Source organism: Izhakiella australiensis, from assembly GCF_002006995.1.
Lineage (GTDB): Bacteria > Pseudomonadota > Gammaproteobacteria > Enterobacterales > Enterobacteriaceae > Izhakiella > Izhakiella australiensis.
This window is the reverse complement of the sequence record NZ_MRUL01000006.1, coordinates 57,672-173,014: the sequence shown is the minus strand read 5'-3', so window position 1 is coordinate 173,014 and position 115,343 is coordinate 57,672. Positions and strand designations below refer to the sequence as shown.

95 protein-coding genes, 1 pseudogene and 1 CRISPR repeat array (2 of these 97 cut by a window edge) are annotated in these 115,343 nt (G+C 55.7%); of the genes and pseudogenes, 54 read left to right on the top strand and 42 right to left on the bottom strand.

The features are described from left to right. Both BTJ39_RS11175 and aldA read right to left on the bottom strand, forming a co-directional pair. A protein-coding gene (locus tag BTJ39_RS11175; RefSeq protein ID WP_078002775.1) for a (Fe-S)-binding protein crosses the window boundary here: on the bottom strand, nt 1-15 show its beginning. Its footprint begins 729 nt before the window's first position; the window shows 15 of its 744 coding nt (coding positions 1-15); it begins with the start codon at nt 13-15; its stop codon lies beyond the left edge, outside the window. 54 nt (nt 16-69) lie between these two features. Then, complete coding sequence (gene aldA / locus BTJ39_RS11170) at nt 70-1,506, bottom strand: aldehyde dehydrogenase (protein WP_078002774.1); 1,437 nt, start codon at nt 1,504-1,506, stop codon at nt 70-72. Nucleotides 1,507-1,861: 355 nt separating this feature from the next. On the opposite strand from aldA, the gene rhaT reads away from it, so the two are divergent. Next, entirely contained in the window at nt 1,862-2,896 is a 1,035-nt protein-coding gene (rhaT, locus tag BTJ39_RS11160) for an L-rhamnose/proton symporter RhaT (protein ID WP_078002772.1), read from the top strand. Here the strand turns inward: rhaT and rhaR are convergent. Further along, entirely contained in the window at nt 2,893-3,783 is an 891-nt protein-coding gene (gene rhaR, locus BTJ39_RS11155; protein ID WP_078002771.1) for an HTH-type transcriptional activator RhaR, read from the bottom strand. The genes rhaT and rhaR overlap by 4 nt on opposite strands. Before the next feature lie 13 nt (nt 3,784-3,796). Beyond that, a complete protein-coding gene (gene rhaS / locus BTJ39_RS11150) occupies nt 3,797-4,624 on the bottom strand; it encodes an HTH-type transcriptional activator RhaS (RefSeq protein WP_078002770.1) in 828 nt (275 codons plus the stop codon). A 310-nt stretch (nt 4,625-4,934) separates the two neighbouring features. Here rhaS and rhaB point away from each other — a divergent pair, with 310 nt between their 5' ends. The 5 genes from rhaB to folA all read left to right on the top strand — a co-directional run bounded on the left by rhaB (nt 4,935) and on the right by folA (nt 9,548). Next, nucleotides 4,935-6,398, top strand: a complete 1,464-nt coding sequence (rhaB, locus tag BTJ39_RS11145) for a rhamnulokinase (RefSeq protein ID WP_078002769.1) — start codon at nt 4,935-4,937, stop codon at nt 6,396-6,398. Beyond that, nucleotides 6,395-7,651, top strand: coding sequence for an L-rhamnose isomerase (locus BTJ39_RS11140; protein ID WP_078002768.1), 1,257 nt, complete (start codon nt 6,395-6,397; stop codon nt 7,649-7,651). The genes rhaB and BTJ39_RS11140 overlap by 4 nt, the downstream gene beginning before the upstream one ends. A gap of 9 nt (nt 7,652-7,660) precedes the next feature. Then, nucleotides 7,661-8,503 carry a rhamnulose-1-phosphate aldolase gene (gene rhaD / locus BTJ39_RS11135; RefSeq protein WP_078002767.1) on the top strand — a complete coding sequence of 281 codons (843 nt, stop codon included), beginning with the start codon at nt 7,661-7,663 and terminating at the stop codon, nt 8,501-8,503. After that, nucleotides 8,493-8,807, top strand: a complete 315-nt coding sequence (gene rhaM / locus BTJ39_RS11130; protein WP_078002766.1) for an L-rhamnose mutarotase — start codon at nt 8,493-8,495, stop codon at nt 8,805-8,807. The genes rhaD and rhaM overlap by 11 nt, the downstream gene beginning before the upstream one ends. Before the next feature lie 261 nt (nt 8,808-9,068). Further along, nucleotides 9,069-9,548, top strand: a complete 480-nt coding sequence (gene folA / locus BTJ39_RS11125; RefSeq protein WP_176110298.1) for a type 3 dihydrofolate reductase — start codon at nt 9,069-9,071, stop codon at nt 9,546-9,548. 117 nt (nt 9,549-9,665) lie between these two features. On the opposite strand, the gene apaH is transcribed toward folA, so the two are convergent. The 6 genes from apaH to lptD form a co-directional block, all read right to left on the bottom strand. Further along, nucleotides 9,666-10,496 (bottom strand): bis(5'-nucleosyl)-tetraphosphatase (symmetrical) ApaH, encoded by an 831-nt coding sequence (gene apaH, locus BTJ39_RS11120; protein WP_078002764.1) that lies wholly within the window; start codon nt 10,494-10,496, stop codon nt 9,666-9,668. Between the two features lie 63 nt (nt 10,497-10,559). Beyond that, on the bottom strand, nt 10,560-10,937 hold the full coding sequence (gene apaG, locus BTJ39_RS11115; RefSeq protein WP_078002763.1) for a Co2+/Mg2+ efflux protein ApaG: 378 nt from the start codon (nt 10,935-10,937) through the stop codon (nt 10,560-10,562). Between the two features lie 4 nt (nt 10,938-10,941). Continuing rightward, entirely contained in the window at nt 10,942-11,760 is an 819-nt protein-coding gene (gene rsmA / locus BTJ39_RS11110) for a 16S rRNA (adenine(1518)-N(6)/adenine(1519)-N(6))-dimethyltransferase RsmA (RefSeq protein ID WP_078002762.1), read from the bottom strand. Beyond that, on the bottom strand, nt 11,753-12,745 hold the full coding sequence (gene pdxA / locus BTJ39_RS11105; protein ID WP_078002761.1) for a 4-hydroxythreonine-4-phosphate dehydrogenase PdxA: 993 nt from the start codon (nt 12,743-12,745) through the stop codon (nt 11,753-11,755). Before pdxA ends, rsmA begins: the two co-directional genes overlap by 8 nt. Next, nucleotides 12,738-14,030, bottom strand: a complete 1,293-nt coding sequence (gene surA, locus BTJ39_RS11100; protein ID WP_078002760.1) for a peptidylprolyl isomerase SurA — start codon at nt 14,028-14,030, stop codon at nt 12,738-12,740. Before surA ends, pdxA begins: the two co-directional genes overlap by 8 nt. Before the next feature lie 52 nt (nt 14,031-14,082). Next, nucleotides 14,083-16,455 carry an LPS assembly protein LptD gene (gene lptD / locus BTJ39_RS11095; protein WP_078002759.1) on the bottom strand — a complete coding sequence of 791 codons (2,373 nt, stop codon included), beginning with the start codon at nt 16,453-16,455 and terminating at the stop codon, nt 14,083-14,085. A 180-nt stretch (nt 16,456-16,635) separates the two neighbouring features. On the opposite strand from lptD, the gene djlA reads away from it, so the two are divergent. Then, complete coding sequence (gene djlA, locus BTJ39_RS11090; RefSeq protein ID WP_078002758.1) at nt 16,636-17,457, top strand: co-chaperone DjlA; 822 nt, start codon at nt 16,636-16,638, stop codon at nt 17,455-17,457. A gap of 245 nt (nt 17,458-17,702) precedes the next feature. Further along, nucleotides 17,703-17,858: a hypothetical protein gene (locus BTJ39_RS24855; protein ID WP_176110293.1), complete on the top strand. Its 156-nt coding sequence runs from the start codon at nt 17,703-17,705 to the stop codon at nt 17,856-17,858. A gap of 486 nt (nt 17,859-18,344) precedes the next feature. Here the strand turns inward: BTJ39_RS24855 and rluA are convergent, their stop codons facing one another. From rluA to polB, 3 genes are all read right to left on the bottom strand, one after another. Further along, nucleotides 18,345-19,004, bottom strand: coding sequence for a bifunctional tRNA pseudouridine(32) synthase/23S rRNA pseudouridine(746) synthase RluA (gene rluA, locus BTJ39_RS11085; RefSeq protein ID WP_176110297.1), 660 nt, complete (start codon nt 19,002-19,004; stop codon nt 18,345-18,347). A gap of 46 nt (nt 19,005-19,050) precedes the next feature. After that, the gene (gene rapA / locus BTJ39_RS11080) at nt 19,051-21,957 is read right to left on the bottom strand and encodes an RNA polymerase-associated protein RapA (protein ID WP_078002757.1); all 2,907 of its coding nucleotides are present in this window, start codon (nt 21,955-21,957) and stop codon (nt 19,051-19,053) included. Between the two features lie 144 nt (nt 21,958-22,101). Then, a complete protein-coding gene (polB, locus tag BTJ39_RS11075) occupies nt 22,102-24,462 on the bottom strand; it encodes a DNA polymerase II (RefSeq protein ID WP_078002756.1) in 2,361 nt (786 codons plus the stop codon). Between the two features lie 187 nt (nt 24,463-24,649). On the opposite strand from polB, the gene BTJ39_RS11070 reads away from it, so the two are divergent. Then, nucleotides 24,650-25,417: a DedA family protein gene (locus BTJ39_RS11070; RefSeq protein WP_078002755.1), complete on the top strand. Its 768-nt coding sequence runs from the start codon at nt 24,650-24,652 to the stop codon at nt 25,415-25,417. Here the strand turns inward: BTJ39_RS11070 and thiQ are convergent. The 8 genes from thiQ to leuA all read right to left on the bottom strand — a co-directional run bounded on the left by thiQ (nt 25,404) and on the right by leuA (nt 35,947). After that, on the bottom strand, nt 25,404-26,105 hold the full coding sequence (thiQ, locus tag BTJ39_RS11065; RefSeq protein ID WP_078002754.1) for a thiamine ABC transporter ATP-binding protein ThiQ: 702 nt from the start codon (nt 26,103-26,105) through the stop codon (nt 25,404-25,406). The two genes, BTJ39_RS11070 and thiQ, sit on opposite strands and share 14 nt — an antisense overlap. Beyond that, on the bottom strand, nt 26,089-27,699 hold the full coding sequence (gene thiP / locus BTJ39_RS11060; RefSeq protein ID WP_078002753.1) for a thiamine/thiamine pyrophosphate ABC transporter permease ThiP: 1,611 nt from the start codon (nt 27,697-27,699) through the stop codon (nt 26,089-26,091). Before thiP ends, thiQ begins: the two co-directional genes overlap by 17 nt. Continuing rightward, entirely contained in the window at nt 27,675-28,661 is a 987-nt protein-coding gene (thiB, locus tag BTJ39_RS11055; protein ID WP_078002752.1) for a thiamine ABC transporter substrate binding subunit, read from the bottom strand. Before thiB ends, thiP begins: the two co-directional genes overlap by 25 nt. Before the next feature lie 690 nt (nt 28,662-29,351). Then, nucleotides 29,352-31,013 (bottom strand): HTH-type transcriptional regulator SgrR, encoded by a 1,662-nt coding sequence (sgrR, locus tag BTJ39_RS11050; RefSeq protein ID WP_078002751.1) that lies wholly within the window; start codon nt 31,011-31,013, stop codon nt 29,352-29,354. A gap of 252 nt (nt 31,014-31,265) precedes the next feature. Next, nucleotides 31,266-31,871 (bottom strand): 3-isopropylmalate dehydratase small subunit, encoded by a 606-nt coding sequence (gene leuD, locus BTJ39_RS11045; RefSeq protein ID WP_078002750.1) that lies wholly within the window; start codon nt 31,869-31,871, stop codon nt 31,266-31,268. Nucleotides 31,872-31,882: 11 nt separating this feature from the next. Beyond that, nucleotides 31,883-33,283 (bottom strand): 3-isopropylmalate dehydratase large subunit, encoded by a 1,401-nt coding sequence (gene leuC / locus BTJ39_RS11040; protein WP_078002748.1) that lies wholly within the window; start codon nt 33,281-33,283, stop codon nt 31,883-31,885. A 4-nt stretch (nt 33,284-33,287) separates the two neighbouring features. After that, nucleotides 33,288-34,379, bottom strand: coding sequence for a 3-isopropylmalate dehydrogenase (leuB, locus tag BTJ39_RS11035; protein ID WP_078002747.1), 1,092 nt, complete (start codon nt 34,377-34,379; stop codon nt 33,288-33,290). Continuing rightward, nucleotides 34,379-35,947: a 2-isopropylmalate synthase gene (gene leuA, locus BTJ39_RS11030; protein WP_078002746.1), complete on the bottom strand. Its 1,569-nt coding sequence runs from the start codon at nt 35,945-35,947 to the stop codon at nt 34,379-34,381. The genes leuB and leuA overlap by 1 nt, the downstream gene beginning before the upstream one ends. 881 nt (nt 35,948-36,828) lie before the next feature. Between leuA and ilvI the strand changes: the two genes are divergently transcribed. The 19 genes from ilvI to lpxC all read left to right on the top strand — a co-directional run bounded on the left by ilvI (nt 36,829) and on the right by lpxC (nt 58,639). Beyond that, complete coding sequence (gene ilvI, locus BTJ39_RS11025; RefSeq protein ID WP_078002745.1) at nt 36,829-38,553, top strand: acetolactate synthase 3 large subunit; 1,725 nt, start codon at nt 36,829-36,831, stop codon at nt 38,551-38,553. Nucleotides 38,554-38,555: 2 nt separating this feature from the next. Next, entirely contained in the window at nt 38,556-39,047 is a 492-nt protein-coding gene (gene ilvN, locus BTJ39_RS11020) for an acetolactate synthase small subunit (RefSeq protein WP_078002744.1), read from the top strand. 194 nt (nt 39,048-39,241) lie between these two features. Then, entirely contained in the window at nt 39,242-40,252 is a 1,011-nt protein-coding gene (gene cra / locus BTJ39_RS11015; protein ID WP_078002743.1) for a catabolite repressor/activator, read from the top strand. Between the two features lie 570 nt (nt 40,253-40,822). Then, complete coding sequence (gene mraZ, locus BTJ39_RS11010; RefSeq protein ID WP_078002741.1) at nt 40,823-41,281, top strand: division/cell wall cluster transcriptional repressor MraZ; 459 nt, start codon at nt 40,823-40,825, stop codon at nt 41,279-41,281. A gap of 2 nt (nt 41,282-41,283) precedes the next feature. Next, nucleotides 41,284-42,225, top strand: coding sequence for a 16S rRNA (cytosine(1402)-N(4))-methyltransferase RsmH (rsmH, locus tag BTJ39_RS11005; protein ID WP_078002739.1), 942 nt, complete (start codon nt 41,284-41,286; stop codon nt 42,223-42,225). Next, nucleotides 42,222-42,542, top strand: a complete 321-nt coding sequence (ftsL, locus tag BTJ39_RS11000) for a cell division protein FtsL (protein ID WP_176110296.1) — start codon at nt 42,222-42,224, stop codon at nt 42,540-42,542. Before rsmH ends, ftsL begins: the two co-directional genes overlap by 4 nt. A 15-nt stretch (nt 42,543-42,557) precedes the next feature. Next, nucleotides 42,558-44,318, top strand: a complete 1,761-nt coding sequence (locus tag BTJ39_RS10995) for a peptidoglycan glycosyltransferase FtsI (protein ID WP_078002736.1) — start codon at nt 42,558-42,560, stop codon at nt 44,316-44,318. Beyond that, entirely contained in the window at nt 44,305-45,792 is a 1,488-nt protein-coding gene (gene murE, locus BTJ39_RS10990) for a UDP-N-acetylmuramoyl-L-alanyl-D-glutamate--2,6-diaminopimelate ligase (protein WP_078002735.1), read from the top strand. The genes BTJ39_RS10995 and murE overlap by 14 nt, the downstream gene beginning before the upstream one ends. Beyond that, a complete protein-coding gene (gene murF, locus BTJ39_RS10985; RefSeq protein WP_078002734.1) occupies nt 45,789-47,147 on the top strand; it encodes a UDP-N-acetylmuramoyl-tripeptide--D-alanyl-D-alanine ligase in 1,359 nt (452 codons plus the stop codon). Before murE ends, murF begins: the two co-directional genes overlap by 4 nt. Further along, complete coding sequence (gene mraY, locus BTJ39_RS10980) at nt 47,141-48,223, top strand: phospho-N-acetylmuramoyl-pentapeptide-transferase (protein ID WP_078002733.1); 1,083 nt, start codon at nt 47,141-47,143, stop codon at nt 48,221-48,223. The genes murF and mraY overlap by 7 nt, the downstream gene beginning before the upstream one ends. A 2-nt stretch (nt 48,224-48,225) precedes the next feature. Continuing rightward, entirely contained in the window at nt 48,226-49,542 is a 1,317-nt protein-coding gene (gene murD, locus BTJ39_RS10975) for a UDP-N-acetylmuramoyl-L-alanine--D-glutamate ligase (RefSeq protein WP_078002732.1), read from the top strand. Then, nucleotides 49,542-50,762, top strand: coding sequence for a cell division protein FtsW (gene ftsW, locus BTJ39_RS10970; RefSeq protein WP_078002730.1), 1,221 nt, complete (start codon nt 49,542-49,544; stop codon nt 50,760-50,762). Before murD ends, ftsW begins: the two co-directional genes overlap by 1 nt. Before the next feature lie 3 nt (nt 50,763-50,765). Next, nucleotides 50,766-51,824, top strand: coding sequence for an undecaprenyldiphospho-muramoylpentapeptide beta-N-acetylglucosaminyltransferase (murG, locus tag BTJ39_RS10965; RefSeq protein WP_078002729.1), 1,059 nt, complete (start codon nt 50,766-50,768; stop codon nt 51,822-51,824). Nucleotides 51,825-51,903: 79 nt separating this feature from the next. Continuing rightward, on the top strand, nt 51,904-53,379 hold the full coding sequence (gene murC / locus BTJ39_RS10960) for a UDP-N-acetylmuramate--L-alanine ligase (protein WP_078002846.1): 1,476 nt from the start codon (nt 51,904-51,906) through the stop codon (nt 53,377-53,379). Then, on the top strand, nt 53,372-54,292 hold the full coding sequence (locus BTJ39_RS10955) for a D-alanine--D-alanine ligase (protein WP_078002728.1): 921 nt from the start codon (nt 53,372-53,374) through the stop codon (nt 54,290-54,292). Before murC ends, BTJ39_RS10955 begins: the two co-directional genes overlap by 8 nt. Before the next feature lies 1 nt (nt 54,293). Then, nucleotides 54,294-55,133 carry a cell division protein FtsQ gene (ftsQ, locus tag BTJ39_RS10950; protein ID WP_078002727.1) on the top strand — a complete coding sequence of 280 codons (840 nt, stop codon included), beginning with the start codon at nt 54,294-54,296 and terminating at the stop codon, nt 55,131-55,133. Next, the gene (gene ftsA / locus BTJ39_RS10945; protein ID WP_078002726.1) at nt 55,130-56,386 is read left to right on the top strand and encodes a cell division protein FtsA; all 1,257 of its coding nucleotides are present in this window, start codon (nt 55,130-55,132) and stop codon (nt 56,384-56,386) included. The genes ftsQ and ftsA overlap by 4 nt, the downstream gene beginning before the upstream one ends. 76 nt (nt 56,387-56,462) lie before the next feature. Then, on the top strand, nt 56,463-57,620 hold the full coding sequence (gene ftsZ, locus BTJ39_RS10940; protein ID WP_078002725.1) for a cell division protein FtsZ: 1,158 nt from the start codon (nt 56,463-56,465) through the stop codon (nt 57,618-57,620). Nucleotides 57,621-57,721: 101 nt separating this feature from the next. After that, nucleotides 57,722-58,639 carry a UDP-3-O-acyl-N-acetylglucosamine deacetylase gene (lpxC, locus tag BTJ39_RS10935; RefSeq protein WP_078002724.1) on the top strand — a complete coding sequence of 306 codons (918 nt, stop codon included), beginning with the start codon at nt 57,722-57,724 and terminating at the stop codon, nt 58,637-58,639. A 13-nt stretch (nt 58,640-58,652) separates the two neighbouring features. Here lpxC and BTJ39_RS10930 read toward each other — a convergent pair whose 3' ends face one another. Beyond that, complete coding sequence (locus tag BTJ39_RS10930) at nt 58,653-59,171, bottom strand: DUF721 domain-containing protein (RefSeq protein ID WP_078002723.1); 519 nt, start codon at nt 59,169-59,171, stop codon at nt 58,653-58,655. Nucleotides 59,172-59,192: 21 nt separating this feature from the next. On the opposite strand from BTJ39_RS10930, the gene secM reads away from it, so the two are divergent. The 3 genes from secM (at nt 59,193) to mutT (ending at nt 62,924) form a co-directional block, all read left to right on the top strand. Continuing rightward, entirely contained in the window at nt 59,193-59,699 is a 507-nt protein-coding gene (gene secM, locus BTJ39_RS10925) for a secA translation cis-regulator SecM (RefSeq protein WP_078002722.1), read from the top strand. Between the two features lie 61 nt (nt 59,700-59,760). Then, entirely contained in the window at nt 59,761-62,466 is a 2,706-nt protein-coding gene (secA, locus tag BTJ39_RS10920) for a preprotein translocase subunit SecA (protein WP_078002721.1), read from the top strand. 56 nt (nt 62,467-62,522) lie between these two features. Then, a complete protein-coding gene (mutT, locus tag BTJ39_RS10915; protein WP_078002720.1) occupies nt 62,523-62,924 on the top strand; it encodes an 8-oxo-dGTP diphosphatase MutT in 402 nt (133 codons plus the stop codon). 43 nt (nt 62,925-62,967) lie between these two features. Here mutT and yacG read toward each other — a convergent pair whose 3' ends face one another. The 3 genes from yacG to coaE are packed head-to-tail and all read right to left on the bottom strand — an operon-like array spanning nt 62,968 to nt 64,542. Then, the gene (gene yacG, locus BTJ39_RS10910) at nt 62,968-63,174 is read right to left on the bottom strand and encodes a DNA gyrase inhibitor YacG (RefSeq protein ID WP_078002719.1); all 207 of its coding nucleotides are present in this window, start codon (nt 63,172-63,174) and stop codon (nt 62,968-62,970) included. Nucleotides 63,175-63,182: 8 nt separating this feature from the next. Continuing rightward, a complete protein-coding gene (gene zapD / locus BTJ39_RS10905) occupies nt 63,183-63,926 on the bottom strand; it encodes a cell division protein ZapD (protein WP_078002718.1) in 744 nt (247 codons plus the stop codon). Between the two features lie 4 nt (nt 63,927-63,930). After that, on the bottom strand, nt 63,931-64,542 hold the full coding sequence (gene coaE / locus BTJ39_RS10900; protein ID WP_078002717.1) for a dephospho-CoA kinase: 612 nt from the start codon (nt 64,540-64,542) through the stop codon (nt 63,931-63,933). Nucleotides 64,543-64,762: 220 nt separating this feature from the next. Between coaE and BTJ39_RS10895 the strand changes: the two genes are divergently transcribed. Next, complete coding sequence (locus tag BTJ39_RS10895) at nt 64,763-65,803, top strand: GMP reductase (RefSeq protein WP_078002716.1); 1,041 nt, start codon at nt 64,763-64,765, stop codon at nt 65,801-65,803. Nucleotides 65,804-65,834: 31 nt separating this feature from the next. On the opposite strand, the gene hofC is transcribed toward BTJ39_RS10895, so the two are convergent. The 4 genes from hofC to nadC form a co-directional block, all read right to left on the bottom strand. Beyond that, the gene (hofC, locus tag BTJ39_RS10890) at nt 65,835-67,031 is read right to left on the bottom strand and encodes a protein transport protein HofC (protein ID WP_078002715.1); all 1,197 of its coding nucleotides are present in this window, start codon (nt 67,029-67,031) and stop codon (nt 65,835-65,837) included. After that, a complete protein-coding gene (gspE, locus tag BTJ39_RS10885) occupies nt 67,024-68,418 on the bottom strand; it encodes a type II secretion system protein GspE (RefSeq protein WP_078002714.1) in 1,395 nt (464 codons plus the stop codon). The genes hofC and gspE overlap by 8 nt, the downstream gene beginning before the upstream one ends. Then, on the bottom strand, nt 68,418-68,861 hold the full coding sequence (gene ppdD, locus BTJ39_RS10880; protein ID WP_078002713.1) for a prepilin peptidase-dependent pilin: 444 nt from the start codon (nt 68,859-68,861) through the stop codon (nt 68,418-68,420). The genes gspE and ppdD overlap by 1 nt, the downstream gene beginning before the upstream one ends. A gap of 197 nt (nt 68,862-69,058) precedes the next feature. Next, nucleotides 69,059-69,949 carry a carboxylating nicotinate-nucleotide diphosphorylase gene (gene nadC, locus BTJ39_RS10875; RefSeq protein WP_078002712.1) on the bottom strand — a complete coding sequence of 297 codons (891 nt, stop codon included), beginning with the start codon at nt 69,947-69,949 and terminating at the stop codon, nt 69,059-69,061. Between the two features lie 170 nt (nt 69,950-70,119). Here nadC and ampD point away from each other — a divergent pair, with 170 nt between their 5' ends. Together ampD and ampE are read left to right on the top strand one after the other, a co-directional pair. Beyond that, the gene (gene ampD / locus BTJ39_RS10870; protein WP_078002845.1) at nt 70,120-70,689 is read left to right on the top strand and encodes a 1,6-anhydro-N-acetylmuramyl-L-alanine amidase AmpD; all 570 of its coding nucleotides are present in this window, start codon (nt 70,120-70,122) and stop codon (nt 70,687-70,689) included. Beyond that, nucleotides 70,686-71,540, top strand: coding sequence for a beta-lactamase regulator AmpE (gene ampE / locus BTJ39_RS10865; RefSeq protein WP_078002711.1), 855 nt, complete (start codon nt 70,686-70,688; stop codon nt 71,538-71,540). Before ampD ends, ampE begins: the two co-directional genes overlap by 4 nt. Before the next feature lie 79 nt (nt 71,541-71,619). Here the strand turns inward: ampE and aroP are convergent, their stop codons facing one another. Continuing rightward, nucleotides 71,620-72,987 carry an aromatic amino acid transporter AroP gene (aroP, locus tag BTJ39_RS10860; protein ID WP_078002710.1) on the bottom strand — a complete coding sequence of 456 codons (1,368 nt, stop codon included), beginning with the start codon at nt 72,985-72,987 and terminating at the stop codon, nt 71,620-71,622. Between the two features lie 498 nt (nt 72,988-73,485). Here aroP and pdhR point away from each other — a divergent pair, with 498 nt between their 5' ends. The 9 genes and pseudogenes from pdhR (at nt 73,486) to yacL (ending at nt 90,451) form a co-directional block, all read left to right on the top strand. Then, nucleotides 73,486-74,250 carry a pyruvate dehydrogenase complex transcriptional repressor PdhR gene (pdhR, locus tag BTJ39_RS10855; RefSeq protein WP_078002844.1) on the top strand — a complete coding sequence of 255 codons (765 nt, stop codon included), beginning with the start codon at nt 73,486-73,488 and terminating at the stop codon, nt 74,248-74,250. A 232-nt stretch (nt 74,251-74,482) separates the two neighbouring features. Continuing rightward, nucleotides 74,483-77,146: a pyruvate dehydrogenase (acetyl-transferring), homodimeric type gene (aceE, locus tag BTJ39_RS10850; RefSeq protein WP_078002709.1), complete on the top strand. Its 2,664-nt coding sequence runs from the start codon at nt 74,483-74,485 to the stop codon at nt 77,144-77,146. A 14-nt stretch (nt 77,147-77,160) separates the two neighbouring features. After that, nucleotides 77,161-79,056: a pyruvate dehydrogenase complex dihydrolipoyllysine-residue acetyltransferase gene (aceF, locus tag BTJ39_RS10845; protein ID WP_078002708.1), complete on the top strand. Its 1,896-nt coding sequence runs from the start codon at nt 77,161-77,163 to the stop codon at nt 79,054-79,056. 291 nt (nt 79,057-79,347) lie between these two features. Next, nucleotides 79,348-80,772, top strand: a complete 1,425-nt coding sequence (gene lpdA / locus BTJ39_RS10840; protein ID WP_078002707.1) for a dihydrolipoyl dehydrogenase — start codon at nt 79,348-79,350, stop codon at nt 80,770-80,772. 382 nt (nt 80,773-81,154) lie between these two features. Then, nucleotides 81,155-83,836, top strand: coding sequence for a CRISPR-associated helicase/endonuclease Cas3 (gene cas3 / locus BTJ39_RS10835; RefSeq protein ID WP_078002706.1), 2,682 nt, complete (start codon nt 81,155-81,157; stop codon nt 83,834-83,836). A gap of 204 nt (nt 83,837-84,040) precedes the next feature. Next, a pseudogene (gene casA, locus BTJ39_RS10830) lies at nt 84,041-84,667 on the top strand (type I-E CRISPR-associated protein Cse1/CasA); the annotation flags it as partial. A 26-nt stretch (nt 84,668-84,693) separates the two neighbouring features. Continuing rightward, nucleotides 84,694-85,576: direct repeats of the CRISPR family, unit length 28 nt; unit sequence GTGTTCCCCACATGCGTGGGGATAAACC. Nucleotides 85,577-85,874: 298 nt separating this feature from the next. Then, nucleotides 85,875-86,507, top strand: a complete 633-nt coding sequence (locus tag BTJ39_RS10825) for a thermonuclease family protein (protein WP_241825902.1) — start codon at nt 85,875-85,877, stop codon at nt 86,505-86,507. A 596-nt stretch (nt 86,508-87,103) separates the two neighbouring features. Further along, nucleotides 87,104-89,701 (top strand): bifunctional aconitate hydratase 2/2-methylisocitrate dehydratase, encoded by a 2,598-nt coding sequence (acnB, locus tag BTJ39_RS10820; protein ID WP_096777722.1) that lies wholly within the window; start codon nt 87,104-87,106, stop codon nt 89,699-89,701. Nucleotides 89,702-90,076: 375 nt separating this feature from the next. Continuing rightward, nucleotides 90,077-90,451 carry a protein YacL gene (gene yacL / locus BTJ39_RS10815; protein ID WP_078002705.1) on the top strand — a complete coding sequence of 125 codons (375 nt, stop codon included), beginning with the start codon at nt 90,077-90,079 and terminating at the stop codon, nt 90,449-90,451. Nucleotides 90,452-90,567: 116 nt separating this feature from the next. Here yacL and speD read toward each other — a convergent pair whose 3' ends face one another. The 3 genes from speD to BTJ39_RS10800 all read right to left on the bottom strand — a co-directional run bounded on the left by speD (nt 90,568) and on the right by BTJ39_RS10800 (nt 92,716). Continuing rightward, complete coding sequence (speD, locus tag BTJ39_RS10810) at nt 90,568-91,377, bottom strand: adenosylmethionine decarboxylase (protein WP_078002704.1); 810 nt, start codon at nt 91,375-91,377, stop codon at nt 90,568-90,570. Nucleotides 91,378-91,403: 26 nt separating this feature from the next. Continuing rightward, a complete protein-coding gene (gene speE, locus BTJ39_RS10805) occupies nt 91,404-92,261 on the bottom strand; it encodes a polyamine aminopropyltransferase (protein ID WP_078002703.1) in 858 nt (285 codons plus the stop codon). Between the two features lie 107 nt (nt 92,262-92,368). Then, nucleotides 92,369-92,716 carry a YacC family pilotin-like protein gene (locus BTJ39_RS10800; protein ID WP_078002702.1) on the bottom strand — a complete coding sequence of 116 codons (348 nt, stop codon included), beginning with the start codon at nt 92,714-92,716 and terminating at the stop codon, nt 92,369-92,371. Between the two features lie 161 nt (nt 92,717-92,877). On the opposite strand from BTJ39_RS10800, the gene cueO reads away from it, so the two are divergent. The 5 genes from cueO to BTJ39_RS10775 all read left to right on the top strand — a co-directional run bounded on the left by cueO (nt 92,878) and on the right by BTJ39_RS10775 (nt 98,445). Then, entirely contained in the window at nt 92,878-94,464 is a 1,587-nt protein-coding gene (gene cueO / locus BTJ39_RS10795; RefSeq protein WP_078002701.1) for a multicopper oxidase CueO, read from the top strand. Nucleotides 94,465-94,649: 185 nt separating this feature from the next. Beyond that, nucleotides 94,650-95,186 (top strand): hypoxanthine phosphoribosyltransferase, encoded by a 537-nt coding sequence (gene hpt / locus BTJ39_RS10790; protein WP_078002842.1) that lies wholly within the window; start codon nt 94,650-94,652, stop codon nt 95,184-95,186. Nucleotides 95,187-95,352: 166 nt separating this feature from the next. Continuing rightward, nucleotides 95,353-96,279 (top strand): ABC transporter ATP-binding protein, encoded by a 927-nt coding sequence (locus BTJ39_RS10785; protein WP_078002700.1) that lies wholly within the window; start codon nt 95,353-95,355, stop codon nt 96,277-96,279. After that, nucleotides 96,276-97,046, top strand: a complete 771-nt coding sequence (locus BTJ39_RS10780) for an ABC transporter permease (RefSeq protein ID WP_078002699.1) — start codon at nt 96,276-96,278, stop codon at nt 97,044-97,046. Before BTJ39_RS10785 ends, BTJ39_RS10780 begins: the two co-directional genes overlap by 4 nt. Nucleotides 97,047-97,434: 388 nt before the next feature. Then, nucleotides 97,435-98,445 carry an acyltransferase family protein gene (locus tag BTJ39_RS10775; protein WP_078002698.1) on the top strand — a complete coding sequence of 337 codons (1,011 nt, stop codon included), beginning with the start codon at nt 97,435-97,437 and terminating at the stop codon, nt 98,443-98,445. A gap of 58 nt (nt 98,446-98,503) precedes the next feature. Here BTJ39_RS10775 and panD read toward each other — a convergent pair whose 3' ends face one another. The 9 genes from panD to thpR all read right to left on the bottom strand — a co-directional run bounded on the left by panD (nt 98,504) and on the right by thpR (nt 105,456). Further along, on the bottom strand, nt 98,504-98,884 hold the full coding sequence (gene panD, locus BTJ39_RS10770; RefSeq protein ID WP_078002697.1) for an aspartate 1-decarboxylase: 381 nt from the start codon (nt 98,882-98,884) through the stop codon (nt 98,504-98,506). Nucleotides 98,885-98,985: 101 nt separating this feature from the next. After that, complete coding sequence (panC, locus tag BTJ39_RS10765) at nt 98,986-99,840, bottom strand: pantoate--beta-alanine ligase (protein ID WP_078002696.1); 855 nt, start codon at nt 99,838-99,840, stop codon at nt 98,986-98,988. Nucleotides 99,841-99,855: 15 nt separating this feature from the next. Then, nucleotides 99,856-100,650, bottom strand: a complete 795-nt coding sequence (panB, locus tag BTJ39_RS10760; RefSeq protein WP_078002695.1) for a 3-methyl-2-oxobutanoate hydroxymethyltransferase — start codon at nt 100,648-100,650, stop codon at nt 99,856-99,858. A gap of 45 nt (nt 100,651-100,695) precedes the next feature. Beyond that, a complete protein-coding gene (gene folK / locus BTJ39_RS10755; protein ID WP_078002694.1) occupies nt 100,696-101,175 on the bottom strand; it encodes a 2-amino-4-hydroxy-6-hydroxymethyldihydropteridine diphosphokinase in 480 nt (159 codons plus the stop codon). Further along, nucleotides 101,175-102,566: a polynucleotide adenylyltransferase PcnB gene (pcnB, locus tag BTJ39_RS10750; protein WP_206744993.1), complete on the bottom strand. Its 1,392-nt coding sequence runs from the start codon at nt 102,564-102,566 to the stop codon at nt 101,175-101,177. The genes folK and pcnB overlap by 1 nt, the downstream gene beginning before the upstream one ends. Nucleotides 102,567-102,624: 58 nt before the next feature. Beyond that, the gene (gene gluQRS, locus BTJ39_RS10745; protein ID WP_078002841.1) at nt 102,625-103,533 is read right to left on the bottom strand and encodes a tRNA glutamyl-Q(34) synthetase GluQRS; all 909 of its coding nucleotides are present in this window, start codon (nt 103,531-103,533) and stop codon (nt 102,625-102,627) included. Nucleotides 103,534-103,583: 50 nt separating this feature from the next. After that, complete coding sequence (gene dksA / locus BTJ39_RS10740) at nt 103,584-104,039, bottom strand: RNA polymerase-binding protein DksA (RefSeq protein ID WP_078002692.1); 456 nt, start codon at nt 104,037-104,039, stop codon at nt 103,584-103,586. A 181-nt stretch (nt 104,040-104,220) separates the two neighbouring features. Then, nucleotides 104,221-104,925 carry a DNA/RNA nuclease SfsA gene (gene sfsA, locus BTJ39_RS10730; protein WP_078002691.1) on the bottom strand — a complete coding sequence of 235 codons (705 nt, stop codon included), beginning with the start codon at nt 104,923-104,925 and terminating at the stop codon, nt 104,221-104,223. 3 nt (nt 104,926-104,928) lie between these two features. Beyond that, complete coding sequence (thpR, locus tag BTJ39_RS10725; RefSeq protein ID WP_078002690.1) at nt 104,929-105,456, bottom strand: RNA 2',3'-cyclic phosphodiesterase; 528 nt, start codon at nt 105,454-105,456, stop codon at nt 104,929-104,931. Between the two features lie 78 nt (nt 105,457-105,534). Here thpR and hrpB point away from each other — a divergent pair, with 78 nt between their 5' ends. The 6 genes from hrpB to fhuD form a co-directional block, all read left to right on the top strand. Then, nucleotides 105,535-107,976 carry an ATP-dependent helicase HrpB gene (gene hrpB / locus BTJ39_RS10720; RefSeq protein ID WP_078002840.1) on the top strand — a complete coding sequence of 814 codons (2,442 nt, stop codon included), beginning with the start codon at nt 105,535-105,537 and terminating at the stop codon, nt 107,974-107,976. 98 nt (nt 107,977-108,074) lie between these two features. Continuing rightward, nucleotides 108,075-110,609 (top strand): bifunctional glycosyl transferase/transpeptidase, encoded by a 2,535-nt coding sequence (gene mrcB / locus BTJ39_RS10715; protein WP_078002689.1) that lies wholly within the window; start codon nt 108,075-108,077, stop codon nt 110,607-110,609. A gap of 174 nt (nt 110,610-110,783) precedes the next feature. Next, nucleotides 110,784-111,566 carry an acid phosphatase gene (locus BTJ39_RS25150; RefSeq protein WP_078002688.1) on the top strand — a complete coding sequence of 261 codons (783 nt, stop codon included), beginning with the start codon at nt 110,784-110,786 and terminating at the stop codon, nt 111,564-111,566. A 181-nt stretch (nt 111,567-111,747) separates the two neighbouring features. Beyond that, nucleotides 111,748-113,955, top strand: a complete 2,208-nt coding sequence (gene fhuA, locus BTJ39_RS10705; RefSeq protein WP_078002687.1) for a ferrichrome porin FhuA — start codon at nt 111,748-111,750, stop codon at nt 113,953-113,955. Nucleotides 113,956-114,002: 47 nt separating this feature from the next. After that, nucleotides 114,003-114,797 (top strand): Fe3+-hydroxamate ABC transporter ATP-binding protein FhuC, encoded by a 795-nt coding sequence (gene fhuC, locus BTJ39_RS10700; protein ID WP_078002686.1) that lies wholly within the window; start codon nt 114,003-114,005, stop codon nt 114,795-114,797. Nucleotides 114,798-114,812: 15 nt separating this feature from the next. Continuing rightward, nucleotides 114,813-115,343: the 5' portion of a Fe(3+)-hydroxamate ABC transporter substrate-binding protein FhuD gene (gene fhuD / locus BTJ39_RS10695; RefSeq protein ID WP_078002685.1), read on the top strand. The gene runs 360 nt beyond the window's last position; 531 of the gene's 891 nt are visible here — the first part of the coding sequence; the start codon lies at nt 114,813-114,815; the stop codon falls past the right edge of the window.

Below are 115,343 nucleotides of genomic sequence, written 5' to 3'. Positions count from 1 at the left end.
TAGCGCGATTTTCATAATTTATCTGTCCTTGTTCCGCTGACGGCGGGCGCAGCCGCTTAACGGCAATAATTAGAATTGTAGATAAGCGACGTGGGTTTGCAGGTATTCGCTCAGGCCGTGACGACCGTCGGCGCCGCCGGTGCCGGATTTACGCCAGCCGGCGTGGAACCCCTGCATCGCTTCGAAGTTCTCGCGGTTGATGTAGGTTTCGCCAAACTTTAGCTGACGCAGCGCCTGCATGGCGGTATTCAGATTCTGCGTATAGATGGATGAGGTCAGCCCGTATTCGCTGTCGTTGGCCATCGCCACGGCCTCTTCAAGCTTATCGAAGCGCGCCACGGGAAGCACCGGACCAAAGGTCTCTTCTTTCATGATATCCATCTGCTGGCTGACGTTAGTCAGCAGGGTCGGTGGAAAGAAATACCCCTTACCTGCGCTGCGTTTACCGCCCAGCAGCAGCGTCGCGCCCTGGCTAACCGCACGTTCAACTTTTTCTTCCACGGCGTTTAGCGCGGCGTCGCTGATTAGTGGTCCCATGTCCAACCCCTTACGCTCGGCCGGATCGCCAAACTGTACGCGTTCCATCTCCTCAGTGATGCGGGTGATGAATCTGTCGTAGATACCGGACTGAACGTAGACGCGCTCGGCGCAGTTACAAACCTGCCCGGTATTGATCACCCGAGAAGCAACGATAGCTTTTACCGCCAGTTCGAGGTCGGCGTCGTCCATCACGATGGCGGGGGCTTTACCGCCCAGTTCCAGCGAGACTTTGGTAATGTTTTGCGCCGCGCTGCGCATGGTTTCCATACCGGCGCGCACGCTGCCGGTCAGGCTGACCATGGCGACCTTCGGATTGGCCGCCAGCTCCTGACCCACCACCGGGCCGGTGCCGTATACCAGGTTGAACACGCCTTTTGGCAGCCCGACCTGATGCACTATTTCGCAAAACAGCGCGGCGTTCAGCGGCGTCAGCTCGCTGGGCTTAATCACGATGGTATTGCCGGTAATTAACGCCGGCGCCGCCTTGCGGGCGATTAAAAAGAAAGGAAAGTTCCACGGCAGGATGCCGGTGGTGACGCCGAGCGCTTTTTTAAAAACAAAAATATTTTCATTGGGACGATCGCTGTTGATGATTTCGCCTTCATAGCGCCTGGCCCACTCGGCCATATAGTCGAGGTAATCTGCGGTGAACAGCACCTCGGTTTGCGCCAGCTCCTGGGTTTTACCGCCTTCGGCGACGATAGTGGCGCTGATTTCCACTTCGCGCTGGCGGATGCCGTCGGCGATTTTGTGTAGCCAGACGCCGCGTTCTACCGCTGGCAGTGCCTCCCAGCCGGGCTGTGCCTGTTCGGCAGCGAGCAGCGCCTGCTGTGCGTCCAATCGGCTGCCGTCAGGAATGTGGGCGATTATCGCCTCGGTTGACGGGTTAATCACCGCGATGGATTTGTCATCCCGCGGGGCGATAAACTCGCCGTTGATATACATATGTGCCTGTTTCAGGGTCATTTATCGGTTCTCCGTCAATGTTTGGTTATCAGGTTGTTGCGTTTTTGCTGCGTAATGCAGAGGGTGACGCAGAGCGGCGGGATATACCTTTTTCTGGCTGCCACCCCGGCAACCAGAGTGGCAATAAGCGCGAAATGACCGGGCTGGTCGACTGGCGGCGGTGGAAACACTCGGGCGCCGCCCGCCAGAAGATAGCGGAATTGTGATCGCCATCAGCGGGAGTTGGCGATTTTTGCCAGTTTCGCTGACGGCGGGGCAGCCAGCGAAAGGCTGCCCGTTTTCACCCGGTCGTAGACTCGACACTGTCCGGGCGGCATTACGTCGCTCCTCTCAACCTGATGAAGGACAGATAACAATGAATAATGCCATTTTAGCCGGGATACTATGGCACCTGGTCGGGGCTGCCAGCGCCGCTTGCTTTTACGCCCCCTTCAAAAAAGTGCGTCACTGGTCGTGGGAAACTATGTGGTCGGTGGGCGGCTTTATGTCGTGGTTGATTCTGCCGGCGGTGGTCAGCGTTATCCTGCTGCCAGACTTCTGGGCTTACTATCGTTCGTTTACCCTTTCCCAACTGATGCCGGTGTTTTTGTTCGGCGCGATGTGGGGCGTGGGTAACGTCAACTATGGCCTGACGATGCGCTATCTCGGCATGTCGATGGGTATCGGCATCGCCATCGGCATTACGCTGGTGGTCGGTACGCTGATGACGCCGCTGCTTCAGGGCCGATTTGTGGAGCTTTTCAGCTCAACAGGTGGCCGCCTGACGCTGCTGGGCGTGTTAGTGGCGCTGGTTGGCGTGGCGATTGTTTCCCGTGCCGGCCTGATGAAAGAACGGGTGCTCGGGATCAACGCGCAGGAGTTCAGCCTGAAAAAGGGGCTGGTTCTGGCGGTGCTATGCGGCATATTTTCCGCCGGCATGTCCTTTGCAATGGATGCAGCAAAGCCGATGCACGATGCCGCTGCTGCGCTGGGCATCAATCCGCTGTATACCGCCTTACCCAGCTATGTGGTGATTATGGGCGGCGGCGCGCTGGTTAACCTTGCCTACTGCTTTATCCGCCTGGCGCTAAAGCCGGAGCTGTCGCTGAAAGCCGACCTGTCGGTAGCGAAGCCGCTGCTGATAAGCAATCTGCTGTTTGCCCTGCTGGGGGGCACCATGTGGTATCTGCAATTCTTTTTCTATGCCTGGGGACACGCCAGAATTCCGGCGCAGTATGACTTCGTCAGTTGGATGCTGCACATGAGTCTTTATGTGCTGTGCGGCGGCATCGTCGGGCTGCTGCTGAAAGAGTGGAAGGCGGTCGGTCGCCGTCCGATAGGCGTGCTCTCTTTGGGATGCGTGGTGATTATCATTGCGGCGAATATCGTCGGCTTAGGAATGGCGAGCTAACTTAACGGGCGTCCTGCGAGGGCAGGGCGCTGCTTTTCTGTTCCTGCGCGTGCGGCATTCATAAAGCGCTGGCGCCATTCCGTCGGGGTCATGCCGGTTTCGCGGGTAAACACCACGGAAAAATAGTTACTGTCATCAAAACCGCAGCGGGCGGCAACTTCACTAATCAGACAATCACGGCTGCGCAGCAAATGCCTGGCCTGACAGAGCTGCAGCTGACGAACGTAATGTCCGATCGTCATTCCCGTCTGCTGGCGAAACAGCTGCTTGAGCGCCCGCTCGCTGAGCTTATTTTGCTGGCAGAAGCCGGCAAGATCGAGCTGGTGGCCGGGATTGGCCTGAATCGTTGCCATCAGTAAGTCGAGCTGTTCCCCCTCAGGTAAGCGCTGCTGGCCCTCTGCGGCATAGCGATGACGGCGCAGAATCAGGGCCAGCTGCAAGAACAGGGCTTCCGTGAGCTGCAAAGAGAGCAGATCGCTTTTGCGACTCTCCTGCTCCAGCTGCTTGATGACACCGCGCGCCAGCGCCATCCCCCTGGTCGTCAGGCGCCAGTGGGCCGGCTGCTTGCTATCGTTAAGCGGCAGCAGCTGCGACCAGTTCAACCCAAGTTTGAAGCGGTCGGGGCAATACAGAATATTATCCAGCACCAGGTCATTTACCGAGTCATAGCTGTGGCAATCCTGGTCTTTGATGTAAAACAGATCGCCACAGGTCACCCGCCAGGGACGATCGTTAAGTACGTGTAGCCCGTTACCCCGCCAGACCATGACAATTTCACTGAACTGATGGCTATGGGGCGGAAACGAGGGCTGAGGCGATCGATCGGCAACGGCGACCGGCATGGACGGGGAGGGGAAATAGTCCTCGCGGGCCAGAATAAGGGTCATGCCGTACTCCTCTCTAAAGGGCGTGCTGACGCTCGGCGCGCGGCGTACAGCCAAACTCCCGACGAAACAGGGTGGAAAAATGATTACTGTCGCCAAAGCCGCACTGAAAGGCAATATCGGTGATTCGGCTCTCGCTGTGGCGCAGCTGATGGCGCGCCTGCAACAGACGTAAACGCGTCAGATAGCGCTGCGGCGTGCTGCCAGTCTGCTGTTTCAACTGACGATGCAGGGTGCGCAGTGGCAGCGAAAAATGCTGCGCCAGCGAGGCCCAGTCCACCTCTTCGCCATAATGGCTGTTGAGCCATTCCAGCAGGCGCAGCAGCCGGGTATCGGCGCTATTTTCATCCTGCAGCGCTTCGCCGCCTTTGCGCAGACAGATTAGCAACTGCATAAACAATGTTTCCTGCCAGGCCTGGTTTTCCAGTGAGTAGTGGCCGGATAGCTCAGCCATGCGATCGATCAAGTCTCTGGCCTGGCGCAGTGCCGGCGAGCTGATACGCCAGCGGGCGTTATAGTCGCTGGCCTGTGGCTGGGGCAGCCAGTCGCGCAGGCTGTTGATAAAGCGAAACGCTTCCGGGCCGCGATACAACACATTCGTCAGGCACAGGTTATTCGTCTGCTCATAAAGATGGCGATCGCTGTCGCGGATAAAGCAGACGCAGCCTGCGGATAACGCCTGCGGCTGGCCGTTAAACACGTGTACGCCTGATCCCTGCTCAACCAGGACAATTTCATGAAAATCATGGTGATGTTCAGGAAAATCCTCCTGAGGTATCCGCGGCTCAATAGCCACCGGAAAGGCACTTCCCGGAAAAAAATCACTGCTATGTAGCACGGTCATGATCGCCCCTCTGTCGAGAACCTGTCAGCGATACTAGACAGCGCGTTATCGTCCCGCCTTGAATTTTGCGCGCTTAACCGCGCTTTTACGGTCGGAATTTTAAGAAATATAAAGGAATCTTTTAGAATTGCAGGCGCGATCAACTTTCTGTTAGCAAATACGTAACCTGACATCATTCAGAGAAAATGTGAGTTTGCTCACGCTAAACTTCACCAGGTTGCCAGCAGCCAGATTGCGCTGGCAGCATCGGGAAGGTGAGGGCGCATGAGGTTTGTAGACTGGAGGCCTACTTTCTTCAGGATGCAATGCCATGACAATTCGACACATTGCAGCAGTGGATCTTGGCGCATCAAGCGGTCGCGTGATGCTGGCGCGCTTCGACAGCGAGAGCGGCTCGCTGATGCTGGAAGAGCATCACCGCTTCGTTAACCAACAGCAGCAACGCCAGAATTATCAATGCTGGGATATCGACGCGCTGGAAGCGGACGTTGTTCGGGGACTGACGACGCTGCCGGTTGTTCCTGACAGCCTGGGTATTGACACTTGGGGCGTGGACCTGGTGATGCTGGATAAACAGGGTAAACGGCTTGGCCCCTGCGTTTCCTATCGTGATGTTCGTACCGACGGCGTGCTGGCCAGGGCGCAGCGGGAGCTGGGTCGCGACTGGCTCTATCAGCGCACCGGCATTCAGTTCCTGCCTTTTAACACCCTCTATCAGCTGCGCGCTTTTGCCGATGCCGAACCGCAGCTGCATCGAAAAGTCGCCCATGCTTTGATGATCCCTGACTATCTCGCCTGGCGTCTGACGGGCAAAATGAACTGGGAATATACCAACGCCACCACCACCCAACTGCTCAATTTGCAAAGTGGACAATGGGACCCGGAGCTGCTGGACTGGTGCGGCGCAAAAGCCGCCTGGTTTGGCGCGCCATGCCAGCCAGGAAACCAGGTAGGTTTGTGGCAACCCGCTGGCGCTCAGCCGGTTCCCGTGGTGGCCGTGGCGACCCATGACACGGCGAGCGCGGTGCTGGCGACGCCGCTTGGCGACGAAGACAGTCTTTATCTTAGCTCCGGCACCTGGTCACTGATGGGATTTGAAAGCCCGCGACCGTGCAGCGATGCGGCGGCCCTTGCCGATAACCTGACTAATGAAGGCGGCGTGGAGGGGCGTTACCGGGTGCTGAAAAATATTATGGGACTCTGGCTGTTGCAGCAGGTCTGCGACGAACTGAACATCAGCGACCTGAACAAGCTCATCAACGATGTCTCTCAGCTGCCGGTCGGACGTTCGCTGATCAATCCCAACGATGGGCGCTTTATTCATCCAGCCAGCATGGTGCGGGAGATTCAGGATGCTTGCGCCGCACAGAGCATGGCGATCCCGCAGAGTGAAGCGGCGCTGGCGCGCTGCATTTTTGACAGCCTGGCGCTGTTTTATCGCCAGGTCATGCAGCGTCTGACTCAGCATCATGGTCGTCCCTTTAAACAGATCCATATTGTCGGCGGCGGCAGCCAGAATGCGCTGCTTAATCAGCTTTGCGCCGATGCCTGCCAGCTGCCGGTTATCGCCGGCCCGGTAGAGGCATCAGCGCTCGGCAATATTGGCGCGCAGCTTATTGCCAGCGGTGAGCTGGCGGATGCTGCCGCCTTTCGTCGTTGTATAAGGCAAAACGAGGTTCTGACTCGCTTTGCGCCTCAGCATAACAGCGCCCTTGCCGCCTGCTGGCCGCGCTTTCAGGCGCTGACTCAACCCACTAAGGAACTTTGCATATGACCAGGCCAATTGAACAGGCTTTTGCGCTGGCGAAGCAGCGCTACGCGGATAACGGAATTGACGTGGAGGCGGCGCTGACCCGGCTGGATAGCCTGCCGATTTCCATGCATTGCTGGCAAGGGGATGACGTTCGCGGCTTCGAAAACCCCCAGGGTGAGTTGACCGGTGGAATTCAGGCGACGGGTAATTATCCCGGTCGGGCACGGAATGCGGGGGAGCTGCGTGCGGATATTGATAAAGCGATGGCGCTGATCCCCGGACCAAAGCGGCTCAACCTTCACGCCATTTATCTGGAAAGCGACTCGCCAGTAGAGCGCGACGCCATTGAGCCGCGTCATTTCGCCGGTTGGGTTGACTGGGCGCGCCAGCGCAAGGTCGGGCTGGATTTTAACCCAACCTGTTTTTCCCATGCTAAAAGCGCCGATGGGTTTACCCTCGCGCATCAGGATGCTGCGGTACGCCGCTTCTGGATTGACCATTGCAAGGCCAGCCGGCATATCTCCGCCTGGTTTGGCGAGCAGCTGGGAACGCCTTCGGTCATGAATATCTGGGTGCCGGACGGCATGAAAGATCTGACCGTAGATCGCTTCGCGCCGCGTCAGCGCCTGATGAACGCCATTGATGACATCATCAGCGAAAAATTAAACCCGGCGCACCATATTGATGCGGTAGAAAGCAAACTGTTCGGTATTGGCGCTGAAAGTTACACCGTTGGCTCCAACGAGTTTTGCCTTGGCTATGCTGCCTCACGTCAGATTGCTCTGACGCTGGATGCCGGCCACTTCCACCCGACGGAAGTCATCTCAGACAAGATTTCTTCCGCCATGCTCTACGTTCCTCGCCTGCTGCTCCACGTCAGCCGGCCGGTACGCTGGGATAGCGATCACGTGGTGCTGCTGGATGATGAAACCCAGGCGATCGCGAACGAAATCGTGCGTCAGCAGCTGTTTGACCGCGTCCACATTGGGCTGGATTTCTTTGACGCGTCGATTAACCGCGTTGCGGCCTGGGTCATCGGCACGCGCAATAGCAAAAAAGCGCTGCTGCGCGCGCTGCTGGAGCCGGTCGATGCGTTGAAAAAGCTGGAAAACAGCGGTGACTACACCGCGCGCCTGGCGCTGCTTGAAGAGTTGAAAACGCTGCCGTGGCAGGCGGTATGGGACGCGTGGTGCCTGCGCAGCGATGTCCCGATCGGCGCGGACTGGCTGAGCGACATCCGCCAGTATGAACAACAGATTCTGACTCAACGTTAAGGGCAGCATATGCAAAATATTCTTTCATCCTGGTTTGTTCAGGGCATGGTTAAAGCAACCGGTGATATGTGGCTTAAAGGCTGGGACGAGCGCAACGGCGGTAACGTCAGCCTGAGGCTACTGGCGGAAGAGGTGGCGCCTTTTCATCATGAATTTGCCGCAGACCCGCGCTGCGTGGAATTAACTCAGCCGGCGCCCGGCCTGGCTAACTGCTGGTTTCTGGTCACCGGCTCCGGTAAGTTTTTCCGCAATGTGCCGCTCGATCCTGCTGATAGCCTGGCGTTATTGCAGGTGGATGAGCGCGGCCTGTCCTACAAAATTCACTGGGGGCTGATTAACGGCGGTTTGCCGACTTCCGAACTGGCCTCGCATTTTCAGTCCCACGCGGTGCGTAAAACGCTCACCAACGGCCATGACCGGGTGATTATGCATTGCCACGCGACCAACTTTATGGCGCTAAGTTATGTGGTCAGTCTGGATGAGGCGCGCTTTACTCGCCTGCTGTGGGAAGGAAGCACTGAGTGTCTGGTTGTCTTCCCCGACGGCGTCGGCATCGTTTCCTGGATGGTGCCAGGAACCGATGGTATCGGCGCCGCCACCGCCGAAAAAATGCAGTCGCACAGCCTGGTGATGTGGCCTTTCCACGGCATTTTTGGCGCCGGGCCGACGCTGGATGAAACCTTTGGCCTGATTGATACCGCGGAAAAGTCGTCCGAAGTGGTGGTGAAAGTGCTGTCGATGGGCGGCATACGTCAGACGATCAGTCGCGCGCAGCTGATTGACCTGGGCAAACGTTTTGCCGTGGAGCCCTGGCAGGCGGCGCTGGACGTGGAGGCGGCCGGTGTTGCGTAAGGCCTTTGTGATGCAGGTGTTTCCTCACTGCGTCATGGCCTATCAGCAGCGTCATAACCCGATCTGGCCGGAGCTGGCCGCCACCCTGAAAGCCCATGGCGCCCACCATTACAGCATTTTTCTCGATCGGCGGCGTCATCTGCTGTTTGGCTATGTGGAGATTGAGTCTGAAGCCCGCTGGCAGGCGGTTGCTCAGACGGAGGTTTGCCAGCGCTGGTGGGCATCAATGCGCGAGCTGATGCCGGCCAACGCCGACAACAGCCCGGTCAGCGATGACCTGCAGGCGGTTTTTTTCCTCGAGTAACAAGGGCCGCAGGCGATTTGTAGCCTGGTGGATCTGCCTGAAAAGCAGGCGCCGGGCGACGCCGCATTTGGCTGTCGGGCGCCGGTGCGAAAACGGGCCCGCTTTAATGAGATTTGCCCCGCAGCCTGAGCTTCTGAATCGGTTTTATCGCCGGACAAAAATACACCATTGTTAATAAAAATCCCGTACAGAACCTATCGACGAAAGTTTCGCCTTTGCGTATTATGGCGCGAATTTTTCCACCCTGTGAGTTTATGGATGATGATAAGCCTGATTGCCGCCATGGCGGCAGACCGTGTGATTGGTATGGAAAATGCAATGCCGTGGCACCTGCCTGCGGATCTGGCCTGGTTTAAGAAACATACGTTAAATAAGCCGGTTATCATGGGGCGTCGTACCTGGGAGTCAATCGGCCGTCCGCTGCCCGGGCGCAAAAACATCGTTATCAGCCGCCAGAGCGGCAGCGATGAAGGCGCGATATGGGTCAGCTCGCTACAGGAGGCGCTGACGGCGGCCGGTGAGGTGGAAGAGGTGATGATTATCGGCGGCGGCGATATTTACCGCCAGTTCATCGACAAGGCAAATCGTTTGTACCTTACCCATATTGATGCCGAAGTGGATGGCGATACGCATTTTCCTGACTATGAGCCGGTTCAGTGGCAATCTACTTTCAGCGAATTCCACGATGCGGATGAAAAGAACAGTCACGGCTACTGCTGGGAAATACTTGAGCGCCGCTGAGTCAGCCGGGCCTTGCGCTGAACATCGCTAAGTAAAGCCAGATACCACAACGCCTGCCGCTCAGCACTGCTGCGGCAGGCGTTGTTGATTTCACCCTTAGCCGTGGCAACACATCGGCTATTCTTCCATCACATCCTGACGGTTGGACGGCTGGCTGAAAATGCTTTTGTCTTCCCAGCGCAGCAGGGTCAGCGGGCCACCCCAGCAGCAGCCGGTATCCAGACCGATCACGCCAGGCGGTGTGCCTTTACCTTCCAGCGAGGCCCAGTGGCCGAAAATCACCGTGTATTCATCGGTGACCGGGCCGGGGATAGTAAACCAGGGTTTTAGCGGCGGCGTGGCCTGCTCCGGCGGCTCTTTACAAATCATATCCAGCTGCCCGTTAGGGAAGCAGTAGCGCATACGGGTTAGCGCATTGCTGATAAAGCGCAGGCGCGACAGGCCGCTCAGTTCTTCCGACCAGTTGTTGGGCATATCGCCATACATAGCGTCAAGAAACAGCGGATAGCTATCGCTGGCCAGCACTTTTTCAACTTCGCCTGCGCAGCGTTTTGCGGTCGCAATGTCCCATTGCGGGGTAATACCCGCGTGGGCCATCACCAGCTTTTTCTCGTCATCGACCTGCAGCAGCGGCTGGCGACGCAGCCAGTTAATCAGCTGATCGGCATCTTCCGCTTCCAGCAGTAAATTGAGCCGATCTTTAGGTTTATTGCGGGTAATGCCGGCGAACACTGCCAGCAAATGTAAATCATGGTTGCCCAACACCAGCCTGGCCGAAGAGCCAAGCGATTTGACGTAGCGCAGTACGTCCAGCGATGCCGGTCCGCGTGCCACCAGATCGCCGGTTAGCCAGAGTACGTCCTGTTGTGGATCGAAATTAACCTGTTGCAGCAACGATTGCAGTTCATCAAAGCAACCGTGTATATCCCCGACTAAATAGGTGCTCATGCGCAAATCCCAATACGTCAGCGGCGGCAGAGGCCGCTGGACGATGAAAAAGTAGGTTATGGGTTAATGAATGCAGGATTCAATGGCAAGGCGGAATACCGGAATATCGACCTGAAAACGCTGACCTTCCGTGTCCTGCATTTCATAATAGCCTTGCATGGTGCCCATCGGCGTTTCCAAAATAGCGCCGCTGGTATATTGAAATTCGCTGCCCGCAGCGATATGCGGCTGCTCACCGATTACGCCTTCACCCTGCACTTCGGTTTCCCGGCCGTTGCCATTGGTGATAAGCCAGTAACGATTGAGCAGCTGAATGCTGTCGCGCCCGAGATTGCGAATAGTTATGGTGTAGGCGAATACGTAGCGTTCTTCAGCCGGTACCGACTGCGAGGCGACATAAACACTCTGGACCTGAATGCAAATACGGGACGATTCATTCATGCTGTTATTCTCCTGCCGCCGGATGGGCGCTCAGCCAGTTTGCTAACTGGCAGTATTGCGCCACGCTGAGATTTTCAGCGCGAAGGGTGGCGTTGATATTCAACTCATCCAGCGCGTCAGCGCTGAACAGATTGCTCAGCGAGTTACGCAGCGTCTTGCGGCGCTGACCAAATGCGGTGGTGGTGATGTGGCTCAGCTTGCGTATATCTTCAACCGGATTGGCGATGGTCGCGTGGGGCGCCAGGCGTACGACGGCTGAATCTACTTTCGGTGCCGGAGTGAATGACTCTGGCGGCACTTCAAGTACCGGAATTATCTGGCAGTAATATTGCGCCATCACGCTCAGCCGGCCATAGGCTTTGCTGCCGGGTCCGGCAACCAGACGGTTTACCACCTCTTTTTGCAGCATAAAATGCATATCCTGAATGGCATTTGCATAGCTGAAAAGGTGGAACATCAGCGGCGTGGAGATGTTGTAGGGCAGGTTGCCGAATACCCGCAGCGGCTGGCCTTTTTCGCTGGCGTACGCGGCGAAATCGAAGCTCATGGCATCCTGCTGGAAAATGGTTAACTTCGGCCCCAGAAACGGGTGCGTTTTCAGGCGCGCAGCCAGATCACGGTCAAGTTCAATGACCGTGAGTGCGTCGACTTTTTCACCGACCGGTTCGGTCAGTGCGCCAAGGCCCGGGCCGATTTCAACCATTGTCTGATCTTTTCGCGGCTGAATCGCGGCAACAATACTGTCGATGATATAGCTATCGTTCAGGAAGTTCTGTCCGAAGCGTTTGCGGGCGAAGTGGCCCTGATGAACTCGATTATTCATTACTGGTTTTTATCATACTGATGGCGAGGTTAAGCGCCGTAATAAAGCTGCCCGCATCTGCCTCGCCCCGGCCAGCCAGTTCAAGCGCCGTGCCGTGATCGACGGAAGTGCGGATAAATGGCAGGCCAAGGGTGATATTCACCGCGCGACCGAACCCCTGATATTTTAGCACTGGCAGCCCCTGATCGTGATACATCGCCAGTACCGCGTCGGCATTTTGCAGATATTTGGGCTGAAACAGCGTATCCGCAGGCAATGGACCGCTCAGCATCATTCCCTGCTCGCGCAGATCGTTGAGCGCCGGAATAATAGTATCAATTTCCTCGTGCCCCATATGCCCGCTTTCGCCGGCATGAGGATTAAGCCCGCACACCAGAATATGCGGCTGCGCTTTACCAAACTTCTGCTGCAGGTCGCGGTGGAGAATCTGTATGACCTGATGCAGGCTTTCCCGGCTGATTGCCGCAGAAACATCTTTCAACGGCAGATGCGTGGTCGCCAGCGCCACGCGCAGCTTTTCGGTTGCCAGCATCATGACCACACGCTGGCAGCCTGCGCGCTGTTCGAAGAACTCGGTATGGCCGCTAAAGGCAATACCCGCATCGTTAATCACGCCTTTGTGAACCGGTCCGGTAATCAGCGCCGCAAACTCACCAGACAGGCAGCCATCGCAGGCGCGCGCCAGGGTTTCCAGTACGTAATGGCTGTTATCAACACAGAGTTCGCCGGCCTTAACCGGGCAGGGAAGTTCGACGGGTAAAACGGTTAGCGTGCCGGCTCGCTGCGGCTGAGCGGCTACGCCGGGTTGATATTCGCGTAGCGTAATGCAAAGCCCCAGCTGCTGAGCGCGTTCACGCAGCAGCTGGGGCGAAGCACAGACCACCAGCTCGACCGGCCATTCACGCTGCGCTAGCGTCAGCGTCAGGTCCGGCCCAATCCCGGCGGGCTCGCCGGGAGTGATTACCACACGGGCATTATTAAGCATTCGGGTCGAGAATTTTCACATAGGCGCTGGCACGCTGTTCCTGCATCCAGGTTTGCGCTTCTTCGGCAAACTTACGATTAAACAGCAGGCGATAGGCGCGCTCTTTCTGAGCCGCATCGGTTTTATCAACCTTACGCGTATCCAGCAGCTGAATCAGGTGCCAGCCGAAGGCTGAATGGACCGGTGCGCTCATCTCACCTTTTTTCAGCTTCAGCAGCGCATCGCGGAAAGCCGGGTCGAACATTTCAGGCGAGCTCCAGCCCAGATCGCCGCCCTGGTTGGCGGAGCCGGGATCCTGGGAGTATTCGCGAGCGGCGGCGGCAAAGTTCAGCTTACCGCTGCGGATTTCGCTGGCAATCTGCTCCAGCTTGGCGCGGGCCTGCTCGTCAGTCATTACCGGCGACGTCCGCAGCAGAATGTGGCGAGCGTGGACTTCGGTGACCGAAATGCTCTTATTGTTATCGCGAATATCGTTAACTTTCAGAATATGGAAGCCGACGCCAGAGCGGATCGGGCCAATGATCTCACCTTTTTTCGCGGTAACCAGCGCCTGGGCAAACAGGGAGGGGATTTCCTGTAAACGACCCCAGCCCATATTGCCGCCCTTAAGGGCTGACTGGTCAGCAGAGTAGGTAATCGCCAGCTTGCCGAAGTCAGCGCCTTTCCGGGCTTCATCCACCAGCTGATGCGCCAGTTTTTCCTGGTCATCAACCTGCTGCTGGGTTGGATTCTCCGGCAGCGGCAGTAAGATTTGGCTCAGGTTAAACTCGGCGCCAGCGTCGTTCTGATCGCCGACCTGTTTGGCCAGCGCATCCACTTCCTGCGGCAGGATGGTGATGCGACGGCGTACTTCGTTATTGCGAATTTCCGCAATCGACATCTCTTTGCGGATCTGATCGCGATAGGTATTGTAATTCATACCGTCGTAGGCCAGGCGGCTGCGCAGCTGGTCCATGGTCATATGATTTTGTTCGGCAATATTGGCAATGGCCTGATCCAGCTGAGCATCACTGATTTGGATACCGGCCTGCTTTGCCATCTGCAGCAGGATCTGGTCCATTATCAGCTTTTCCAGGATCTGATGACGCAGCGTGCGATCGTCTGGCAACTGCTGACCGGCTTCATGCGCCTGGCTTTTTACCGACTGCATCATGCTGTCAACGTCACTTTCTAATACCACGCCGTTATTTACCACGGCGGCAACTTTATTAATAACTTGTGGGGCGGCGACCGCGACGTTAGCGCTGAGCGCCAGGCCGAGAATCAACATTCTCCAGATCTTCATACATTTTCCATTCGTTTGTCTGCACTGCAGGTTTACTGGTCAATCGTCACAATCAGAATGCGGGCTGGTAAGGCAGGATGCCCTGTCGAAGCATCTTATCCGTGCCCAGACTGTAGTCAGAACTCAGGCCGCGAAGTTCAATACTGAATGAGATTTTATTGTCATATTTACTTTCATCACGCGTGTAATCCCAGTTAGTGATCTTACGTTCGTAGCCAATGCGTATGGCATAGCAGCAGGAACTGTACTGCACGCCAAGCAGCTGGTCGGCCGGCTGCTTCGCTTTGGTGTCATAATACCAGGCGCCCACCACCGCCCAGGAATCGGCAAACGGCCAGCTGGCGGTTGCGCCCACCTGCGATATGCCCTGCTGATAGCCCGGATTCTGAATATTCGGCAGCGTGGCCTGAATATACTGTGGGCTGGTATAACGGTAGTTCAGCTGCACCATGCGATCGGCATCGGGACGATATTCCAGTACCGCGTTGCCGGTGGTCACCGAGTTCAGGCGGGTGTCATATTGCAGGCCGCCGCGCGTTGACCAGTTATCGCTTACCTTCCAGTAGGTGTCGCCCGCCCAGATAACGGTACCCGTGTTGTCTTTATTGCCGTCGAAATAGCTGTTGGTTACGCCGGTGCGCGAGGGCGTAAACGAATAGATTTGACCTACGGAAGCGTTAAAACGTTCCACCAGATCGTTATCATAAATTCGCGTGGTGACCCCGGTCGTCAGCTGATTGGCGGAAGCAATGCGGTCAAGGCCGCTGTAGCTCCGATCGCGGAACAGACCGCTATAGTCGCTTTGCAACAGCGTTGAGTCATAGACGTTGATATCGCTCTGATTACGATAGGGCACGTACAGGTACTGCAAACGCGGCTCAAGGGTTTGGGTATAGCCGGGCGACCAGTCCATGTCCCGGTCAAAGACCAGTTTGCCATCGGTTTTGAACTGCGGCATTACGCGGTTAACCGAGCCGCGCAGCTGGTTATTGCTGTCTACCTGACGGTTGTACCAGTCAATATCGTCCTGCTGATAGTGGGTGGCCATCAGCTTGGCTTCAGTATTCAGGCTGGCCCAGCCGTTGGACAGCGGCAGGTTTATCGACGGTTCGATATGCAGTCGCGTTGCATCCGGGTAGTCGGTATTGACGTTGGTGAATTTCACCGCCTGGGCGTAAATATGGCTATCAAACGGGCCGATGTCATTTTTGTAGTAGTTCAGATCGAGCTGCGGCTCGGCACGATAGATGTTGTTGGCGCTGTTGAGCTGAAATACCTGGAACTGCTTGGTTGATAAGGTGGCGTCCCAGTTGGTGTCGGCATAGCCAAGGCTGAACTTCTGCGTCGCATAGCCATCGGTTGAGTTGCCGTAGGTTGAATCCAGATCGCTGAAATAGTAAGGATCGCTAACCTTGGTATAGTCGACGTTGAAACGCCAGTGCTTGTCATATACGCCGTTATGCTGCCAGTAGAACATCCAGCGCTTGCTGTCGTTCGGGTCGCCGGCATACTGGCCGTCTTCAATGCGGCTGCGGTAAACTCTGTCCGACCCCATGTAATCGAACTCCACGATGCCCGCGCCGGCCTCGCTCAGATAGCGGAATTCGTTTTGTAACTGGAAGCCCCGTTTTTCAATGTAGTGCGGGGTAATGGTCGCATCCGCCTGTGGCGCAATGTTCCAGTAATAGGGCAGCATAAATTCAATGCCGCTGGTATTGCCGAACTTCATATTCGGGATCAAAAAGCCTGAACGACGGCGATCGCCCACCGGCAGCTGCAGATAGGGGCTGTAAAATATCGGCACGGAACCAATCTTAACGCGGGCGTTCCAGATCTCAGCCAGTTGCTCTTTACGGTCGTGAATAATTTCCGAGCCGGCAACGCTCCAGCTATTGCTGCCCGGCAGGCAGGTCGTAAAGGTACCGTTTTCCAGAATGGTATAGCGATTATCGTCGCGCTGCTTCATCTGATCGCCGGTTCCGCGTCCCTGACGCCCGACCATCTGATACTTGCCATCCCAGACGTTGGTGTCTTTGGTGTTCAGGTTTGACCAGGCTTTCGGTCCGCGCAAAATTACCTGATTATCGTCGTAGTGGACGTGCCCCAGGGCATCAACGGTCCGAACCGCCGTCGCCTGCCCATCCTGCTGTTTCTGGTGAAGCTGTACTTCGTCAGACTGAAGGCGGCTGTTACCTTGCTGAACATCAACATCGCCGCTAAATACGGCATTATCAGGATATTTACCGTCGGCCTGTTTAGATTTTATCGTTACCGGAAGAGCATTGGTGTCGCCCTGAATCAGGGGGCGAGTGTATTCCGGCACGCCAAGCATACACTGAGACGCAAGATCGTCGGCAAGGCCGTACTGGCTGTAAATTGCAGAGCCAATTAGCGTGGCCAGCATGGTAGGTAAACGTTTTTTCATACGCGGTATCAAAAATTCCGTGATAACTGGCTTCGAGTCGACAAACGGTCAGAGACTAACTCACTCAACAGCGTTGCGCTAGTGTTAATCCTTGCTTTCCACGTTGCCGTTAGGCGCTGAGATAAATGACGAGTATGATAAAGCAATTTTTAGCCGGTTTCATGGCGAATTGAGGAGTTTATGCGCTACTGGGGAAAAGTTATTGGTTTAGTCCTTGGCTCACTAAGCGGCGGCGGTTTTTGGGCGGTGCTGGCAGGGATAGTGATTGGGCATTTTGTTGATAAAGCGCTAGCGGTGCCGCGACAGAGCTATTTCTCCAGTAATCAGGAGCGCCAGTCACTGTTTTTTCGCACCACTTATCAGGTCATGGGGCATCTGACCAAAGCCAAAGGGCGGGTGACGGACGTTGATATTCAGATGGCGACATTGCAGATGGATCGGATGCAGCTGCACGGCGAAGCCCGTACCGCTGCGCAGCAGGCTTTCCGTGAAGGAAAGCTGAGCGATTTCCCCCTGCGCCAGAAGCTGCGTGAATTGAAAAGCGTCTGTTTTGGCCGTTTTGACCTGATTCGTATGTTCCTGGAAATACAGATTCAGGCAGCATTTGCCGACGGGCAGCTGCATCCCAACGAGCGGCAGGTGTTATACGTTATTGCCGAGGAGCTGGGCATCTCTCAGGTTCAGTTCGATCAGTTTCTGCGTATGATGACCAGCGGCCAGCAGTTTGGCGGCGATCAGGGGCAGGGATATGGCCGGCAAGGGGGTTATCAGCAATCCTCGCGCGGGCCGACGTTACAAGACGCCTGCAGCGTGCTGGGGGTGAAGCCAGATGATGACAATACCACAGTAAAACGCGCCTATCGCAAGCTGATGAGCGAGCATCATCCGGATAAGTTGGTTGCCAAGGGATTACCGCCGCAGATGATGGAAATGGCCAAGCAGAAAGCGCAAAGCATTCAGGCGGCGTACGATCTGATCCGTCGCGAGCGCGGGCTCAAATAAACCTGGCTTACTTGCCATTTGGTCCCCACAGCAGCGCGTAAACGACGGTCACATACTGGTGTATGCTCCCGCCGATTTCCGCTTGCTGAGTGAACCAACTGGCTGCGACGCCGACGGTTTATTGGCTGCATTGACCTGGCTTACTTGCCATTTGCTCCCCGCAGCGTCGCGCAAACGACGGTCACATACTGATGGGGGGTGTGAAGGCCGTCTCGTCACGGCCTTTTTAGCCCGGACGGGCTGGTATGTTTTTACCTACGGTGGGTTGTTCCGTTCGCTTGCACGGTGGGCTGTTTATTTCACCCATGGTGGACTGTTCCGTTCGCCTGTACGGCCAGTGCCATCGCTGCCCGCCGCTGCGGGCGACCGGCAAGGGGCCATCAAACGTCATGGCCCCTTGACCCCGGACTTCCGGCAGTTTCTGCGTGGCGGTGCCCTTCCCTCACGCATGTAGCCCGCCGTACGGGCCGTTCGCGATGCGTTCCCGACGCAGCGCTTACTTTCGCCGCCTCCCTGCGGCTCACCCTGGCGGGCTTCATTCGTTCGGCGCAGAAAAGCCTGTTGGTACAGGTTTGTGGGAAACGGCATCCGTTTTTAATCGATAACGGCGTTAGGGCTGCGCTTGTTGAAAACGGCATTCGTTTTTTATTAAAAAAGCAAAAACCAGGTTGCTGGTATTCAGTCCGGCGCAGACCTGGTTTTTTTACTTAAAGCGATGAAGAAGTTTACGGGGGAGGAGAAGGCCCGGCTGATTTCAGCAGGCTCGCGGCCAGGGATGGCCGTGCGCCAGGCTACACGGACGTGCTTGCGCCGGTGCGGAAAGCGGCCGGGCCTTCTGTGACCAGGGTTCCGGGCTTGCAGCAATGAGGGTGAGCCGCCCGCCCGGATTAAAAATCCGCCGGCTGGCGGAAAGTCATTGGCGTGCCGTAGCGGGGGTGGGTTATGGTCAGCGATTCTGCGTGCAGCTGCAGCCGGGAGGCCATCGCCAGCGCATCGGGGGGCGCGTAAAAGCCATCGCCGAGGATAGGGTGGCCGATGGCCAGCATATGCACGCGCAGCTGGTGTGAGCGACCGGTAATGGGTTTTAGCTGGATGCGGGCGCTGTTGTCCGCATCCAGCGCCAGTATCTGCCATTCGGTCTGTGCGGGTTTGCCGGTTTCGCGACAGACCTTTTGCTTTGGTCGGTTCGGCCAGTCGCAGATGAGCGGCAAATCTACCAACCCTTTCTCTTGTTCCGGATGGCCCCAGATGCGCGCGACATAGGTTTTTTGCGGTTCACGTTCGCGAAACTGGCGCTTCAGCTCGCGCTCGGCTGCCTTAGTGAGCGCCACCACCAAAATACCGCTGGTGGCCATATCCAGACGGTGAACCGACTCGGCCTGCGGGAAGTCGCGCTGAACGCGCGTCATGATGCTGTCGTTGTGTTCAGCAAGACGGCCCGGAACTGACAGCAGTCCACTGGGCTTATTGACCACCATAATATGCTCATCCTGATACAGGATATGCAGCCAGGGCTCGCGCGGCGGATGGTAGGGTTCCATCATTATACTCGCTCATTTAGCAGAAAAAGCTCCCCGGCGGGGAGCCGGGAACTCACTGATGCGTCACCACAACCAGCCGCAGCGCGTCCAGTCGCCATCCGGCGCCATTGAGGCTGGTAAGTACCTGTTCGCGGTTCTCTTCCTGCGCGGCGACTTCATCATCGCGGATATTTGGATTGACCGCTCTTAACGCTTCAAGCCGGTTCAGTTCGGCGCTAAGCGTTTCATCCGCCAGGCGTCTGGCTTCGTCGATAATTGCCTGAGCTGCCGAGGTGATCTGCTCTTCGCCCTGGGTCAGAATCTGATGCACATCCTGTTGCACCGCGTTAACCAGCTTGCTACCGGTGTGGCGGTTAACCGTGCTCAGCTGGCGGTTGAAGCTTTCAAACTCCACCTTTTGCGCCAGATTATTACCGCTGCGATCGAGCAGCAGACGCACCGGCGTTGGCGGCAGGAATCGCGTTAGCTGAAGATGTTTAGGCGCCTGCGCTTCAACCACATAGATTAGCTCAACCAGCAGCGTACCTACCGGCAGCGCTTTATTTTTCAGCAGCGACAGCGCGCAGCTGCCCGTATCTCCGGACAAGATCAGATCCAGTCCGTTAAGGATCAGCGGGTGCTCCCACGTGACATACTGCGCGTCTTCACGCGACAGCGCCTGGTTACGATCGAAAGTAATGGTGCAGCCATCTTCAGGCAGTCCAGGAAAATCCGGCACCAGCATATGATCTGAAGGCGTCAGCACCAGCAGGTTATCGCTGCGATCTTCCTGATTAATACCGACGATATCAAACAGATTAAGCGCAAAATTCACCAATTCAATATGGCTATCCTGCTGTTCAATCTGCGCCGCGAGCTGCTGCGCCTGCTCGCCGCCATTGGAATTGAGTTCCAGCAGTCGATCGCGCCCCTGCTCCAGCTGCTGCCTGATCTGGTTATGCTGATGGCGGCACTCCTGAATAAACGCATCCAGTCCGGCGTCGTTTTGCGGCTCGGCCAGATAGTTTATCAGCGTGCTATACACCTGGTCATAAAGGGTGCGTCCGGTCGGGCAGGTGTGTTCAAAAGCGTCCAGCCCTTCGTGATACCAGCGCAGCAGTACTGACTGGGCCGTTTTTTCCAGATAAGGCACCATGATCAGAATATCATGGGCCTGACCAATGCGATCCAGGCGGCCAATGCGCTGCTCAAGCAGGTCGGGGTTAAACGGCAGATCGAACATCACCATCTGGCTGGCGAACTGGAAGTTACGTCCTTCCGAACCAATTTCGGAGCATAACAGCACCTGCGCGCCGTCTTCGTCGTCAGCGAACCAGGCGGCGGCGCGGTCACGTTCGATGATCGACAGGCCCTCATGGAATACCGCGGCGCGGATCCCTTCACGCTCGCGCAGGATTTGCTCAAGCTGCAGCGCGGTTTCCGCTTTCGCGCAAATCACCAGGATCTTTTGCTGGCGATTGCTGGTGAGGTAGCCCATTAGCCACTCAACGCGGGGATCAAAGTTCCACCAGGTGCCGTTTTCTCCCTCAAATGCCTGATAAATCTGCTCGGGATAGAGCATGTCGCGGGCGCGTTCTTCCGCGCTTTTCTTGCCGTTCATGATGCCCGAAACGTTAATCGCGGTTTGATACTGGCTCGGTAGCGGCAGGCGGATAGCGTGCAGTTCACGGTGGGGGAAGCCTTTAACGCCGCCGCGAGTGTTACGAAATAGCACCCGGCTGGTGCCGTGACGATCCATGAGCATTGAGATCAGCTCGCGGCGTGCGGCATTTTTGCCTTCGCCCTGGCCGTTGGCAACCTGCAGTAGCGGTTCAATATCTTGCTCGCCGACCAGATCGTTCAGGCGATTGAGTGCCTGCTGATCCAGCGCTTTGTCGGCCAGCAGTTCGGCAACCGCGTCCGCCACCGGGCGATAATTTTTCTGCTCGGCGATAAATTGTTGAAAGTCGTGGAAGCGGCTTGGGTCCAGCAGGCGCAGGCGCGCGAAATGGCTTTCCATACCTAGCTGCTCAGGGGTTGCGGTAAGCAACAAAACGCCGGAGATCTGGCGCGCTAGCTGTTCGATCACCTGATATTCGCGGCTGGGATTATCCAGCTCCCAGGCCAGATGATGCGCTTCATCCACCACCAGCAGATCCCAGTCGGCTTCGGCCATCAGATCGAGGCGCTGTTTATTACGCCTGACGAAATCCAGCGAGCAGATCACCAGCTGTTCGGTATCAAAGGGGTTATCGCTGTCGTGCTGCGCTTCTGCGTAACGTTCATCATCAAACAAGGCAAAGCGCAGATTAAAGCGACGCAGCATTTCCACCAGCCACTGATGCTGAAGGGTTTCCGGTACGATGATCAGAACCCGCGCGGCGCGCCCGGCGAGCAGCTGTTGATGGATAATCATGCCCGCTTCAATCGTTTTGCCGAGGCCGACTTCGTCAGCCAGCAGCACCCGGGGTGCGTGGCGGCGGCCGACATCGTGAGCGATATGCAGCTGATGGGGGATCAGGCTGGTACGCGTGCCGCGCAGGCCGCTGATGTTCAGTCGGTACTGCTCGCTCTGGTATTTACGCGCGCGATAGCGCAGCGCGAAGCGGTCCATCCGGTCCAGCTGACCGGCAAACAGGCGGTCCTGCGGTTTATTAAACACCAGCTTGCTGTCGAGCATCACCTCGCGCAGTGCTACCTGTTGTTCACCGCTATCGGTGCGGGTGCCGAGATAGGTCAGCACGCCGTTTTCTTCTGTGACTTCTTCTACTTCCAGCTGCCAGCCTTCGTGGCTGGTAATCGTGTCGCCGGGATTGAACATCACGCGGGTAACCGGGGAGTCGTTTTTGGCGTACAGGCGGCTCTCGCCGGTTGCAGGGAAAAGCAGGGTGATCATGCGCGTGTCTATTGCGACCACGGTACCCAATCCCAGTTCGCTCTCCGTATCGCTAATCCAGCGTTGACCAAGTGTAAAAGGCATAAATAATCGGCTCAGCTCTCGTTTTGTCTAGTGCAGGCAATAGCCCGCCAGCCCGGTATTGTTGCCCGGCTGATGATGAAAGATACGGGTTATCTGTTACAGAAAGGGCGCTATGGTACTGGAAGGCAAGGCGTTCGTCACCTGTCAAAAAAGCCCCAACTGACCTGTAATCAGTGTAGCAAAGTCCTCATGTAAAAATGGCAGGATACCGTCAGCGACGGGTTGCAGCTGGCGTGAAAGATAATGATCGTAGTCCAGTGGTGTGGTGCGGATCTCCAGCGGCTCCGGGCCGCTGGTACACATCAGGTAACGAATGCGTCCGCCGTTTTGATAGCGCAATGGCCGCCCCAGCCGCTGATTTTCTTCATCGGCGATGCGAGCGGCGCGGACGTGCGGCGGTACGTTACGCTGGTATTCCTTAAGCGGACGGCGCAGTCGCTTACTGTAAACCAGTCGATCGTCGAGCTTGCCGGCCAGCAGATCTTCAACCGTTTCCCGCAGATACGCCTGCCATGGCTCACCGCGGAAGATGCGCTGATAAAGCCCCTGCTGGAACTGTTGTGCCAGCGGCGTCCAGTCGGTACGCACGCTCTCCAGACCTTTAAACACCATACGCTCCTCGCCATTACGACGAATCAGGCCGGCATAGCGTTTTTTGCTGCCCTGTTCGGCGCCGCGAATGGTGGGCATCAGGAAGCGGCAATAGTGGGTTTCATATTCCAGCTCCAGCGCGCTGGTGAGGTTCAGCGTTTCACGCAGATGCTGCTGCCACCACTGATTGACCTCACTCACCAGCTGCTGGCCGATGGCATCGGCATCGGCTTCGCGATGGGCGGATTTCAGCCAGACGAAGGTGGAATCGGTGTCGCCGTATATGACGTCAAAGCCCTTAGCCTCGATCAGACGGCGGGTCTGCTGCATGATTTCGTGGCCGCGCAGGGTAATTGATGAGGCAAGACGCGGATCGAAAAAACGGCAGGCGCTGGTGCCGAGTACGCCGTAAAAGGCGTTCATAATAATTTTTAATGCCTGCGACAGGGGCTTATTGCCTTGCTTTTTCGCCAGCTCTCGCCCTTGCCAGATCTGACTGACGATCGCCGGTAAGCAGTGATGCTGCCGCGAGAAGCGCGCGCCGCGAAAGCCGGGAACCGAGTGCTGGTCGTCAGGATGTGCCAGGCCTGCACTCAGCCCGACGGGATCGATGAGAAAAGTGCGGATAATTGAGGGATAAAGGCTTTTATAATCCAGCACCAGTACCGAATCATAGAGTCCGGGGCGCGAATCCATAACGTAGCCGCCGGGGCTGGCCTCCGGCGCTACCTCACCCAGATTCGGCGCGACGAAGCCCATACGATGCATGCGCGGCAGGTAAAGATGGCTGAAGGCGGCAACGGAACCACCGTGGCGATCGGCGGGTAGCCCATTAACGCTGGCCCGCTCCAGTAAAAATGGCATCAGCTGGGTATGCTGAAAAATGCGCGTAACCAGCTCGCAGTCTTTCAGGTTATAGCGTGCCAGCGCCGGCTTGTCTTCGGCAAATCGCCGGTCGATCTCCTCCATGCGCTGCCACGGGTTATCAATCGCTTTACCTTCGCCCAGCAGCGCCTGAGAAACGCTTTCCAGGCTGAAAGAGTCGAAATTCCAGAAGGCGGATCTCAGCCCTTCAATGCCGTCAATAACCAGCCGTCCGGCGGCCTGGGCGAAGAAAACGCCGGGTTTGAAGCCGTGCTCGCGCCAGTCCAGCGGCTGTCCGCCCCGGCCTAAAAGCAGCGCGACGCCGTAGCGCTCGGCCTGTTTCTGCAAAACCTTAAGGTCAAACTGCACCAGATTCCAGCCAATAATGACGTCGGGATCGTGCCGGGCGAACCAGTCATTGAGCGCCGCCAGCAGCGCCGGACGACTGGGATAATAAATCAGGTTGACGCCGCTGTCGGCGGCGTCGCCGTTCTCCGGGCCGAGCATCAGCACATCGCGCTGTCCGCAGCCTTCCAGCCCGATACAGTAAAGCTCGCCGTGGCGGCTGGTTTCAATATCCAGCGATACCCATTTTAGCGACGGGCGATAATCCTCGTTTGCTTTGAGGCGAACGTCTACGTATCGGTCTTGCTGGTGCGCAGCGCTCACCCAGACCGGGGCGGTGATAAAACGCTCCATCAGATAGCGGTCGGGCGGGCGGACATCTGACTCGTATACCGTGATACCAGCTTCACGCAGACGTTTTTCCAGCTTCAGCAGTTGACGGTACTGACGACAGTAAAGCCCCACCACCGGACGATGGCGGAAATCTTTTAACTGCAGACTGGTAAAGCGCAGATTCTGCTCGTTTTGCAGCAGCTCACGTGCGCGTTCCTGCTGGTCTGCAGGAATAAAGGCGACGGATTCCTGTGCCGGTAGAACCAGGCGCTGTGGGCCCTGGTCTGTAGCCAGCCAGAGCGTCACTTCGGTTCCCGCCGGCGTATCGCGCCAGTGGCGGGTAAGGACAAATCCAGCGAAACGTTGCGTCATCAGAGAAGCCGTTGATAGTTTTCATCAGTATAATATGTTTATTTATACAGTATTGTTGGCCGGTGGCAAATCCGTTCAGCTAAAGATGCTGAAGGTTTTGCTCTTCAGGCTATCTCAGAGCTTGTCGGCTTGACGCCTTTAGCGACAGCCACGACAATTGCGTCCTCATTTCTCAGAGTGGTATTGAATGGAAGCCTGGCTGGAACATCTTATTACGCAGTCTGCGGGCTGGGCGCTGTTTGCCATTGCGCTGGTGGTTTTTTTCGAATCGCTGGCGCTGCTGGGTCTGTTAATGCCGGGAACGGTGCTGATGGCCTCTTTTGGCGCCCTGATCGGCAGCGATAAAATTGCGCTGTACCCCGCCTGGTTGGTGGCGACCCTGGCCTGTATGGCAGGCGACTGGGTTTCCTATTTGATTGGTCAGCGCTTTAAAGGACCGCTGCACAGCTGGTCGCTGATTCAGCGCTACCGTCATCTGATGGATAAAGCCGAACATGCGCTGCATCAGCACAGCATGTTTACCATTATCGTCGGGCGTTTCGTCGGGCCGACCCGTGCGGTGATCCCGCTGGTGGCTGGAATGCTGGAGTTACCGGCCGCTAAGTTTGCCCTGCCTAATCTGGTCGCGTGTCTGCTTTGGCCGCCGCTGTATTTTATGCCGGGGATTCTGGCCGGGGTGGCAATCGATATTCCCCATGATGTCCAGAGCCGCGCGTTTAAGTGGCTGCTGCTGCTGGTTGCGCTGCTGGTCTGGCTGGCGGTTTGGCTCTGCTGGCGCTGGCTGCGGGGTGAAAAGCAGCAGGATTGGGCCAGCGTCAGGCTGCCGCCGTCCCGCCTGCGTTGGTTGGCGCCGCTTATGCTGCTGATTGCGGCGCTGGCGATGATTGCGGGCGCTTTCCATCCGCTGACGCCAACCTTCCTGCATCTGCTGGGACAGGTATTTATTGACGGCTGATGCCCAGCACCCGGGCGGCGTCGCTGTCGGCGCGCAACAGCTCGTTGCTGGCGCCATCCCAGGCGATCCGCCCGTCAACCACCAGCAGCGAGCGCGGCGCGATGCGCAGCGCGTCATCAATATTATGCGAAACCATCAGCAGGGTTATGCTGCGCTGTTGGCAAACGCCGTCAACCAGCTGCAGCATTTCCTGACGTAGCGCCGGGTCCAGGGCTGAAAACGGTTCATCCAGCAGCAGAATCGGCTGCTGGCGCACCAGGCAGCGGGCCAGCGCGGCGCGCTGGCGTTGGCCGCCGGAGAGCGCTGCCGGCAGACGGTGCAGCAAATCCCCGATACCTGTTTGTCCGGCGATATCCTTTATCGTTTGCTTTTGCGCTGTCGTTAGCTTCAGACCCGGATGTAATCCGAGGCCAATGTTTTCCGCCACGCTGAGATGAGGGAAAAGATTGTGCTCCTGAAACAGCATTGACACCGGACGCCGCGCGGGCGTGCTGTGGGTATGCGGCTGGCCGTTAAGCATCAGCTGGCCGCGACTGGCGGTCAGAAATCCGGCGATTAACGATAGCAGGGTGCTTTTACCCGCACCGCTCGGGCCGAGAACCGCTACGCGTTCGCCAGCCGCCAGATGAAAGCTGAAGCGCATCGGCAAATGGTTGTACAGATAAGTCAGGTCAGTCAGGGTTAACATGGCGTCCAGGCACTTTTTCAATCAGGGTAAATAGTAAAAAGCAGAGCGTCAGCAGGATCAGCGCGGTGACCGCTGCATCGTTACCGCGATAAGAGCCCATCTGCTGGTATAGATAAAAAGGCAGGGTACGAAAGCCATCGTTACCAAACAGCGCCACGATGCCAAAATCGCCAATGGACATGACGCAGGCAAAAGCCATCGCCTGCGATAAGGGCCGGCGCAGAGCCCGTAGCTCAATCAGGCGCAGCCGGTTCAATCCGGAAATATTTAGCGACTGGCAAAGGCGGTCGTAGCGGGTGGCCAGATCGCGCATCGGATGCTCCAGCACCTTCATCGCATAGGGGATCGCCATCAGCGCATTGGTAAACATCACCAGGCCAGTAGCCGACTGCGGCAGGCCGATGGTGGCGTTGAGCAATAAAAAGGCACCGGCCGCCAGCACGATGCCAGGCATCGCCAGGATCAGCATGCCGCTCATCTCCAGCAGCTGTCCGGGTAGCGGGCGCTGACGCAGCCGTAGCTCGCGGCTGCTCCATAGCAGCATCATGGTCAGTATAACGCTTAGCAGACCGGCGCCGGCGGCAATGCGCAGAGAGGTGAAGGCGGCGTCCCACAGCGCGGGCTGGCGTATTACGGTGCTGAATCCCCGGTGTAGCCCGCTGGCGATCACCGCCAGCAGCGGCGGCAGCAATAACAAGAGCGCCAGAAAAATAATCGCGCCGTCGCTGAACCGTTGCCACAGGCTGTCTTCCGGGCTGCGCCAGCCCTGTCCGTTGCTTTCACCGGCGGGGATTGCCCTGCTCAAGCGCTGGCTGAGCAGCACTAATCCAAGGCAGCAAATCAGCTGCAATAATCCCAGCAGCGCCGCGCGGCCGGTGTCGTAGTCGAAGCTTAGTGCCTGATAAATGGCAAGTTCGAGGGTGGTGGCTTTCGGCCCGCCGCCCAGCATCAGTACGGTGGCAAAGCTGGCGAAACAAAGCATAAAGATCAACGCGCCGACCGGGAGTATTTGGCGACGTAGCCAGGGCCACTCGACCAGGCGAAAATGATTCAGACCACGCATGCCAAGCTGCGCCGCCAGCTGACGCTGTTCACCGGGGATCTGTTCCAGCGTCTGTAGCAGCAGGCGGGTCGCCAGCGGTAAGTTGAAAAATACATGCGCCAGTAAGATGCCCTGCAGGCCGTAGGGAGTGAAGCGCCATTCAACGCCGAGCAGGCTGGCAATCTGCGCCAGCCAGCCTTCACGACCATAAACGCTGAGAATGCCGAACACCGCCACCAGCGACGGTAAAACCAGCGTCATGGCGCACAGGCGCAGCAGCTGCTGCCGTCCGGGAAAGCGGCGCTGATAAAGCGCTCTGGCGAGCGGGACGGCAGGCAGTAGCGACAGCAGCGCCGAGAGAAACGCCTGCAGAAAGGAAAAGTACAGGACGTGCCACAGGTAGCTATCCTGCCAGAGGGCATTGAACGCACCCGGCGGGCTTTGCCACCAGAGTGCGCTAAAGGCCGTCGCTGCGGTACTGATCAGCAGCAGGGCGGCCAGTAGGCCGGGGATCAGCCTGGCGACAATTAACGGCTGACGGCGCGTTGCCATGCGGAAATCCATTCTGCGCGTTGGTTAGCGACCTGCTGCGGGCTGTACTGCAGCGTGGCGTCCGGTTTAATCAGCGTCGCAAAGCCTTCCGGCAGTGGAACGTTACCTACCGGATACATCCAGTTGCCGGTAGGAATAGTTTTCTGAAAGTCATTTGAGATGATGAACTGCATAAACTTATGCGCCAGCGCTGGCTGTTTGCTGGATTTCAGCTGAGCGGCGACTTCCACCTGCAGATAATGGCCTTCGCTAAAGTTGGCGGCAGCATAGTTATCTTTTTTCTCTTCGATCAGGTGATAAGCGGGTGAGGTGGTATAGCTGAGCACCATATCCGCTTCTCCTTTCAGGAACAGGCCGTAGGCCTCACTCCAGCCTTTGGTAACCGTCACGGTTTTTTTCGCCAGCTGTTGCCAGGCCTGCGGGGTTTTATCGCCGAAGACTTTTTGCATCCAGAGCAGCAGCCCCAGCCCTGGGGTGCTGGTGCGTGGATCTTCATAGACCACTTTAATGGGGGCCGACCCTTCCACGAGCTCCTTCAGGCTTTTCGGTGGATTAGCCAGTTTGGTTTTGTCATACACAAAGGCAAAATAGCCGTAGTCGAAGGGTACAAAGGTGCTGTCATGCCAGCCACCGGGCACGTTCAGATGGCTGGTATCAACGTCTGACGGCGCGAACAGGCCGGTTTTATCCGCCGCCGCCAGCAGATTATTATCCAGACCGACGACGACATCGGCTTTGCTGTTTTTTCCTTCCATACGCAGGCGGTTCAATAGCGAAACGCCATCATCCAGCGTGACATACTTCAGCTGGCAGCCACACTGGCTTTCAAAGGCTTTTTTCACTGCCGGTCCCGGTCCCCAATCGGCGGAGAACGCGCTATAGGTATAAACCGTCAGCACGGGTTTTTCAGCGAAGGCCGGGGCGGAGAATAGCAGTGCGGCGGGCAGAATATATTTTAACACTTTGCGCTCCATGGCTGGAATTAAGAGGTCGCAAAGGACTTGAGTGGATAGCCATAGTCTCAAATCCCTACGCCGGTGTTGGCCGGATCAGGTTCGACGGGTTTTCTCTCAGCCTGGTTTTAAACTTGCTGCGCGGCATTGATCCGGCGTCGGGCAGTGCGCGTAATCCTCACATACTGATGTATGCTGCGGTTACTGTGCGCTGGCCTTCACCGGCTGAATGCCTGCTCGCGGCGTTTAATGGCGGCAGCGCGGCATTGATCCGGCGTCGGGCAGTGCGCGTAATCCTCACATACTGATGTATGCTGCGGTTACTGTGCGCTGGCCTTCACCGGCTGAATGCCTGCTCGCGGCGTTTAATGGCGGCAGCGCGGCATTGATCCGGCGTCGGGCAGTGCGCGTAATCCTCACATACTGATGTATGCTGCGGTTGCTGTGCGCTGGCCTTCACCGGCTGAATGCCTGCTCGCGGCGTTTAATGGCGGCAGCGCGGCATTGATCCGGCGTCGGGCAGTGCGCTCAATCCTCACATACTGGTGTATGCTGCGGTTGCTGTGCGCTGGCCTTCACCGGCTGAATGCCTGCTCGCGGCGTTTAATGGCGGCAGCGCGGCATTACCTGACAAGTTTATTTCCTGGCACCCCGTTGAGAACGCCTGATTGTAATAGTTCCTGTGCTGCGGCGAAAGCATTATGGCTGCGGTGGGGCAAACCAGGCTGATTTGAAGTCGAACCAGCCCAGTGAATTCATGCTGACGCCGCGCATGCTGCGCTGACCGTGCAGCAGGAGCCAGTGGTGAAACAGCGGATGCAGGTAGCCTTGTTCAATCAGCTGCTGGCACCATTCCGCCATCGGTAGCTGCTGCTCGCGCCAGCGCTGGGCGTCTTCCTCCCAGGGTAAATCGATGCAGTGGCGCAGCAGGGGGATGTCATAGAGCATGCTGAATAAGGAGTATTCCAGCGGCGGCGTAAAATTAATGCAGCCCAGCCAGAGATCGCTCTCGACTTCGCCGTGATACCACTGCGCATACTCAACCTGGCGGGTAACCAGGGTGATACCTTCGGCCGCCAGCAGCGGGGCTAGCTGGTCGGCAATGGCCTGATGTTCGGTTTGGTCGTGATACCAGGTCAGGGTGAGCGTCGTCAGGCCGTCCGGCTTTTCACTGGGCTTGATCTGGCGTCGGTGATGCCAGCGCGGCAGCAGGCCATAGGCGGGAGACCAGTAGCGCTGGTAGTTTATGCCGCTTTGATTGAGGATGGTAATGGGATTAAAGCGCCAGCTAAGCCATTGGCGTAGCTGGCTATTGCGTCCTTTCTCAGAGCGTCTGTCGAATAACAGGAAATAGCAGCCTTCTTCCAGCCGGCTCTCTTCGTCGGTTTTATCATCATTCTCACCTTTCAGGGTTACGCCAGCGTAAACCAGCTCATCGCTGATATCCGGCAGCACCCAGATATTCACTTCGTCGAGCAGCGCGCGATAGCCAAAGTAGTCATCAAAAGCGGAAATGCGCAGCTGCGTTGTTTGATTACGCACCACTGAATAGGGGCCGGTGCCAACCGGCTGGCGGGCGAAGTTTTCCAGCAGATGCCAGTCGCGCGGCAAAATCAGTGCGCCAACGCTTCCGAGCAGCCAGGGTAGCCAGCTGTCCGGCTGGCTGAGATAAATATCCAGCGTCCAGGGCGTGGGGGATTCCAGACGGGCGATATGGGCCATCAATGGCTGCTTGCTGGCTCTTTGCAGGCTGGCGATGACGTCAGCCGTTTCCAGCTCTTTGCCGGAATGGAAATGGACGGCCGGACGCAGAAAGAAGCGCCAGTGCAGGGTAGAAATCTGCTGCCAGTGATGGGCGATATCCGCTTCGACTTCCCCATTTTCCTCATTTATTTGCGTCAGACCGCTGAAGATCTGACGTGCCAGGTGGGTTTCCGAACGCCGTAACGGCGTGCCGGGCAGCAAGTTGAGCAGCGGGCGATAGTAAAGCACCCGCATAATATGTTTTCCCTGACGAAAGCTGCGGCCTAGCCGCGACAGCAGCATCTGGCGTACCGTCTGGCGGTCGCCGACAATCTGCACCAGCTGATCGATGCGATCCTGATCCAGCAGATCTTCGGCGCGCTGTTGCTGCAGCGCCAGACCGGTATAAAGGAACTGCAAACGCGATCGTTTACCGCGCCCGGCTTCAGCCTGCCACTCCAGCCAGCCCTCAGCCTGCATGGCATTGAGCAGGTTGCGCATATGGCGACGTGAACAGCTGAGCTGCTGCGCCAGATAGTTCAGCGTGGTTTCCTGAGGTAATCCATGACAGCATTGCCACAGGCGGATAAATTGCTGCTGCAGACGAGAAGAGGACATAAATGGGGAACCTTGCGGCATAAGTCATCAGTATTTTATGCCCTATATTACGCAGATAATAGGCGCTGATGAAAGGGCGGCGCGCGGTTCGCGCGCTGTCCGGACATTCATTAACTGAAAAGGGAGTTTCCCGACCAGCGTGGACTGCGGCCTGCGCTGGGCTTTTTTGTCGCTAATTTTCGCTTTTAGACATCAGGTGGAGAGGAGTGTTACGGGGAAAGTCGCCCGCCGCGATGGCGGGCGCAGAGGGGATTAATGCAGGAAGGCCGGCTGGCTGGCTTCGTAGCGTGAAATCGCCTCTTCATGCTGCAGCGTCAGACCAATGCTGTCCAGGCCATTGAGCATGCAGTGACGGCGGAAGCTGTCGAGATCGAAACTGTAGTGCTGGTCGCCAGCGCTAACCTGTTTCTTTTCCAGATCGACGATAAACTGGATACCGGGCTGCGCCTGAACCAGGCTAAACAGCTCATCGACCTGCTGTTCGCTCAGAACGACCGGCAGCAGCTGGTTATTAAACGAGTTGCCGTAGAAAATATCGGCAAAGCTCGGCGCAATCACCACGTGAAAACCAAAGTCAGTCAGCGCCCAGGGCGCGTGCTCGCGGGATGAGCCGCAGCCGAAGTTCTCCCGCGCCAGCAGAATACTGGCACCTTTAAACTCCGGCTTATTCAGCACAAACTGCGGATTCGGCTGCTGACCAGCGTCATCCAGATAGCGCCAGTCGTTGAATAAATGAATGCCAAAGCCGGTGCGCGTCACCTTCTGCAAGAACTGCTTGGGGATAATCGCGTCGGTATCGACGTTCGCGGCATCCAGCGGTGCAACAATTCCCGTGTGCTGGGTAAATTTCTTCGCCATGATTATCTTCCTCAGTTCAGTTGACGGATATCGGCAAAATGACCGGTGACGGCGGCGGCGGCGGCCATTGCCGGGCTGACCAGATGGGTACGGCCGCCGCGGCCCTGACGGCCTTCAAAGTTACGGTTGCTGGTTGAAGCGCAGCGTTCGCCGGGCTCCAGCCGATCGTTATTCATCGCCAGGCACATAGAGCATCCTGGCAGGCGCCATTCAAAACCGGCTTCAAGGAAAATTTTATCCAGCCCTTCGGCTTCCGCCTGCGCTTTAACCGGGCCGGAGCCGGGTACCACCATTGCCAGTACGCCGGGCGCGACTTTGCGTCCTTTAGCAATTTCGGCGGCGGCACGCAGATCTTCAATGCGCGAGTTGGTGCAGGATCCGATAAATACTTTATCGATTTTAACCTCGGTCAGGCGGATACCGGGTTGCAGATCCATATAGGCCAGGGCTTTTTCTGCGGAGGCGCGCTCAACCGGATCGGCGAAGTTGGCCGGATTGGGAATCTGCTGGTCGACGGCGATAACCTGGCCTGGGTTGGTGCCCCAGGTGACCTGCGGCGCAATTTCTGCGGCGTTGAGGGTGACGACGCTGTCAAATTTAGCGCCCTCATCAGATTTAAGGGTGCGCCAGTATTCCACCGCCTGCTGCCAGTTCTCGCCTTTCGGGGCAAACTGGCGCGCTTGCAGATAAGCAAAGGTGGTGTCATCCGGTGCGACCAGACCGGCTTTAGCACCCAGTTCGATCGCCATATTACACAGGGTCATGCGGCCTTCCATACTCAGCGCTTCGATCGCCGATCCGCAAAATTCAACCACGTGACCGGTACCGCCCGCGCTGCCGGTTTTTCCAATGATCGCCAGTACGATATCTTTGGCGGTGATCCCCGGGGCAACCTGACCTTTAACTTCGATCTTCATGGTTTTCGCCCGGCCCTGCTTCAGGGTCTGGGTTGCCAGTACGTGTTCCACTTCGGAAGTGCCGATGCCAAACGCCAGCGCGCCGAAAGCGCCGTGGGTAGCGGTATGGGAATCACCACAGACGATGGTCATGCCGGGCAGCGTCATGCCTTGCTCCGGCCCGATTACATGCACAATGCCCTGGAACGGGTGGTTGAGATCGTAGAGCTGAACGCCGAATTCGTTGCAGTTCTTAATCAGTTCCTGCATCTGGATACGTGCCATTTCGCCGCTGGCGTTAATATCACGCGTCTGGGTTGAGACGTTGTGATCCATGGTGGCGAAGGTTTTCTCCGGCTGACGCACCGGACGACCGTGGGCGCGCAGGCCGTCAAAGGCCTGCGGCGAGGTGACTTCATGCACCAGGTGACGGTCAATGTACAGCAGTGGCGTTTCATTTGGCGCTTCGTGGACGACATGTGCATCAAACAGCTTCTGGTATAAAGTTTTGCTCATTTTTTTATTTTTCCTCGGCGATGAAGCGGGCAATAATTGCGCCCATTTCATCGGTGCTAACTGACTGACCGCCGCCAGCCAAATCGCTGGTGCGGTGACCTTCTTCCAGCGCGCGATTGATGGCTCTTTCAATCGCATTTGCCGCGTCATCGGCATTTAAGCTAAAGCGTAGCAGCAGGGACAGGGACAGGATTTGCGCCACCGGGTTAGCGATATTTTTGCCGGCAATATCCGGCGCAGAACCGCCGGCGGGCTCGTACAGGCCAAAACCATCGGCGTTCAGGCTGGCGGAAGGCAGCATGCCCATTGAGCCGGTTATCATTGCACATTCGTCAGAGAGAATATCGCCGAACAGGTTAGAACACAGCAGCACGTCAAACTGAGACGGATCTTTAATCAGCTGCATGGTGGCGTTATCGATATACATATGGCTCAGCGCCACATCCGGGTAGTCTTTGGCGATTTCATTGACCACCTCGCGCCACATTACCGAAGTCTGCAACACGTTCGCTTTATCAATTGAGGTCACGATGCTGCGACGCTTGCGCGCTGATTCAAAGGCAATGCGGGCGATGCGTTCAATCTCGAAGCGGTGATAAACCTCAGTATCAAACGCCCGCTCATCGGAACCGCTGCCTTCGCGGCCTTTTGGCTGGCCAAAATAGATGCCGCCGGTCAGCTCGCGTACGCACAGAATATCGAAGCCCTTCGCGGCAATATCGCTGCGCAGCGGGCAGAAAGCTTCCAGGCCTTTGTACAGGCTGGCGGGGCGCAGGTTGCTGAATAACTTGAAGTGCTTACGCAGCGGCAGCAGCGCGCCGCGCTCCGGCTGCTCAGCGGGCGGCAGGTGTTCCCATTTCGGGCCGCCGACCGAGCCGAACAAAATGGCATCAGCCTGTTGGCAGCCTGCTACCGTCGCCGGCGGTAACGGCTGGCCGTGACGATCGATGGCGATGCCGCCGACGTCATATTCGCTGGTGGTAATACGCATACCGAACCGCTGACGCACGGCGTCCAGGACTTTTATCGCCTGGTTCATGACTTCCGGGCCGATACCGTCGCCAGGTAATACTGCGATATGGTAACTTTTTGACATTACACCGTTTCCTTATGGTTCTGATTGGCGGATTTGCGTTGCAGTTCCTGTTCTACCTGACGTGATCGCCAGATATTGTTCAGCGCATTGACCATCGCTTTTGCCGAAGATTCAACAATATCGGTCGCCAGGCCGACGCCGTGGAATTTGCGGTCGTTGTAATTCACCACAATATCTACCTGGCCCAGCGCGTCTTTACCGTGACCTTTCGCCGTCAGCTGATATTTAATCAGCTCGGCATCATAGCCCGCAATGCGGTTAATCGCCTGGTAGACCGCGTCAACCGGGCCGTTACCGTTAGCCGCTTCAGCTTTAATTTCTGAACCGCACTTCAGCTGAACGGAGCCGGTGGCGAGGATGGTTGAACCGGATTGCACGCTGAAACTTTCCAGCTGGAAAAACTCAGGTTCTTCATGCTGCTTGTTGATAAATGCCAGGGCTTCCAGATCGTAGTCGAATACCTGACCTTTCTTATCCGCCAGCGCTTTAAAAGCATCATACAGCGTGTCCATGTTGTATTCGGTTTCCTGGTAGCCCATCTCATCCATGCGATGTTTAACGGCCGCGCGGCCTGAGCGAGAGGTCAGGTTCAGCTGCACCTGCTTCATGCCGATGGCTTCCGGCGTCAGGATTTCATAGTTTTCGCGGTTTTTCAGCACGCCGTCCTGATGAATGCCGGAGGAGTGGGCAAAGGCGTTGGTGCCGATAATGGCTTTGTGCGCCGGAATCGGCATATTACAAATCTGGCTGACGGTCTGACAGGTACGATAAAGCTCGTGGTGATTGATGTTCGTGTGAACATTCATCAGCTGGCTGCGGGTTTTAATCGCCATGATGACTTCTTCCAGCGAGCAGTTACCTGCGCGTTCGCCGAGACCATTCATTGCGCCTTCAACCTGACGCGCGCCCGCCATGACGGCGGCCAGCGAGTTACCTACCGCCATGCCCAGGTCATCGTGGGTATGAACCGACAGAATGGCGCGATCGATATTCGGTACCCGCTGGCGGATTTGCGCAAAAATGTTGGCGTACTCATGGGGCAGGGTGTAACCGACGGTATCGGGAATGTTGATGGTGGTAGCGCCGGCGTTAATCGCCGCTTCAACGATGCGGCACAGGTCGTCAATAGGCGTGCGCCCGCCATCCTCACAAGAGAACTCTACATCATCGGTGTAATTGCGCGCGCGTTTAACCATATGCACTGCCCGTTCAATCACGTCCGGCAGCGTGCTGCGCAGCTTGGTGGCGATATGCATCGGGGACGTGGCGATAAAGGTATGAATACGGAACGCTTCGGCGACGCGCAAGGCTTCATAGGCGGCGTCGATATCTTTCTCAACGCAGCGCGCCAGCCCGCAAACGCGGCTGTTTTTTATCTGGCGAGCGATAGTCTGAACGGATTCAAAATCGCCGGGGGAAGAAACCGGAAAACCGACTTCCATTACGTCAACGCCCATTCTCTCCAGCGCCAGCGCGATCTGCAGTTTTTCTTTAACACTCAGGCTGGCCTGTAATGCCTGTTCGCCATCGCGCAGAGTCGTATCGAAAATAATGACTTGTTGGCTCATTGGATTGTTCCTTGTCGGTTTGTGTCGTCATGGCAACGAGCATAAAAAAACCCGCGCCTTGGCGCGGGTTTTTAGATCGTTTGCAGGTTTTGGATTACCCAGTAATGCCACCTACAAGTCTACCGCGCGCAGTTAAGGCGTTTAGTAGTAGACCTGATAGACGACGGGTATATGACATCACCTGCAAACCTCAATAAATTTTCAATGTATTAATTGGTACTTGATTTGTGTGGAGATGTCAACCATTGCTACGCCCTGCATATCCGCCATCGACAGCGCGATATGCTGTAGGGCGCTGCATTGAGCTTTTAGCGTTTAACGCTTTAATAATAAAAGTTTTTTATAATTTTATTCGGTAAGTGCCAGCGCGCTATTCGCGCCTGCAATACCCTGCGGGGGGCGTAAGCGCGGCAGCATATTTTTATAGATTGTGGCGGGTTAGTTGGTGAAATATTTTGCTTAGCGGCGCTGTTGTGGCGGATCGGACTTTATTTATCTGCTGAGATAAAAAATGTGCGGTGTGATTACCCGGTGCTTTTTCAATTACAAAATATAATCACTATATAATTTTTATATCGCGAAATAATCCACTGAAAATGGGCCTTTTTATTTTTCAGTTATTCGGCATTCCCGGTTTTCCGCCGAAAAGCATATTGATAAACAGATAAAAATCATCGCGGGCGGCGTTTGCCTGCCGGCCCTTCTGCGGTTAAGGTAATTTGTCAGACGCTATCTAATCACGCAGAGCAACCGCTCTGTACCCGGTGTGGAAATGAATTCCACGCTCATAATAAAGAGTTCGACCTTGTCAGGCTGCTGTCACACTCGCGGTGACAGTCGTTGCAGGTTAGTTCGGTATCCCTAAAAGCCTGGAGGCAAAAATGGAGATGTTGTCAGGAGCTGAGATGGTGGTCCGGTCGCTGATTGACCAGGGCGTAAAGCACGTGTTCGGTTACCCTGGCGGGGCGGTTCTTGATATTTATGACGCTCTGCAAACGGTCGGCGGTATTGATCATATTTTAGTGCGCCACGAGCAGGGCGCCGTTCACATGGCTGATGGCTATGCGCGCTCTACCGGCGACGTGGGCGTGGTGCTGGTCACTTCCGGCCCCGGAGCCACCAATGCCATTACCGGCATCGCTACCGCTTATATGGATTCTATTCCGCTGGTTATCCTATCCGGTCAGGTGCCTTCTTCTCTGATCGGCTACGATGCGTTCCAGGAATGCGACATGGTGGGCATTTCCCGCCCGGTGGTAAAACACAGCTTCCTGGTTAAGCAAACCGAAGATATTCCCGGCGTGTTGAAAAAAGCCTTTTGGCTGGCTGCCAGCGGGCGGCCCGGCCCGGTGGTCATTGATCTGCCGAAAGATATTCTCAATCCGGCCAGTAAGCTGCCTTACGTCTGGCCTGATACCGTCAGCATGCGCTCTTATAATCCGACGACGCAGGGTCATAAAGGGCAGATTCGTCGCGCGCTTCAGACCTTGTTGCAGGCGCAGCGCCCGGTGCTTTACGCCGGCGGCGGCGTTATTACTTCTGGCTGTGAGACGGCGTTACATCAGCTGGTAGAAAAGCTTCATTTACCGGTTACCACCTCCCTGATGGGGCTGGGCGGCTTTCCCGGGACGCATCGTCAGAGCCTCGGCATGCTGGGCATGCACGGTACCTATGAAGCCAATATGACGATGCACAACGCTGACCTGATTTTTGCCGTTGGCGTGCGCTTTGACGATCGCACCACCAATAACCTGGTAAAATATTGTCCGAACGCCACCGTGCTGCATATTGATATCGACCCCACCTCGATTTCGAAAACCGTTGAAGCTGATATTCCGATCGTCGGTGATGCCAGGCAGGTTTTGGATCAGATGCTGGAACAGCTGAATCAAAGCGAGAATTCGCAAAACGCCGACAGCCTGCGTGACTGGTGGCAGCAAATTGAAGTCTGGCGCGCGCGCCAATGCCTTGAATTTGATCGTCATAGCGAGGCGATCAAACCGCAGGCGGTGATTGAAACTATCTGCCGGCTGACAAAGGGCGATGCGTTTGTCGCGTCGGACGTGGGCCAGCATCAGATGTTTGCCGCGCTCTACTATCAGTTTGATAAGCCGCGTCGCTGGATTAACTCCGGCGGCCTCGGCACGATGGGCTTCGGTTTGCCTGCCGCGCTGGGCGTGAAGCTGGCGCTGCCGGATGAAACGGTTATCTGCGTAACCGGCGACGGCAGTATTCAGATGAATATTCAGGAGCTGTCTACCGCGTTGCAATATGACCTGCCGGTATTGGTGCTCAACCTGAACAATCGCTATCTCGGCATGGTTAAGCAGTGGCAGGATATGATCTATTCAGGGCGTCACTCGCAGTCCTATATGGAGTCGCTACCGGACTTTGTCCGCCTGGCTGAGGCCTATGGTCATGTGGGCATCTTGATAGAAAAACCGCAGGATTTGGAAAGCAAGCTTACGCAGGCGCTGGAGCAGTTGAGTAAAGGTCGGCTGGTGTTTGTTGACGTCGTCGTTGATGGCAGCGAACACGTGTACCCGATGCATATACGCGGCGGTGGTATGGATGAAATGTGGTTAAGCAAAACGGAGAGGACCTGATTATGCGTCGAATTTTATCGGTTTTACTGGAGAATGAGTCCGGCGCATTGTCCCGCGTGGTGGGTTTGTTCTCGCAGCGTGGTTACAACATTGAAAGCCTCACCGTGGCGCCGACCGACGATCCGACCCTTTCACGTATGACCATCCAGACCGTTGGCGATGAGAAAGTGCTGGAGCAGATCGAAAAGCAACTGCACAAGCTGGTTGATGTATTGCGCGTTAGCGAGCTGGGGCAGGGGGCTTACGTTGAGCGCGAAATCATGCTGGTTAAGCTGCAGGCTACCGGGTACGGTCGCGAAGAGGTGAAGCGCAGCGCGGAAATTTTTCGCGGCCAGATCATCGACGTCACGCCTTCGCTGTACACCGTTCAGCTGGCGGGCACCAGTGACAAGCTGGACGCTTTTCTCAATACCGTGCGTGAAGTCGCCGAGATTGTGGAGGTTGCGCGCTCTGGCGTCGTGGGCGTTTCCCGCGGTGACAGGATTATGCGTTAGTCGTTCGAACGGTGAGCAAATTTTACTGAACCCGGCTGCGGCTGGGTTTTTTATTGCCTGTAACTGTAAGATGTCGCTGACGAAAGCTATTGCTCATCCACGCATTCTGCTGTTGAATGTTAACATTGATTTATCCATACCTACGCTATGGCTATTAGTATGCCTGCGTAATATGCGAATAATGTGGGGTAAGAGTGAAACTGGATGAAATTGCGCGCCTCGCCAGCGTGTCGCGCACCACTGCCAGCTACGTGATCAACGGCAAGGCCAGGCAGTACCGTGTAAGCGAAAAAACCGTCGAGAAAGTGATGGCTGTGGTGCGTGAGCATAACTATCACCCCAACGCGGTAGCGGCAGGCCTGCGTGCCGGGCGTACCCGTTCGATTGGTCTGGTTATCCCCGATCTGGAAAATACCAGCTACACCCGCATTGCCAATTATCTGGAACGTCAGGCGCGTCAGCGCGGCTATCAGCTGCTTATCGCCTGCTCTGAAGATTTGCCCGACAATGAAATGCGCTGCGTTGAGCATCTGTTACAGCGCCAGGTGGATGCCATCATCGTTTCCACTTCGCTGCCGCCGGAGCATCCTTTCTATCAGCGCTGGATTAACGATCCGCTGCCGATTATTGCCCTTGACCGTGCGCTGGATCGGGAGCACTTCACCAGCGTGGTGGGCGCCGATCAGGACGACGCCGAAGCGCTGGCTGGCGAACTGCGCAAGCTGCCGCTAAACAACGTGCTTTACCTTGGCGCGCTGCCGGAGCTGTCAGTGAGCTTTTTACGCGAGATGGGTTTCCGCCAGGCCTGGCAGGGAGATGAGCGCCCCGTCGAATATCTGTATGCCAACAGCTTCGAACGCAGCGCGGCGGCCAACCTGTTTGAACAATACCTGCAGGATAACCCGATGCCGGACGCGCTGTTTACCACCTCTTTCGGCTTATTGCAGGGAGTAATGGATACCACGCTGAAGCGCGAAGGGCGCCTGCCCAAAGACCTGGCGATTGCCACCTTTGGCGATCATGAGCTGCTGGATTTCCTCGAGTGTCCGGTGCTGGCCGTTGGTCAGCGTCATCGCGACGTCGCTGAGCGGGTACTGGAACTGGTGCTCTCAAGCCTGGACGAGCCGCGCAAGCCTAAGCCGGGTCTGACGCGTATCCGACGAAACCTGTTTCATCGCGGCTTGTTAAACCGCCGGACGGTTTAACTTTCACCGGGGCCACGGCCCCTTTCGCCCTGCGCTTGATTTAATTGGTCATCTATTTCGTGGCTTAAGTTATTTCCCCGACCAATTTTACTTATTGACACTCATTGGTGTTGAATTATTCAGTAAAAATCGAATCCGGCCCGGATTATTTAATCGGATCGTGCGAAATAAACTCCGCTCTCCATCGCCCAACTGCCCATCGTTCACTGCACCCGGAGCGGCTTTTTAGCGCCTGAGGATGATGAATCTTCTGGGAAGCGATTAGGAAATGGCTTAAAATGTCGTTCTGATCGCAAACTGAATGTATTAATTATTTTTTCCTCATATGTGGGCGCTGGTTTCCATTCTGCTGCGTAAATTCAGAAATTTTTGTCATTATTCATCGGGTTAATTTTCATTTTTGTTCAGGCAGGTTTCATTTCTTAATTTCTAACGCTTAATCCTCCTAAGAAATAATCCCATTCGGCTGCTGCTGCGGCTTGACAATGATTTCCTTCGCTCCGTAAACTCTTTCAGTGGGAATTTGTGGGTTAAAGTGGTGATAAAGGGTGACTGAGGGGTGAGGCTGGCATGTTCCGTGGAGCAACGTTAGTCAATCTCGATGGCAAAGGACGGTTGGCGGTTCCAACGCGCTACCGTGAATTGTTAATCGGGGAATCACAGGGGCAAATGGTGTGTACCATTGACCTCCACCAGCCATGCCTGCTGCTTTATACCCTGCCTGAATGGGAAGTAATCGAACAAAAGTTGTCACGTCTGTCGAGTATGAACCCGGCTGAACGGCGCGTTCAGCGTTTGTTACTGGGTCATGCCAGTGAATGCCAGATGGACAATGCAGGCCGCTTGCTGTTGGCGAATACGCTGCGTCAGCATGCCAGCCTGACAAAAGAAGTGATGCTGGTCGGGCAATTCAACAAGTTCGAGCTCTGGGATGAGAAAGCATGGTACCAGCAGGTCAAGGAGGATATTGATGCGGAACAATTGGCTCAGACACCGATGTCTGATCGTTTGCAGGATTTATCGCTTTAGCTATGCAGGATACTTTTAAACACACCACAGTGCTGTTGGATGAGGCCGTGAACGGGCTCAATATAAAATCCGATGGTATTTATATCGATGGCACCTTTGGACGAGGTGGGCATTCGCAACTGATCCTCTCGCTGCTTGGCGAGGGCGGGAAGCTGTACGCCATCGATCGCGATCCGCAAGCTATTGCCGCCGCCGCCGCTATCACCGACCCGCGTTTTACCATTATCCACGGCCCCTTTTCGGCGCTGGCTGATTACGTTGAAGAGCTTGGGCTGAGCGGCAAAATTAACGGCGTGCTGCTCGATCTTGGCGTCTCATCTCCGCAGCTGGACGATGCCGACCGCGGTTTTTCTTTTATGCGCGACGGTCCGCTGGATATGCGGATGGACCCGACGCGCGGGCTGTCGGCTTCCGACTGGCTGCGCCAGGCGGAGGAACAGGACATCGCCTTCGTGCTGAAAACCTTCGGCGAAGAGCGCTTTGCTAAGCGTATCGCCCGCGCCATCGTCGAGCGTAACCGGATTGAGCCGATCGTCCGTACTAAAGACCTGGCGGCGGTAATTGATAGCGCGACGCCGGTAAAAGACAAATTTAAGCATCCGGCAACCCGCAGCTTTCAGGCTATTCGCATCTGGGTTAACAGCGAGCTGGAAGAAATTGAACAGGCGCTTAAAGGCGCGCTGACGGTGCTGGCGCCGCAGGGACGCCTGTCGGTGATCAGCTTTCATTCGCTGGAAGACCGGATCGTAAAACGCTTTATGCGCGAACAGAGCCGAGGGCCGCAGGTGCCGGCTGGATTACCGCTCACTGAAGCGCAATTGCGCAGCCGCGGCGGCTTTGAGCTAAAAAGCCTTGGCAAAATGATGCCCGGCGAGAGAGAAGTTGCTGCCAATCCGCGCGCACGCAGTTCGGTATTGCGCATCGCTGAAAGGAACGCGTCCTGATGGCGGGCGAACGTCACAGCCTGCCCGGTGTGATTGGCGGCGATATTCTGCGACATGGCAAATTTGCGCTGCTTTTGTTGATAGCGGTACTGGTGTCTGCGCTGCTGGTGGTGACCACCGCGCACAAAACCCGGTTGCTGACGGCGCAGCGCGAGCAGCTGGTACTGGAAAAAGATGCTCTCGACATTGAATGGCGCAATCTGATTCTCGAAGAGAATGCGCTGGGTGACCACAGCCGGGTGGAACGTATCGCGACGGAGAAACTGCATATGCAGCATGTTGATCCCTCGCAGGAAAATATCGTAGTTCAGCCATAAGGAACGACGGACTCAATGAGAGCCGCAAACGCCCTGAGAAAGAAAAAGCAGGAACTGCAAGCCAGCTTCGTAAGCTGGCGTTTTGCGTTGCTGTGCGGGGGTATTTTGCTGGCGCTGGGTGGGTTGCTGGCACGGGTGGCCTGGCTGCAGGTTATCAATCCGGACGAACTGGTACGCGCCGGGGATATGCGTTCACTGCGCGTCCAGTCAGTGCCTACCGCGCGCGGTATGATAAGCGATCGCGCCGGTCGGCCGCTGGCGGTCAGCGTGCCGGTGAATGCCATCTGGGCCGATCCTAAAGAGCTGAATGAACACGGTGGCGTCAGCATTGACAGCCGCTGGAAGGCGCTGTCCGACGCGCTCTCTATCCCGCTGGACCAAATATCCGCACGCATTAACGTTAACCCGAAAGGGCGCTTTGTTTATCTGGCGCGCCAGGTCAATCCGGCAATTGGCGATTACATCAAAAAGCTGAAGCTGCCGGGTATTTATCTGCGTGAAGAGTCGCGTCGTTACTATCCGGCCGGGCAGGTTACCTCGCATCTGATTGGCTTTACCAATATCGACAGCCAGGGCATTGAGGGCGTTGAGAAGAGCTTTGATAAATGGCTTACCGGCCAGCCCGGTGAGCGTACGGTGCGTAAAGATCGCTTTGGCCGCGTCATTGAGGATATTTCTTCCGTTGACAGCCAGGCCGCACATAATCTGGCGCTTAGCATTGATGAGCGCCTGCAGGCGCTGGTCTATCGCGAATTAAACAACGCGGTCTCCTTCAACAAAGCGGAATCAGGCACGGCCGTGCTGGTGGACGTCAATACGGGCGAAGTACTGGCGATGGCTAACAGCCCGGCATACAACCCAAATAATCTCAGCAATACGCCAAAAGACGTCATGCGTAATCGTGCAATTACCGATATTTTCGAGCCGGGCTCGACGGTGAAGCCGATGGTAGTAATGACCGCTCTGCAGCGCGGTGTGGTGCGTGAAAACAGCGTACTCAATACCGTGCCTTACACCATTAACGGGCATCCGATTAAGGATGTGGCGCGTTATAACGAATTAACCCTGACCGGGGTATTGCAGAAGTCGAGTAACGTGGGCGTTTCACGCCTTGCGTTAGCGATGCCGTCCTCAGCGTTAGTAGATACTTACTCTCGTTTTGGACTGGGTAAAGCGACCAATTTGGGGTTGGTCGGAGAAAGCAGTGGCATATATCCTCAAAAACAACGGTGGTCTGACATAGAGAGGGCCACCTTCTCTTTCGGCTACGGGCTAATGGTAACGCCGTTACAGTTAGCGCGAGTCTATGCAACTATCGGCAGCTTTGGCATTTATCGCCCGCTGTCGATTACCAAAGTCGACCCGCCTGTCGCCGGACAGCGCGCTTTTCCTGAGGACCTGGTGAAAACCGTGGTGCATATGATGGAAAGCGTTGCGCTGCCGGGCGGCGGCGGCGTGAAAGCCGCGATTAAAGGCTACCGCATTGCGATCAAAACCGGGACCGCGAAAAAAGTCGGTCCCGATGGTCATTACATCAATAAATATATCGCCTATACAGCGGGCGTCGCGCCCGCTAGCAAGCCGCGTTTTGCCCTGGTGGTGGTGATTAACGATCCCCAGGCGGGTAAATATTACGGCGGCGCGGTTTCCGCCCCGGTATTTGGCGCCATCATGGGTGGCGTACTACGTACCATGAATATTGAACCGGATGCCTTGCCAACCGGAGAAAACGATATGGTGATAAACAGGAAAGAGGCTTCAGGTGACAGATCGTAATTTGCGTGCTCTGCTGGCCCCATGGGTGCCTGGCGCGCCGGAGCGTATGCTCCGGGACATGACACTGGACAGCCGCGTTGCGGCTGCTGGCGATCTGTTTGTGGCAGTAAAAGGTCATACGGCGGACGGCCGCCGTTTTATCCCGCAGGCGATTGCCCAGGGCGTCGCGGCGGTGGTGGCTGAAGCGGAAGGGGAAGCTGCCGACGGACAGGTAAGCGAAATGCACGGCGTGCCGGTGATTTATCTGGCTCAGCTGTCGCAGCGGCTGTCGGCGTTAGCCGGGCGTTTTTATGATAATCCGGCGGAAAAGCTGAAGCTGATTGGCGTAACTGGCACTAACGGTAAAACCACCACGACCCAGCTGCTGGCGCAATGGGCGCAGCTGCTGGGAGAAACCAGCGCGGTGATGGGTACGGTTGGCAACGGCCTGTTCGGCAAGCTGGTGGCGTCTGAAAACACTACCGGTTCGGCGGTGGACGTGCAGCATATTCTGCATGGTCTGGCGCAGGAAGGCGCGACGCTGACGGCGATGGAAGTTTCCTCGCACGGTCTGGTGCAACATCGGGTAGCGGCGCTGCCATTTGCCGCCGCGGTGTTTACCAATCTCAGCCGGGATCATCTCGATTACCACGGCGACATGACCCATTACGAATCGGCCAAATGGCTGCTGTTTTCTGAGCACCAGGTGGGCGAGGCGATTATCAATGCCGATGATGAGGTTGGCCGGCGCTGGCTGGAAAGTTTGCCGGACGCGGTGGCGGTTACCATGAACAATAACCTGCGGCCCGGCGCTCACGGCCGCTGGCTGCAAGCGACCGCAGTGGATTATCACGACAATGGCGCCCGCATCGTTTTCGACTCCAGCTGGGGCGCTGGCACGATCGACAGCCGCCTGATGGGCGCTTTTAACGTCAGCAATTTACTGCTGGCGCTGGCGACATTGCTGGCGCTTGGCTATCCGCTGGATGCACTGGTACGCACGGGTAATCAGCTGCTGCCGGTATGTGGGCGTATGGAAGTATTTACGGCCGCCGCTAAACCGACGGTCGTGGTGGATTATGCCCATACGCCGGACGCGCTGGAGAAAGCGCTGGAAGCGGCCCGACTGCATTGTGACGGTAAGCTTTGGTGTGTGTTCGGCTGCGGCGGCGATCGTGACAAAGGTAAGCGCCCACTTATGGGGGCGATTGCCGAGCAGTTCGCCGACATCGTGGTGGTCACCGATGACAACCCGCGCAGTGAAGATCCCCAGTCGATTGTTGCCGATATTCTGACCGGATTGCTGGACCCGGGTCGCGCCCGGGTGGTGATGGGCCGCGCAGAGGCGGTTACCCATAGCATTATGCAGGCGGCGGAGAACGATATCGTGCTGGTTGCCGGAAAAGGGCACGAAGATTACCAGATTATCGGTAACCGGCGGCTGGATTACTCGGACCGTACTACGGTCGCGCGCCTGCTGGGGGTCATCGCATGATTAGCCTGACTCTGGAGCAGCTGGCAGCCGTGGTTGGCGGAGAGTTAATCGGCAGCAGCCTGAAGGTTGAGCAGGTAACCACGGATACGCGCAAAGTGGAAGCCGGATCGCTGTTTATTGCCCTGAAGGGTGAGCGCTTCGATGCGCATGATTTTGTCGGAGATGCCATTAGCTCAGGCGCAACGGCTTTACTTGTAAGTAAGCACTTACAGGTGGCGGTACCTCAGGTGGTGGTGGCCGATACGCGCATAGCGCTCGGCCAACTGGCCGGCTGGGTGCGCCAGCAAAGCTCCGCTCGCGTGGTGGCGCTGACTGGCTCCTCCGGTAAAACATCGGTTAAAGAGATGACCGCAGCAATTCTGCGCTGCTGTGGCGAAACCCTGTATACCGCTGGCAACCTTAACAACGATATCGGCGTGCCTTTGACGCTGCTGCGCCTTACTCAGCAGCATCGCTATGCGGTTATCGAGCTGGGTGCTAACCATCAGGGTGAAATCGCCTACACCACTCAGCTGGTGCGCCCCGAAAGCGCGCTGGTTAATAACCTGGCGGCCGCTCATCTGGAAGGATTCGGCTCGCTGGCCGGAGTGGCGAAGGCCAAAGGTGAAATTTTTGCCGGTCTCGCGCCAAACGGTACTGCGATCCTTAATGGCGAAAGCAATGACCTGAATGGCTGGCAGGCGGCACTACAGACCCAGCGCGTCTGGCGCTTTTCTGCCGCCGACCAGCGCGGCGATTTTTATGCCAGCGCGGTAGTCATCGGCGCCGAAGGTACGGCTTTTACCCTGCACACGCCGGCGGGTACGGTTGAGATTCAGCTGCCGCTGCCGGGACGCCATAATATCGCGAATGCACTGGCCGCTGCGGCGCTGGCGCTGTCGGTAGACGCCCCGTTGACGGCGATTCAGCAAGGTCTGAAAACGCTACAGGCCGTCCCCGGTCGCCTGTTCCCGATAGCATTAAGTTCCAACAAGCTGCTGCTTGATGACAGCTACAACGCCAACGTCGGTTCAATGACGGCGGCGGCGCAGACGCTGGCCGAAATGCCCGGCTTCCGGGTGATGATAGTCGGCGACATGGCTGAACTGGGCGCAGACGCTGAGAGCTGCCATCGCCAGGTTGGTGAGGCCGCCCGCCAGGCGGGCATCGATAAGGTACTGAGTACTGGCAAGCTCAGTCATATTATCGCCGAAGCAAGCGGAGTAGGGGAGCACTTTGCTGATAAGAACGCGCTGTCAGCGCGGGCTCTGGCGCTGTTAAACGGCCATCAGCAAGTCACAATACTGGTAAAAGGTTCGCGTAGTGCGGCCATGGAGCAGGTGGTGCATTACCTACAGGAGAAAGGGACATGTTAGTCTGGCTGGCCGAACATCTGGTCACATTTTATTCGGGCTTTAACGTCTTTTCTTACCTGACGTTTCGCGCCATCGTCAGCCTGCTGACCGCGCTGTTTATTTCGCTGTGGATGGGGCCACGGTTAATTGCCCGTTTACAGCAAATGTCTTTTGGTCAGGTGGTGCGCAATGATGGCCCTGAGTCGCACTTTAGCAAGCGCGGCACGCCAACGATGGGCGGCATCATGATCCTGACGTCGATTACGATTTCAGTATTGATGTGGGCGTATCCATCCAATCCTTACGTCTGGTGCGTGCTGGTGGTGCTGATTGGCTACGGCATCGTCGGCTTCGTCGATGATTATCGTAAGGTAGTGCGCAAAGACACGAAGGGGCTTATCGCCCGCTGGAAGTATTTCTGGCAGTCGCTGATTGCGCTGGGCGTAGCATTCACCATGTATGCGGTCGGCAAAGATACCCCGGCCACCGAACTGGTGGTGCCGTTCTTTAAAGACATCATGCCGCAGCTGGGTCTGCTTTATATTTTGCTGTCCTATTTTGTCATCGTTGGCACCAGCAATGCCGTTAACCTGACCGATGGACTGGACGGCCTGGCGATTATGCCAACGGTGTTCGTCGCTGCGGGCTTCGCGCTGGTCGCCTGGGCCACCGGCAATATGAATTTTGCCAACTATCTGCATATTCCCTACTTGCGCCACGCCGGGGAACTGGTGATTGTCTGCACCGCCATCGTCGGCGCGGGGCTCGGCTTTCTCTGGTTCAACACCTATCCGGCGCAGGTATTTATGGGCGATGTGGGATCGCTGGCGCTCGGTGGCGCCTTGGGTACCATCGCGGTGCTGCTGCGCCAGGAGTTCCTGCTGGTGATTATGGGCGGCGTGTTTGTGGTTGAAACGCTTTCGGTAATTTTGCAGGTAGGTTCTTTCAAACTGCGCGGACAGCGCATTTTTCGCATGGCGCCAATCCACCATCATTATGAGCTGAAAGGCTGGCCAGAGCCGCGCGTGATTGTGCGCTTCTGGATTATTTCGCTGATGTTGGTGCTGATTGGCCTGGCAACGTTGAAGGTACGTTAACTATGGCTGACTATCTGGGTAAACAAGTCGTCATTATTGGGTTAGGCCTCACCGGTCTTTCCTGCGTCGACTTTTTTGTTGCTCGTGGCGTGACGCCGCGGGTAATGGATACCCGTGTCGTCCCGCCAGGCCTTGAAAAGTTGCCTAAAGACGTTGAGCGCTGGCTGGGTTCGCTGAACCAGGACTGGCTGCTGAATGCCGACTTGATTATTGCCAGCCCCGGCATCGCGTTGTCCACCCCTGAGCTATCGGCGGCGGCGCAGGCTGGCGTGGAAATTATTGGCGATATCGAGCTGTTTTGCCGCGAAGCGCAGGCACCCATTGTGGCCATCACCGGCTCTAACGGAAAAAGCACGGTGACGACCCTGGTTGGCGAAATGGCGAAGGCGGCGGGCTGGAGCGTTGGCATCGGCGGTAATATTGGCCTGCCGGCGCTGATGCTGCTTGAGCATCCTGCTCAGCTTTATGTGCTGGAGCTATCCAGCTTCCAGCTGGAAACCACGTTTAGCCTGCATGCGGCGGCGGCCACCGTTCTCAACGTCAGTGAGGACCACATGGACCGCTATCCGCTGGGGATGCAGCAGTACCGGGCTGCCAAGCTGAAGATTTATGAAAATGCACGGGTCTGTGTGGTCAACGCCGGCGATGGGATGACCATGCCGGTACGCGGCGCCGATGAGCGCTGCGTAAGCTTTGGCATTGATATTGGCGACTATCATCTGAATCGCCAGCAAGGCAGCACCTGGCTGCGCGTCAGAAGAGATAAGGTGCTTGATACCGCAGAAATGAAGCTGGCGGGTCAGCATAACTACACCAATGCGCTGGCGGCGCTGGCGCTGGCCGATGCGGTCGGCCTGCCGCGCGCCTCCAGCCTGTCGGCGCTGATTAACTTCAGCGGCCTCGCACACCGTTTTCAGCTGGCACATGCTCATAACGGCGTGCGCTGGATTAATGACTCAAAGGCGACCAACGTTGGCAGTACGGAAGCCGCACTCAACGGTTTACAGATTGAGGGTACGCTCTGGCTGCTGCTCGGCGGTGATGGAAAATCGGCGGATTTCACCCCGCTAAATCGCTACCTGCAGGGCGATAATCTGCGCCTGTTCTGCTTCGGGCGCGATCGTGCCGAGCTGGCGGCACTGCGTCCTGAGATCACCACCCAAACTGAAACGCTGGAGCAGGCGATGGCGCAGATCGCGCCGCAGGTGAAAGCGGGAGACATGGTGTTGCTGTCGCCAGCCTGCGCCAGCCTTGATCAGTTTAAGAACTTTGAACAGCGTGGGCAGGTCTTCACGCAGCTTGCCAGGGAGCTTGGATAATGCGTATTCCAGGAATGGCGCTAGCCGGCTCCCTGACGGGAGGAATTGCGAATCGTCTGAAAGACTGGGTTATGGGGTCTAAGGAGAGCGACGCTAATGTCATCGTATTATACGATCGCACCCTGCTGTGGTTAACCCTGGGCCTGGCGGTAGTGGGGTTCATTATGGTGACCTCGGCGTCCATGCCCGTCGGCCAGCGTATGTCGAACGATCCCTTCTTTTTCGCTAAGCGCGATGCTTTTTATCTGGGGCTGGCATTCGCTCTGTCGATGATAACGCTGCGTATCCCAATGGAAATATGGCAGCGCTACAGCAACGTCATGCTAATGGCCTCGATCGTCATGCTGCTAATTGTGCTGGTCGTGGGCAGCTCGGTAAACGGCGCCTCGCGCTGGATTGCACTGGGGCCGCTGCGTATTCAGCCCGCGGAGCTTTCGAAGCTGTCACTGTTTTGCTATCTGGCCAGCTACCTGGTGCGCAAGGTAGAAGAGGTGCGCAACAACTTCTGGGGCTTCTGTAAGCCGATGGGCGTCATGGTAGTGCTGGCGGTGCTGCTGCTGGCGCAGCCGGACCTCGGAACCGTGGTGGTGCTGTTTGTGACCACGCTGGCGATGCTATTTCTCGCGGGCGCTAAGCTATGGCAGTTCCTGGCGATTATCGGCTCCGGCATTTTTGCCGTGGTGCTGCTGATTATCGCCGAGCCGTATCGTATGCGCCGCGTGACGTCTTTCTGGAATCCCTGGGCTGACCCATTTGGCAGCGGTTACCAGCTTACGCAGTCGCTGATGGCCTTTGGCCGCGGCGAGCTCTGGGGGCAGGGGCTGGGGAACTCGGTGCAAAAGCTGGAGTACCTTCCGGAAGCGCACACCGACTTTATCTTCTCGATTATTGGCGAGGAGCTGGGCTATGTCGGCGTGGTGTTAGTTCTGCTAATGGTGTTCTTCATTTCGTTTCGTGCGATGTCGATTGGCCGCCGGGCGTTAGAACTCGATCAGCGCTTTTCCGGTTTTCTCGCCTGCTCAATTGGCGTGTGGTTTAGCTTCCAGGCGTTGGTAAACGTCGGCGCGGCGGCGGGCATGCTGCCGACCAAAGGACTGACGCTGCCGCTAATCAGCTACGGTGGCTCCAGCCTGTTGATCATGTCGACGGCTATTGTGCTGCTGTTACGTATAGATTTTGAAACTCGCCTCGCGAAAGCGCAGGCGTTTTCAAGGGGTTAATTGATGAGTGGAAAACGGCTGATGGTGATGGCAGGCGGAACCGGGGGACATGTGTTTCCGGGGCTGGCTGTGGCGCACCATCTGATGGCGCAAGGCTGGCAGGTGCGCTGGCTTGGCACCGCCGATCGCATGGAAGCTGATTTGGTCCCGAAGCATGGGATCGAGATTGATTTTATCCGCATTAGCGGCCTGCGCGGTAAAGGGTTGAAGGCCCAGCTGCTGGCGCCGGTGCGCATTATTAACGCGATACGTCAGGCGCGCGCCATTATGCAGCGCTGGAAGCCGGACGTCGTGCTGGGCATGGGCGGCTATGTTTCCGGTCCCGGCGGCGTCGCGGCCTGGAGCTGCGGTATCCCGCTGGTGCTGCATGAGCAGAACGGCATTGCCGGGATGACCAATAAATGGTTATCGCATATTGCTAAAAAGGTTATGCAGGCGTTTCCCGGCGCCTTTCCGAAGGCTGAGGTAGTTGGCAATCCGGTGCGCAACGACGTACTTGCATTACCGCTGCCGGCGGAGCGCCTTGCGGGGCGGACCGACCCGGTAAGAGTGCTGGTGGTCGGCGGTAGCCAGGGCGCCCGGGTGCTGAACCAGACAATGCCACAAGTCGCGGCGCTGCTGGCAGATAAAATTACCCTGTGGCATCAGGTCGGTAAAGGCGCGTTGGAAGGGGTAAACCAGGCGTATTTGCAGGCAAAGCAGACGCAGCACCGGGTGAGCGAGTTTATTGACGATATGGCGGCAGCCTATGCCTGGGCGGATGTGGTGGTGTGTCGTTCCGGCGCGCTTACCGTCAGCGAGGTGGCCGCCGCGGGATTACCGGCAATCTTTGTGCCTTTTCAGCATAGGGATCGCCAGCAGTACTGGAATGCGCTGCCGCTGGAAAAAGCCGGCGCGGCAAAAATTTTTGAGCAGCCCCAGTTTACCGCGCAGGCGGTTGCCAGTACCCTGGCGGCATGGGATAGGAATACCTTGATGGAGATGGCGAATAAAGCCCGGGAAGTGGCGATCCCGGATGCCACCGAGCGGGTTGCTGGCGAAGTCATACGGGCCGCCAAATAGAGCATGTAACGAATGACGGGGAATGTTTTTTCTGTCCACAGATAACGAGAGCAAGGCGGATTATCCGCCGGTAGAAAAGATGAATACACAACAACTGGCGAAACTGCGTTCAATTGTGCCCGAGATGCGTCGCGTCCGGCACATTCACTTTGTCGGCATCGGCGGTGCCGGCATGGGCGGTATTGCCGAAGTGTTGGCCAATGAAGGGTATCAAATCAGCGGATCGGATCTGGCGCCGAACGCGGTAACGCAGCACCTGGCTTCGCTCGGTGCGACGATTTATTTCAACCATCGGGCGGAAAACGTCAGCGATGCCAGCGTGGTGGTGGTTTCGACCGCGGTGTCTCAGGATAACCCTGAGCTGATTGCCGCGCGTGAAGCACGCATTCCGGTGATCCGCCGCGCTGAAATGTTGGCTGAGCTGATGCGATTTCGTCACGGTATCGCCGTTGCCGGTACGCACGGCAAAACCACCACGACCGCGATGGTAGCCAGTATTTATGCTGAAGGTGGTCTGGATCCCACCTTCGTCAACGGTGGCCTGGTGAAGGCGGCGGGTACTCATGCCCGGCTGGGGAGCAGCCGCTATTTGATCGCCGAAGCGGATGAGAGCGATGCGTCGTTTCTTCATCTGCAGCCGATGGTGGCTATTGTCACCAATATCGAAGCCGATCATATGGACACCTATCAGGGCGACTTTGAAAACCTGAAGCAGACCTTTATCAATTTTCTGCACAACCTGCCGTTTTATGGCCGTGCCGTAATGTGTGTCGATGATGTGGTGATTCGCGACCTGATCCCGCGCGTCGGGCGTCAGGTCACGACTTACGGCTTCAGTGGAGATGCAGACGTTCGGGTCGATAACTACCAGCAGCGCGGCGCACAGGGGCATTTCACGCTGGTGCGCCAGGATAAGCCGTTGATGCAGGTTACGCTCAATGCGCCAGGACGCCATAACGCGCTGAACGCGGCGGCGGCAGTGGCGGTTGCCAGCGAAGAGGGCATCGAAGATGACGATATTTTGCGCGCGCTGGAAAGCTTCCAGGGCACCGGCCGTCGCTTCGACTTCCTCGGCGAGTTCCCGGTTACGCCGGTCAACGGCAACGCGGGTAGCGCGATGCTGGTCGATGATTATGGTCATCACCCGACGGAGGTGGATGCCACTATTCAGGCCGCCCGCGCCGGCTGGCCGGAGAAGCGTCTGGTGATGGTTTTTCAGCCGCATCGCTATACGCGAACCCGCGATTTATATGACGATTTTGCCAATGTGTTGTCACAAGTAGATGTGTTGCTGATGCTGGACGTTTATTCAGCTGGCGAAGCGCCGATACCCGGCGCCGACAGCCGGTCTTTGTGTCGCACGATCCGTGGTCGGGGCAAGGTAGACCCGATTTTGGTTTCAGATCATGACATGGTGGCCGAAATGCTGGCGCCGACCCTGAGCGGTAACGATCTGATTCTGGTACAGGGGGCCGGCAACGTAGGCCGTATTGCTCGCGCACTGGCGGAGCAGAAGTTAAAGCCGAAACCGACCAATGAGGAACATCATGGCTGAGAAAGTCGCGGTATTGCTGGGTGGAACCTCTGCTGAACGTGAGGTATCGCTGCTATCGGGGCAGGCGGTACTGGCAGGCTTGCAGGAAGCTGGCATTGATGCGCATGCGGTTGATACCCGCGATGTCCCGGTACTGAGCCTGAAAGCGCTGGGCTTTGATAAGGCTTTTATTATTCTGCACGGCCGCGGTGGCGAAGATGGTCGTTTGCAGGCGGCACTGGAGTTTCTCGGCATTCCGTACACCGGCAGCGGCGTCATGGCGTCGGCGATCGGCATGGACAAGCTGCGTACTAAGCTGGTCTGGCAGGGCGCCGGGCTGCCGGTAGCCCCTTATGTGATGCTGCATCGCCGTGACATGGCTCAGGGGCTGACGGCGGCCCATAAAGCGCGTATTGACGCGTTGGGATTGCCGCTGTTTGTTAAGCCCAGCAATGAAGGCTCCAGCGTCGGCATTACCCGGGTTAACCAGATGACACAGCTGCAGGCTGCCATCGACGAGGCGTTTCGTTTTGACGATGAAATTCTGGTGGAGTCATTTCTTGCGGGTCCGGAGCTAACGGTGAGCGTACTTGGCGATCAAGTGCTGCCGTCGATTCGCATTCAGCCAGCCAGTGAATATTACGACTATGAAGCGAAATATATTTCTGACGATACCCAGTACTTCTGCCCAAGCGGACTGAGCGCTGAGCGTGAGGCGGAGTTGCAGGATATTGTGCTGCGGGCCTGGCGTGCCCTTGGCTGCCGTGGTTGGGGAAGAGTGGATTTAATGATGGGCGCCGACGACCAGTTTTATCTGCTGGAGGTGAATACCGCGCCGGGGATGACAGGCCATAGCCTGACGCCCAAGGCTGCTAAGCAAGCCGGAATGAGCTTTTCGCAGCTGGTAGTCCGTATTCTGGAACTGGCCCGCTGATATGTCGCAGGCAGCGTTAAACGTACGCAACAAGGAAACAAAGTCCCGCGTCCCGTCAGGACGCAGCAACGGAGCACGCCTGGCTGGAATCGTTTTTCTGCTGCTGGTGATTGGCGTGATGCTGGCGGCCGGGATGGTGGTGCTGAAGTGGATGAATGATGCGTCAAGGTTGCCGCTGTCGCGGTTGGTGGTCACCGGCGAAACCCACTACACCACCAACGACGATATACGTCAGGCCATTTTGTCGCTGGGGGAGCCGGGAACTTTCATGTCGCAGGATGTGAACGTTATTCAGCAACAGATTGAGCGCCTGCCGTGGATTAAGCAGGTCAGCGTGCGCAAACAGTGGCCGGACGAATTAAAGATTCATCTGGTTGAGTATGTACCGGTAGCGCGTTGGAATGACCTGCATATGGTTGATGCAGAAGGTAAATCTTTCAGCATTCCGGCCAACCGCATCGGCAAGGACAAACTGCCGATGCTGTACGGCCCGGAAGGCAGCGAGCAGGAAGTGCTCGAAGGATATCATCAAATGCGTGATTTGCTCGCCGCCAGCAAGTTCACGTTAAAAGCAGCAGCAATGACGGCGCGTCGCTCCTGGCAACTGACCCTGAGCGACGATACCCGTATTGAGCTGGGACGCGATGATGCGGCCAGGCGGATTAAGCGATTTATCGAGCTTTACCCGGTTCTGCAGCAGCAGGCGCAGAGTCAGAACAAACGGATAAGTTACGTGGATTTGCGTTATGACTCTGGCGCAGCAGTTGGTTGGGTACCGGCTCCGCCGGAGCCACAGGACAGTAAACAGCAACAGAATCAGGCACAGGCTAAACAACAATGATCAAGTCGACCGACAGAAAACTGGTAGTTGGACTCGAAATTGGCACCGCGAAGGTGGCCGCTTTAGTAGGGGAAGTTTTGCCTGATGGCATGGTGAACATCATCGGGGTGGGAAGCTGCCCTTCCCGAGGCATGGATAAAGGCGGGGTCAACGACCTTGAGTCGGTTGTAAAGTGCGTTCAGCGCGCGATTGACCAGGCGGAGCTGATGGCGGATTGCCAGATTTCCTCCGTTTATCTGGCGCTTTCAGGCAAGCATATTAGCTGCCAGAACGAAATTGGTATGGTGCCGATTTCAGAAGAAGAAGTGACGGCGGAAGACGTCGATAACGTGGTGCATACCGCGAAATCGGTCCGCGTGCGCGATGAACACCGTATCCTGCATGTTATCCCGCAGGAGTATGCCATTGATTACCAGGAAGGCATCAAAAATCCGGTTGGCTTATCGGGCGTGCGCATGCAGGCGAAAGTGCATCTGATCACCTGCCACAACGATATGGCGAAAAATATCGTTAAAGCGGTTGAGCGCTGCGGTCTGAAAGTTGACCAGCTGATTTTTGCCGGTCTGGCGTCAAGCTATGCGGTATTAACCGAAGATGAGCGCGAGCTGGGCGTGTGCGTGGTGGATGTTGGCGGCGGCACCATGGATATTGCCGTGTATACCGGCGGCGCGCTGCGCCATACCAAAGTGATTCCCTACGCCGGCAACGTCGTAACCAGTGACATTGCCTACGCATTCGGTACGCCGCCTACTGACGCCGAGGCGATCAAAGTGCGCCACGGTTGCGCGCTGGGTTCCATCGTCGGTAAAGACGAAAATGTTGAAGTGCCAAGCGTGGGCGGACGCCCGCCGCGTAGTCTGCAGCGTCAGACGCTGGCGGAGGTCATCGAGCCGCGCTACACCGAATTGTTGAACCTGGTGAATGATGAAATTCTCCAGCTGCAGGAACAGCTGCGCCAGCAGGGGGTTAAACACCATCTGGCAGCCGGAATCGTTCTTACCGGCGGCGCGGCACAAATTGAAGGACTGGCGGCTTGCGCCCAGCGCGTGTTTCACACGCAGGTGCGCATCGGGCAGCCACTCAATATCACTGGATTAACGGATTACGCGCAGGAGCCTTACTACTCAACGGCGGTAGGCCTACTGCACTATGGAAAAGAGTCGCACCTTAGCGGTGAGGCAGAGGTGGAAAAACGTGCTTCAGTTGGCAACTGGTTCAAACGAATCAACAGCTGGCTAAGAAAAGAGTTTTAATTTTTATAAAAGGAGATCATGCTAGCATTTATTAGTGATCTCCAGGCGACAGACGGGCACATAACGGAGAGAAATTATGTTTGAACCAATGGAATTAACCAATGACGCGGTGATTAAAGTCATCGGCGTCGGTGGTGGCGGCGGCAACGCCGTAGAACACATGGTGCGTGAACGCATCGAAGGTGTGGAGTTTTTTGCTGTAAACACCGATGCGCAGGCATTACGTAAAACGGCAGTCGGCCAGACTATTCAGATCGGTAATAACATTACTAAAGGCCTGGGCGCCGGCGCCAATCCGGAAGTAGGCCGTACTTCCGCTGAAGAAGATCGGGACGCCCTGCGCTCTGCGCTGGACGGTGCCGATATGGTATTTATCGCGGCCGGTATGGGCGGCGGCACCGGAACGGGTGCAGCGCCTGTAGTGGCTGAAGTGGCCAAAGAGCTGGGTATTCTTACCGTTGCGGTCGTGACCAAGCCTTTTAACTTTGAAGGCAAAAAGCGCATGGCGTTCGCTGAGCAGGGCATCGCGGAGCTGTCTAAGCACGTCGATTCACTGATCACCATTCCGAACGACAAGCTGCTTAAAGTCCTCGGCCGCGGCATCTCGCTGCTGGATGCGTTCGGTGCGGCTAACGACGTGCTGAAAGGCGCCGTACAGGGTATCGCTGAGCTGATCACCCGTCCGGGTCTGATGAACGTTGACTTCGCCGACGTACGTACTGTGATGTCTGAAATGGGCTACGCGATGATGGGTTCTGGCGTCGCCTGTGGTGAAGACCGCGCTGAAGAAGCTGCTGAGATGGCGATTTCCAGCCCGCTGCTGGAAGATATCGACCTGTCCGGCGCTCGTGGCGTGCTGGTTAACATCACTGCGGGCTTCGACCTGCGTCTGGATGAGTTCGAAACCGTGGGTAACACTATCCGCGCTTTCGCCTCTGATAACGCAACGGTGGTGATCGGTACTTCACTGGATCCGGAAATGAACGACGAGCTGCGCGTAACCGTCGTGGCCACCGGTATCGGCATGGACAAACGTCCTGAGATAACCCTGGTTACTAACAAACAGCAGGCTCAGCCGGTAATGGACCATCGTTACCAGCAGCATGGTATGTCGCCGCTGCCGCAGGAGCAGAAGCCCGCTGCTAAAGTGGTTAACGACAATACCAATTCGCAGCCGAACAAAGAGCCAGACTACCTTGATATTCCTGCGTTTCTGCGTAAACAAGCAGACTAGGAATTCACTGATAGTTAACATCTCCGCTCTTTGTGCTAAAATCTCCGACTGACAGTCCGTTAGACTGTCGGCCGGGTCGGTAATTTTTGCGAGATAATGCGATGATCAAACAACGGACAATAAAACGTATCGTACAGGCGACTGGTGTCGGTTTGCATACCGGCAAGAAGGTCTCGCTGACGCTGCGCCCAGCGTCGGCTAATACTGGGGTCATCTATCGTCGCACTGACTTGAATCCACCGGTTGATTTCCCGGCTGATGCAAAATACGTGCGCGACACCATGCTGAGTACCTGCCTGGTGAACGATGAAGGCGTGCGTATTTCCACCGTGGAACACCTGAATGCAGCGCTGGCTGGTCTGGGTATCGACAACATTATTGTTGAAGTCGACGCGCCAGAAGTGCCGATTATGGACGGCAGCGCGGCACCTTTTGTTTACCTGCTGGTGGATGCAGGCGTCGATCAGCTTAACAGTGCTAAACGCTTCGTTCGCGTTAAGCAGACGGTGCGCGTTGAAGATGGCGATAAATGGGCTGAAATTAAACCGTATAACGGTTTTTCGCTCGATTTCACTATCGACTTCCAGCACCCGGCGATCGACTCCAGCTCACAGCACTATCAGTTGAATTTTTCGACTGAAGGATTTATGCGTCAGATCAGCCGCGCCCGTACCTTTGGCTTCATGCGTGAAATCGAATATCTGCAGTCTAAAGGCCTGTGCCTGGGCGGTAGCCTGGACTGTGCTATCGGGCTGGATGATTTCCGCGTGCTGAATGAAGACGGTCTGCGCTTTGAAGATGAATTTGTGCGTCACAAAATGCTGGATGCCATCGGCGACCTGTTTATGTGCGGCCACAACATCATTGGTGCATTCTCCGCGTTCAAGTCGGGCCATGCTTTAAATAATAAGCTGCTGCAGGCGGTATTGGCTAAACAGGAAGCCTGGGAATGGGCAACCTACGAAGATGAAGCCGATCTGCCGTTAGCGTTCAAAGCACCGAATCTGGTTTTAGCATAGGGCGTTGATTGCCTTACTCATCACGACTGGTTTTACTGGCACCACTCTCTCCGGCCAGTGAGGCCAGTCGTTCTAATATCTTCTTCAATTTTTCCGGACTGCGTTCCGCAACGCTACGTAGCGCGGCTGCGCTGTCAGAACTAAGCTGACATCCCATATTTTTTTGCCCGCTCGACCCAGGGGTGCGGTTTTCTTGCTCAACCCGTGCAGCTTTCCCGGCCAGTGATGGATTAATACTGATGTCGATCGCAGTCAATGATGGTATTATCTGCGCTCGTAATGCAGAAAGCAGAGCAGGCTGTTCATAGCGTAACCGCATCATCCAGCTGGCATTGGCTACTTCCAGTACCAGTATACCCTGGCGATAATTAGCCACGCGTACCCAGGGATGCAGCTGAGAAGGCAGCAGCGCGCGAACCGCTTTATTCAATTTGTTAAGCGCCACGGCGCGCTGTTGAATTTGCTGCAGGCTCCCTGAACTCTGCGTTTCATCAAAAAGTTTTTCGATAGATTGTGGGCGACTGTCGCGCATCGCATACTCCGGTGGATAGGTGTGATTAGTATTTTAAATCGTTGGCGACAATTTGGCAGACGTTATTTTTGGCCGCATCTCCTGTTGGGGATGGTAGCGGCCGGTTTCGGCCTGCCCGGCGCCCACGCCAGCGAACAAAACAGCTTAACCGATAGTGCCGCCAGCAGCCTTAATATTCGTGCTGTTCCCCATCTTCATACCCTGGCGCTATGGCAGGAAACGCCGCGGCGTCCGGGATTTTACGTCGATTATTGGCATCAGCATGCGATCCGCACCGTCATTCGCCACCTGTCTTTTACGCTGACGCCCGAAGAAAGTTTACCTGCGTACGCTGATACACTGCCGCTGCACGTCGAGCGGCTGGCTCTGCTGGATACGCTAAATGCTCTGCTGACCCACGAAGCCCGCCCGGCGGGGATCGTACAGTTCAACCATACCTACCATTCTCCCGCCCGGCAATCGCATCAGACCGCCAGTTGGCTTGCTGAAGTGATGGGCATCCGCGCCGGCCCCTCTCAGCTTATCTGACCGAAAGCCTTTTTTATTTTTATATAGCCGTCCGCGACGGTGCTGAGAGAATATTTATATTATGTTGATTAAGCTATTAACTAAAGTTTTTGGAAGTCGTAACGATCGTACTCTGCGCCGGATGCGCAAAGAAGTGGAAACCATCAACCGTAAGGAAGCGGAGTTCGAGAAGCTCAGCGATGATGAGCTGAAGGCTAAAACCACAGAGTTTCGCGCCAGACTGGAAAAGGGCGAAGTGCTGGAAAGCCTGATTCCCGATGCTTTTGCCACGGTTCGTGAAGCCAGCCGGCGCGTATTTGGTATGCGCCACTTTGACGTACAGCTGCTGGGCGGCATGGTGCTTAACGATCGCTGCATCGCGGAAATGCGTACCGGTGAAGGTAAAACCCTGACGGCAACGCTGCCGGCGTACCTTAATGCGCTGAGTGGCAAAGGGGTTCACGTGGTGACCGTCAACGATTACCTGGCGCAGCGCGATGCGGAAAATAACCGCCCGCTTTTCGAGTTTCTCGGCCTGACGGTTGGTATTAACCTGCCTGGCATGCCGGCGCCCGCCAAACGTGCGGCCTACGCTGCTGATATTACCTACGGCACCAACAATGAATACGGCTTCGATTACCTGCGCGACAATATGGCATTTAGCCCGGAAGAACGCGTTCAGCGTAAGCTACACTATGCGCTGGTCGATGAGGTGGACTCCATCCTTATCGATGAGGCCCGTACCCCGCTGATTATTTCTGGTCCGGCAGAAGACAGCTCCGAACTGTACATCAAGGTCAATAAAATCATCCCGCACCTGCAGCGTCAGGAAAAAGAAGACTCCGACACCTTTAAAGGTGAGGGGCATTTCTGGCTGGACGAGAAGGCGCGCCAGGTCCATCTGACCGAGCGTGGTCTGGAGCTGATTGAAGAACTGCTGGTTAGCCAGAACATCATGGAAGAGGGTGAGTCGCTTTATTCGCCCAATAACATCATGATGATGCACCATGTCACCGCCGCGCTGCGCGCGCACGCGCTGTTTACCCGCGACGTTGATTACATCGTCAAAGACGGTGAGGTTATCATCGTTGATGAACACACCGGTCGTACCATGCAGGGACGTCGCTGGTCAGACGGCCTGCACCAGGCGGTGGAAGCCAAAGAAGGCGTGGAAATTCAGAATGAAAACCAGACGCTGGCTTCCATTACCTTCCAGAACTATTTCCGCTTATATGAAAAGCTGGCCGGTATGACGGGTACCGCTGACACCGAAGCCTTCGAATTCAGCTCTATCTACAAACTGGACACCATCGTCGTGCCCACCAACCGTCCGATGGTCCGTAAAGATATGGCGGATCTGGTCTATATGACCGAAGTGGATAAAATCCAGGCGATTATCGACGATATTCGTGAGCGGACGGCGAAAGGCCAGCCGGTACTGGTTGGTACCATCTCGATTGAGAAATCGGAGGTTATCTCCGATGCATTAACGCGCGACGGAATAAAACACAACGTGCTTAACGCCAAATTCCACGCCCGCGAGGCGGAGATCGTTGCTCAGGCCGGTCAGGCGGGTGCGGTTACCATCGCTACCAACATGGCGGGACGCGGTACCGATATCGTGCTGGGCGGCAGCTGGCAGGTGGAAATTGCTGAGTTGCAGGATGCCACTGACGAGCAGGTTGAAGCGATTAAAACGGCATGGCAAACGCGTCATGATCAGGTGCTGGAAGCTGGCGGCCTGCATATTATTGGTACTGAACGCCACGAATCGCGCCGTATCGATAATCAGCTGCGCGGCCGTGCCGGTCGTCAGGGGGACCCGGGTTCATCACGCTTCTACCTCTCAATGGAAGATGCCCTGATGCGCATTTTCGCCTCTGACCGCGTTGCAGGCATGATGCGTAAGCTCGGTATGAAGCCAGGCGAGGCAATTGAACATCCGTGGGTAACTAAGGCAATCGCCAACGCCCAGCGCAAGGTTGAAAGCCGTAACTTTGATATTCGTAAACAGCTGCTGGAATATGATGACGTTGCCAACGATCAGCGTCGTGCTATCTACAGCCAGCGTAATGAGCTGCTGGACGTTTCTGACGTCAGCGATACTATCGGCAGCATCCGCGAGGACGTATTTAAAACCGTTATCGATACCTACATTCCACCGCAGTCGCTGGAAGAGATGTGGGATGTATCGGGCCTGCACGATCGCCTGAAAGCAGACTTCGATCTCGATATGCCGGTTGCTGAATGGCTGGACAAAGAGCCCGAACTGCATGAGGAAACGCTGCGCGAGCGTATTCTGGAAAACGCCAGCGCGCACTACCTGAATAAAGAAGACGTGGTCGGCGCCGAAATGATGCGCCACTTTGAAAAAGGCGTCATGCTTCAGACGCTGGATTCTCTGTGGAAAGAGCACCTTGCCGCGATGGACTATCTGCGTCAGGGCATTCATCTGCGCGGCTATGCGCAAAAAGATCCTAAGCAGGAATATAAGCGCGAATCATTCGCCATGTTTGCCGCTATGCTGGAATCGCTGAAGTATGAAGTGATCAGTACGCTGAGCAAAGTTCAGGTGCGGATGCCGGAAGAGATCGAGGAGATGGAAGAGCAGCGCCGTCAGGAAGCCGAGCGCCTGGCGCAGCAGCAGCAGCTCAGCCATGTCGATGACGATACCGAAGCCAGCATTGCGCTGGCCGCACAGAGTGGCGAACGCAAGGTGGGACGCAACGATCCTTGTCCTTGCGGTTCAGGTAAAAAATACAAGCAGTGTCATGGCCGGCTGGCCTGATAAACTTACGCTACACGGCGCCCTGCGGGGCGCTTTTTTATCAGTGGAGATAGGTGATGAAACATCTGCAGGTTGCCGTTGGTATCATTCGCAACGATCGCGGCGAGATTTTCCTTGCTCAGCGCCCGTCGACCTCTCACATGGCTAATATGTGGGAGTTTCCGGGGGGGAAAATCGAAGCCAACGAAACGGCACAGCAAGCGCTGGTGCGTGAGTTACAGGAAGAAACCGGCATCGAGGTTACCGACGCCAGGCCATACGATCTGGCGGATCATCACTATCCGGATCTGCGGGTAACGCTGCATTTCTTTATCGTCGAAGGCTGGCAGGGCGAGCCTTACGGCCGGGAGGGGCAGCCTCAGCGCTGGGTCGAGCAGAAGGCGCTGGTTGCCGATGAGTTTCCGCCGGCAAACCATGACATCGTGGCGCGACTGGTCGCCGAAGCTGCAGCAGTCTGAGAATTTTTCAGCGCCGGGGCGTCTACTGACGCCTGCGGCCGCTTTATTCGCGATCCAGCGGGTTTTCGCTCCAGTCGTCGCTGTCAGTTAAATCTCCGCTGCTGGGGATACGTTTTTCCTCAGCCGCCCACTCGCCCAGGTCAATCAGCTGGCAGCGTTTGCTGCAAAAGGGGCGCCAGGGACTCAGGGTTCCCCAGATTACCTGTTTACCGCAGCTGGGACAGGTTACAAAAGTAATATCGTCGGTCATGGTTTACCTCAGCAGCAGGCCAGTTCAAAATCCAGTCGCGGTGGGACTTCGCCGCGTTCATTGTCCAGCGGCATAAAACGAATTGCATAGCGGCTTTTATGGCCGGAGACCTGCGGGTAAAGCGCATCCTCCAGGGTTAATTTAAGCCGCAGCAGATCGGCGCCTTCCGCATTATCCTGATAAAAGCCGTTAAGGCTGCTCTGATGATGAAAAACGCCGGACTGACGAATCAAATCCAGCACTAAGGTCAGCGCATCGTGCAGTGGCTCAAGGGATGTCAGCCAGCGCTCCGCCTGGTTATCACGGCTCTCCTGCGCCAGATGCAGCCAGATATGCAGCGTCGGCAGATCGAAGCTGCAACAGCCGCCAGGAATGCTCAAACGTTGGCGAACCAGGCCAATCAGGCGATCCTCGCGCAGCTGTTGGCCCATACGCGGCGCGGCCATCAGGCTGGCGTGCTGCTGCTTTAGCTTATCGATTAGCGCCGAAACTACCTGGCTGTCTACGCCTGGTACGTCAATCCACGCCTGTAATTTCTGCTGCTGACGGTCCAGCTCTTTGATGATTTCAGTGCGTAATTCGCCGCGCTCAAACACATCAAGCAGGTCGGCAACGTTACGAAAAAAGGTGAGGGCGGTAAGATGATCGCGGATAACGCGGCAGTGATGTAGCTGCTGCAATAAAAATTCGATGCGCAGCCAGGTACGCATTTTTTCATTCAGGGGATGCTCAAAAAGTACCGTTGTAGTCATACTATCAATCCTGCTGTGCCGCGGCAGCCAGCGCCAGATAGCGCTGATTCAATTCGGCTACGCGGGGGAGTACCGATTCCGGCGTCCCGCTGTTATCAATAATATCGTCGGCTACGGCCAGACGTTGATTGCGCGAGGCCTGCGCCGCCAGAATGTTTTCAGCCTGCTCCTGAGTCATGCCATCGCGTGCCATGGCGCGGCTCAGCTGTATTTCACGCGACACGTCCACCACCAGCACGCGATTGGCCCGATACTGCAGCTGGTTTTCAACCAATAGCGGAACCACCCACAGGCGCCACGGTGAGCGCATTTGATCCAGCTGGCGCTGCGTTTGTTGCTGGATCAGCGGGTGCAGCAGGTTGCTCAGCCACAGCTTGCTGTCTGGCTCGCTAAAAATGCGTTGACGCAGCGCCCGGCGATCTAACGCGCCGTCAGGCTGGAGGATCGCCGGGCCAAAGCGCTGAGCAATCTCAGCCAGCGCCGGGCTGCCCGGTTCGACGACCTGACGCGCGACGTCATCGGCATCGATCCATTCTATTCCCAGCGAACCAAAAGCCTTTGCAATCGTGCTCTTACCGCTGCCGATGCCGCCTGTCAGCGCGACGGTATAACGCATAAGCCTCGATTCCTTATTTTGTGATTCCCCTGCGCCGCCTCGCCAGCGGTGACGATTGCGCCGAATCTGTGCGGACGATCACAATGAAACGGCGCAGGTAAATTTATGGGATTGTAACGTATCCGGGACTGTTTTCGCAGTCTTGTCGCGGCGATTTTAACGCGTATGATCAGTAGGCATAATGCGATATGACACCCTACCGCAACAGGAATTTTGAGACATGCGTATTGAAGAAGATATCAAGCTTGGTTTTAAAGACGTGCTAATCCGCCCCAAGCGTTCCACGCTGAAAAGCCGTTCAGAAGTTGAGCTGACGCGCACTTTTACCTTTAAACACTCTGCACTCAGCTGGTCTGGCGTGCCGGTGATTGCCGCTAACATGGATACCGTCGGCACGTTTCGCGTTGCCGAAGCGCTGGCTGAGTTTGATATTCTCACCGCCGTCCATAAGCATTATAGCGTGGATGACTGGCGGGCATTTATCGCAGGTGCTGCTGAAAAGGTTCTCAGGCACGTGATGGTTTCTACGGGCACCTCAGATGCCGATTTCAACAAGCTACAGCAAATAGTTGCCCTGTCTCCGGCGCTGAACTTTATTTGCATTGACGTTGCTAACGGCTACTCAGAGCATTTTGTTGAGTTTTTACAGCGCGCGCGCGCCGCGTTTCCGACAAAAACCATTTGCGCCGGTAACGTGGTAACCGGTGAGATGGTCGAGGAGCTGATTCTTTCCGGCGCGGACATCGTTAAAGTGGGCATTGGCCCTGGCTCTGTCTGCACAACGCGGGTCAAAACCGGGGTTGGCTATCCGCAGCTGTCGGCGGTGATTGAATGCGCCGATGCGGCCCATGGCCTGGGCGGTCAGATCGTCAGCGACGGCGGGTGCTCAGTGCCGGGCGACGTGGCGAAAGCCTTTGGCGGCGGTGCTGACTTCGTGATGCTTGGCGGTATGCTCGCAGCCCATGACGAGTGTGAAGGAACCGTAGTTGAAGAGCAGGGCGAGAAGTTTATGCTGTTTTACGGCATGAGCTCGGAAACCGCCATGAAGCGCCATGTTGGCAGCGTGGCGGGCTATCGCGCTGCCGAAGGGAAAACGGTCAAGCTGCCGCTGCGTGGTCCGGTTGAAAATACCGCTCGCGACATTCTGGGCGGCCTGCGTTCGGCCTGTACTTACGTGGGTGCCGAGCGGCTTAAAGAGCTGACTAAGCGCACGACTTTTATTCGCGTTGCCGAACAGGAAAACCGCGTTTACAACCGTTAATGCGCCATAAGCGCCCGCGCAGTGCGGGCGCTCAACCCAGCGCGGAGCCAAGATTAAACACCGGTAAATACATCGCAATCACCAGCGTACCGATAATTCCGCCTACGATGACCATCATCATTGGCTCAAGCATCGCCGCCAGCGTATCCGCCAACTCCTGAGTCCGGGTTTCATACCATTCGGCAAGGCGGTTTAACATTTCGTCCAGCGCGCCGGCCTCTTCTCCCACCTTAATCAGCTGATAGCAAAGTGGTGTAAACTGCGCATGATTTTCCAGCGCCTGATGCAATGGCTGGCCCGCTTCAATATGGCGCCTGAGTGCATGTAATATGCGTTGCCAGATCCCCGGAGGCAAGGTTACGGCCGTCGCTTTCAGTCCCTCCAGCAGGGGGAGTCCGGCTCGCTGGGTCAGGCTAAGGGTGGTAAAAATCTGACTGAGAATCCCCCCGCGATACAGCGTTGAGATAAAAGGTAAACGCAGCATCAGTCTCTGGGTGAAAAGGCGCAGGAAGGGGGAATGCTGCTGCTGATAACGCCAGCCCGGCACCGCGCAGAGCAGCGTTATTATCAGCCATGGCCCACTACGCTGTAGCAGGGATGACAGCTGCATGACGCTGCGGGTAAAGGCGGGCAGCCCGGCATCAAAGTTGGCATATATAGCCACGAATTCAGGCAAAACAAACAGCAGCATCGCGCTGCTGGTCGCCGCCGCAACCAGCAGGATGAACAACGGGTAGCGTAAGGCTTTCTGCACTTTCTTATGCAGTAAATGCTGGCGCTCCTGCTGGGCGGCAAGCTGCTGGCAGCAGTTTTCCAGCTGGCCGGTCAGCTCGCCAATCTCAACCAACGCCGGATAAAGCGCCGGGAATATATGCGGCCACTGCCGCAGGGCCTGGGCGAAAGTAATCCCCTGACTAATCTGCTCAGCCAGCTGTATCAGCAGCTGCTGCCAGGGCTTTTGCTGCCCGTTGCTCAGCATATTCAGGCTGGCAGACAGCGACAGTCCGGCTCTGAGCAGGGTTGCAAGCTGATGCATCAGCGTGATTCGCACCGCCTGCTGCCAGCTGTGAGCAAAATAGATGCGTCGCAGGCGAATGCGCAGCGGGGTTAACTGGTTGTCACGAAGGTACTGGCAGAGACGCTGGCGGTTCGGTTCCAGCCGTTCTCCCTGCTGCCAGCCGCCGTCGTTGTCCACCGCCTGCCAGTAGAACAGCATGGTTTTATTCATCAATGCTGCCTGTCACCCGCTTTAGTTCCTCAAGGGTGGTATCGCCACGATTCACCGCCTGCAGGCCTTCGGTGAATAACCGGCTGAGGTTCTGTTCCTCCACCAGCGCGTTTAAGCGCTGCTGGCTGGCATCGCTGGCGATAGCCGCCTGTAATCGGCGGGTTATCGGTAAAACTTCGAACAGCGCCAGACGGCCATAAAATCCGCAAAAGCAGTTTTCACAGCCGATGGCCCGCCAGTTTTGCAGCGGGCCTGACCAAAGGGGCGGTGGGACGCTATCCGTCAGGTCAGCGGGCTGGCGGCAGCAAGGGCATAAGCGACGCACCAGGCGCTGTGCGATAACCAGGGTTAATGCCGGTCCCAGCAGATAGCCGGGTAACCCCATTTGCCGTAGCCGCACCAGCGTTTCCAGGGTGGAATTGGTGTGCAACGTTGACAGGACCAGGTGACCCGTTTGCGCCGCATTAACGGCGATAGTCGCCGTTTCCGCATCGCGGATTTCACCGAGCATGATGATGTCTGGATCCTGACGCAGCAGGGCGCGCAGCACCTGTTTGAAGCCGACGCCTATCTTGTTATTTACCTGGGTCTGCATGATACCCTGCAGCGGAATTTCGATCGGATCCTCTACGCTACAGATATTGCGCTGTGGCTGATTGAGCCAGCTGAGCGCGCTGTACAGGGTAATGGTTTTACCACTGCCGGTCGGGCCGGTGACCAGTATCATGCCCTGCGGCTGCTTCAGCGCCTGCTGAAAGTAGGTTAGCAGCGACGCAGACATGCCTAGTTTATCAATGTCGTGGGCATGATCTTCGTTATGCAGCAGGCGCAGCACCGCTTTTTCACCATACTGTGTCGGCAGGGTTGAAAGGCGAAATGAGGCGTTTTGTCCCTCCGCAGGATGGTGGGTGAACTGGCCATCCTGCGGAACACGGCGCTCCGCGATGTCCAGACGAGCCAGCACTTTTAGCCGGGCGACCAGCGCGCTGCCGCTGGCCTGAGTCAATGCGCTGGCTATCTGCAACACGCCGTCAATCCGCAAGCGGATGCGGACGGTATCGGCCTGAGGCTCAATGTGAATATCCGAAGCCCGGCGCTGCAATGCTTGCGCCAGCAGGCGGTCGAGCTTTGCCGCGGTTGCCAGGTTTTCCTGAGCGATTGGCGTCGGGCTACCCGCGCTGCTTTTATCCCGCCAGGCGGCGATCTGCTCAATGCTCCAGCTGAGCACTTCGACCTTTGCGCGACAGGCAAAGCGCAGCGCTTCCACCAGATCGTCCTGCGCCAGACCAGCGGTGGCGACCCGGACGCGCTGTGCGCTGTTTTCCAGCAACACGGCTTGATAGCGCTGGCAAAGTGTATTCAGCATGGTTTCATCAGCGATGCTCATCAGCTTTGGCCTTTGTCATCAAAGCGGAATACCGATTCGCAGGCGCTTTTCAGCGAGCTGGCGGAGGTATCGCAGCTGCGCTGCCAGCGCATGATGCCTTGCTGCGCGTTCCAGTCCGGCGTCAGGGTGACCGTCAGGCCTTGTAGATTATCCTGCCCGCTAAGGGAAATCACGCCAGATGAAACCTGACTATTGGCGATATAGCGCGACGAGGCCGCTTGCGGTATACCGGCGCTGCCGCCCGAGCAGTTACTGGTTTCGCCTTGTTCCACCGCGCAGATTTCTACCGCCGTTTTTAGCGGCATAGCGCTTTGCAACATGTCGGTTAAGGCGGCTTTTTGCAGATAGCTCTGGTAAGCCGGCAGGCCAATAGCACTGAGTATCGCCACAATCGCGATTACGATCATCAGCTCGATTAAGGTAAATCCCTGTTGGTCAGACATGGTCACTCCTGATAATTAGTGAAGATTCTATGCTGAGCAATGGGAGGAATTTAACCAGCGTGCCTGTTGCGGTTAGGGTGCTGGCTCGAAAGCAAACGAGTAGGGTTTCAGTGGCGAACAGCACCGGTGGAATAGCGCTCGCAAAATAAAGCAGCCAGCATCAGGCTGGCTGCAAGGTAACAAAATAACGCGTGGGATCAGCGAAAGCGCATCGAGAGATCGAGGGCGTGAATATGTTTTGTCAGCGCGCCGACCGAAATATAGTCAACGCCGGTTTCTGCAATGGCACGCAGCGTTTCGTCGGTCACGTTGCCGGAAACTTCCAGCAGTGAACGGTCGGCGGTAATTTTCACCGCTTCGCGCATATCATCAAGGGTAAAGTTGTCCAGCATGACGATATCAGCACCGGCATCCAACGCCGCGCTGAGTTCGCTTAATGACTCAACCTCAACCTCGACCGGCACATCCGGGTAAAGCCATAATGCTTTTTCTACCGCCTGGGCAATCGAACCGCTGGCAATAATATGATTTTCTTTAATCAGAAATGCTTCATAAAGGCCCAGACGATGGTTGTTGCCGCCGCCGCAAAGTACCGCGTATTTCAGCGCGGTGCGCAGACCGGGAATGGTTTTTCTGGTATCAAGTAGCTGAGTTCGGGTGCCCTTTAGCAGAGCGACATAGCGACGCACTTCGGTCGCGACGCCGGACAGGGTTTGCACGAAATTTAGCGCGGTGCGCTCGGCGGTTAATATTAAGGAGGAGGGGCCGGTGATTTCAAATAGCGGCTGATTGGGCTTAATTTCGTCGCCATCATCAACCAGCCAGTTAATCTGTGTCCGGTTACCAAGCTGAATGAATACCTCTTCAACCCAGCGCTTACCGCAAAAAATACCCGGCTCGCGGGTGATCACCACCGCTTGCGAGGTCGCATCCGCAGGCAGCAATGCTGCGGTAATGTCGCGCGAAGCGTCAATTTCGTTGCCTAAATCTTCCTTTAATGCCTGAGCGACGGTGACGGGAATGTCGTGCTCAATACGCTCCATTAATATGCCTTTGCGGCTCTCAGGATCGTAACGGCGGCTGGTCATGGTGCAAACTCCGGAAACCGATAATGGGTCCGAGCATGCTAGCTTGTTTACTCCATGGTTACCAGCAACCGGCCGGTGCAGCAAATGGTGAGATAGCCGGTTCAGGTTTACTTCCTCCGGGCGTAATTCATGCTAACCTGATGACAGGTCTGTTAAATTTGGAGCAGCAGATGCAATTAGACGCCGGCAGGCTCGTCGGCGCGCGCCAGGTCGCGTCGCCTCATTACAATTCCCGCCCGCAAGGAGAGCAACCTTCTCTGTTGGTTATTCATAACATCAGCCTGCCGCCGGGAGAGTTTGGCGGCCCGTGGATCGACGCCTTGTTTACCGGCACGCTTGACCCTGATGCCCATCCCTATTTTGCAGAAATTGCTGCGCTGCGCGTTTCGGCGCATTGTCTGATTCGCCGCGACGGTGAAATTGTGCAATATGTCCCTTTCAACCAGCGGGCCTGGCATGCGGGGGTTTCCTGCTGGCAGGGGCGGGAGAGCTGTAATGACTTTTCCATCGGCATCGAGCTTGAAGGAACCGACGTCTTGCCATATACCGATGCACAGTATCAGTCGTTGACGCGGGTTACGCGGCTACTAATGCAGCATTATCCGCTGACTGCCGAGAATATCACCGGCCATAGCGACATCGCTCCGCAGCGTAAAACCGATCCCGGCGCGGCATTCGACTGGCAACGCTATCGTCAAATGATAACTGAAGCCGCTTCTATGGAGGATCCCGGCGCATGACTCTGTTTAGTTTGCTACTGGTTTTAGGCTGGGAACGACTGTTTAAAATGGGCCAGCACTGGCAGATTGAGCATCGCATGGAGCCATTACTGCGCCAGCAGCGGCGCTATACCCTGCTGCGAACGCTGCTGTTGGCGTTTCTGTCGATGGCGCTGACCGCCGTTTGCATTCAGCTGCTGAAGGGATGGTTTTTTGGCGTGCCGCAGCTGATTTTTTGGATCCTGCTTGGCGTGCTCTGTATCGGTGCCGGCAGCGTTCGCCTGCACTATCACGCTTACCTTAAAGCCGCCAGTCATGACGATATTGCCGCGCATCAGGCGATGGCGGAAGAGCTGACGCTTATTCACGGCGTGCCCCACGATTGCGATGAAGTGACCTATCTGCGGGAGCTGCAAAATGCCCTGCTATGGATAAACTACCGCTTTTATCTGGCACCGATGCTGTGGTTCGTGGCCGGCGGCAAATGGGGGCCCGTACTGCTGGTCGGCTACGCCACGTTGCGCGCCTGGCAGGGCTGGCTTGCTCGTCATAAAACGCCATTGGAACGCGCGCAATCGGGCATTGATGGCGTTCTGCACTGGGTTGACTGGATTCCGGTGCGGCTGGTCGGCGTTGCCTATGCACTGCTCGGCCACGGTGAACGGGCCTTGCCGGCGTGGTTTGCTTCGCTCGGCGATCGCCATACCGCGCAATATCAGGTATTGACCCGGCTGGCGCAGTTTTCGCTGGCGCGCGATCCGCATACCGATAAAGTCGCCACGCCGCGAGCGGCAGTCAGCCTGGCGAAGCGCGTTTCCTGGATGATGGTGGTGGTGGTCGCTTTGCTGACCATTTACGGTACCCTGGTATAAGCGCCGACGGGCCTTCGGTCAGATAATAAAAAAGGGAGGAGCCTTGGCTCCTCCCTTTATCGTTACGGCTTACGGCGCGTTACTTATTACGCTTGCGCTGAGTGCTGTTTTTCAACAGGTAACCCACCGCCAGAATCACCAGCCAGACCGGGATCAGCCAGACCGAAATGGCCATGCCGGGGGTAATAAACATAATCACCAGAATGCCGGCGAGGAATACCAGGCATAGCCAGTTGCCGAACGGATAGAGCAGCGCTTTAAAGCGGGTCTCCACGCCCTGCTGATTTTTCTTTTTACGGAATTTGAGGTGTGCAAGGCTGATCATTGCCCAGTTGATCACCAGCGCCGATACCACCAGCGACATCAGCAGGCCGAAAGCCTCTCCCGGCATCAGGTAGTTAATCAGTACGCAGATGGCGGTTGCGGCGGCGGAAACCAAAATCGTGGTAACCGGAACGCCGCGGCGATCGACTTTAAGTAACGCTTTCGGCGCATTGCCCTGCTGCGCCAGGCCAAACAGCATACGGCTGTTACAGTAAACACAGCTGTTATAAACCGACAATGCCGCGGTCAGGATAACCACGTTAAGCAGATTAGAGACCGCGACGTCGCCGAGGTTATGGAAAATCAGGACAAAGGGGCTGGTATCTTCAGTGACCTGCGTCCAGGGAAGCAGTGACAACAGTACCGCCAGCGAGCCGACGTAGAAGATAAGAATACGCCAGATAACCTGGTTGGTGGCTTTAGGAATGCTTTTTTCCGGCTCGTCGGCTTCAGCGGCGGTAATGCCGACGAGCTCCAGACCGCCAAACGAAAACATAATGATCGCCATCATCATCACCAGCCCGCTAACGCCGTGCGGAAAAAAGCCACCCTGCGACCAGAGGTTGCTTACCGATGCCTGCGGGCCGGCCGTGCCGCTGAACAGCAGAAAGCTGCCGTAAATGATCATGCCGATGACGGCAACCACTTTGATAATAGCAAACCAGAATTCCATTTCACCGTAGACTTTGACGTTAGTCAGGTTGATGGCGTTGATCAGCACAAAAAATACCACGGCGGTGATCCAGCTCGGCATTTCCGGCCACCAGAACTGAATATATTTACCGACGGCGGTCAGCTCGGCCATGGCGACCAGTACATAGAGTACCCAGTAGTTCCAGCCGGAAGCGAAGCCGGCAAAGTTGCCCCAGTATTTACAAGCGAAGTGGCTGAAGCTACCGGCTACCGGCTCTTCCACGACCATCTCACCGAGCTGACGCATAATCAGAAAAGCAATAAAGCCGGCAATGGCATAGCCAAGTATCACCGCCGGGCCAGCGGATTTAATAACGGAGGCGCTACCCAGAAAAAGGCCGGTGCCAACGGCACCCCCCAATGCGATAAGCTGGATGTGGCGGTTTTTCAGACCGCGCTTCAGCATCTCGCCGTTTGCATTACTATCCATTGTGTTTCCTCGTATCTCTGTAGTTCTTACATTCGGATAGCGTATGTAAGGCTTTATTTACAACTAACGTATTGAATAGTTGACGCTATTTTATGCTGTAGTTTTTACTGTCGCTGGCGTCGCGACAAGAATAGTGATAAGCGCGGTGCTTTGCACGCCCTTTCGCTTACCACCCGTAATAAGGTGTAAAAAATCGTCTCGCGCGCACATTTTTGCAGAAATCCTGGCGTAGCACTTTGCGGGATAAACTTGCCATAGGCATTACTTATGCTGAAGTGCGGCGGGGGCGGGTTTTACCGCTAAATGACACAAATAATTAACAATTGGGCGGCGCAAGTCGCAGCGACAGACGCGCAAAAAAACAGCACGAATGCTCATTTACTGCGCATTTTTAGGCCAGTTGCCATATAGACACCAGGTGAATACTTTGTTACTTTAGCTGTTCACTTTGGCAATTGGTATTACCAATTTACTTCAGCCAACGGGCTCCGTGGGATGATGGCTTACAGTAAAATACGTCAACCTAAACTCTCAGATGCGATTGAACAGCAGCTTGAGACGCTTATCATGGAAGGCACGCTGCGGCCGGGCGAAAAGCTCCTGCCTGAGCGCGAGCTGGCAAAGCAGTTCGACGTTTCCCGTCCCTCTTTACGTGAAGCAATCCAGCGTTTAGAAGCAAAAGGTTTGCTGCTGCGCCGTCAGGGCGGCGGCACTTTTGTACATACAACGCTGTGGAAAAGTATGAGCGATCCGCTGGTGGAGCTGCTGGCGTGTCACCCGGAGTCGCAGTTTGACCTGCTGGAAACCCGCCACGCGCTGGAGGGCATTGCTGCCTACTATGCGGCGCTGCGCGGTACGGAAGAAGACCTCAAGCGTATTGAGGATTGCCATATTCAGATCCAGGCCGCCCAGCTTAGCGGCGATCTGGACGCCGAGGCCGATGCGGTCATGCAGTATCAGATCGCTGTCACAGAAGCGGCCCATAATGTCGTGTTGCTACATCTCCTGCGCAGCATGAGTCCTATGCTGAAGCAGAACGTACATCAGAATTTTGAATTGCTCTATACGCGCCGGGAAATGCTGGCGAAAGTGAGCGAACACCGCGCCAGGATTTTTGCGGCGATAGTCGCCCGCGAGCCGGAAAAGGCCCGTGAAGCGTCGCACCGCCATCTGGCGTTTCTTGAAGAAATCCTGCTGGACAGAAGTCGGGAACAAACGCGGCGTGAGCGTTCGTTGCGAAGGCTACAGCAGCGTAAAGATTAATGCGTCAGTAAATAAGACGCGGCAACAAAACCAGGACCTGTCTCACTGCTTTATCAGGTTTCCGGAAAATTTCGCCTTACAGCGTGACGGCGGTCGGCAACACTCCTGAAATAATCAGGAAGGTGAACAGCAGGCCGCGGCGTTGCAGGTTAGATGAAATGGGAAGGAAAGAGAGTTGGGACACAGGCCCCGGACTTACTCAACGTATTAGACACAGATAAGGAACACACCCATGTCAGAACGTTTACATAATGACGTGGATCCGATCGAAACTCGCGACTGGTTACAGGCGATCGAATCGGTAATCCGTGAAGAAGGTGTTGAGCGTGCGCAGTACCTGATCGATCAGGTGCTGGGGCAGGCTCGTAAAGGCGGCGTCAATGTTGCCGCAGGCACTGCAGTTGGCAACTACGTTAACTCTATTGCCGTTGAGGACGAACCAGAATATCCGGGCAACACCACGCTGGAACGTCGTATCCGTTCAGCCATTCGCTGGAACGCGATCATGTCCGTGTTGCGCGCATCGAAAAAAGATCTGGAACTGGGTGGTCATATGTCCTCATTCCAGTCTTCTGCGACTATCTATGAAGTCTGCTTCAACCATTTCTTCCGTGCGCAAAGCGAAAAAGACGGCGGCGATTTGGTCTATTTCCAGGGGCATATTTCCCCGGGCATCTACTCGCGCGCTTTCCTCGAAGGCCGCCTGACCGAAGAGCAGATGAATAACTTCCGCCAGGAAGTTCACGGTAAAGGCCTTTCTTCTTATCCGCATCCGAAGCTGATGCCGGATTTCTGGCAGTTCCCGACCGTTTCAATGGGCCTTGGTCCGCTGGCGGCGATTTACCAGGCCAAATTCCTGAAATATCTTGAGCACCGTGAGCTGAAAGACACCCGCGCCCAGACCGTGTACGCCTTCCTTGGCGACGGCGAAATGGATGAGCCGGAGTCTAAAGGCGCGATTACCATCGCCACGCGTGAAAAGCTGGACAACCTGGTGTTCATCATCAACTGTAACTTGCAGCGCCTGGACGGCCCGGTAACAGGTAACGGCAAAATTATTAACGAGCTGGAGGGCATCTTCGGCGGCGCCGGTTGGGAAGTGATTAAGGTTATCTGGGGCGGACGCTGGGATGAACTGCTGCGTAAAGATACCAGCGGTAAGCTGATTCAGCTGATGAACGAAACCGTTGACGGCGACTATCAGACCTTTAAATCCAAAGATGGCGCCTACGTACGTGAACACTTCTTCGGCAAATATCCGGAAACCGCTGAGCTGGTCAAAGACTGGTCAGATGATGATATCTGGTCGCTGAACCGTGGCGGTCACGATCCGAAAAAAGTGTATGCGGCGCTGAAAAAGGCGCAGGAAACCAAAGGCAAGCCGGTGGTTATCCTGGCGCATACCATTAAAGGTTATGGTATGGGCGACACCGCGGAAGGTAAGAACATTGCCCACCAGGTGAAGAAAATGAACATGGAAGGCGTTCGCTATATCCGCGACCGCTTTAATGTTCCTGTCGAAGACGACAAGATCGAATCGCTGCCTTACATCACCTTCAATAAAGATTCGGAAGAGTACAAATACCTGCACGGCCAGCGCGAGAAGCTGGGCGGCTATCTGCCAAAACGTCAGGCCACTTTCAGTGAAAAACTGGATATGCCGACGCTGGAAGAGTTCCAGCCGCTGCTGGAAGAACAGAAGAAAGAGATCTCCACCACCATCGCGTTTGTGCGTGCGCTGAACGTGATGCTGAAAAACAAATCTATCAAAGATCGCCTGGTGCCGATTCTGGCTGATGAAGCGCGTACCTTTGGTATGGAAGGTCTGTTCCGTCAGATTGGTATCTATAGCCCGAATGGTCAGCAATATACCCCGCAGGACCGTGAGCAGGTGGCTTACTACAAAGAAGACGAAAAAGGACAGATCCTGCAAGAAGGGATCAACGAACTGGGCGCAGGCGCATCCTGGCTGGCGGCGGCAACGTCATACAGCACCAACAACCTGCCGATGATCCCGTTCTACATCTATTATTCCATGTTCGGCTTCCAGCGTATCGGCGACCTGTGCTGGGCGGCAGGCGACCAGCAGGCGCGCGGCTTCCTGGTTGGCGGCACCTCCGGACGTACCACCCTGAACGGCGAAGGGCTGCAGCACGAAGATGGCCATAGCCATATTCAGTCTCTGACTATTCCGAACTGTATCTCTTACGATCCGGCCTATGCCTATGAAGTCGCTGTCATTATGCACGACGGTCTGGTGCGTATGTATGGTGAAGCGCAGGAAAACGTTTATTACTACATCACTACCCTGAACGAAAACTACCATATGCCTGCGATGCCGCAGGGTGCGGAAGAGGGTATTCGTAAAGGGATCTACAAGCTGGAAACGCTGGAAGGCAGCAAAGGCAAAGTGCAGCTGCTGGGCTCCGGTTCGATTCTGCGCCACGTACGTGAAGCGGCGCAGATCCTGGCGAAGGACTACGGCGTCGGATCGGATGTCTATAGCGTGACCTCGTTCACCGAGCTGGCCCGCGACGGTCAGGATTGTGAGCGCTGGAACATGCTGCACCCGGCCGAAGAGCCGCGGGTACCTTATATCGCTCAGGTAATGAACGATGCGCCGGCGGTAGCGTCAACAGACTACATGAAACTGTTCGCCGAGCAGGTTCGCAGCTATGTTCCGGTCAGCGACTATCGCGTGCTGGGAACCGACGGCTTTGGTCGTTCTGACAGCCGCGAGAACCTGCGTCATCACTTCGAAGTTGATGCTTCTTACGTGGTGATTGCTGCTCTGGGTGAACTGGCCAAACGCGGTGAAATCGATAAGAAAGTGGTTGCGCAAGCCATCACCAAATTCAACATCGATGCCGATAAAGTCAATCCGCGTCTGGCATAAGAGGTAAAAGCGCAATGGCGATTGAAATTAAAGTTCCGGATATCGGGGCAGATGAAGTTGAAGTTACCGAAGTAATGGTCAAGGTAGGCGACAAGGTTGAAGCCGAGCAGTCGCTGATCGTGGTTGAAGGTGACAAGGCTTCAATGGAAGTCCCTTCCCCGCAGGCCGGCGTGGTAAAAGAACTGAAAGTTGCGGTGGGTGATAAAGTCGAAACCGGCAAGCTGATCATGGTCTTTGATGCTGAAGAGGGCGGTCAGGCCGCGCCGGAAAAAGCGTCAGAGAAAAAAGAGGCCGCGCCAGCGGCTTCTGCGCCGGCAGCCGCAGAAAGCAAAGAAGTTACGGTTCCGGATATCGGCAGCGATGAAGTTGAAGTGACCGAGGTGATGGTCAAAGTGGGCGACAGCGTTGAAGCTGAACAGTCGCTGATTACCGTCGAAGGCGATAAAGCCTCAATGGAAGTCCCTGCGCCTTTCGCCGGGAAAGTAAAAGAGATCAAGATCGCCACCGGCGACAAGGTCTCCACCGGCTCGCCGATCATGGTGTTTGAGGTGGCGGGTTCCGCAAGCGCAGCATCTGCGCCTGCGGCGGAAAGCAACGCTCAGCCCTCAGCCGCTGCGCCTGCCGCTTCCGGCAGCAAAGACGTGAAGGTTCCGGACATCGGCGACGATGAAGTTGAAGTCACCGAAGTACTGGTGAAAGTTGGCGATAAAATCAGCGCCGAACAGTCGCTGATCGTGGTTGAAGGCGACAAGGCTTCGATGGAAGTGCCGGCGCCTTTTGCTGGCAGCGTGAAGGAAATAAAAATTAGCACCGGCGATAAAGTAAAAACCGGCTCGCTGATTATGGTGTTTGAAGTTGAGGGCGCGGCGCCAGCTTCCGCCCCGGCGGCGAAGCAGGACGCCGCACCGGCTCAGACCGAGCAGAAGGCGGCGGCTCCGGCGCCTGCCGCGGCGAAAGCCTCTGGCAAAGAGGAGTTCACCGAGAACGACGCCTACGTTCATGCCACTCCGGTAATTCGCCGTCTGGCGCGCGAGTTTGGCGTCAACCTGGCGAAGGTGAAAGGCACCGGTCGTAAAGGGCGTATCCTGAAAGAAGACGTTCAGGCCTACGTCAAAGATGCGGTGAAACGCGCAGAGTCTGCTCCGGCTGCCGCTGGCGGCGGTCTGCCTGGCATGCTGCCCTGGCCAAAAGTCGACTTCAGCAAGTTTGGTGAAGTTGAAGAAGTTGAGCTGGGCCGTATCCAGAAAATCTCCGGCGCTAACCTGAGCCGTAACTGGGTGATGATCCCGCACGTTACGCATTTCGACAAAGCGGATATCACCGATCTGGAAGCGTTCCGCAAACAGCAGAACGTTGAAGCCGAGAAAAGAAAGCTGGATGTGAAGATCACCCCGGTGGTGTTTATCATGAAAGCCGTGGCCGGCGCCCTTGAGCAAATGCCTCGCTTTAACAGCTCTCTGTCGGAAGATGCTCAGCGCCTGACGCTGAAAAAGTACATCAACATCGGCGTGGCGGTTGATACGCCAAATGGCCTGGTGGTTCCGGTGTTCAAGGATGTGAACAAAAAAGGGATTATCGAGCTTTCTCGTGAGCTGATGGCGATCTCGAAAAAGGCGCGCGATGGCAAGCTGACCGCGGGTGATATGCAAGGCGGCTGCTTTACTATCTCCAGCCTGGGCGGCCTTGGCACCACCGCGTTTGCCCCCATCGTCAACGCGCCGGAAGTGGCTATTCTGGGCGTTTCGAAATCCAGCATGGAGCCAGTGTGGAACGGTAAAGATTTCACGCCGCGCCTGATGCTGCCGCTCTCGCTTTCCTTCGACCATCGGGTGATCGATGGCGCGGACGGTGCGCGTTTCATTACCATTATTAATAACCTGCTGTCGGATATCCGTCGCCTGGTAATGTAATGATGGACAAGGCCGGCCTATGCCGGCCTTGTTGTAAGAATTCAGGGACCGAAGCGGTTTGCAGTTTATTAACAATTCTGTAAACTCTTGCGGTGAAATTATCCCGGTTGAGAAAGGACTTAACGAGCCTGTTCTTTCAGGCGAGACTGGTGCAGTCAATTTGTGAATTGCCCCGCATTAAGGACCCGGTGCGTACATGAAGTACGCAAGGCGTCCGGGCCTGGCAGGACGCAAAATGACCTTACCGGACAGGCTCTGCGTCTGACCGCCGGCAATAAACAAGAGGTCATGATGAGTACAGAAATCAAAGCTCAGGTCGTGGTACTTGGAGCAGGCCCGGCAGGCTATTCTGCTGCTTTCCGTTGCGCTGATTTAGGTCTGGAAACCGTCCTGGTTGAACGTTACAACACCCTTGGCGGCGTTTGTCTGAACGTGGGTTGTATCCCTTCCAAAGCATTGCTGCACGTAGCAAAAGTTATTGAAGAAGCCAAAGCTCTTGAGCAGCACGGCATCGTATTCGGCCAGCCGAAAACCGACATCAATAAAATTCGCACCTGGAAAGAAAAGGTTATTACCCAGCTGACCGGCGGCCTGGCCGGCATGGCGAAAGGCCGTAAGGTGAAAGTGGTCAACGGACTGGGCAAATTTACCGGCGCCAACACCCTGGTGGTTGAAGGTGAGAAAGAGTCCACCACCATCAATTTTGATAACGCCATTATCGCCGCGGGTTCACGTCCTATCGAACTGCCATTTATTCCTCATGACGACCCGCGCGTTTGGGATTCAACCGATGCGCTGGAGCTGAAAGAAGTGCCTGAGCGCCTGCTGGTAATGGGCGGTGGGATCATCGGTCTGGAAATGGCGACCGTTTATTACGCGCTCGGCTCGCAGATCGACGTGGTTGAGATGTTTGACCAGGTGATTCCGGCTGCCGATAAAGACGTGGTGAAAGTATTCACCAAGCGTATCAGCAAGCAGTTCAACCTGATGCTGGAAACCAAAGTCACCGCCGTTGAAGCCAAAAAAGACGGTGTTTATGTGACGATGGAAGGTAAAAAAGCCCCGGCGGAGCCGCAGCGCTATGACGCGGTGCTGGTCGCCATCGGCCGCGTGCCGAATGGCAAAAACCTGGACGCGGGCAAAGCGGGAGTTGAAGTTGACGACCGTGGTTTCATTCGCGTTGACAAGCAGCTGCGCACCAACGTCCCGCACATCTATGCGATCGGCGATATCGTCGGTCAGCCGATGCTGGCGCACAAAGGTGTGCACGAAGGTCACGTCGCGGCAGAAGTCATCGCCGGCAAGAAACACTACTTCGATCCGAAAGTTATCCCATCTATCGCCTACACCGAACCCGAAGTTGCCTGGGTCGGCCTGACTGAGAAAGAAGCGAAAGAGAAGGGCATCAGTTACGAAACCGCTACCTTCCCATGGGCAGCCTCCGGCCGCGCTATCGCTTCTGACTGCGCAGACGGCATCACCAAGCTGATTTTCGACAAAGAAACCCACCGCGTTATCGGCGGCGCGATTGTCGGCAGCAACGGCGGCGAGCTGCTGGGTGAAATCGGCCTGGCTATCGAAATGGGCTGTGACGCTGAAGATATCGCTCTGACCATTCATGCGCACCCAACGCTGCATGAATCCGTTGGCCTGGCGGCAGAGCTGTTTGAAGGCAGCATTACCGACCTGCCAAACCCGAAAGCGAAAAAGAAATAAGCGCGCTTTTTGGGCTAAGAACGGCTCCCGAAAGGGGGCCGTTTTTTTATGCATCAGAGTTATGCCGAAAGCAAAAACAACCTTCCTTGCGGATATTGCCGGGATTTAACCGGTGAGCTTGCGGCTGACCCTGACTGCTACTGGAAAACCATCGGCGATAATTAATGGATAAGTTAATAGCCGCTTAAACCCATGGTGGCGGTTGCTACATACTGTGGAAAAGTAGAGCTATTTGATGATTCAGAACGGAGAAAAATAATTCACTGCTAAGTTGAGACAAGTCAGCCAATCTGGATTTAATGATCTTTAATACATTAAATAATATTTATATTTTCCTCATTTGGCTTATCTTGGGAATTGTCTTGAAAAATAGGGATGTTGTATGTTTGTTGAAGCAAGTGCGCTGTATCGCTATTGGGGTAAAGCGCAACTCAGTAAAGACAAAACTGCGATCGGCTGCCATTTACTAGCCTGGCACTCTTTGGACGTGGCTGCTGTTGCTGCCCGTTGGTGGGATAGTGCGCCTGCCTTACGTAAGCAATTTTGTGCAGATAGCGCATCGGCACAATATCGGGCCTGGCTTCTATTTTTTGTCGCACTACACGATTTTGGTAAGTGGGATATTCGGTTTCAGGCCAAATGCTGGTCCGCATGGCAAGCGCTGAATCCTGATGAAACCAGTAGAAATCCACCCTGGAATGGAAAGTGGGATCATGGAGCCGGAGGTCTTTATTGGCTGAAAAAAGATGCCGATATCGATATTGGGCATTCCGATTCCGATGATTTTAACGACTTTTTATTAGTGCCATCTGCTCCCCATAGCAACCAGGACTGGCTACCGTGGATGGAGGCGGTTGCCGGGCACCATGGCTATGTTTACGCACATCATACTATTGCCACAGCGGATAATCTGGCTTTGAGCGCGGGGTTAGCAGGCCGTGGTGCGACGGATAAACAGGTTCGTCAGGCATGGTTACAAGCGCTGGAAATTCTTTTCTTACAGCCTGTCGGACTGAGTTTAAATGACGTTCCCCCGCCTTGCTCTCCGCTTCTGGCAGGGTTTTGTTCAATTGCTGACTGGCTTGGCTCCTGGAGTACGGAAGATACGTTTGCCTACCAGGCTACTCAGGAGCCTCTGGCTGATTACTTCTTAAGACGCTATGACCAGGATGCTCCAACGGTATTAGCCCGCAGTGGATTGATAAGTCAGGTTAATAATTGGAAAGGTATTGAGGCGCTGTTGGAGCCAGGACTGCAGCCACGCCAGCTGCAAATGCTGGTGAATGTTCTACCCGAGCAGCCGGGGTTGACTATTATTGAGGCACCTACCGGGGCGGGAAAGACAGAAACCGCTTTGGCTTATGCATGGCGGTTGTTAGCTAGCGGAAGCGCTGAGAGCATTATTTTTGCACTGCCAACACAAGCTACGGCTAATGCCATGTTATCCCGACTGGATAATCTGGCAACGCTTTTGTTCAATGAACCGAATCTGATTCTGGCCCATGGTAACTCCCGTTTCAGCCATGCATTCTCCGCCGTTAAATCGCGGGCGGAAAAAGTACAAAAGGAAGAGGGGGAGGCCTGGGCGCAGTGCTGTGAATGGCTAAGCCGTAGTAATAAACGCGCATTCCTCGGCCAGATTGGAGTCTGCACCATCGATCAGGTGTTAATTTCCGTATTGCCGGTTAAGCATCGCTTCATTCGTGGGTTTGGCATTGCGCGCAGCGTTCTACTGGTTGATGAAGTCCATGCTTACGACACATATATGCATAAGTTGTTGGAAGAAGTGCTGCATCAGCAATACCTTGCCGGGCAAAGTGCGCTGCTGCTTTCAGCTACGTTACCGCCCACCTTAAAGCAGCAGCTATTGGACACTTATGGCGGGCAACCCGGTGAAAGCTCGCAGGACGAATCTTATCCCCTTATAACCTGGCAGCAGGGCAACGAGCGCCGTTTTTTTGACCTTTACGCAATGCCAGAACATCTGCCGGGCTCGTTTAGCCTGGAGGTTAATCGCCGCTATCTTTGTGAGATGCTGCCTGACGAAAATTTGTTGGCAGATATGATAGCAGCGGCACGGGCGGGGGCGCAGGTTTGTCTGATTTGTAATCTGGTAGATGTTGCACAGCAAGCATATCAGCGGCTGTGTCGCGCGAGCGACGTTGATGTCATGTTATTTCATTCACGCTTTACGTTGGTTGATCGCGGCGAAAAAGAAGCGAATACCCTGACGTTTTTCGGTAAACCCGGCGATCGAACCGTTGGGCGTATATTGGTAGCTACTCAGGTTGTTGAACAATCTCTGGACGTTGACTTTGACTGGCTAATCACTCAACTTTGTCCGGCAGATCTGTTATTTCAACGCGCAGGGCGTTTGCATCGCCACAAACGTGACAAGCGTCCAACGGGTTTTCTTCAGCCGGTTCTGACCGTACTGTTGCCAGACGAATCGGATTATGGCCGTAGTAATTTTATTTACACTAACACGCGGTGTATGTGGCGAACTCAATTGCTACTGGAAGAGCTGCGTGATACCCCTTTGATCTTCCCACAAGCTTACCGCCAGTGGATAAACTCTGTTTATAAAACAGAAAAATCGTCTGATGAACCAGCCTGGATTGAGGAGGGGATGCAGAGATTTGACCAACAGGAACAATCCCGCCGTTATAACGCCCGCCTGATGCTGAACACTACACAAAGAATGACGCCATTTACCGATGATGATGGCCATATCCGCGCCGTGACACGTGACGGCGAAATGAGTTTGCCATTGCTGCCCTTCATTGAAACCTCTACCGGTCGGCAGTTACTGAATGGTCAGTTAATTAAAACACTTAACGAATTTTCCGTTGCGGAAACTCTGGCGTTGAATCGGGTAAACGTGCCGGGCAGCTGGCAAAAAAAGTGGAAGTTGGAACCTGATGAAGAAGGCGTAGTTTGGGTTGCCGGCCAGTGGCTGGGGGATCAGTGGATCGCTCAGATTGCGGGCGGAAAATTGATTTATTCTCGGGAAATGGGAATGAAGGTCACTCCCATTTGCAGCCCAAAAGATTTTAGGAACTAGCGATGCAAAACAACAGCAACGGTTTATCCCCATGAAGATGGGGAAGCAAGATACTGACAGCTTCAGACTTAAATCACAAAAATTTAATTTAACAAAAGCAACTTGATTTTATTGGTTGCATGCCTTAAATGGCAAGCTTAGTTTAATTATTGTCAGCGGATTTTGTCGTCTGACTAACCAGAAAATATTAATTATGGAGGAGTGATGGACCTTCTGACCGACCCATGGATTCCCTCCCGGCCAATAGAAAGAGGGGAGTTCGAACAAATTACCTTGCAGCAATTGCTGTGTGACCCGCAAAAGCGCTTGCTTAGTTTACCGCGCGACGACATGGAGATGGCAGCCACTCAACTATTAATCAGCATTGTCCAACTCTTATGGCCGCCAGAGGATCTTAATCAACTAACGCAGCGCATAATAAAGCCGCTTACGGCAGATGAATTTTTCAACGGTATTAAGGATTACAAAGCGGATTTTGACTTAGCCCATCCAGAATATCCGTTTATGCAGGTAAAAGGTGTGGCGGCAAAGGACGTTACCGGCATGGACAAGCTAATGGTCGGGTTAACGGGCTCCACCAGCTGTGCTTTTGTAAATCAACCCGGGCAGGGCGATGCATTATGTTCTGGCTGCACCGCTATTGCGCTATTCAACCAGGCTGGTAACGCGCCTGGTTTCGGCGGTGGCTTTAAAAGCGGACTACGTGGCGGTACACCAATTACTACCCTGGTGCAGCAGCCATGTTTACGAACTACCGTTTGGGCGAACGTCCTAACCGAACAAAGCCTTGATAAATATTATCCAGGATGGCGGCAACAGGATGGACACGATTTTACCTGGCGGCAATACGCTCCTGCGTGTTCCCCACATGCGTGGGGATAAACCGGAGCTATCTCCACTCTGGTAGCGCTGAAAGACGTGTTCCCCACATGCGTGGGGATAAACCGAAACCGGCAGGGTTTACTCTCTCGGCAACTTCGTGTTCCCCACATGCGTGGGGATAAACCGCTATTTTTCGCGCGGACATCCACCCCTGCAGTGTGTTCCCCACATGCGTGGGGATAAACCGCCTGTAGTTCTGCCGTGAAGAAACCGCAGCCAGTGTTCCCCACATGCGTGGGGATAAACCGGTTTGAGCAGGGTATTACCAAAATTATCGTAAGTGTTCCCCACATGCGTGGGGATAAACCGCTCAATGCCGTGAGTCTGCCGGAAATAGCTCATGTGTTCCCCACATGCGTGGGGATAAACCCATTTGCTGAAAAATCGGACGACATCCGCAAGCGTGTTCCCCACATGCGTGGGGATAAACCGACCCGGAAATTTTCCGCGTGGCTTGCCAGCGCGTGTTCCCCACATGCGTGGGGATAAACCGGAAACGCCGCTTGCTGTTCAGATCGCGGGCGCGTGTTCCCCACATGCGTGGGGATAAACCGTCAGGGAGATGTACGAGCGCAGCCCTATGGAGGTGTTCCCCACGTGCGTGGGGATAAACCGATTTCCTGTGCTCCACAAGGAAGGATAATCCGGTGTTCCCCACATGCGTGGGGATAAACCGCACAGTGGCGCGTCTGGGTTACTATCAACAGCGTGTTCCCCACATGCGTGGGGATAAACCAAATGCCCCTGTGCAGGCGTGGTGGACGCATAAGTGTTCCCCACATGCGTGGGGATAAACCGTAAGACACTGCAAAATAAGACGGCAATTCTGAGTGTTCCCCACATGCGTGGGGATAAACCGCTTTATAGGGCAGACCCGTCGGCGACCAGTTAGTAATCCCCACCCTTGCGGAGATAAGCCAGATGAATCAATGGCGCTAACTTTCCCGCCTGTTTTTCCCCACCCGAATGGAACCCGGCCAGTAAATTCTGGCATATCTGGGCCAGGGCAATTTTTTGCGAGCGCTCTCGATTGCTGGTTAAACGTTCTGATAAACGGCGGTATTCAGTGATGAACCAGGGTAGCCTGAGCAGAGACTAAAATCGTAAGGGAGATTCGATAGTGGGCAATAAAGGAATATGTCTTCAGGGGTACGCGATGCTATGCGCCAGGTTGAAAAGGCGGTTACTTCAGCTGGCTAACGTTAACCGGCGCCTGGCGATTGTGATTATTTATTCATTTTATCGCCGTAGGCATAGCCTGCAGGCAATTCGTCACCTGCCTGTTTATGGGTTTCCGCTGTTAACGCTTGGCTTTATGCTGCAGATTATGCCGGTGCGAGCGGATGTGCGGGGGCGGGTGGTCTGGGTGCTCGATGGTGATACGGTGGAAATTTATAACGGTCATCAGCGCCAGCGCGTACGGCTAATGGGCATTGATGCGCCGGAGAAGTTTCAGCCTTTTGGTCAGCGTTCGCGACGGGCGCTCGGCGCGCTGATTAGCGGTAAAACGGTCACTGCTGTCGGCAAAAAGCAGGATTACTACGGCCGCCTACTGGCGATTATCAGGCTGAACGGACGTGATATTAATGCCCGGCAGGTGGCAACCGGTATGGCATGGGCCTATCGCTTTCATAATAAAGCGCAGAATGCAGGCTATGCGCTGCTGGAGCAGCAGGCGCGCCGGAAACGGATCGGCTTATGGGCCGGCAAGCAGGTAATAGAACCCTGGCGCTGGCGCATGCTGGAACGCCAGTTCGGTCTTGTTCAGTGGGTGCATTCATCTCAGTGATTATAAATTTTTCATTTACCTTTTTTATTTCATGGCGCCATTGGTGGTTAATTAAAAAAACCTTCCCGTAAAGAGTAAGGTGGCGGTGTTAATGCAATTTATTTCCACTCGCTAATTATTTATCGCTAACGAATCGCATTCGGAACTATCTGCGGCGGAACGCATTGCCTTGCTGGCAAAATGAAACAGGGTAGGGGTAACTGGCCAACGTTAAGGACGTGCGTTATCGATCGTTTAATGTAATGCTGGCGTGCGAATTAAATTAGGTCGCGACGGGATAATTCTTAATTCGTTGAACTCTGCGCCCTGTAAAGCGAGTTATTTAATCAGGGTTATCCATAGCCAGAGGTAATAGTGATGCGTTGTAAGCATCGCTGTAACAGCGGTTTTATCCTGGAAGCTGGCCTTCCTTAAAGCCCGCTATGGCAACGGGATGGTGATGTTGCTTTTTTGTAAACGGATTAACATCCGGGGTAAATCCTGCTATGCTGGCCCACGCGGAACCGGGCGCTCTACCCTACACACGGAGCGTTATCACTGGCGTTGAGCAGCTGGTGTCCCGGTAGCCCCAATACAATGAGAGCGAGGAGAACGTCGTGCTAAAAGAATATCGTGAGCACGTTGCAGAACGTGCTGCCCAGGGCATTGCCCCTAAACCCTTAGACGCTTCCCAGATGGCCGCGCTGGTTGAACTGCTGAAAAACCCACCCGCTGGCGAAGAAGAATTCCTGACCGACCTGCTCGTCAATCGCGTGCCGCCTGGCGTGGATGAAGCGGCCTATGTTAAAGCTGGCTTCCTGGCCGCCGTTGCCAAAGGCGATGCTACCTCTCCTCTGATTAGCGCTGAAAAAGCTGTCGAACTGCTGGGCACCATGCAGGGTGGTTACAATATCCACCCACTGATTGAAGCGCTTGATGATGACAAGCTGGCGCCGATCGCGGCCGACGCGCTCTCACGTACGCTGCTTATGTTTGATAGCTTTTACGACGTTGAAGAGAAAGCCAAAGCGGGCAACCCTCACGCGCAAAGAGTGCTGCAATCGTGGGCCGATGCCGAATGGTATTTGCATCGTCCGCAGCTGGCGGAAAAAATCACCGTTACCGTGTTCAAAGTTACCGGTGAAACGAACACCGATGATCTCTCTCCGGCGCCGGACGCCTGGTCGCGCCCGGATATTCCGCTGCACGCGCTGGCGATGCTGAAGAACGCCCGTGATGGCATTGAGCCGGACGAGGCGGGCAACATTGGCCCCATTAAGCAGATTGAAGCGCTGCAGGCCAAAGGTTTCCCGCTGGCCTACGTCGGCGACGTCGTGGGAACCGGCTCGTCACGCAAATCCGCCACCAACTCGGTGCTGTGGTTTATGGGTGACGACATCCCCAACGTACCGAACAAAAAAGGCGGTGGCGTGGTGCTGGGCGGCAAAATTGCGCCAATCTTCTTCAATACCATGGAAGATGCCGGCGCGCTGCCGATCGAGGTTGATGTTAATGAACTGAATATGGGCGATGTGATCGACATCTACCCGTACAAAGGCGAAGTGCGTAACCACCAGACCGGTGACGTGCTGGCAACCTTTGAGCTGAAAACCGAAGTGCTGATCGACGAAGTGCGTGCCGGCGGCCGTATTCCGCTGATTATCGGCCGCGGCCTGACCACCAAAGCGCGCGAGTCACTGGGTCTGTCTCATAGCGACGTATTCCGCAAGGCGAAAGACGTGGCGGAAAGCAATCGTGGTTTCTCGCTGGCGCAAAAAATGGTCGGACGCGCCTGCGGAGTGGAAGGTATTCGCCCGGGCGCTTACTGTGAACCTAAAATGACCTCGGTCGGTTCGCAAGACACCACCGGCCCCATGACGCGCGATGAGCTGAAAGACCTCGCCTGTCTGGGCTTCTCGGCTGACCTGGTGATGCAATCATTCTGCCACACCGCAGCCTATCCGAAGCCGGTGGATGTGAACACTCACCATACGCTGCCGGACTTTATTATGAACCGTGGTGGCGTCTCGCTGCGTCCGGGCGATGGCGTTATCCACAGCTGGCTGAACCGTATGCTGCTGCCGGATACCGTAGGCACCGGCGGCGATTCCCATACGCGTTTCCCGATCGGCATCTCTTTCCCGGCAGGTTCTGGCCTGGTCGCCTTTGCTGCGGCCACCGGTGTTATGCCGCTGGATATGCCGGAATCGGTGCTGGTGCGCTTTAAGGGCCAAATGCAACCGGGGATCACGTTACGCGATCTGGTTCACGCCATTCCGCTGTATGCCATCAAACAGGGACTGCTGACCGTTGAGAAAAAAGGGAAGAAAAACATTTTCTCCGGGCGCATCCTTGAAATTGAGGGCCTGCCGAAGCTGAAAGTTGAGCAGGCTTTTGAGCTGACCGACGCCTCAGCAGAGCGCTCAGCGGCGGGCTGTACTATCAAGCTGGATCAGGAGCCGATTATTGAGTATCTCAGCTCGAATATCGTGCTGCTGAAGTGGATGATTGCCGAAGGCTATGGCGACCGTCGTACGCTGGAACGCCGTATTCAGGGTATGGAAAAATGGCTGGCCGATCCGCAACTGCTGGCCGGTGATGCCGACGCAGAGTACGCGGCGGTGATCGATATCGATCTGAACGAAATCAAAGAGCCGATCCTGTGTGCGCCGAACGATCCGGATGATGCGCGCCTGCTTTCTGACGTGCAGGGCGAAAAAATCGATGAAGTATTTATCGGTTCCTGTATGACCAACATCGGTCACTTCCGCGCTGCCGGTAAGCTGCTGGACAGCCACAAGGGCCAGTTGCCGACCCGTCTGTGGGTTGCGCCGCCAACCAAAATGGACGCCGCGCAGCTTACTGAAGAAGGCTATTACAGCGTATTTGGTAAAAGCGGGGCGCGTATCGAAATACCAGGCTGTTCGCTGTGTATGGGCAATCAGGCGCGCGTTGCCGATGGCGCAACGGTGGTTTCAACTTCAACCCGTAACTTCCCGAACCGCCTTGGCACCGGCGCTAACGTGTATCTGGCTTCTGCCGAGCTGGCTGCCGTTGCATCCCTGCTGGGCAAACTGCCGACGCCGGATGAATATCAGCAGTTTATGAATCAGGTTGATAAGACTGCCAGCGATACCTACCGCTACCTGAACTTTGACCGGCTGTCGCAGTACACGGAAAAAGCTGACGGGGTTATTTTCCAGACCGCAGTCTGAGGTTGAAATCACCCGAAAGAAACCGACGGTCCGATCCCCGGTTTCACAGCAGAAACGGCCTGAGGCGACTCAGGCCGTTTTTTTATGTTCGCAGAACACCCGGCGCTGGCGGATAGCGCAAAGCGCTGGTTTGGCCGGGGCAGGATAACTACCCCCCCCTCTCTTCCTGAAAAAAGGCCACAGGATACTTATTCAAAAAGAGGGTGAGGTGATTTAAGTAAACAAAGGGAGAAATCTGTTTAAAGTCTGAGCGTGCGCAAGCAATTGCGTGCGCAATAGCTGTTTTTAAGCGGCCGGGCTGCGATAATTACCCTATAAACGGCGGCGTTTCGTCAGGGATGCGTTATCGCGGACCAATTGTAAGAGGGCAGCGCTATGGAATATGAACTATTACGCGATGTTACCGGCCAGCTAAAAATGCGTATGTCGATGGGCCATGAGGCGGTCGGCCACTGGTTTAATGAAGAAGTAAAACAGGATCTGGCGCTGCTGACGGAAGTTGAGCAGGCCGCGGCCAGTCTGAAGGGGAGCGAGCGTCAATGGCAGCGTGTTGGTCATGAATATACGCTGTGGATGGATGAAGAAGAGGTGATCATTCGCGCCAATCAGCTCAATTTCGACGGCGATCAGTTGGAGGAGGGCATGAGCTATTACGATGAAGAGAGTCTGTCTTTCTGCGGCGTAGATGATTTTCTGCGGGTGGTTGTCGCCTGGCGCGAGTTTGTCGCGCAGTATGGCGTCGGGCGCTGAGGCCGCTATTTTTTCACCACCAGCAGCAGCAGCGGCTTTGGCTCCGGTCAGTGGCGATCGGCGCATCGGGTAAAACAAAAAAGCGACCGTTTCGGGTCGCTTTTAGCATCAGTGGACTACAGCGTTTTCAGCCCGATCGCCGGGATATTGCGGCCATAGTAGATTTCACGCATCTCTTTCCACAACAGGTCGGTAATGCGTTTATGCTCCTGTGGCGAAAGATCTTCCGGCTGGGTATGGAACAGATAGTGCTTCAGGTCGAACTCTTTTAGCAGCATCTTGGTGTGGAAGATGTTTTCCTGATAGACGTTCACGTCCACCATGTCATACATCGACTTCATATCTTCCGCCATGAAGTTCTGAATCGAGTTGATCTCATGATCGATAAAGTGCTTCACACCGTTTACGTCGCGGGTAAAGCCACGTACGCGATAGTCGATGGTAACAATATCTGACTCAAGCTGATGGATCAGGTAGTTCAGCGCTTTCAGCGGAGAAATAACTCCGCATGTCGACACTTCTATATCAGCCCGGAAGGTGCAAAGTCCGCCTTCCGGGTGGCTTTCAGGATAGGTGTGAACGCAAATATGACTTTTGTCGAGATGAGCCACGACCGCGCTGGGTAACGGGCCAGGGTTCTCCGAGGTATCAATATCGCGCGGATCAACCGGCTCTTCACTGACCAGAATGGTTACGCTGGCGCCCTGCGGCTCATAATCCTGGCGGGCAATATTAAGAATATTGGCGCCGATGATTGAGCAGGTCTCACTCAGAATTTCGGTCAGTCGGTTGGCGTTGTATTGTTCATCAATATACGCGATATAGCCGTCACGCTCAGCTTCAGTATTAGCGTAACAGATGTCGTAGATACAAAAACTCAGGCTTTTGGTCAGATTATTGAAGCCATGTAGTTTCAGCTTTTGCAATTTCGTTCACCCCCTTAAATGGCTACTCAGCTGCGCAGCGCATTCAACAGATATTGTGGCAAAGCAAAGCTCCCTGCATGGATTGCCGGATTGTAATAACGACAGTTCAAACCAGCCGCATCGAAGCGGGCCTGAATCGTCTGGACGTCTAACTGGCGCAGTGCCGGATTATTGCTCGCCCAGGCAAACGTCATAATCCCGCCGTAATAGGTGGGGATCGCTGCCTGATAAAAGCTGACGTCCTTGAAATAGTGACTTAATTTCCGATGGCTATTAACGGCCTCATCCTGTTGCAGGAAACAGACGCCGTTCTGGGCAACGAATATGCCGCCTTCATTGAGAGAGTTATAGCATCCTTGATAGAAATCGGACGTAAACAAACCTTCACCAGGGCCGATGGGGTCGGTGCAGTCGGAAATAATAACGTCAAACTTCTCCTGGCACTGGTTAACAAAGTTGACGCCATCGTCAATCACCAGCTTAAAGCGCGGATCGTCATAGGCGCCGGCGCTGTGATTCGGCAAATGCTGGCGGCAGAAGTCCACGACGGCGGCATCAATTTCCACCATCGTTATCTGCTCAACGCTTTTATGGCGCGTCACTTCGCGCAGCATTGCGCCATCGCCGCCGCCGATTATCAGCACCCGACGGGCGTTGCCATGGGCCAGCAGCGGCACGTTGGTCAGCATTTCATGATAGATAAACTCATCACGTTCAGTGGTTTGCACCACGCCGTCCAGCGCCATTACCCGCCCGAGGGCGGCGTTTTCAAAGATGATCAGATCCTGATGCTCGGTCTGATTGTGGTAGAGCACGTTGTCAACGCTGAAGTATTGCCCGAAGCCGTCATGAAGCGTTTCGAGCCAGGTCTCTTTCTGAGTCATAGCTTGATTCTCCTTATCTTCACCGCCACAAAAAATGGCGCGATATAATAGCTAACTCTGACCGTGGTTGCACGGTCAAGTTATCGACTAAAGAAAAGAAAAAATGATTACTTCACGTAGGCGAGCAGGCTGAGGGAATCACGGGCCAGCTTTTTACACTTCATGTCATTAGCGATCGCTATGCCGCTAAGATCGCGATAGCTGTCTTCGCCCAGCGCTTTCATATTAAAGCTATTATAGTTGCTGAGATCCCAACGGTTTTGCTGGGCAAAAAATACCAGTGCGCGCCTTATCTGCGTATCGGGTAAATTTTGGTAGCCGCAGTCATTTTTCAGATAGACGAAAACGGCGGTCAGATCGGCCATATCTTCTGCCTCTGACTCGTTGAGCGCATAGCTACTGGCGGAAAATCCCAGCATTGCCAGCAGCAACACCGCCTGAATACATTGCTTCATTACAGCTCTCTTCTGTTTAACCTGCATTGAAGTTAGCACAGTTAAAGGTCTTTAATGAGACAATTTTGCGCTACTTATGGCGCTTTTGTCGCCGGAATGATTGACCTTCCGCCAGGGGCAGGGTTTAGGCTAGGGTTGACTGGCTATTGAAGGAGTTTTTGATGCAAAGACGCGATTTCCTGCGCTACAGCGCGGCGTTTGGCCTTGCCTGTGGTTTGCCATCCTGGCGCAGCGCTTCAGCGGCGCCCCAGCCGCGTATATCCCTGCCGGTACCCGACCTGCTGACGCCCGATGCTAAAGGCGAGTTAACCCTGATAGCGCAGACCGGCGTGAGCCGCTGGCGGGGGAAGGACGCGGCCAGCTGGGGATATAACGGCAGCCTGCTGGGGCCGGCGATTCGGCTACAACGCGGTACGCCGGTGACGATTAACCTGCTTAATTCATTGCCGGAGGCGACCACCGTTCACTGGCACGGGCTGCTGATCCCCGGCAACGCCGACGGCGGGCCGCATTCGCCGCTGGCGCCTGGCCAGCATCTGAAGGTTCAGTTCACCCCGGATCAGCCCGCGGCCACCTGCTGGTTTCATCCTCATCTGCACGGGCGTACCGGCTACCAGGTGGCGCAAGGACTGGCTGGTCTGGTGATGATTAATGACAATCTGAGTGGAAAAGTTAATCTGCCTCAGCAGTGGGGCGCCGACGATATACCGCTGATATTTCAGGATAAGCGGCTGAACGCGCAGGGACAGATTGACTATCAGCTTGATGAGATGGCCGCGGCGGTTGGCTGGTTTGGTGACCTGCCGTTAACCAACGGCGTGGTGTACCCCCATCAGGCGGTGCCGCGCGGCTGGCTGCGTTTTCGCCTGCTGAACGGCAGCAACGCCCGAATGTTGGATCTGCGAACCTCCGATAAGCGGCCGCTGTATGTTATTGCCAGCGATGGTGGCCTGCTGGCCGAGCCGGTCAAGGTTGAAACGCTGGCGATGTTGCCCGGCGAGCGCTTTGAGGTGCTGATAGATGCCCACGATGGTAAAACCTTTGATATAGAAACCCTGCCAGTGACGCAGTCAGGCATGACGCTGGCTCCCTGGGATAAACCTCTGCCGCTGGTCACTATCCAGCCGCTGCAAATTTTGGGCAGCGGTACGCTGCCGGATAAGCTGGTGACGCTGCCGCCGGTTGTCGATACTGCCGGACTGCACAGCCGTTGGCTGCAGCTTTCTATGGATCCGCAGCTGGACAGGCAAGGCATGAATGCGCTGATGGCGCGCTATGGTCATCAGGCCATGGCGGGGATGGCGATGGACCACCAGGAACATGATGATATGGCGAGCATGTCGATGGATAAGCAGGGGCACGGCGCAAGCAGCGGAATGGCGGCGAAACAGGCGCCTTATGATTATCACCAGGGCAATAAGATTAACGGCCAGGCCTTTACGATGAACAACAATGCTTTTGCCGTGCCGCAGGGCGTTTACGAAAAATGGACCATCTCCGGCGAGGGTGACATGATGCGTCATCCGTTCCATATTCACGGTACGCAGTTTCGCATTTTGTCTGAAAACGGCAAGCCGCCGGCAGCGCATCGTCAGGGCTGGAAAGATATTGTTGACGTCAACGGCTGGCGCAGCGAAGTGCTGGTGCGCTTTGATCATCCGGCGGATGCCGGACACCCTTATATGGCGCATTGCCATTTGCTGGAGCACGAAGACTCGGGAATGATGCTGGGCTTTACCGTGGCCTGAGGTTCATCAACCGCCGATTCTGTGAGTTTTCCCTCCCGGCACCAGTTGCTGATATAATCCGGCGCTTACCTTCTCCACCGGCCGCATTAAGTTTGTGCTGGTCGGTGGTTCCCGGGCTTTAGCGCCGGGAAAGTCCACGCTGAACAGGAAACTGAACTGATTAAGGTCAGTGAGACGTATTGATGATGAAACACACCGTTGATGTCATGATCTCCGAGCAGGAGATCGCAAACCGCGTTGCTGAACTGGGCAAACAAATTACCGCTGATTACCGTGATAATGGCACTGAAATGGTGCTGGTAGGGTTGCTGCGCGGTTCCTTTATATTTATGGCCGACCTTTGCCGCGCCATTGAGGTTTCCCACGAAGTCGACTTTATTACCGCCTCCAGCTACGGCAGCGGCATGTCCTCAACCCGCGACGTGAGAATTTTAAAAGATCTGGATGAAGACATTCGCGGTAAAGACGTGTTGATCGTTGAAGACATTATCGATTCCGGCAATACGCTGAGCAAAGTGCGTGAGATCCTGCGCCTGCGCGAACCTAAATCGCTGGCGATTTGCACCCTGCTGGATAAGCCGGAGCGCCGTGAAGTAGAGGTGAAAGTTGAATATGTCGGCTTCTCCATTCCCGATGAATTCGTGGTGGGCTATGGCATTGACTATGCCCAGCGCTATCGTCATTTGCCGTATGTCGGCAAAGTAATTCTGCTGGACGAATAACGTAGCACGATCGATTAAGGCCGGGTTTCCCGGCCTGAGTTATTATATGTCTGACTATATTGTTGCTCATACACCTGAATCGCGTTGTGGCGTCGCACACTGCATCTGAAATGTGTTTTATGTTCTTCCCTCCTAACCATACATATAACAGGGTTCTTACTGACTTATGACTTACGCTCTGGAGCTGGAAAAGCTCTCTAAAACCTACGCCGGCGGCGTTCAGGCGCTGAAGAGTCTCGACCTGAAAGTTGAGGCGGGTGACTTTTACGCGCTTCTGGGGCCGAATGGCGCCGGGAAATCGACCACCATTGGCATTATCAGTTCGCTGGTGAATAAAACCGGCGGCAGCGTGCGGGTCTTTGGCTACGACCTGAGTAAGGATATTGTGAACGCCAAGCGTCAGCTCGGGCTGGTTCCGCAGGAGTTTAACTTTAATCCCTTTGAGACCGTGCTGCAGATAGTGGTTAATCAGGCTGGCTATTACGGCGTTGATAAGAAAGAAGCGCGGGTGCGCGCGGAAAAATACCTCACGCAGCTCGATCTATGGGAAAAGCGCAATGAGCGCGCCCGCATGCTTTCCGGCGGCATGAAGCGGCGTCTGATGATTGCCCGCGCGCTGATGCATGAACCCAAACTGCTGATCCTTGACGAGCCTACTGCCGGGGTGGATATCGAGCTGCGCCGTTCCATGTGGACCTTTTTAAAAGAGCTGAATGCGCAGGGCACCACCATCATTCTGACTACCCACTATCTGGAAGAGGCGGAGATGCTTTGCCGCCACATTGGTATTATCCAGCGCGGCGAGCTGGTGGAAAACACCACCATGAAAGAGCTGCTTTCCAAGCTTAAATCCGAAACCTTTATTCTGGATCTGGCGCCGAAAAGCCCGCTGCCACAGCTGGAAGGCTATCAGTATCGTCTGGTAGACACCGCAACGCTGGAGGTAGAAGTGCTGCGCGAGCAGGGCGTTAACAGCGTGTTCAGCCAGCTGAGCGCTCAGGGGGTTCAGGTATTGAGTATGCGTAATAAAGCCAATCGTCTCGAAGAGCTGTTTGTCGATCTGGTTCAGGGCCGCAAAGGAGAATCAGCATGAGCAATTTATATTGGGTGGCGCTGAAGAGCATCTGGGATAAGGAAATTAACCGCTTTGCGCGTATCTGGATCCAGACGCTGTTGCCGCCGGTTATTACCATGACCCTGTACTTTATTATTTTCGGCAACCTGATCGGTTCGCGTATCGGTAATATGCATGGTTTTAGCTATATGCAGTTTATCGTGCCGGGGCTGATTATGATGGCGGTCATTACCAACGCCTACGCGAATGTCTCCTCATCATTTTTTAGCGCTAAATTTTTACACAATATTGAAGAGCTGCTGGTCGCGCCAGTGCCGACTCACATTATCATCTGGGGTTACGTCGGCGGCGGCGTAGCGCGCGGCGTTTGCGTGGGCATACTGGTTACTGCGGTTTCGTTATTTTTTGTTCCTTTCCACGTTCATAGCTGGGCAATGGTGGCGGTGACGCTGCTGCTGACGGCGATCCTTTTCTCGCTGGCGGGCATGCTGAATGCGGTATTTGCGCGTACCTTTGATGACATCAGCCTGGTACCGACCTTCGTTCTGACGCCGCTGACTTATCTGGGCGGCGTATTCTATTCGCTGACGCTGCTGCCGGAATTCTGGCAGACGGTTTCAAAGCTCAATCCGATCGTTTATATGATAAGCGGCTTTCGCTACGGTTTCCTCGGCGTGAGCGACGTTTCACTGACGTTGACGCTGTCGGTACTGGTCGCTTTTATTCTGGTGTTTTACGCCCTGGTTTGGCGTCTGGTTGAGCGCGGTCGCGGTTTACGTACTTAAGAATATTCTTTATTTATACCCGTGCAGATAATGTGCGGGTTATTTCTTTAGCACAGTTTATTGGAATTATTGCGTTTTTTATAATACATTTTATTGACAACTTTGATGTATTACCAGATTTTTCTGAATTAACCTCTTTTGCCTGCTATTGCCTTTGAAGTCTCACCCGGACAATAACGCTGTCAATGCCAGTAATCACTGGTCTCACCAGGGATAGGCATTATCTTAATTTTCCTGTCAGCTGTTTTCTTTTTTTTGGAATGCTTTACTATCGCCCCCTGATGGTGTTTACAGTTCTAGACAATAAAATTAATAGATGCTCTCAAACTGAGTAAGCTTATTTGTTTTCTCGGGTATTGCACGTTTTCAGATAAACAGGCAAAAAATTATGAACAGAATGACGTGGGTCGATAACCTCCGTGGTATGAGTATTATTGCCGTCATTTTCCTGCACAGCACGATTGCGGTGGCAGGAAATGCCGGGCATCTGACAGGATTAACTCAGGTAATCAACCACCTGCTGGAGCCAATCCGCTTAGGATTAATGTTTTTCGTTTCCGGATTATTTGTCGAGAGCGGATTAAAAAAAGGAAAAGAGCTATTTCTGCGTAATAAAGTAAAAAGCATTCTTTATCCTTTTGTTATCTGGGTGGCTATTTATGGTGGCCTTAAGATTATATTTAATTCCCGCTCTAACAATCCCCAGTCACCATTAAATATTATACTGTCCCATCTTAGCGGCGGCGGTGATATTACCTGGTTTTTGCATTCGTTATTTATCTTCTTTTTAATTATTCCGTTCGTTCGCCGCATCCCGATTTATCTGGTGATCCCGGTTTCTCTGGCGCTCAGCTCGCTGCTGCCGGAAATACCCTCTGACAGTATTTTCTCCGGATTCGATAACAGCCATATTAATAAATCACTTTATCTGTTCCCGTTCTTTTATCTCGCGGACTGGCTGGTGAACCGTAAAATGAACGTGCTGGACGTTTCCACCACGCCAAAAATATTAATTACCTCGCTGCTGGCCTTCGTTGTGCTGTCAGGCGTTGATCTGTTTATCGGTGCGCCGGACCGTGCCTGGCAGGCGCCGCTGGCACTGCTTTCGATCCCCTTTTTCGTCTGGATTGCGGCATACAGCAATATCGCGCTGATTACCTTTATCGGTGCCAACTCAATCGTGTTTTATTTATCCCATTACCTGGCGATTCAGGCGTTTGCCAAGGTGATTAAAGTCCACAGTGAATCACTGTGGTTCCACGATGCGCTGTTTTTTGCCGCGTTTGCTTCCGCGCTGGCGGTGCCGGGCGTCATCTGCCTGATGCGCAAATTCGGCTTGCTGAACTTCCTGTTCACCATGAAGAAGAAGTCACCGGAAAGCGTACGGGCGACCTCGTAAATCATTACTGGCAATAATTGGAAAGAAAGGAAGGGCGACGACAGTCGCCCTTTTTTGATCAGGCAACCTGTACCGGAACGGCTTTGGCCTGGCGCTTCATCAGGTTATCACCTTCAAAGTAAGCGACTTTGGGCTGCCACAGACGCGCTTGCTCATCGGCCATCTGTACGTAGGAGCAGATGATCAGAATATCCCCTTCGCAGGCGCAGCGAGCGGCGGCGCCGTTGACGGAAATAATTTTTGAACCGCGCTCAGCGGCGATGGCATAAGTGGAAAAACGCTGACCGTTGGTCACGTTATAAATGTCGATGGCTTCATATTCCAGGATGCCGGAAGCATCAAGGAAGTTCTGGTCAATCGCGCAGGATCCTTCATAGTTGAGGTCGGCCTGAGTGACCTTAACGCGATGAAGTTTGCCCTGCAGCATGGTGCGAATCATACCTGTTACCTTCGTAATTAATCTGTTGCCATGACGCGTGCTGGCAGCACTAATCGCTGCGTGCGTCGGAGGCAAGTATTGTCAGAATTTGAGCAAAAAGTCTACCGGGTCAATGTAACCTGTTGATTGTCGATCAAACGGGCATTGCCAAGCCAGGCGGCCATCAGAATCACCGCGCGCTGGCTGTCGCTGCTCAGCGGAAGCAGGCTATCGCCATCGCAGATTGCCAGCCCATCCGGGCGGAAACCTTTATCGGTCAGCGCCTGTTCGCCGTCCGCAATGATTTCGTCAATATTGCCTTCGCCGGCGGCCACTCTGTCAGCCATTGATTTCATCACCTGGCTGAGTGCGGGCGCCTGCTTACGCTCATCTTTCGTCAGGTAACCATTGCGCGAGCTGAGTGCCAGTCCGTCCTTTGCGCGTACGGTAGGGACGCCAATCACCTCGATATCGTAGCCCATATCAGCCACCATTTTGCGAACAAGCGCCAGCTGCTGGTAATCCTTTTCGCCAAAGCAGGCAATGTCCGGCTGTACCAGGTTAAACAGCTTACTGACCACGGTGGTGACGCCGCGAAAATGTCCGGGGCGGCTGGCGCCTTCAAGCAGCGATGACAGGCCGGGTACTTCAACAAAGGTTTGTTCGCTAAAGCCCTGGGGATAGACTTCCGCCGCTGCGGGGGCGAACACCAGATCGACGCCGCGTTTATTCAGCTTTTCGCAGTCGTCCTGCAGGGTGCGCGGATAGCGCGCCAGGTCATCGGCACGCTCGAACTGCATCGGATTAACGAAAATGGACGCCACCACGATATCGGCCCGCTCCCGCGCCTCATCGACCAGCGTCAGATGGCCGTTATGCAGATTACCCATGGTGGGTACCAGCGCGATACGTTTACCGTCCAGGCGCCAGCGGCGGATTTCGCGGCGCAGCATCGGCAGCGTTTCAATAATCAGCACGGGTTTTCTCCTCAGTTACTGGAAACTGTGTTCAGCGGCGGGGTAGGCGGTGCTTTCCACTTCCGCAATATACTGACGCACGGCGGCGCGAATATCGCCGGTCTGCGCCAGGAAATTTTTGGCAAATTTAGGAATATGGCCACCGGTGATTCCGAAGGCATCATGCATTACCAGAATCTGTCCGTCGGTAACGTTGCCGGCGCCGATACCAATAACCGGGATGGCCAGGGCTTGTGTTACCCGCTCGGCTAAGGCGACCGGGACACACTCCAGCACCATCAGCTGGGCGCCGGCTGCTTCCAGGGCCAGCGCATCGGCCAGCAGGCGGTCGGCGGCCTGATTATCGCGTCCCTGTATTTTATAGCCGCCGAAGATATTGACCGATTGCGGAGTGAGGCCCAGGTGGCCGCAAACCGGTACCGCGCGATCCGTTAGCCCGCGCACGGTGTCGGCAAGCCACTCGCCCCCTTCCAGCTTGACCATATTGGCGCCGGCGCGCATCAACGCGGCGGCGTTTTGCCAGCTTTGTTCCGGGGTGGCATAGGCCATAAAAGGCAGATCGGACATCAGCAGCGCCTGGGGGGCGCCCCGGCGCACGGCCCAGGTATGGTAAACGATATCGTCGATAGTGACCGGCAGCGTTGAATCATGGCCCTGAACGGTCATCCCCAGCGAATCACCCACCAGCATTAGCTGAATGCCTTCTTCAGCAAACAGTTTGGCAAAGCTGAAGTCGTAAGCGGTGATTGACGCAAATTTCTTCCCTTGCTGCTTTAGCTGGCGCAGCTGGGTAATAGTCATTGGTTTCATAACGCCCTCTCAGAAAATACCGTCCGGGCGGTATCTTAAAGGAAGTTACCAGAGGCGGATAGTGCTGCTATCAAGTCCGGACAGCAGGTCTGCCGCTTTTTTACCGTCAGGAAAGGTGACATCTGGTGAAATTTCAATCAGTGGCAGCAGCATAAATGCACGATTGTGCATATCGTAGTGGGGAAGGGTAAGACGTGGCGTATTCAGCGTCAGATCGCCAAATAGCAGGATATCAAGGTCAAGGGTACGCGGCCCCCAGCGCTCCGCTTTGCGTTCACGGCCCTGCTCCAGCTCAATACGCTGGGTGCAATCCAGCAGCGCCAGCGGCGTCAGCGTGGTATCCAGTGCAACCACCGCATTGAGAAAATCAGGCTGATCCTGCGGGCCATAAGGCGGCGTGCGATAAAACGAAGACGTCGCAACACGCACGGTATGCGGTACGGCATCCAGCGCGTGCAGCGCGGCTTCGACCTGACGTAACGGCTCGGCAAGATTGCTGCCGAGCGCCAGATAAACCTGGGTCATTAGCTGGGATCGCGACGCGGCGCGCGTTTGCGCGGGCGGCGGGCGCGACTGCGCGGCGCCGGATCATCGCCAAGATTATTCAGCATCTCTTTTTGATGCGGCGGCGCGGCGGCCTGGAATTCGCCCCACCATTCGGTCAGCCGCTTCATTTCGGCGTTGCCCTCAACCTCGGCACGCAGCGCCAGCAGATCGTAGGCCGCGCGGAATTTCGGGTGCTCCATCAGCTTCCATGCGCGCTTGCCCTGGCGGCGCGACATGCGCAGCTGCAGCTGCCAGATATCGCGAACAAGCGAGGTCAGCCGCTTGGGGATCGCCAACGCGCGGCAGGCCTCATCCAGCACGTCGTTGGTTGCCAGCGCAAAGGCGTCAAACCAGGCGAGTCCGCCTTCCTGAGAAATACGCTGGGCGGTTTCAATCAGCGGGTACCAGAACATGGCGGAAAACAAAAATGCCGGATTTACCCGCATATTGTTGTGAATGCGCATATCGGTATTTTTCAGAACCTGGACCAGCATGCGTTCCATCGAGGTGTTACCCTCGGCGGTGAAAAAGCGGTTGATCAATGGAAACAGCGGCTGAAACAGCTGATATTCACGCAGTTTCAGATAGGTCGCGTAGCCATAGCCAGCCTGTAGCAGCTTCAGCGTCTCTTCGAACATGCGCGCCGGCGGAACATCGTTCAGCAGGGTTGCCAGACGTGGCAGCGGCTCGGCGGTTTCCGCCGCAATGCTCATATCCAGCTTGGCGGCAAAGCGTATCACGCGCAGCATGCGCACCGGATCTTCCCGGTAGCGGGTTTCCGGATCGCCGATCATGCGGATCACGCCCTGCTGTAAATCCTGCAGGCCGCCGACGTAGTCACGTACGGTAAAATCGGCAACGCTGTAGTAAAGGCTGTTGATCGTCAGGTCGCGGCGCTGAGCGTCGTCTTCAATCGAACCAAAGATATTATCGCGCAGCAGCATACCGTTCTGCCCGCGCTGTGAGCTGATGCCTTCCTGCTCCGCTTCGTGGTGGCCGCGGAAGGTCGCCACTTCGATAGTTTCCGGTCCGAACATGACGTGAGCGAGGCGAAAACGGCGCCCGACCAGCCGACAGTTGCGAAACAGCTTGCGCATCTCGTCCGGCGTCGCGTTGGTGGTGACGTCGAAATCTTTTGGCTTTTTATTCAGGAGCAGATCGCGCACGCCGCCGCCGACCAGATAGGCTTCGAAACCGGCTTTGTTGAGCCGGTAGAGCACTTTGAGGGCATTTTCACTAATATCTTTGCGCGAAATGTTGTGGCGATCGCGGGGAATAATCGTCATCGGCGCGACTTCCGTATCGTCAGCGGATACCGCTTCATCGCGATTCAAAACTTTGCGGCAAAAATTGGCAACTCGGGTAAAAATGGGACACCTCGACAGTGACTAATTAACCTTGCGGTAAAAAACAGCGGCTAATCATAGCTCAGAGCGAATCATTTGAGAATGCCGTTGTCGTGACAACGCGGTTCTGCGCGTCATTGAGTGGGATTTTCATCATATCCCATTGGGTAACGGCGCCAGCAAGTAGCGCTGCAACCGTCATATCTTCAACGCCTTGCGGTATCGCCTGGCCTAAAAAGCGTAGCGCCTGGCACAGAGTAAAGCGTGGATCGCCATCGGGCAATGCCGCCGCATGATTCTGCTTAGACAGTTTGTTGCCGTCGGCATTCAGCGCCAGCGGCAGGTGCAGCCAGCGCGGAGGCTGCCAGCCTGCCTGCTGAAACAGGGTTAGCTGGCGCACGGTCGGTTCAATTAAATCGGCGCCGCGCACTACCTCGGTAATCCCCTGAAAATGATCGTCGACCACCACCGCCAGGTTGTAAGCAAACAAGCCATCGCGGCGATGAATAATGAAGTCTTCCTGCGCCAGCGCGGGATCACAAACGACGGCGCCACGGCGCTGATCGAAAAATTGCCGGACCGGGTGATCCACTTTTAGCCTGACGGCGGCATTTTCTGGTCCCTGATGGCGATGACGGCAGTGGCCGTCATAGTAGCCGCCGATTTGCTGTACGCGGCTGCGATTGCAGGTGCAGTAATAGCTCATGCCGTTGCGCATTAACGCATCCAGCATCTCGCGGTAGGCTTCGTGGCGCTGCGACTGCCAGAGCACTTCACCGTCCCAGTGCAGGCCGTAATGCTCAAGCTGGGCAAGAATCTGGTCGGCGGCGCCGGGCACTTCGCGCGGCGGATCGATATCTTCAATGCGCACCAACCAGCGTCCCTGACAGGCACGGGCCTGCAAATAGCTGCCAAGTGCAGCAATAAGCGAGCCAAAATGGAGATTGCCGGAAGGAGAGGGGGCGAAACGGCCAGTGTAAGGGGCGATCATCTGCGTATTATGTTCCGCAGCAAGGCGATTGCTGCGGAACGTCAGGCTCATTAGCCGGCCATCTGTTTTTCGCGGATTTCCGCCAGCGTTTTACAGTCGATACACAAATCGGCAGTCGGACGGGCTTCAAGGCGGCGGATGCCAATTTCAACTCCGCACGACTCACAGAAGCCGAAATCGTCGTCTTCCACTTTTTTCAGCGTTTTCTCGATCTTTTTGATCAGCTTGCGCTCTCGATCGCGGTTACGCAGTTCAAGGCTGAACTCCTCTTCTTGTGCTGCACGGTCAACGGGATCGGGGAAATTGGCCGCTTCATCCTGCATGTGGGATACCGTGCGATCCACTTCATCACGCAGTTGATTGCGCCACGCTTCAAGAATTTTCTTGAAGTGGCCCAGCTGGGCTTCATTCATATACTCTTCGCCCGGTTTCTCCTGGTACGGCTCCACCCCAGCGATGGCGAGAATACTCAGGGACGACGTTTTACGGTTTTGCCCTTCTTGCATGTTGTTTCTCCTGGATAACACGCACAATCGATCCCCAAAGGGGGAAAAACAGGCCGCTATAAATAGCAGAAGCAGATGTGGTTGGCAATTATTCCTGAACATGCCTTGACAAGCCTGTGAGGAAACGCGTATTGGCGCATGGGTGCCTAACTATCTTAATAACAGTAAAGTGCCTGAAATATTACAGCGTTACCGTAACCGATGATTTGAGCTGCATCCCCAAATGAGAAAGAGATGCTTTATACGCCAGTACTTCAACCCCATGCTGCTGTGCCTGTACCAGTAGTGCTGCGTACCGCCCATCAATATGGCGGGCGGGGGATACGTCCTCAATTCCCGAGTGCATCACGGCAAACATAAGCACCGCCCGATGGCCTTCGGCCGCTACGCTGATGAGTTCGCGCAGGTGCTTCTGACCGCGTTCGGTTACCGCATCCGGAAAATACCCTTTACCTTGCTGCAATAGCGTCACGGATTTGACTTCAATATAGCAGTTAACCTGTTCTTCTGCCTGTAGCAGGAAATCAATTCGACTACGTTCGCTTCCGTATTTGACCTCGGCTTTCAGCGTCTCGTAACCGGATAATTCTGGAATCCAACCGGACTCCAGCGCTTCCCTTACCACTGCATTGGTTCGCAGGGTGTTAACGTTGATCCAGTGTCCTTCACGGGTTTGGGTTATTTCCCAGCTGTGGGGATATTTGCGCGTGCTGCTGTCGCTGGTGGAATACCAGATGGTATCGCCTGGCGTCGCGCAGCCGGTCATGGCGCCGGTGTTGGCACAGTGAATGGTCAGCGTTTCGCCTTCGGCGGTCACCACGTCGGCAAGAAAGCGTTTATAGCGGGCGATAAGCGTTGCCGGGCGCAGGGCGGGAGAAAACTCCATGGGTTAATCCAGTTTCCAGTGTTGTAAGGTCTGATAGCGGGTGCGTCCCTGACTAAAGCAGGAGGCGTAAAGGGTGAAATGCGTAACGGGAAAATGCCAGCTAAAACCCGGCGGCGGTATGGCCACTTTTCCGCGCGCATTACGCAGTAGCGTAATGTGCGGATGAAAAGGCTGCGGGCTTTGCTGACAGCCTGAGCGCGCCGCCTGAGCGCGAAGCATTTCCGCCAGCTGCAGCAGCCCACGCGGCGATCGGGCCGGACCCAGCCAGACCACGCCTGAGCGCGGCCAGTGCCCGGCATCGTCCAGCGTCAGCTGAAAGCCGGGCTGGCGGATGCGGCTCGCCAGTCGCATAAGCGTTGCCTGCTTTTCCGCGCTGACTTCCCCCGGAAAGGCCAGCGTCAGGTGCAAATTGGCTGCGGCAACCGGGCGCCCGGCTTCTGCGGGGAACTGGTCGGCACGCCACTTTACCAGCGACTGCTGTAGCGGCTCCGGTGGCGTAACGGCAAAAAACAGGCGCGTGCTGTCAGACATTTTTTGGCTCAGGCTCGCAGTGGTAAAGCTAAATGCTACAATGCCCGCCAGTTTGAGGCCAGTGTAGGGAGTAAGCAGGTGAGCGGATTACCCGTTAGCGAAGTACTGCCGGCGGTTCTCAGCGCGCTGAAGCAGCATAATCAGGTGCTGCTGGCCGCGCCGACCGGCGCCGGGAAATCAACCTGGCTGCCGCTGCAATTATTACAGCAGGCCGCGCTGCCGGGGCGCATCATTATGCTGGAGCCGCGTCGGCTGGCGGCGCGCAACGTGGCGCAGCGTCTGGCGGAGCTGCTGGGCGAGCAGCCCGGCGCCACCGTCGGCTACCGTATGCGCGGCGAGCGTGCGGTCAGTGCGGCTAGCCGGCTGGAAGTCGTTACCGAGGGTATTCTTACCCGCATGTTGCAAAGAGACCCGATGCTGGAAGGCGTCTCACTGGTCATTCTTGACGAGTTCCACGAGCGCAGCCTGCAGGCCGATCTGGCGCTGGCGTTATTACTCGACGTGCAGCAAGGGCTGCGTGACGACCTGAAAATATTACTGATGTCGGCAACGCTTGATAACAGCCGGCTTCAGGCGCTGCTGCCCGGCGCACCGCTGGTGGTGTCGGCGGGGCGTAGCTGGCCGGTAGAGCGGCGCTACCAGCCGCTCGACCCGGCGCCGGGATTTGAGCAAAACGTGGCGCGTCAGGCCAGCCAGCTGCTGCGTGATGAAGCGGGATCGCTGCTGGTCTTTCTTCCGGGCATCGCCGAGATCCGTCGCGTTGAGCGTGAACTGCAAACGCGGGTCACACAGGACGTGGATATCTGTCCTTTATATGGCGCCCTGCCGCTGGCTGAACAGCGTAAAGCGATATTACTGGCGCCAGCGGGGCGGCGCAAAGTCGTGCTGGCGACCAATATTGCCGAAACCAGTCTGACGATTGAAGGCATCCGCCTGGTGCTGGACTGCGCGTTAGAGCGGGTGGCGACCTTCGATGCGCGCAGCGGGCTGACCCGTTTGCAAACTCAGCGTGTCAGCCAGGCATCAATGACCCAGCGTGCGGGCCGTGCAGGGCGTCTGTCGCCGGGCATCTGCCTGCATCTGGTCAGCGTCGAGCAGGCGGAGCGCGCCGCCGGGCACAGCCAGCCTGAAATTTTGCACAGCGACCTCAGCGCCTTCTGGCTGGAGCTGCTGCAGTGGGGATGTACTTCGCCGCAGGATTTGTGCTGGCTGGATGCGCCGCCGGAGAGCAATCTGCGCGCGGCGCGCCAGCTGTTGCAGCTGCTGGGCGCCACCGATGAACACCATGCTTTGAGCCTGAAAGGCCGGCGTATGGCAGGGCCGGGCACCGAACCGCGCTTAGCGGCAATGCTGGTAAGCGCAGCGGAACAAGCGCCTGCGCAGCAGATGACGGCGGCGCTGCTGGCGGCAATTATCGAAGATCCGCCGCGCAGCGGCAGCGGCGATTTGCTGGATGCATTTTACCGGCCGTTACCGCACTGGCAGCGACGCGCGCGTCAGCTGGCGGGCAAAAATGTTGACGCCCGCACGGATGCTGATGCCATTGCACCGCTGCTGGCCTGCGCGTTTGCCGATCGGCTGGCGCAGCGCCGGGGGGCGGGCGGACGCTATTTGCTGGCGAGCGGCAGCGGCGCCGCGCTGGAGCCGGATGCCGCGCTGGGGCGACATGAATGGTTGTTCGCCCTCGACCTGCTGCTGCGCGATGGTCAGCCCGACGCGCGCCTGCTGCTGGGATTCGGCGTCGATATCGATAAGCTTATTGTTCAGCGTCCTGAATTGCTGCAAACGCAGACCGAAGTTGAATGGGATGAAGAGCGGGCAACGCTGCGCGCCTGGCAGCGGCAGCAGATCGGCCAGCTGGTATTAAAATCCCGCCCGCTGCCGCAGCCGGGCGCGGATGAACTGCATCAGGCCATGCTGCGCTGGATAAAACGCCGCGGGCTGTCGGTGCTGCACTGGAGCAAAGCGGCGACGCAGCTGCGCGTGCGGCTGCACTGCGCCCATCGCTGGCTGCCGGAGCAGAGCTGGCCGGCAGTCGACGAGGCCGACCTGCTGTTAACCCTCGACCAGTGGCTACTGCCGGCGATGGGCGGCGTTAAAGATATGAAAGGGTTATTAAATATCGACCTGCATCAGGCGCTCTTACACTTGTTAACATGGTCGCAGCGTCAACAGCTGGATACTATGTTGCCAACTCATTACACTGTGCCGACGGGAAACCGGTTGCCGATCGAATACGATGAAGACAAGCCGCCTTTGCTGGCCGTGCGTTTGCAGGAGATGTTCGGCGAAGCGCAGAACCCCTGTATTGCGCAGGGGCGTATTCCCCTGGTACTGTCCCTGCTGTCGCCTGCGCAGCGCCCGTTGCAGATAACCCGCGACCTGGCTGCCTTCTGGCAAGGGGCTTATCCGGAAGTTAAGAAAGAGATGAAGGGGCGCTATCCTAAGCATCCCTGGCCGGATGATCCGGTCTCGGCGCCGCCGACGCGCCGCACGAAAAAACACCTTCCGCCCTCTTGAGCGGGAGCGCAATTCAGAAGGTTCCCCTTCTGTCTGGCAATAAACCATTAGAAAGTAAGCCGGCCTGGCCGCTGGCCACCCCTGGAGAACAGTAATCTATGTCTGGGAACGATCGCGAACCTATTGGGCGCAAGGGAAAACAGCCCAAACCGCCGCGCAGCCGCGCCAGGCGGGGTCGCCAAAAGGAAGAAGATTATGAAGATGATTTCGATGATGATGAAGAGGAGGTAGCATCCGTGCCGCGTAAAGGTAAAGGCGGGCCGCCGGGAAGAAAACGCCGTTGGTTTGGGCTGCTTATTAAACTCTTTTTAGTGTTCGTCATTATTATTGTCGCCTATGGGTTCTGGCTGGATTCAGAAATCCGCAGCCGTATTGATGGCAAGGTATGGCAGCTGCCCGCCGCCGTGTACGGGCGCATGGTGAGCCTCGAACCGGGCATGTCCTACAGCAAAAAAGAGATGGTCGCGCTGCTGGAAGGTACCCAGTACCGTGAGGTTTCCCGCATTACCCGTCCGGGCGAATTCAGCGTACACGGCAATGATATTGAACTGCTGCGCCGTCCGTTTGATTTCCCCGACGGTAAAGAAGGCCAGATTCGTGCCGAGATGAGCTTCAGCGGCGACACGCTGAAGGAGATCAAGAACCTCGATAACGGCCGTGATTTCGGCTATTTCCGCCTCGATCCGCGGCTTATCACCATGCTGCAATCACCGAACGGTGAACAGCGCCTGTTTGTGCCGCGCTCCGGCTTCCCCGATCTGCTGGTCGATACGCTGATTGCCACTGAGGATCGCCATTTCTATGAGCATGACGGCATCAGCCTCTACTCAATTGGCCGCGCTTTCCTGGCGAATATCACCGCCGGACGGGCAGTGCAGGGCGGCAGCACCCTGACGCAGCAGCTGGTAAAAAACCTGTTTCTGACCAATGAGCGTTCGCTATGGCGTAAAGCTAACGAAGCCTATATGGCGTTGATCATGGATGCGCGCTACGGCAAAGATCGCATCCTGGAGCTGTATCTGAATGAGGTTTATCTCGGCCAGGCTGGCAATGATCAGATCCGCGGTTTCCCGCTGGCCAGCCTTTACTACTTCGGTCGTCCGGTTGATGAGCTGAGCCTCGATCAGCAGGCGCTGCTGGTTGGTATGGTAAAAGGCGCGTCATTATATAATCCGTGGCGCAATCCGAAGCTGGCGCTGGAACGACGTAATCTGGTGCTGCGCCTGTTGCAGCAGCAAAATTATATCGACCAGGACCTGTACAACATGCTCTCCGCCCGCCCGCTCGGCGTGCAGCCGAAGGGGGGCGTGCTGACGCCTCAGCCTGCTTTTATGCAGATGGTGCGTAATGAACTGCAAGCCAAGCTGGGCGACAAAGTTCAGGATCTCTCCGGCGTGAAGATTTTCACCACGCTCGATCCGGTCTCTCAGGATGCGGCGGAGAAAGCGGTGGTTGACGGCATCGCGACGCTGCGTAAGCAGCGGGGTATTAATGATTTAGAAACCGCAATGGTGATCGTTGACCGCTTTACCGGCGAAGTTCGCGCCATGGTTGGCGGCGCCGATCCGCAGTTTGCTGGTTATAACCGTGCGCTGCAGGCGCGTCGATCCATCGGGTCACTGGCGAAACCGGCGACCTATCTCACCGCGCTGAGCCAGCCGGATAAATATCGGCTGAATACCTGGCTGGGTGATAACCCGATCGCGCTGAAGCTGCCAAATGGGCAGGTCTGGAAACCGCAGAATGACGATCGTCGCTTTAGCGGGCAGGTGATGCTGGTGGATGCGCTGACCAACTCAATGAACGTGCCGACCGTTAATCTCGGTATGACGCTGGGGCTGGATTCAGTGGTGAACACCTGGGCTAAGCTGGGGGCGCCGAAAGATCAGATTCAGCCGGTTCCGGCGATGCTGCTCGGCGCCCTGAACCTGACGCCGATCGAAGTGGCGCAGGCGTTCCAGACCATCGCCAGCGGCGGCAATCGGGCGCCGCTTTCGGCGCTGCGTTCCGTTATCGCGGAAGATGGCAAAGTGCTTTATCAGAGCTATCCGCAGGCTGAGCGCGCCGTGCCGGCTCAGGCGGCTTACCTCACCATGTATTCGCTGCAACAGGTTGCACTGCGCGGTACGGCCCGCGCGTTAGGCGCGCGCTTCCCCAATGCGCATCTGGCCGGCAAAACCGGGACGACCAATAATCAGGTGGACAGCTGGTTTGCCGGTATAGATGGTAAAGAAGTCGCTATCACCTGGGTTGGCCGCGATAACAACAAACCAACCAGGCTGTATGGCGCCAGCGGGGCGATGCAGATCTATCGTCACTATCTGGATAATCAGGCGCCGCTGCCGCTGGTGCTGACGCCGCCCGAGGACATCGCGTCAATGAATATTGATTCGGCTGGCAACTTTGTCTGTGGTTCCGGCGGCAACGTGTGGCGTACGCTGCCGGTCTGGACAATAGATGCTAATGCCCTCTGTCAGCAACAGCAGCAGCTAATCCAGCAGCAGATGACGCAGCAGCAACAGCAACAGCATATGCTGCCGGAGCAGTCACAGCAGCAGCAACCCCCGCAGGATGAGAAAAAGGACAGTAACGGCGTAGCCGGTTGGATTAAGGATATGTTCGGCAGCAAATAACCGTTAGCGGGATGAAACTAAAGCCGGGCGTGTAAACGTCCGGCTTTTTTTACACCAATTTACAACTTGTTGAATATTTAGGAAAATATGCAGAAAATTGTTGGTCATCGATCACGAATTTGATGCGGTGATTTTGTTAGCATGCGCGCGCTTTTTTACAACTAAGGAATAAAGATGAAAAAATCAGCGTTAAGCGCTGCGCTTTTTGCCGCATGCGGTCTGTTATTTACCGCATCAAGCTTTGCAGCCGATCAACCAGGGACAAAAGCTGACGCATCATGGCATAAACCAACCGGGCCAACCTTCCACGACGTGGCGCAGGCATTCAGTAGCAAAGCCTATCTGCCGCCGCCGCCGAAAAAGGGCGATCCGTTATTCGCGCTGGACATTGCTGAATATAAGGCTGGCTATGCGCTGAAGGGCACGGCGCGCTGGAAGCTGGCTACCAGTGACTCAGATATGAGTACGCCAAATGTTGCCCACATTTTCTCTAAACCTTTTGGCGTCACGATTTCAGCGCAAACCACTCCGGCGCTGTATCGTATTCTGGATTATCTCAACGTAGATAGCGGCGATTACGCGCCGGAAACGGCTAAGAAGTTCTATATGCGTGAACGTCCTTTTGTTTACTTCAAGCATCACACCTGCCAGCCGATCGCGGATGAAAGTTTCCTGCGTACTAATGGTTCTTACCCTTCAGGACATACCGCCTATGCGACCACTATCGCCCTGATACTGGCTCAGCTGCGCCCGGATCGTGGCGACGAGCTGTTCAAGCGTGCCTGGACGTACGGTCAGAGCCGGGTGATTTGCGGCGCGCACTGGCAAAGCGATGTCAACGCCGGGCGGATAGTCGGTGCGGTAGAGTACTCACGACTGCAGAGCCTGCCGGCGTTTCGGAAAGCGCTAAAACAGGCGCAGGAAGAAGTTGATAATCAGCTGAAAACACACCATTAATTTGTAACGTTTGCCGCTGGTTCAGCCCGACTGAACCAGCGCTTATGCCTGCTGGCTCACAGCATAATTCACTTTCGCTGAGCATAACGCTTGCAGTCAAGATAGCGTTTTCATATTATCCAATCCTTCTAATAATCATTCTCGTTTACATTTTGCAAAAATTCCCATCAGAGAAATAAAAATGATTAAAACGCGCGCACTCAATTCTTGTTTGACTATCAATACCGCAAAAAAACCGCTGACGCTGCTGATCGCGCTGGCAACTGGCAGCCTGGCGTTGAGCCAGGCCCAGGCCGCTGAGCAAACGATTACCGTTGAAGCGTCCGCCAGCGACGCTGCCGCTGAAACCGCCTGGGGGCCGGCGCCGACCATTGCCGCTAAGCACAGCGCCACCGGCACCAAAACCGATACGCCTATTGAAAAAACGCCGCAATCAATCTCGGTGGTCACCCGCCAGGAGATGGAGCTGCGCGGCGTTAACACGCTGAAAGACGCGTTTAACTACAGCCCCGGCGTTGTCAGCAACCGCGGCAGCTCTGATGTGATCGATGCGCTTTCCATTCGCGGTTTTAACGAAATCAACACCAACCAGTATCTTGATGGCCTCAAGCTGCAGGGCGATAACTACTCTGAGTTTGCCATCGACCCTTATTTCCTGGAGCGCGCGGAGCTGCTGCGTGGCCCGGCCTCGGTGCTGTACGGCAAGAGCAACCCCGGCGGCGTGGTGGCAATGGTAAGCAAACGTCCGACGCTGGAAACCCTGCACGAAGTGCGCTTTCAGATGGGCACCGATAACCTGTTTTCCACCGGCTTCGATTTTGGCGGCGCGCTGGACGATAACGGTGAGTTCTCCTATCGCCTGACGGGCCTGGCGCGCGATGCTGAAGCTCAGCAGCAGGCAAATAAAGAGAAACGCTATACTATCGCACCTTCTTTCAGCTGGCGTCCTGATGAAAACACCACCTTCACTTTCCTCAGCTATTTCCAGAATGAGCCGGAAACTGGCTATTACGGCTGGCTGCCGCGCGAGGGTACGGTGGTGCCTTATATCGACCCGAATGGCAATCAGCGTAAGTTGCCGACTGATTTTGATGACGGCGACAGCAATAAAATCTCACGCAACACCAAAATGGTGGGATACAACTTCGAACATAGCTTTAACGATACCTGGACCGTACGTCAGAATCTGCGCTATGCCGATATGAAAACCGATTATTTCACCATCTACGGCAACGGATTTAGCCCGGCGACCAGCGAAATTCTGCGCGGCTATGCCAAGTCGAAAGAAGAGCTGAACCAGTTTGCCGTCGACACCCAGGCGCAGGCCAAATTCTCTACCGGCGCGCTCGATCATACCTTGCTGATGGGCGTCGATTATCAGCGTACCCGTAACGACATTGACGCTATTTTCGGTTCCGCCGCGCCGCTCAGCGCTTACGATCCGCACTACGGCAACAATCAGATGGTTGGCAGCGGCTTCCCGTATCGCTATCTGAACAAGCAGGAACAAACCGGTCTGTATACGCAAGACCAGATGGAGTGGAACAACTGGGTGCTGACGCTGGGTGGCCGCTATGACTACGCCATGACCTCGGCGTACAACCGTAGCAGCGAAAGCGAAGCGAAAAATCACGACCAGGCCTTTACCTGGCGCGGCGGCCTGAACTACGTGTTCGATAACGGTATTGCGCCGTACTTTAGCTACAGCGAATCCTTTATCCCAACCTCAGGCACCAACTCAGCAGGACAGCCTTTCGATCCGTCGCGCGCCAAGCAGTATGAAACCGGGATCAAATACGTACCGAAAGATCGTCCGATTGTTATCACCGGCGCGCTGTTCCAGCTGACCAAAGATAAAAACCTGACGGGCGATCCGGACAACAGCAATTTTAACGTGCAAAGCGGCGAAATCCGTTCGCGCGGTTTCGAGCTGGAGGCCAAAGCGGCGTTGACGCCGAACATCAATATGATGGCGTCTTATACCTATACCGACGCGGTTTATACTCACGATACCAAGTATAAAGATCGCACCCCGGTGCAGGCGCCTAAGCACATGGCTTCGCTGTGGGCGGATTATACCTTCCACGAAACGGCGCTTTCCGGGCTGACATTTGGCGCTGGCGTACGTTACGTTGGCGAGAGCCAGGGGCTGTATCAGTTCCAGAGTGGGACTGACAACGAAAACAAAAACTTTGCCGTTGCCGGTTACACCACGGTGGATGCCCTGGTTAAATACGACCTCGGTCGCTTTGGCCTGCCTGGCTCGTCCATTGGGGTGAATATCAACAATTTGCTTGACCGCGAATACGTTGCCAGCTGCTATCACGAATACGATTGCTACTGGGGCCACGATCGTCAGATTATCGGCACCGCGACTTTCCGTTTCTAATGTACAACCGGGCGCGAACTCTCGCGCCCGTCTACCAGAAGATAACCATGTCATCACAACGCGCGCAGGACTCAACTTTTACGCTTAACGACGCAGGATTCAGCGTACCGGGGCGAACGCTGCTCCAGCCGCTTTCTCTGACCTTTCCCGCCGGACGAGTCTGCGGCCTGATTGGGCATAACGGTTCAGGAAAGTCCACGTTGTTGAAGATGCTTGGGCGTCACCACGCTGCGTCAACCGGCGAGATACTGCTGAATCAAACCCCCCTGAGTGCCTGGCAGAGTAAAGCGTTTGCCCGTGAAGTGGCCTATCTGCCGCAGCAGCTGCCAGCCGCTGAAGGCATGACGGTGCGGGAGCTGGTCGCCATTGGCCGCTACCCCTGGCACGGGGCGCTGGGGCGCTATGGTCATGACGATCGCCAGCACGTTGATGAAGCGATTGCGCTGGTTGGGTTAAAGCCGCTGGCGCACCGGCTGGTGGATAGCCTGTCCGGCGGTGAACGACAGCGCGCCTGGATTGCCATGCTGGTGGCGCAAAACAGCCGCTGCCTGCTGTTAGATGAACCCACCTCCGCGCTGGACATCGCCCATCAGGTGGAAGTGCTGGCGCTGATTCAGCGCTTAAGCCACCAGCGCGGGCTGACGGTTATCGTGGTGCTGCATGATATTAATATGGCGGCGCGCTACTGCGATCGGCTGGTGGCGCTGCGCGCCGGAAAAATGATTTCGCAGGGCGAGCCGGCTGAAATCATGACCACTGAGGTACTCGGCGAGATTTACGGCATTCCGATGGGTATCCTGCCGCATCCTACCCATGGTACGCCCGTTAGCTTTGTTTACTGAGTACAGGATGCTGTGATGCCTGATTCGCTTCGCCGCCGTTTTTTAACCGCACTGGCTCTCTCGCCAATGATGTTCAGCCTGCCGCTGCGCGCGGCGGCGCAGGGTGCTTCGGTCGATATTACCCGCATTGCGGCCCTTGAATGGCTGCCGGTTGAGCTGCTGCTGACTCTCGGCGTAACGCCGTATGCCGTGGCAGAAATACAGGGCTATCGGGCCTGGGTTGCCGACCCGATCATTCCTGATAGCTGCATTGAATTAGGCTTACGCACCGAACCCAATATGGAGCTGCTTACCGAGCTGCGGCCTTCGCTGATCCTGCATTCCCAGGGCTACGGTCCGGCAAAGTCAATGCTGACCCCGATCGCCCCTTCACTGGCTTTCCCCTTTAACGACGGGCGCGGCAAGCCGCTGCTAACGGCGCGCACTTCGCTGATGACCCTGGCGCAGCATATTGGCCGGGTTGCTCAGGCTGAACAGCAACTTGCCGCGCTGGATAAGTTACTTAGCCAGACGCGGCAACAGCTGGTCGGGCGGGTGAAAAGACCC

Bases quoted from the DNA above. Each gene is read 5' to 3' on its own strand.
- aldA (WP_078002774.1), bottom strand. From the start codon at position 1,506: ATGACCCTGAAACAGGCACATATGTATATCAACGGCGAGTTTATCGCC.
- rhaT (WP_078002772.1), top strand. From the start codon at position 1,862: ATGAATAATGCCATTTTAGCCGGGATACTATGGCACCTGGTCGGGGCT.
- rhaR (WP_078002771.1), bottom strand. From the start codon at position 3,783: ATGACCCTTATTCTGGCCCGCGAGGACTATTTCCCCTCCCCGTCCATG.
- rhaS (WP_078002770.1), bottom strand. From the start codon at position 4,624: ATGACCGTGCTACATAGCAGTGATTTTTTTCCGGGAAGTGCCTTTCCG.
- rhaB (WP_078002769.1), top strand. From the start codon at position 4,935: ATGACAATTCGACACATTGCAGCAGTGGATCTTGGCGCATCAAGCGGT.
- BTJ39_RS11140 (WP_078002768.1), top strand. From the start codon at position 6,395: ATGACCAGGCCAATTGAACAGGCTTTTGCGCTGGCGAAGCAGCGCTAC.
- rhaD (WP_078002767.1), top strand. From the start codon at position 7,661: ATGCAAAATATTCTTTCATCCTGGTTTGTTCAGGGCATGGTTAAAGCA.
- folA (WP_176110298.1), top strand. From the start codon at position 9,069: ATGATAAGCCTGATTGCCGCCATGGCGGCAGACCGTGTGATTGGTATG.
- apaH (WP_078002764.1), bottom strand. From the start codon at position 10,496: ATGAGCACCTATTTAGTCGGGGATATACACGGTTGCTTTGATGAACTG.
- apaG (WP_078002763.1), bottom strand. From the start codon at position 10,937: ATGAATGAATCGTCCCGTATTTGCATTCAGGTCCAGAGTGTTTATGTC.
- rsmA (WP_078002762.1), bottom strand. From the start codon at position 11,760: ATGAATAATCGAGTTCATCAGGGCCACTTCGCCCGCAAACGCTTCGGA.
- pdxA (WP_078002761.1), bottom strand. From the start codon at position 12,745: ATGCTTAATAATGCCCGTGTGGTAATCACTCCCGGCGAGCCCGCCGGG.
- surA (WP_078002760.1), bottom strand. From the start codon at position 14,030: ATGAAGATCTGGAGAATGTTGATTCTCGGCCTGGCGCTCAGCGCTAAC.
- lptD (WP_078002759.1), bottom strand. From the start codon at position 16,455: ATGAAAAAACGTTTACCTACCATGCTGGCCACGCTAATTGGCTCTGCA.
- djlA (WP_078002758.1), top strand. From the start codon at position 16,636: ATGCGCTACTGGGGAAAAGTTATTGGTTTAGTCCTTGGCTCACTAAGC.
- BTJ39_RS24855 (WP_176110293.1), top strand. From the start codon at position 17,703: ATGTTTTTACCTACGGTGGGTTGTTCCGTTCGCTTGCACGGTGGGCTG.
- rapA (WP_078002757.1), bottom strand. From the start codon at position 21,957: ATGCCTTTTACACTTGGTCAACGCTGGATTAGCGATACGGAGAGCGAA.
- polB (WP_078002756.1), bottom strand. From the start codon at position 24,462: ATGACGCAACGTTTCGCTGGATTTGTCCTTACCCGCCACTGGCGCGAT.
- BTJ39_RS11070 (WP_078002755.1), top strand. From the start codon at position 24,650: ATGGAAGCCTGGCTGGAACATCTTATTACGCAGTCTGCGGGCTGGGCG.
- thiQ (WP_078002754.1), bottom strand. From the start codon at position 26,105: ATGTTAACCCTGACTGACCTGACTTATCTGTACAACCATTTGCCGATG.
- thiP (WP_078002753.1), bottom strand. From the start codon at position 27,699: ATGGCAACGCGCCGTCAGCCGTTAATTGTCGCCAGGCTGATCCCCGGC.
- sgrR (WP_078002751.1), bottom strand. From the start codon at position 31,013: ATGTCCTCTTCTCGTCTGCAGCAGCAATTTATCCGCCTGTGGCAATGC.
- leuD (WP_078002750.1), bottom strand. From the start codon at position 31,871: ATGGCGAAGAAATTTACCCAGCACACGGGAATTGTTGCACCGCTGGAT.
- leuC (WP_078002748.1), bottom strand. From the start codon at position 33,283: ATGAGCAAAACTTTATACCAGAAGCTGTTTGATGCACATGTCGTCCAC.
- leuB (WP_078002747.1), bottom strand. From the start codon at position 34,379: ATGTCAAAAAGTTACCATATCGCAGTATTACCTGGCGACGGTATCGGC.
- leuA (WP_078002746.1), bottom strand. From the start codon at position 35,947: ATGAGCCAACAAGTCATTATTTTCGATACGACTCTGCGCGATGGCGAA.
- ilvI (WP_078002745.1), top strand. From the start codon at position 36,829: ATGGAGATGTTGTCAGGAGCTGAGATGGTGGTCCGGTCGCTGATTGAC.
- ilvN (WP_078002744.1), top strand. From the start codon at position 38,556: ATGCGTCGAATTTTATCGGTTTTACTGGAGAATGAGTCCGGCGCATTG.
- mraZ (WP_078002741.1), top strand. From the start codon at position 40,823: ATGTTCCGTGGAGCAACGTTAGTCAATCTCGATGGCAAAGGACGGTTG.
- rsmH (WP_078002739.1), top strand. From the start codon at position 41,284: ATGCAGGATACTTTTAAACACACCACAGTGCTGTTGGATGAGGCCGTG.
- BTJ39_RS10995 (WP_078002736.1), top strand. From the start codon at position 42,558: ATGAGAGCCGCAAACGCCCTGAGAAAGAAAAAGCAGGAACTGCAAGCC.
- murF (WP_078002734.1), top strand. From the start codon at position 45,789: ATGATTAGCCTGACTCTGGAGCAGCTGGCAGCCGTGGTTGGCGGAGAG.
- mraY (WP_078002733.1), top strand. From the start codon at position 47,141: ATGTTAGTCTGGCTGGCCGAACATCTGGTCACATTTTATTCGGGCTTT.
- murD (WP_078002732.1), top strand. From the start codon at position 48,226: ATGGCTGACTATCTGGGTAAACAAGTCGTCATTATTGGGTTAGGCCTC.
- ftsW (WP_078002730.1), top strand. From the start codon at position 49,542: ATGCGTATTCCAGGAATGGCGCTAGCCGGCTCCCTGACGGGAGGAATT.
- murG (WP_078002729.1), top strand. From the start codon at position 50,766: ATGAGTGGAAAACGGCTGATGGTGATGGCAGGCGGAACCGGGGGACAT.
- murC (WP_078002846.1), top strand. From the start codon at position 51,904: ATGAATACACAACAACTGGCGAAACTGCGTTCAATTGTGCCCGAGATG.
- BTJ39_RS10955 (WP_078002728.1), top strand. From the start codon at position 53,372: ATGGCTGAGAAAGTCGCGGTATTGCTGGGTGGAACCTCTGCTGAACGT.
- ftsQ (WP_078002727.1), top strand. From the start codon at position 54,294: ATGTCGCAGGCAGCGTTAAACGTACGCAACAAGGAAACAAAGTCCCGC.
- ftsA (WP_078002726.1), top strand. From the start codon at position 55,130: ATGATCAAGTCGACCGACAGAAAACTGGTAGTTGGACTCGAAATTGGC.
- ftsZ (WP_078002725.1), top strand. From the start codon at position 56,463: ATGTTTGAACCAATGGAATTAACCAATGACGCGGTGATTAAAGTCATC.
- lpxC (WP_078002724.1), top strand. From the start codon at position 57,722: ATGATCAAACAACGGACAATAAAACGTATCGTACAGGCGACTGGTGTC.
- BTJ39_RS10930 (WP_078002723.1), bottom strand. From the start codon at position 59,171: ATGCGCGACAGTCGCCCACAATCTATCGAAAAACTTTTTGATGAAACG.
- secA (WP_078002721.1), top strand. From the start codon at position 59,761: ATGTTGATTAAGCTATTAACTAAAGTTTTTGGAAGTCGTAACGATCGT.
- mutT (WP_078002720.1), top strand. From the start codon at position 62,523: ATGAAACATCTGCAGGTTGCCGTTGGTATCATTCGCAACGATCGCGGC.
- yacG (WP_078002719.1), bottom strand. From the start codon at position 63,174: ATGACCGACGATATTACTTTTGTAACCTGTCCCAGCTGCGGTAAACAG.
- zapD (WP_078002718.1), bottom strand. From the start codon at position 63,926: ATGACTACAACGGTACTTTTTGAGCATCCCCTGAATGAAAAAATGCGT.
- coaE (WP_078002717.1), bottom strand. From the start codon at position 64,542: ATGCGTTATACCGTCGCGCTGACAGGCGGCATCGGCAGCGGTAAGAGC.
- BTJ39_RS10895 (WP_078002716.1), top strand. From the start codon at position 64,763: ATGCGTATTGAAGAAGATATCAAGCTTGGTTTTAAAGACGTGCTAATC.
- hofC (WP_078002715.1), bottom strand. From the start codon at position 67,031: ATGAATAAAACCATGCTGTTCTACTGGCAGGCGGTGGACAACGACGGC.
- gspE (WP_078002714.1), bottom strand. From the start codon at position 68,418: ATGAGCATCGCTGATGAAACCATGCTGAATACACTTTGCCAGCGCTAT.
- ppdD (WP_078002713.1), bottom strand. From the start codon at position 68,861: ATGTCTGACCAACAGGGATTTACCTTAATCGAGCTGATGATCGTAATC.
- nadC (WP_078002712.1), bottom strand. From the start codon at position 69,949: ATGACCAGCCGCCGTTACGATCCTGAGAGCCGCAAAGGCATATTAATG.
- ampD (WP_078002845.1), top strand. From the start codon at position 70,120: ATGCAATTAGACGCCGGCAGGCTCGTCGGCGCGCGCCAGGTCGCGTCG.
- ampE (WP_078002711.1), top strand. From the start codon at position 70,686: ATGACTCTGTTTAGTTTGCTACTGGTTTTAGGCTGGGAACGACTGTTT.
- aroP (WP_078002710.1), bottom strand. From the start codon at position 72,987: ATGGATAGTAATGCAAACGGCGAGATGCTGAAGCGCGGTCTGAAAAAC.
- pdhR (WP_078002844.1), top strand. From the start codon at position 73,486: ATGGCTTACAGTAAAATACGTCAACCTAAACTCTCAGATGCGATTGAA.
- aceE (WP_078002709.1), top strand. From the start codon at position 74,483: ATGTCAGAACGTTTACATAATGACGTGGATCCGATCGAAACTCGCGAC.
- aceF (WP_078002708.1), top strand. From the start codon at position 77,161: ATGGCGATTGAAATTAAAGTTCCGGATATCGGGGCAGATGAAGTTGAA.
- lpdA (WP_078002707.1), top strand. From the start codon at position 79,348: ATGAGTACAGAAATCAAAGCTCAGGTCGTGGTACTTGGAGCAGGCCCG.
- cas3 (WP_078002706.1), top strand. From the start codon at position 81,155: ATGTTTGTTGAAGCAAGTGCGCTGTATCGCTATTGGGGTAAAGCGCAA.
- BTJ39_RS10825 (WP_241825902.1), top strand. From the start codon at position 85,875: ATGCTATGCGCCAGGTTGAAAAGGCGGTTACTTCAGCTGGCTAACGTT.
- yacL (WP_078002705.1), top strand. From the start codon at position 90,077: ATGGAATATGAACTATTACGCGATGTTACCGGCCAGCTAAAAATGCGT.
- speE (WP_078002703.1), bottom strand. From the start codon at position 92,261: ATGACTCAGAAAGAGACCTGGCTCGAAACGCTTCATGACGGCTTCGGG.
- BTJ39_RS10800 (WP_078002702.1), bottom strand. From the start codon at position 92,716: ATGAAGCAATGTATTCAGGCGGTGTTGCTGCTGGCAATGCTGGGATTT.
- cueO (WP_078002701.1), top strand. From the start codon at position 92,878: ATGCAAAGACGCGATTTCCTGCGCTACAGCGCGGCGTTTGGCCTTGCC.
- hpt (WP_078002842.1), top strand. From the start codon at position 94,650: ATGAAACACACCGTTGATGTCATGATCTCCGAGCAGGAGATCGCAAAC.
- BTJ39_RS10785 (WP_078002700.1), top strand. From the start codon at position 95,353: ATGACTTACGCTCTGGAGCTGGAAAAGCTCTCTAAAACCTACGCCGGC.
- BTJ39_RS10780 (WP_078002699.1), top strand. From the start codon at position 96,276: ATGAGCAATTTATATTGGGTGGCGCTGAAGAGCATCTGGGATAAGGAA.
- BTJ39_RS10775 (WP_078002698.1), top strand. From the start codon at position 97,435: ATGAACAGAATGACGTGGGTCGATAACCTCCGTGGTATGAGTATTATT.
- panD (WP_078002697.1), bottom strand. From the start codon at position 98,884: ATGATTCGCACCATGCTGCAGGGCAAACTTCATCGCGTTAAGGTCACT.
- panB (WP_078002695.1), bottom strand. From the start codon at position 100,650: ATGAAACCAATGACTATTACCCAGCTGCGCCAGCTAAAGCAGCAAGGG.
- folK (WP_078002694.1), bottom strand. From the start codon at position 101,175: ATGACCCAGGTTTATCTGGCGCTCGGCAGCAATCTTGCCGAGCCGTTA.
- gluQRS (WP_078002841.1), bottom strand. From the start codon at position 103,533: ATGATCGCCCCTTACACTGGCCGTTTCGCCCCCTCTCCTTCCGGCAAT.
- dksA (WP_078002692.1), bottom strand. From the start codon at position 104,039: ATGCAAGAAGGGCAAAACCGTAAAACGTCGTCCCTGAGTATTCTCGCC.
- sfsA (WP_078002691.1), bottom strand. From the start codon at position 104,925: ATGGAGTTTTCTCCCGCCCTGCGCCCGGCAACGCTTATCGCCCGCTAT.
- thpR (WP_078002690.1), bottom strand. From the start codon at position 105,456: ATGTCTGACAGCACGCGCCTGTTTTTTGCCGTTACGCCACCGGAGCCG.
- mrcB (WP_078002689.1), top strand. From the start codon at position 108,075: ATGTCTGGGAACGATCGCGAACCTATTGGGCGCAAGGGAAAACAGCCC.
- BTJ39_RS25150 (WP_078002688.1), top strand. From the start codon at position 110,784: ATGAAAAAATCAGCGTTAAGCGCTGCGCTTTTTGCCGCATGCGGTCTG.
- fhuA (WP_078002687.1), top strand. From the start codon at position 111,748: ATGATTAAAACGCGCGCACTCAATTCTTGTTTGACTATCAATACCGCA.
- fhuC (WP_078002686.1), top strand. From the start codon at position 114,003: ATGTCATCACAACGCGCGCAGGACTCAACTTTTACGCTTAACGACGCA.